Raw genomic sequence first — 113,325 nt, 5'->3', positions numbered from 1 at the left:
GGTTCCATCATGATGTTTCCGTGGACCGACTTTGTCGACAACCGCGTTCTGCGCGCCGACCCCAGTGGCCTGTACAACGCCCAGAAAGACGCCTTCGAATACCTCTACCACAACGAACCCATGGGAGTCGTCCACATCGGCCTGCACGCGCACGTCGGAGGTCGCCCGACCATGGCCGCGCAGCTCGACAAGCTGCTGACCCACTTCCGTGAATTCAAGGACGTGTGGTTCACGACGGCTGAGGGAATCGTTCAGTGGATGCGGGAGGAAGGGCTGGAGGATCTGTCTTTTCACGACCGTTTCTTTGGTGAGGGCTCTGCGCATGGTTCCTGAACTGTCCGAGGCGCGTCACATCGGGCGACAGGTTCGTCGAGTCGAAGATGCCGCCCTGCTCACGGGCCGCGCGAAGTTCGTCGATGACCTGCATCCTCCGGGCATGCTGCATGCGCATTTCATCCGCAGCCCCGTGGCGCACGCGAAGCTGAATTCCATCGATGTCGAGGAAGCCCGGGCAATGCCCGGCGTACGCGCTGTCTTCCGGTACGAAGACCTCGTTGCCCGTCACACGTCAGAAAGGATTCCGCTCGCATTCCCTTCCAAGGGGCTGAGGTTCGACGTCGAGCCGCGCGTGCTCGCCCACGAAGAGCTCACCTATGTCGGGGAGCCGGTGGCGATGGTCGTTGCCGAATCTCGTGCCCAGGCCGAGGACGCCGGTGCGCTGATCTTCATCGACTACGACCCGCTGCCAGCTGTCACACGGGCCCGTGCCGGTGTGGCGCCTGGATCGCCGCGAGTCCGCAATGACTTTCCCGACAACCTCGTCGCCGAGACCGGCGCGGCGTTCGGAGACATCGACGCGGCGTTCTCGCGCGCGGCCTTTGTCGTGCAGGAAAGCTTCGACGTCCACAAGGGCGGCGGACACTCCATCGAGGCGCGCTGTCTCCTGGCGATCTACGACGAAATGCAGGACCTGCTGACAGTCTGGGATGCGAATCAGATGCCGCACCGTGCGCGAGCGGTCATGATTCAGTCGCTCGGCCTGAGCGAACCCCAGGTCCGGGTCGTCACGCCCGCCGTCGGCGGCGGCTTCGGTCCCAAGGGCGGCTTCTACCAAGAGAACCTGGCGGTGCCCACAGCTGCCCTGATGCTGGGCGCACCCGTCAAATGGATTGAGGACCGGTACGAGAACTTCCTTTCCTGCTACATCGAGCAGGAGCAGGAATGGGATGTTGAGGCCGCTTTCGATGCCGACGGTCGCATCCTGGGCATCCGGGGAGTGCTCTACCACGACCACGGAGCGCATACGCCCTACGGCATCGCGATTCCTTACAACAGCGCGACCAATCTCATTGGACCCTATCCGCTGCCTGCCTATGACCTGAAGATCTTGCTGTCGCTGACCAACAAGGTGCCTTGCACTGCAACCCGTGGCGCAGGTCGCTCGCAGGGGACGTTCGTCATGGAGCGCCTCATGGATCGGGCGGCATCCCGCTTGCGCATACCACGCGACGAGATCCGGCGGCGCAACTTCATCCAGCCCCATCAGATGCCCTATGAGGTACCGCTGCGTGCACGCGATGGCAGCAAGATGGTTTATGACAGCGGCGACTATCCCGAATGCCAGCGCCGTGCGCTCGAGATTGCCCGCCAGGGATTTGAAGCGAGGCGCGAAGAGTCAAAATCGCGTGGCAGGTTGCTTGGCCTGGGCATCGGCAACTATGTCGAGGGTACCGGACGCGGCCCCTATGAAAGCGGCAGCGTCACGGTCGGCGAGTCCGGGCTGATCACGGTGACCACCGGTGCAACCGCACAAGGCCAAGGCACCCAGACGATGCTGGCACAAATCGTCGCCGAAGCCTTCAACGCTGAGCTGGACAGGGTTCGTGTGATCGTGGGCGACACCACTGCCAGCCCGCTGGGCCTGGGTGCCTACGCCAGCCGTCAGGCGGTGACCGCCGGCAATGCGGTATTCGAAGCTGCACAGCAGGTGGCGAAGAAGGCAAGGCAAGCGGCCGCCAGCCTCCTGGAAGCCGCCGCTGAGGACATCGAGCTCAAGGACGGCGAACTGCGCGTCCGCGGCTCCGACATGAGGATCTCGTTGGCCCAAGTAGCGAAGGCGCTCACCGGCGTACCAGGCTTCGCCATGCCGGCCGACATGAAGCCGGGATTGTCGGCCGCAGTCGACTTCATGGCGCCGAGCATCACGCACAGCAACGGTTGCCACGTCGCGGAAGTTGAGATCGATCCGGAGACAGGGTTCATCTGCCTGACCAACTACGTGGTCGTTCACGACTGCGGCCGGATCATCAATCCTCAGGGCGTCGAGGGGCAGGTGCTGGGAGGCGTGGCGCACGGCATTGGCGCTACCTTGTTCGAATGGATGCGCTACGACGAGCAGGGCCAACCCCTGGTCGGAACTTATGCGGACTACCTGCTGCCGGTCGCTGACGTCGTGCCCCGGATTCGGATCGAGCACATGGAATCCCCCACGCCCTTCAATCCACTGGGCGTCAAGGGGGCCGGCGAGGCCGGCACTATCGGCGCACCGGCGGCGATCATTGCCGCGGTCGAAGATGCGCTGTCCGAGTACGACATATTCATCCGCGACCTTCCGCTCACCCCCTACCGGCTCGTAGAGTTGATCGATCAGGCGCAAAAAGGATCGGGCACGTGAAGCCGGCTGGATTTCAATACCAAGCGCCCGAGAGCATCCAGGAGGTGCTGGAGCTGATCGCCGGGTCCGACAACTATCGGCTGCTGGCGGGCGGTCAATCGCTGGTGCCGATGCTCAATCTGCGGCTGCTGGCCCCCGACATTCTCGTGGACCTGAACAGCGTCTCGGAGCTCGCGGGCATCCAGGACGAAGCCAAGGTGCTGCGCATCGGCACCATGACGCGACAGCGCACGCTCGAGAAATCAGCCCTCGTGCGCCGCACATGTCCTCTGCTGGCTTTCGCTCTGGAGCATGTGGGTCATCAGCAGACGCGCAACCGGGGTACGTTCGGCGGAAGCCTTTGCCACATGGACCCAGGGGCGGAGCTCCCGGTCGCGGCGGCGGCGCTTGACGCGACCATGATGCTCGCCAGTTCGCGTGGAACGCGCACCCTGAAGTTCTCGGAATTCCCGGCGGGCCTGCTCGAGGCGAACATCCAGCCTGGCGAGATTCTCACGCACGTGGAGGTTCCCAAGCTCGACCCCGGCAGCGGCGCGGCTTTCGAGGAGTTCAGCCGCAGACCGGCCGATTTCGCGATCGTATCGTGCGCATGCATTCTGACGTTGGACAAACATGGCGCTGTCACCGCCCTCTCCTTGGCTCTCGGAGGCATTGCCCCGATTCCACTGCGCTTGTACGACGTCGAAAAGGCTGCGCTCGGTCGGCGCTTCGATGCCGCACTCGTTGCGGCAGCTCGGACCGCAGCCGCCAGTGTGCCCGCCGAAGACGCCGGCGAATACAGCGCTTCGTACCGATCGCGCCTTGCAGGTGTCCTGACCCAGCGCGCGCTGCAGCGCGCCTACGAACGCAGCACGAATTCAAACCATGGCTGATCTTCACGAAATCAAACTCGTCGTCAACGGCAAGCCCCACACGGCCCGAGTCGAAGCACGAATGCATCTGGCGGACGTGCTCCGGCATGAACTGGGGTTGACCGGCACCCATGTAGGCTGCGAACACGGAGTTTGCGGCGCCTGCACCGTGCTGGTGGACGGCGCCTCCGCACGGGCCTGTCTGATGCTTGGCGTGCAGGCCAAGGGAAAGTGCGTCGAGACGATCGAAGGGCTTGCGGAAGACGGACAGCTCAGCGCGCTGCAGTCTGCGCTCGCCCGGCACGGCGGATTGCAATGCGGCTATTGCACTCCCGGGATCCTCATGACCTTGACCGAACTGATCAGCGAGAGCCGCCAGCAGGAGCGGACCCCAACCGAACGGGAGGTGCGTGCCGCCCTGTCGGGCAACCTATGTCGTTGCACAGGGTACCAAGGCATCGTCGACGCAGCGATGGAGATTCTGGGCGGTTCGAAGCAGGAGGCCCTGTGATGACGCTGCGCGAGAGGCTGCTCGGCACCTGGACCTTGGTGTCCAACGTCAACTCCCGCGACGGGCTCGAGTCGCACCCGTTCGGTCCTGATCCGCTCGGACAACTGATGCTCGCCGCTGACGGGCATTGCTCCGTGCTGATGTTCGAGCGCGACCTGCCGACCTTCGTGAGCGGCAGGCGCATCGCGGGCACGGACGAAGAAAACCGCCGGGTGGTGCACGGCTGCCTGGCGGTCTTCGGAACCTTTGACGTTCTGGAGGCGGAGGGCACGCTGGTACTGAGGGCGATGGCGAGCACCTATCCCAACCTCAACGGCATCCCCATGCGGCGACCCCTGTCCCTTCGAGGCGACCTGCAGACGTGGCAGGTGAAAGAGGCGACGGTTGGGGGAACCTCACAAATTACTTGGAAGCGAACAGGCTCGTAATATGGAACTCACAAGCACAAAGACCGTCCCGGCTTCTGTCGAGGAAACGTACGCAGCCCTGACCAATGCGCAGTTTCTCAAGGACTGCATCCCGGGATGCGAAAGCATCGAAGACGCAGGTGACGGCAAATACCAAGTCACCCTGTCCGCAAAGATCGGTCCGGTGAGCGCGAAATTCAAAGGATCGATGTCCATCGTCGATCCTCGTCCGCCGACGGCCTACAAGCTGGTTTTCGAGGGCAAAGCCGGACCGGCAGGCTTCGCCAAAGGCAGCGCAGACGTAGCGCTGGCCGCGGAGGCCGCCGCCACCAGCATGACATACACCGTCAACGCCGATGTTGGCGGCAAGCTCGCTCAGGTTGGCGCGCGCCTGATTGAAGGGGCGGCGAAAAAAGTCGCTGACGATTTCTTTGGCGTATTCATCGCAAAGATGCAAGCCCGAACTCCCCCGGCAGCGACAACCTATCCAACCGACTCCACGCTGGCTGCGCCGGCCTCGGCGTTCGCGTTACCCGCATGGAAGGTCGCCGCGATCGCCGCCGGCGCGATCGCAATTGGCGGAATTACCTGGCTGCTTCGCTAAGGTTCGGAAATCCGCCCGCGCTCGAACTCTGACGCGGACGGCCCCTTCAGGCCGAAGCGCCGGCCTTGCCCAACGCCCTTTGCACACGTTTTGCTTTTGGGGCCGGCTCCTCGCACGGCTCGATTTGGCGGCGACCTTCTGCAAACATCGACGGAGCGGCCTCCGATGCACGCAATACGCCGCGCGAAGTCTCTTCCAGGTGCTCGGCAAGCAGTTGCTGAGCTTTGGTCGCATCGCGCGCAAGTACGGCGTCCACAAGAGCCTTGTGCTCCGCCATCACGTCGCGTCGCACAGGTTTGACCTTTCCTGCAGCGAGCCCCGCGAGGTTCCGATAGCGCTCAGAACGGTCATACAGAAGTCCACAAAGGTAGCGAAGCCAGCGAGAGCCGCAACCCTCCACCAGGACCTCGTGAAACTGTCTGTGCAATTGACGCCAGTCGCGCCATTCAGCCGCGCTCGAATGCTCGAGAGAATCCGGCACGCGACGCGAAAGGCGATGGTAGGCGGCAAGCACGGCCGCCTCCCAATCGACGCTTCCGATCCCAATGGCCTTGCCCAAGGCGAGCTGTTCGACCTCGATCCGAGTGGTCGTCAGGTCCGCCAGGTCCTCCCTCGAGACCCGGGCCACGCGGAACCCTTTTTGGTCAACCGCTTCGACCAGCCCTTCCGTGACCAGTCGCGACAGCGCCTCGCGCACCGCGGTTGCACCGACTTCATATTGCTGCGCCATCAGGTTGATGCGCAATTTGTCGTTGGGCCGAAGCCGACAACAAATGATGTCCTCGCGCACGCGCTCGAAGGCGAGCGTGGTGAGGTTCTTACCACCACCGCCTGTGGGCGAGTCGGGATGAGGACTGGATGCTTCGTTCACGGGCCGAAATCTGGAATGGAACGATCTTAGCATGTGCCGACATCATGGCGAAACATCGATAGAATCCACCACCATCGAGACTTTAGTGCCGTGAGGGCGGCGAAACTCCTCGGCAAGCCGATCTTCCGCAGCCCCAGCTACGCCTCAGAATGTGGCCTAACAACTGGGACTGGATAGACGGTCTGCTCCGGACTCAGCTGCGTTGACGCGGATGACGCCGCAGCGGCGTGGTCAGTCCAGCACCACACGGCTCGGGTCGAGTTGGCAACTCCGCGCAAGCGGGTCGTCGCTGCTGAAAAGAGAGCATCGACCTCGCCTTCCAGGCTCGGCGCCTGGTGTCCTTGAAAGTCTCGAAAGATGGGCGAGCGCGCTGCCGGGCAGAGCACCGCTCGACAGATCTTTGGCCAGTTGCAGTGCCAGCAGGAGCAGCGCGAATGCGAGATCGCACAATTGCGATAGAGCTTGGCGCCATCGGCGGTCGCGCTGCTTCGGCTCGAGGCTCGCCGCGAGGAAACAACGATGGCACTGGCCGCGCCAAACGCGGTCACCGAAGAGCACCGGCGGGGATGAACGCCCACGCCACCGCCGTCGATTCGTCCAGGTTTTGGGGGTCAGTTCAATTGGACCATGACACCAGTTTGGCGCGCCGATCGACTATGTACTTGTCCGTACCTGGCTTGAGGCATCCCTCAGTAGCCCCACGCGCAGCTGCAAATCGGACGGTCTCATTCACCGCCCATCACGTGCCAAGCCGTTGGATGCGCTCGGCATATCAACGTCGCAATGCGAATTCGTGCTGCGCCGCAAGCCGAGCAACTCGACGCTGCGTTCCCGCAGCAACTCCGAGTCGCTCCCCAGAGCGCGCTGCAGACACTCTTCGATATAGGCGCCATCTCTCTGCAAGCGCGACAGATCGACCCGCCAGCCCACGCCAGCCATGAGCCATTTGAAGTCGACCAAATTGAGGAAGGCGTCGTATTCTTCCGAGCCTTTGGCATGTGTCGCATTCATGTATTCCGCCGCCCACGGATCCTTATCATGCTGAAAATCGGACATCCTCAAGGGTGCGTCCGGCGTTACCTCGGGTAAGGACCTGAACGCCGTCTACGAGGACACCTACACTGCCCTGAAGCCCAACTACCGCCACTTGGTCACCTTCGACGACTGCTTGTTATTCGATATGGCCGGATGGCACCGCGCATCTGGACGGCCGGCCGCGACGGTCAGATGTGGAAAGCGCTCGAAGGCTGAAGCAGAACGACATCTCTATGAGCGCTACCGAATACCACAAGACGCTCTTCGCCTCCGCGACTAACGGCAGTCGTAACTGGCAGCGGCCTTGACCGATCCAGATCCCGCATATGTCGCCTTCTGCGGGTACAGGCACAGCGGCATGGCGATGCTGCCGTCCGCCGAGCTCACGTCGATACGGGCCGGTGCAACGCCTTGCTCCACCCATTTGCGCAAGGCCATGAAGAGTTCGTCGCGGCCGTTGACGTACTGCGGCAGCGGCACCTTGGCACCATCGAGGTTCGCGTTGGTTGACGGGTTTATCGAAGCGCTCGTCGAGAGTGTGCTGTCGTGTGCGAGGCCGGGAATCAGGAACAGTCGATCGAAGGTCTGCACAGCCGCCGTTCCGCCCATCGTTGCTGAAACGCGATAGAAGTAGTTGAGCGAGCCCTGAGGCATGATCTTGTCGTCGGCCAGGCCGTGATAGGTCAGGAGCTTTCCGCCTGCATCCCGCCACGCACCGAGGTCCGGATTGTCCGTGTTGATCTGGCTGAACGCGCTTTGCAAAGCGACGCCTCGTGCTGATGCGGCCGCCAACGTTGCATAGTCGAGCGACTTCCACCTGCTGGTTCCGTTGCCCGTCGCATTCGTGAACGTGTTGCCGGCGTAGGCCGCATCCTGGAGCTCCAGCGCAACTTGGTCGGTTGCGATCGCGAACGGGGTCGCGCCGGCCAACGACAGGGCCAGGTTGGTTCCCCGCGTCAGTCCCCACCAGAGCTGGTCGGAGTTGCTTTGCGTGGGGCCAGCGCCGTTGTCGACCGCGGGGTCGGGAAAGGTGCCTGTGACGGTCTGTCCGTACCAGATCTGGTTGATTACGCGCGCTTCGGCGAGGCTGACGCACGACGCACTGGCGCTTGCGCCCGTCACACCGTTACCGGCCACGCCCGAGCACAGCACATTCGCGTCCTTCGTAGGGTCGTAACGGCATTGGAGCGGATCAGCCAGGAAGCCCAGCCCCAGCGTGTCGCACGCCGTGACGGCCGCGCCGCTGACGAGGGCGATCTTTGACGCGGCCATCGGCGTGCCCAATTCGCGCTGCATCGCCACCTGCGGGTAGAGCTCGGCCGTGATGAACTTTGTCCAATTGAAGGCCGGCGCGCCGGCCAGGATGCCGTTGAAGTCGCTCGGATATTTCTGGGCCAGCTTGAAGCCCTGGCGTCCGCCCGTCGAGAAGCCGTCCCAGTAGGCATAAGCTTGCGCTTCACCGTAGTAAGCCTTAGCGAGCGCCTTGGTCTTCACTGCCATCTCGTGCAGGCTGCGCTCCGCGAAGTCCTGCCAGAGCACCGTATTAATAGTGCCGTCGGGGTTCATCGCAAAAGAGCCGTTGTTGAGCAGCGCATGGCCGTGATCGGAAGCCGAGACGACGTAACCCTTGTTGACGGCCGGCAAAAACTGGGTTCGCGAGCCGATCTGCGCCGGGTCGGCGTGCGTGCCTCCGGCCCAGCCGCCGCTGCCCATCGCGCGAATGACGCGGTTCCACGCCGAAGGTGCAGGCAGCCACACCTCGATGCCTATGCCTGCCGAAGTCGACGGTGCACCGGCCGGTCCGGGGTTCCCGGGACCGACAAGCAGTTTGACGAAGCACATGTCCACTCCCGCGACCGGTGGCGTCGGAGACGCCGGCGTGCCGGAGAGCGCGATCGGGTCGCCGGCCTTGAATGCATGCACCACGAGCACTGACGTGCTGGCGTCGGGCTTGAAATTGGCGCCGATCGAGTCGTCACAGGTGAGCTTCGTTGCGACCGGCGGCGTTGTGGCAACGGGCGCCGGTGTCGTGGGCGAAACGATCGAGGGAAATCCGGCGCCGTTACTGCCACCGCCGCCACAAGCCGCGAGGGTTCCCGCGACGGTCACCATCGCCAGCAGCTTCCATGCCCTGTGCATGAGTAGCACAACGCGGTTCAGGCCCCATCGGGCCGATGCTTCGTATTTCATTTGTCTCCTTTGTTTGGAATTGCCGGGGGCTCGCGGAGTGTTCGCAATCCACAGACAGGTGACAAATCGGAAATTGAAGCGAGCTATTCGAATTGCCTATAGCTAGTGATCGGGATGGCGGCCAAGAAGCGAAGCATGCGCAAGCTGGAGTCGCGCGAATCGCCGTGCCGCGCGAGCACGCCGAGTCCGGGCATCGGCGGCAGACCAGGCAGTGGCAACTCCGCGATCGCACCAGCGTCCAGCAGGTCGCGCACGAAACTCCAGGGCACGAAACCCAGCAACCCTTCCTCTTCGAGCAGCCGGCGAATGAGCGTGTGGCTGCGCGTGATGACCGGATGGGTGCTGACGTCCGCCGGCGCTTGTTCGCATAGCCCGTCGAACACCTGCCGCGCGATCGAGCCCGCGGGCGACAACAACCACCGTTCACGCCATGCGGACCTCCATGTGACGCGGCGCATCGCCGCCAGGCGGTGGCTTGCCGCGCAGATCACGGCCAGCCGGTCGTCCTGCAAGGGCATAAAAGACCAGCCATCAGGAAGCACGGCGGGCCGCCGACAGACCACAATGTCGACTTCTCGCCGCGTCGCGGCCAACAGGAGATCGTCGCCTTCGGCCTCGCGGATTTGGATCCTGATCGCCGGAGATGTGCGGCAGAACGCCGGCAGCGCCTTCAACAGAATTCCGTTCATCGCAGAGGCAGACGCCACGACCCGGACGACGCTCGCCCCTTTTTCCTGGCGCGCGAAGACAATCTCCGCGCTTTCCGCCGCGACCTGCATCAACTGGCGCGCGACCGGAAGTAGGTCAAGGCAGGCCGGGGTCGGGCGCACACCGCGCGCATGCCGTTCGAACAGCCTTGTCTGCAGTAGGCTTTCGAGGCTGGCGAGGGTTTGCGTTACGCTTGGTTGTGCCAGCCCGATCTGCTCAGCGGCGCGCTGGACGCTGCCCAGCTCCGCCACCTTGAGCAGGATCTGGATGTGGCGGAATTTGCCGCGCGCCAGCATTCGATTGAGAAGAACCGAGGCTGTCTCTCGCATGGAATTGATCGGAAATCAGAAGGTGTATGCAACGGCCCCGATCGTAGGCCAACTGCCTGTTGGTTGGCACGGCGGGCCGCAGCGCCGCGCGGCGTTCCTCGCGTTGCTGGGCCTTGCCGCGGCGGGCGCGATGCGGGCGTCCAGTGCCTGGGCAGGCGACACGAGCATCGTGCGCCTCGTCGTCGCCGCGCCACCGGGCGGTTCCTCGGACCTGCTCGCGCGCCGGCTGGCCCGAGACATGCAGCCGGCCCTCGGGCGGCCAGTGATTGTCGAGAACCGGCCGGGCGCAGGCGGCGCCATTGCCGCCGCATTCGTCGCGCGCGCGGCACCCGACGGGAACACGGTGCTTCTGTCGTCGTCCGTCGACGCCGTCCAGCAAACGCTCCACCCGGGACGCGCCATCGACATCCGCACTGACTTCGTCCATGTCACGCAAGTCGCGGCCACCACGAACGTGCTTGTCGTGCATCCCTCGCTGCAGGCACGAAGCGTGGACGCGCTCGTCGACGAAGCGCACGCGCATCCGGGCCGGCTGGCGTACGCAAGTGCGGGCAAAGGATCGTCGGGGCATCTCGCCATGGAAATGCTCAAGCAACGTGCGAAAATCGACGTGGTCCACGTGCCCTACCAAGGAGGGGCGCCCGCCTTCAACGAGTTGTTGAGCGGCCGCTTGCCCCTGATGTTCACCAATCCTGACCAGGCACTGCCATGGATTCGGCGGCAACGCGTGTGTGCGCTCGCCGTGAGCAGTCTCCAGCGCATTGGGGTGCTGGATGCCGTTCCCACCGTCAGTGAGTGCGGATTCCCCGGCTTCGAGGCTACTGCATGGGCCGGGCTGTCCGTGCCACGGGGGACGCCCCCTTCGCGGGTCGGCACATTGCACGATGCAGCGTGCATAGCCATGAACGGTGCCATGCGCGCGGAGGAAGCAAGTATCGGCATTGAGATCGTGAGCTCATCTCCCGAGCGCTATGACGCATTCATCCGAAGCGAAGTTGGCAAGTGGGCCGAACTAATTCAGATGACCGGCCTCGATCTGAATTGAGGTCAGTGGCCCGACACATGCCCGGAAGCTGGCGCTGAGCGATGCCAGCGGTGTGAGAGTCGCGGTGACGGCTTCGACGCTGCCAGCCGCAAAGTCGTCAACGTGCTCAGCATCACGCCCGACGCGGCCGCAAAGGCGAAGTGCTATCTGCTGCTGACGGCGCCCCGGCTTCACTGGACTCCTCGCCGCTACTGCGACAGAACCCAAATAGCCATTGGCCGCCCGGCTCTTGATCAGATATGTGCGGCCTGGCCGGCACAGCCAAACGCCTCGAAGCGGTCCACGCAGAGATCACGCGCGGCCAAGGTCGCATCCTTGAGGAACCTGCGGGGATCGAAATCCCGCGGGTTCCTGGTCATCGCGCGACGCAGCGCGCCGGTCATCGCCAATCGAATGTCGGTGTCGATGTTGATCTTGCGCACGCCATGACGGATCCCTTCGCAGATCTCGGCCACCGGTACACCGTAGGTTTCCTTGATCTCGCCGCCATGCTCGCGGATGATCTGAAGCCACTCCTGTGGCACCGACGACGAGCCATGCATGACGAGATGAGTATCGGGAATGCGGGCGTGGATGGCCTTGATGCGATCGATCGCGAGGATATCGCCGGTGGGCTGGCGGCTGAACTTGTACGCACCATGCGACGTACCGATGGCAATCGCCAACGCATCGACGCCGGTGCGTGCCACGAAATCCGCCGCTTCGTCGGGGTCGGTCAGCAACTGGGCGTGCGACAGCACGCCGACCGCCCCCACGCCATCTTCCTCGCCGGCCAGGCCCGATTCGAGCGAGCCCAGGCAACCGAGCTCGCCTTCGACTGACACGCCCACCGCGTGCGCCATCTCGACCACGCGACGGGTGACTTCGACGTTGTACTCATAGCTGGCCGGCGTCTTCGCATCTTCCTGTAGCGAGCCGTCCATCATGACGCTGGTGAAGCCGGAGCGGATCGACTGAATACAGACAGCCGGACTCGAGCCGTGGTCCTGGTGCATGACGACCGGGATGCCCGGGTACATCTCGGCCGCAGCCTCGACCATCTTGCGCAGGAACGGCTCGCCAGCGTATTTGCGCGCGCCGGCCGAAGCCTGCAGGATGACCGGGCTGTCGGTCTTCTCGGCGGCCTGCATGATGGCCTGGATCTGCTCCAGGTTGTTGACGTTGAAGGCAGGCACGCCGTAGCCGCACTGGGCGGCGTGGTCCAGCAGCTTGCGCAGGGAAATCATGGCCATAGGGTCTCCGGTGGATCAAAAAGGGGAATGCGATTCACGCGCACGCTCCTGGAGCGCGCGCACGGCCGGCAAGGTCTTGCCTTCCAGAAACTCGAGAAAGGCACCGCCGGCGGTGGACACGTAGCCGATCCGGTCGGCGATGTTGAAAGCATTGATTGCCGCCACGGTGTCGCCGCCGCCTGCGATCGAGAAGGCGGCGGAACCAGCGATGGCCTGCGCCAGCGCGCGGGTTCCACCGGCGAACGCTTCGATCTCGAACACGCCCAGCGGGCCGTTCCACAAGACGGTCTTGCAGGCGGCCAGTTCCCCTAGCAACAGACGCACCGATTCAGGCCCGTAATCGAAAACCATCTCGTCCGGTGCGATGGCGTCGACACCGCAGATGCGGGTGACCGCGGCCGCCGAAAGTTCCCTGGCCGTGATCACGTCGACCGGCACGAACAGCCGTGCGCCATGGGCCGCGAGCGTGGCCACGACTTCGCGCGCCGCGGCCACCATGCCGGGCTCGCAGAGCGACCGTCCGACGGCCTTGCCGTCCGCCAGAAGAAAGGTGTTGGCCATGCCGCCGCCCACTGCCAGGACATCGACCCGCGCGGCCAGCGCATTCAGGATCGACAACTTGGTCGACACCTTTGCGCCGCCGACGATGGCGGCCATTGGCCGCGCCGGGTCGGCCAGCGCGCGGCCAAGGGCTTCGAGTTCGGAAGCCATCAGCGGACCGGCACAAGCCTCGGGGGCCAGTCGAGCCAGCGCCTCGGTCGTGGCTTCGGCGCGGTGCGCGGTGCCGAAGGCATCATTGACATAGACGTCGCACAGCTTCGCCATGCGCGCAGCCAGGGCAGGCGCGTTGGCCTTCTCGCCCAGGTTGGCGCGACAGTTCTCGAGCAAGACGACGCGGCCTTCGGTCACCTCGAAGCCGCCGTCGAGCCAATCGCACACCAGCGGCACAGGCATGCCGAGCAACTCGCCCAGGCGTCGGGCCACCGGTGCCAGCGATTCGCCGGCAGCCAGCGCGCCTTCGTGCGGCCGCCCCAGGTGCGAGGCAACCATCACGCGGGCGCCCTCACCCAGCGCATGGCGGATGCAGCCGAGACTGGCACGGATTCGGGTGTCGTCCGTGATGCGCCCCGCGGCGTCCAGGGGCACGTTCAGGTCGCAGCGGATGAACACGCGGCGCCCTCGCAGGGCGACAGTCGCCAGAGTCTTGAGCTTCATGGTGGCGCTTCTTTCAAACCTGCGCCATTGCACACGCGGTGTCGAGCATGCGATTGGAGAAGCCCCATTCGTTGTCGTACCAGGCGCAAACCTTCACGAGCCGACCCGATACCTTGGTGCAGGTCGCGTCGAAGATGCTCGACCTCGAATCGTGATTGAAGTCCACCGACACCAGCGGCTCGTCGCTATAGCCGAGCACGCCCGAGAGCGGACCGGCTGCGGCAGCTTCGCGCATCAGCCCATTGATCTCGTCCACGGTGGTCACCCGGCCAGCGATGAAGCTCAGGTCGACCATCGACACGTTGAGGGTCGGCACGCGCACCGCGAAGCCGTCGAGGCGCCCCGCGAGCGCCGGCAGCACCAGGCCGACCGCCGCAGCCGCACCGGTGCGTGTGGGGATCATCGACTGCGTGGCCGAGCGCGCGCGGCGCAGGTCCTCGTGGTAAAGATCGGTCAGGACCTGGTCGTTCGTGTAGCTGTGGATCGTGGTCATGAGGCCGTTCTCGATGCCGACCGTGCCGTGCAACACCTGCGCGACCGGCGCCAGGCAATTGGTGGTGCACGAGGCGTTCGAAACCACCGTGTGTGCCGGCCGCAGCGTGCCGTGATTGACCCCGTAGACGATCGTTGCATCCACGTCGGCGCCGCCGGGCGCGCTGATCAACACCTTGCCGGCGCCAGCGGCGAGATGGGCACTGGCCCGCGCCTTGGTGGTGAAAAGCCCGGTGCACTCCATCACGAGATCGATTCCGAGCGACTTCCAGGGCAGCTCCGCCGGATTTCGCGCCGATCTCACCTGGATGCGCTGCTCACCCACCACGAGGCAGTCTCCCTCGTGGCGGACCGGCAGCGCAAATCGGCCGTGCGTGGTGTCATGGCGGGTCAGGTGGGCATTGGTCTTCGCATCGCCCAAGTCATTGATGGCCACGATACGGATCGCATCGCCATTGCCATTGCCGTGGGACGGTGACTCGAACAATGCACGCAGCACGTTGCGGCCGATGCGGCCGTAGCCATTGATGGCAACTCTCAGGGTCATGATGCTTGATGGGAAAGGGAAGAGAAAACAGCTGAAGGACTGGACGAAACGGGATCCGCCGTGGCGGCCCGCCGGACCAATGCCCATGCCCGGTCCGCCACCACGTCGGCGGTGATGCCGAAGAGCTTGAAGAGCGCAGCGGCCGGTGCGGATTCGCCAAAGCGATCGATGCCCACGACATCGCCCTCCTCGCCCACGAACTTCCACCAGAGCGCCGTGCACCCGGCCTCGATCGCGAGGCGCGGCAGATGGCGCGGAATCACATCCCGCCGGTAAGCCGCTTCCTGGCGCTCGAACACGTCCATGCAGGGCATCGACACGATGCGCGAGGCAATGCCTCGGGCAGCCAGCAGTTCCGCGGCCGCCATCGCAACGCCCAATTCCGAGCCACTGGCCAGCAGCACCACCTGCTCACCCGCCGAGCGCCGCAACACGTAGCCGCCGCGGCCGATCGAGTCGAGCCGCGGCGTCGCACTTCCGGCGTGCGGCAGCGCCTGGCGCGTGAGCAGCAGGCAGCTCGGGCCGTCGACGCGGCGCAACGCTTCGCGCCAGGCAACGACAGTCTCGGTCGCATCGCCCGGGCGCCACACGTCCACGCCGGGAATCAGTCGCAGGCTGGACGCATGCTCGACCGGCTGGTGCGTGGGGCCGTCCTCGCCGAGGCCGATTGAATCGTGGGTGAAGACGTAGATCACCGGCAGTTTCATCAGCGATGACATCCGGATGCCGTTGCGCGCGTAATCGGAGAACGCCAGGAACGTCCCGCCGAAAGGTCGATAGCCACCGTGCAGCGCCAGGCCGTTCATGACCGCCGACATGGCGAACTCGCGCACGCCGTAGTGCACGTGGTTGCCCGTGCCTTTGCCGAGCAGCGGGCGATGGCCGCGCCAGTCGGTGAGGTTGGATCCGGTCAGATCGGCCGAACCACCCAGCAGTTCGGGAGTGGCCGGGCCGATGAACTGCAGCGCATCCTGCGAAGCCTTGCGAGTGGCGACCGCCGAGCGGGCACCCTCAGCCGCGGTGCAAGCGGCCGACAGCGCAGCCTCCGTCGACGGCGCCGGCGCCGCATCGCGCGCCTGCCGGCGCAGAAACTCGGCCGCCAGCTCGGGATGCGCAGCGGCGTAGGCGGTGAACGACCGTTGCCAGGCCGCGTTCAGGCGCGCACCGCGTGCAACCGCCGACCAGGCTTTCTGCACGGGCTGCGGAATCACGAAAGGCTCGTCGTGCCAGTCCAGCGCCGCCCGCGTCTTCACGACCTCGTCGGCCCCGAGCGGCGCGCCATGCACATCGGCGGTGCCGGCGCGGTTCGGCGAACCCCGCCCGATGGTCGTCCGGCAGCACACCAGCACCGGGTTGTCGGCGTTCAGCGCCGCTGCCATCGCACGGTCGAGCGCTCCGGTGTCGTGTCCGTCCACGTTGCGCACCACGGTCCAGCCATAGGCTTCGAAGCGACTCGGGGTGTCGTCGGTGAACCAACCGGAGACGTCGCCATCGATCGAGATGCCGTTGTCGTCATAGAAGGCCACCAGCTTGCGCAGACCCCAGGTGCCGGCGAGCGAGCAGGCTTCGTGGCTGATGCCCTCCATGAGGCATCCGTCGCCCAGGAACACATAGGTGCGATGGTCGACGATGGTGTGCCCCGGACGATTGAATTCCTGCGCGAGCAGCTTCTCCGCCAGCGCCATGCCGACCGCGTTGGCCAAGCCTTGCCCCAGGGGCCCGGTCGTGGTTTCGACGCCCGGCGTCAAGCCGATCTCCGGGTGCCCCGGGGTGCATGAATGCAGCTGGCGGAATCTCTTGAGCTCGTCCATGGGCAACGCATAGCCGCTCAGGTGCAGCAGCGCATACAGCAGCATGGAGCCGTGGCCGTTCGAGAGCACGAACCGGTCGCGGTCCAGCCAGGCTGGATCCGACGGATCGTGGCGCAAGTGATGCCGCCACAGTGTTTCTGCAATGTCGGCCATGCCCATCGGCATGCCCGGGTGGCCGGAATTTGCAGTCTGCACGGCATCCATCGCCAAAACCCGCAGCGCATTGGCGCAGACTGCCCGCGGCACGGGATCGGTGTGTTGCATATTCATGGTGCTCGCTCCCTCAGGCGCCCAGCAGATTCTTGCGACGCTCGACCAGGCGCATGATCATCGGCGTGAAGATCAGCTGCATCGCAAGTTCCATCTTTCCGCCGGGCACGACCAGGGTGTTGGCGCGAGACATGAACGAGTCGTGCAGCATCGACAACAGGTACGGGAAGTCGAACCCACGCGGATTGGCGAAGCGGATCACCACCAGGCTCTCGTCGGCCGTCGGGATCGTGCGCGCCACGAAGGGGTCGGAGGTGTCGACGACCGGCACGCGTTGGAAGTTGATGTGCGTACGCGTGAACTGCGGACAGATGTAGTGCACGTACTCGTGCATGCGGCGCAGGATCACGTCGGTCACCGCCTCGGTCGAATAGCCGCGCGTGCTGCGGTCACGGTGGATCTTCTGGATCCACTCGAGGTTGATCACCGGCACGACGCCGATCAGCAGGTCGGTGAACCGCGCGATGTCCACCGTGTCCGTCGTCACGCCGCCGTGCAGGCCCTCGTAGAACAGGACGTCGCTGGCTGCAAGCGACTGCCATGGCGTGAAGGTGCCCGGCGGTTGCGCAAAGGGCTGCGCCTCTTCCTCGTTGTGCAGGTACTTTCGGCTCATTCCGTTGCCGGTTTCGGAATAGCTCCGGAAGAGTTGCTGCAGATCCTCGAACAGGTTGGCGTCCTCGCCGAAGTGGCTGAAATGGGGCCGCTCCTCGGCCTCGGCCTTGGCCATGGCGACCTTCATCGACTGGCGGTCGTAGCGATGGAAGCTGTCGCCCTCGACGACGGCAGCCTCCACGTTCTCGCGCCTGAAGATGTTCTCGAACGTGCGGGTTACCGAGGTGGTGCCCGCGCCGGACGAGCCGGTGATGGCGATGATGGGGTGCTTGGCAGACATTGGATTTCTTCGATACGGTGATTCGGTGCGGGGCTCAGGCGGTCGCGAACAGGCCGCGGCGGCCAAACAGGGGCGAGTCGAAGGCGCGCGGTGGCTCGTCGCGGTGGTAGGCCTCGATGCGCGAAACCTCCTGCGCCGAGCCGAACACGAAGCCGATGCGCTGGTGCAGCGCATCCGGCACAACCTCCATGAGCCGCGAGCGGCCGGTGCTGGCGCCGCCGCCGGCCTGCTCGATCAGGAACGAGATCGGGCTGGCTTCGTAGAGCAGTCGCAGGCGCCCTTCGCGCGCCGGCTCGCGGGTGTCGCGCGGGTAGAGAAAGACGCCACCGCGCATGAGGATCCGATGCGCCTCGGCGACCAGCGATGCGATCCAGCGCATGTTGAAGTCGGCCGCACGTGCACCGGACTGGCCCGCCATGCATTCGTCCACGTAGCGCTTCACGGCCGGCTCCCAGAACCGGCTGTTCGATGCGTTGATCGCGAACTCCTGGGTGCGCGGTGGTATCTGCAGGTTCGGATGGCTCAGCACCCACTCGCCCAGCAAGGGGTCGAGCGTGAAGGCATGCGTACCGCGGCCCATCGTCAGGACCAGCATCGTCGACGGCCCGTAGATCGCGTAGCCGGCACAGACCTGCTGCGTTCCCGGCTGCAGGAAGTCCGCGGTCGCGGGGTCGGCACCCGGCGCGACCGCGCGCAGCACGGAGAAGATGCTGCCCACCGAGACGTTGACGTCGATGTTCGACGAGCCGTCAAGCGGATCGAACAGCAGCAGGTACTTGCCACGCGGATGCTCGGGGGGCAGTGGATAGGGCGCTTCCATTTCTTCCGACGCCATGCCAGCCAGGTGACCGCCCCACTCGTTCGCGCGCAGGAACATCGTGTTGCTCAACACGTCCATGGTCTTCTGTTCCTCGCCCTGGACGTTGGCGGTGCCGGCGCTGCCCAGGACGCCGCCGAGCGATCCGTGCGCGACCTTGCGCGAGATGGCCTTGCAGGCCAGCGACACATCGGTGACCAGTGCGTTCAGGTCACCGGTGGCCTCCGGAAACCGGCGACGTTCCTCGATCAGGAACTGGGTGAGGGTAGATTTTCCTCCGGTGGGCATGGGCGTATCTCCAGGTAGTTGATTCAGTGGCCAAAGGCTCGCGGCGGGCCCATGCGGACCAGCAGGTCCGCGGGCCTCTCGAGGCGCCAGACGGGCTCGACCGGTTCGCTGCCGAGCAGGCCATAGCCCCACCCAGCCCAGGCGGCGCGGCATCCAGCGGCGCGCGCGGCCTGGCAATCGGTGGCCGCGTCGCCGACCATCAGCATGTGCCGCGGGTGCGTACCGAGGACCTGCGCGGCCTGCTCGATCAGCAGTGGCGAAGGTTTGCGCAAAGCGGCCGTGTCGGCGCCATGCACGGCGGCGAAATGGCCGAGCAGCCCGGCTCCCTCCAGCACGGCCCGTGCCAAGTCGGTCGGCTTGTTGGTGACCACCGCCAGCGGCATGTGGTCGCGTCCGAATTGCTTTAACAGATCTTCGACACCCGGATAGACCGAGCTGTCGGCGAACGGCCGCCGCAGCGTCACCGCGTCGAAGTCGCAGCGCAGGCGATCCGACAGCCGTTCGAGGTCGACATCCTGCAGATCGATGGCACTCAGCGCCCGCTCGATCAGCACGTCAGGCCCCTGGCCGATCCAGCCGCGTACGCGCTGCAGGTCGAAGCAAGGCAGATCGGCTTCGCGCAGCGCCGTGTTGAGCGCCAGCGCGATGCCGCCGGCGCTGTCCACCAGCGTGCCGTCCAGGTCGAAGGCGATCGCCTGGAAGCTCATCACGCCGGCCTCGCCCGACGCAACGGCGCGGAGTCGCGGATGTCGGCGATCGCCGCGCGATAGTCCTTGTTCCCAAACACGGCCGACCCGGCGACGAGCGTGTCCGCGCCGGCGTCGACCGCACGGCGCGCGTTGTCGGCGTTGATGCCGCCGTCGATTTCGAGCCACACGTCGCGGCCGCTGGCGTCGATCCGGCGGCGCACCGATTCGATCTTCGGCAGCACACTATCGATGAAGGCCTGCCCGCCGAAGCCTGGGTTGACCGACATCAGCAGCACCAGGTCGAGTTCGTCGAGCACGTGGTCGAGCCAGTGCAGCGGAGTCGCCGGGTTGAGCACCAGCCCGGCCTTCACGCCGAGCGACCGGATCAGACGCACCGTCCGGTGTACATGCTCGCTCGCCTCGGGATGGAACGAGAGAATGGACGCGCCCGCCTGCGCGAAGAGCGGTATCAGCGCATCGACCGGCCGCGCCATGAGATGCACGTCGATGGGCACGGGAATACCGTCCCGCATGCAGTGCGGGCGGATGGCCTCGCACACCATCGGGCCGACGCTCAGGTTCGGCACGTAGTGGTTGTCCATCACGTCGAAATGGATCAGGTCGGCACCGGCCTCGATCACGGCCTCGACCTCGTCGCCGAGATGGGCGAAATCGGCCGACAGCAGGCTCGGTGCAATGCGGGGATGGCGGCTCATCGGAAGCTCTCCTGGTGGTGGGGGCGCAGCGTGGTGGCGTTGGTGGCAGTGTGGGCAGCGGTCGCGAGGCGAGTGAGTTCGGGCAGGCCGAGCCAGGCCGCGTCGCGCAGAAGATGGCCGGGCTCTCCCTGCAGCGGCGCGTCGACGTCACCGAGATTCGGGAGCACCAGGCCGGCGTCGCCGAAGTCGGCGCCATCGCTCCAGAAGGTTGGCGTCACCAGCGTCCAGATCCCGGCCGCGCGGGCCGACCGCAGTCCGTTGAGGGAGTCTTCGATGGCCGCTGCGGACGCCGGCCCGATGCCCAGTTCGAGCAGCGCCAACGCATAGATGTCGGGCGACGGCTTCTTGGCCTGCACGCGATCGCCGCACGCGATCACGCTGAACAGGTCGGAGCCGCGCGCACCGAGGGCGGCGGCCAGCAGCGCATCGACGTTCGCTGCGCTGGTCGTGCTGGCGATGGCCAGCCGGCAGCCCGCTGTGAGCGCTTCGTCCATGAGCCTTGCCACGCCGGGCCGCAAGGGCACACCGCCGTCCCGGACCATCGCCGTGTAGAACTTCGTCTTGTCGGCATGGAGCGCGGGCACCAGGGCGAGCAGCCGCCGCCGCTCGGCGTCGGCGAGGTTGAGCGCATCGATGTGGTGGCACAGCCGCTCCTTGCCGCCGGTCACCTCGAGCAGGCACCGATAAGCTGCCGGCGACCAGTACCAGCCGAGGCTCTGGCGCTCAAACGCCAGGTTGAAGGCCACGCGGTGCGCTTCCTCGGTGTCGGCCAGCGTGCCGTCCACATCGAAGATCAGCGCGTCGATGCTCATGCCGTTCCCCCTGCCGACGGCTGTGTCGCGAACACGCGACTCGCGAGCACGTCCTCGGCCTGCAGCGTGCACAGCTGTTCCCGCGTCAACGCCGTGTCCGCCGAGAACAGGCGCGTCGCATGCCGCAACCGGATCCGGTCCAGCGCATTGCGGATCGAGCGCGCATTCGCGAAGTGCGGCTGTTCCTTGCGCAGGCTCAGGTAGCGCGCAAAGGCTGGCCCGGCTGCGCTATCGAAGCTGTAGTTCAGCTGCTTGAGCATCAACTGGGCGATCCGCATCAGCTCGGCTTCGGCGTAGTCGGGGAAGTCGATGTGATGCGCGATACGCGACGCCATCCCCGGGTTGCTGCCGAAGAAGGTGTCCATGCGGTCCTTGTAGCCGGCGAGGATCACGACCAGGTCGTCGCGGTTGTTCTCCATCACCTGCAGCAGGATCTCGATCGACTCCTGCCCGTAGTCGCGCTCATTCTCGGGCTTGTAGAGGTAGTAGGCCTCGTCGATGAACAGCACGCCGCCCATCGCCTTCTTCACCACTTCTTTCGTCTTCGGCGCCGTGTGGCCGACGAACTGGCCGACGAGGTCGTCGCGCGTCACCGCCACGAGGTGGCCCTTGCGCACGTAGCCGAGTTGCTTCAGCACCTCGGCCATGCGCATCGCCACTGTCGTCTTTCCGGTGCCCGGGTTGCCGGTGAAGCACATGTGAAGCGTTGGCGGCGTCGACTGCAATCCCTGCTCACCCCGCAGCTTGTCAATCAGCAGCAGTGCGGCGATGTCGCGAATGCGGCCCTTGACCGGCGCCAGGCCAATCAGATCGGCGTCGAGCCTGTCGAGCAGCCTGCGCGCGCCCGAGGCTTCGAGCAACGCGCCGGGGGTCGAGGTGGTTGCCGCATTCATCATTGGCGGCCTCAATAGCGCGAACCTTCGGGCGCGCGCTGCGCCGCATAGCCTTCGATGCTGTAGCGGATGGTGCGGCCCGGCTCCTCGGTGCGGACCAGGCGAAAGCCCGGTTCTTCCTTCGGGCGATTCACGATGAACGACATCACCACCGACTCGGTGCCGTGGGTCGAATCGAACGCAGTCAGCCGGATGTAGTGGTTCGGGAAGGTCCTGCGGCAGCTCCTCAGCTCCACCATCAGGCCCGCCGCGTCCGTGATGTCGAACATCGGGTTGCCGAACATCTCCCAGTAGGTGTTGCGCGGATGCGGGTCGTCGGTGTACTCGAGGCCGATCGCCCAGCCCTTGGCAAGGCAGTAGTCGATCTGCTTGGTGATCTGCGCGTCGGTGAGCTCGGGCAGGAACGAGAAGGTGCCTTGTGTGATTCGCATGGTGGCTCTCTTTGACGATGGCATCAGGACACGGCCGCGGTCGGCACGAAGTCGGAGGTGTCGGTCGAGGTGTAGTTGAAGCTGATCTCACCCCAGGTGTCGAGCGCGGCCTTCAGCGGCGTGCACCACTTGGCGGCGCCCAGCAGGATGTCAGGCCCCTCGTTCCTGATGTCGCGGCCCTCGTTGCGCGCCAGCACCATCGCTTCGAGCGCCACGCGGTTCGCGGTCGCGCCAGCTTGGATGCCTTGCGGATGGCCGATCGTGCCGCCGCCGAACTGCAGCACCACGTCGTCGCCGAACAAGTCGAGCAGCTGGTGCATCTGGCCCGCGTGGATGCCGCCCGAGGCCACCGGCATGACCTTCTTCAGCGCGCCCCAGTCCTGGTCGAAGAAGATGCCGCGGGGCAGATCGACCACCGTGTGGGTATCGCGGCAGACGTTGTAGTAACCCTGCACGGTCATCGGGTCGCCCTCGAGCTTGCCGACGGCCGTGCCGGTGTGCAGGTGATCGACACCGGCCAGGCGCAGCCACTTGGCGATCACGCGGAAACTCACGCCGTGGTTCTTCTGCCGCGTGTAGGTGCCGTGGCCGGCGCGGTGCATGTGCAGGATCATGTCGTTCTGTCGGCACCAGTGGCTCATGCTCTGGATGGCGGTCCATCCCACCACCAGGTCGACCATCACGATGACCGAGCCGAGTTCCTTGGCAAATTCGGCGCGTCGGTACATCTCCTCCATCGTCCCGGCGGTGATGTTCAGGTAGCTGCCCTTGACCTCGCCGGTGGCGGCACTGGCCTTGTTGACGGCATCCATCACGCACAGGAAGCGGTCACGCCAGTGCATGAAGGGCTGCGAGTTGATGTTCTCGTCGTCCTTCATGAAATCCAGGCCACCCTTCAGGCCTTCGTACACGACGCGGCCGTAGTTGCGCGCCGACAGACCGAGCTTGGGCTTGGTGGTGGCGCCCAGCAGCGGGCGGCCGAACTTGTCGAGGCGCTCGCGCTCGACCACGATGCCGGTCGGCGGGCCGGCGAAGGTCTTGACGTAGGCGACCGGGAACTTCATGTCTTCCAGTCGCGCGGCCTTGAGGGGCTTGAAGCTGAAGACGTTGCCGATGATCGAGGCCGTCACGTTGGCAATCGAGCCTTCCTCGAACAGGCTCAGGTCGTAGGCGACGTAGCAGAAGTACTGGCTCGGATTGTTCGGCACAGGCTCGACGCGATACGCCTTGGCGCGGTACATGCCGCACGCGGTCAGGCGGTCGGTCCAAACCACCGTCCAAGTCGCGGTGCTCGATTCGCCGGCCACGGCGGCGGCAGCCTCGATGGGGTCGACGCCATCTTGCGGGGTGATGCGGAACAGCGCGAGGATGTCGGTCTCCTTCGGCATGTAGTCGCCGTCCCAGTAACCCATTTGCGCGTACTTGAGGACGCCTGCCGCATAGCGCTTGGCGCTGTCGGTGATCTGTGTCGGTTCGTTCATTCGGCCCACGGGCACTCTCCTTGCTAAGGTTGATCGATTCCAGGTGTTCGATGCCTTCAATGTACGAAGCTCTTTTCATTTGTAATAGTTAATCTTTTTCTCGCATTCATTTGCTTTCACTAATGATCAAGAACGCCACGTTCCGGCAACTCGCCGCCCTGCACGCGGTGTCGCGGCTCGGCAGCGTCTCGCGAGCCGCGAGCGATCTGCACCTCACGCAGCCAGCGGTTTCGATCCAGATCAAGCTCCTCGAGGAAGCTGCCGGAATGCCCCTGCTGGAGCGTGAGGGACGTGGCGTCCGGCTGAGCGGCGCGGGCGAGGTGCTCTCGGGCTATGCGGGGCGAATCCTGGAGCTGTGGCGCGAGGCAGGCGACGAGGTGGCGGCCCAGCGGGGCGGCTTCTCCGGCACCCTGCGCGTGGGCGCGGTGACGACCGCGGAGTACCTGCTGCCGCCGCTACTGGTGGCGTTTGCCGACGGCCGACCGGAGGTCAAGATCCAGCTCAAGGTCGGCAACCGCAACGACATCGTCCACATGCTCGCGGGGCAGGAGGTGGACGTGGCCATCATGGGACGTCCACCGGCCGAACTGAAAACCAAGGCGGTGCCCTTCGCGCGCCATCCGATGGCCTTCCTGGCGGCGCCGACGCATCCGTTGATGACGCGGCGCCGGTTGGCAATCGCCGATCTTTCGGGCGCCAAGCTGCTGGTGCGCGAACGCGGCTCGGGCACCCGCACTACCGTCGAGACGCTCTACCGGGAAGCCGGGATCGCCTTGCGCGTCGGCTCGGAGCTGTCGAGCAACGAGGCCATCAAGCAGATGTGCGCGGCCGGCTTCGGCGTCGCCTTCCTGTCGCTGCACACCTGCCGGCTCGAGCTGGACGCCGGCATGCTCGCGCTGCTGCCGATGACGGCCAACCCGATCGAGCGCGACTGGTATGCGATGCATCTGGCGACGCGCCGGCTGCCGCAACTGGCCAGCGCCTTCATGCAGTTCCTGGCTGACGACGGCCAGCGTCTGATCCTCGCGCAACTGCGCGCGACCTCGGGTTCATCAACGAAGCGCGGTACTGCAAGGAGCCCGAATGACACTGCCGACCGAAGCCGACGGGCGCCAGCCGCTGGCCGATGAGAGCCGTCCGCCACGCTGCGCTGACGCGCGTTGCATTGCAGTGCTCCACCACGTGACCGCGTAACCCGCGGCGCATGAAACCCGCGCAGCCAAATGCCGGGGAGACCGCGGAACCGGGCTTGCCGGGCCGCTGGCATCGCCGCCCTCGAGGGGACTGAGTTCCGCAGCTCCAAGCCTGCCCTGCGCAGGCTTGGACGGAACCGAAGAGCCGCTGCCTCTGGCAGCGACGCAGGACGCCGCAGGCGCTTCGGGGGTGTTTCAACTCAGGGCTGCTGAGTTTCGCCGCGGGCGCCGGTGGAAGGACCGCTTGCACTTTGCCGACCGGATTGGAAGCGTCGCGGCGGCATGCCGTGAGGCGGTCGCCGCGCCTTGCGCCGCGCAGCCATCTTTGTCCAATCAAATCATGCACTTGCAGCGGCCATTCAGGGTTTTCCCAGGGAGCCGTGTGAACTGGTCCGCGAGTTGCAATGAAGAGGAAGCGGCAAGGCATGGCCTCCGAGGCCGACCCGGCCCCTCGCAGGCCCGCCGCTCCCAACGACATCGCCGCCAAGGCAAGGAGACAGCACACGATGGAAACGTTTTACGAGGTCATGCGCCGCCAGGGAATCTCGCGCCGCAGCCTGCTCAAGTACTGTTCGCTGACCGCCACGTCGCTGGGCCTCGGCCCGGCCTTTGTGCCGCATATCGCCCATGCCATGGAGACCAAGCCGCGCACGCCGGTGCTGTGGCTGCACGGGCTCGAATGCACCTGCTGCTCGGAATCCTTCATCCGCTCGGCGCACCCGCTGGCCAAGGACGTGGTGCTGTCGATGATCTCGCTCGACTACGACGACACGCTGATGGCCGCCGCCGGCCATCAGGCCGAGGCGATCCTCGAAGAGATCATGAAGAAGTACAAGGGGAACTACATCCTCGCGGTGGAGGGCAACCCGCCGCTCAACCAGGACGGCATGAGCTGCATCATCGGCGGCAAGCCCTTCATCGACCAGCTCAAGCATGTCGCCAAGGACGCCAAGGCGATCATCAGCTGGGGCTCGTGCGCAAGCTGGGGTTGCGTGCAGGCCGCCAAGCCGAACCCGACCCAGGCCACACCGATCCACAAGGTGATCTTCGACAAGCCGATCATCAAGGTACCGGGCTGCCCGCCGATCGCCGAGGTCATGACCGGCGTGATCACCTACATGCTGACCTTCGACCGCATCCCGGAACTCGACCGCCAGGGCCGCCCGAAGATGTTCTACAGCCAGCGCATCCACGACAAGTGCTACCGCCGCCCGCACTTCGACGCCGGCCAGTTCGTCGAGGCCTGGGACGACGATTCGGCACGCAAGGGCTACTGCCTCTACAAGGTCGGTTGCAAGGGCCCGACCACCTACAACGCCTGCTCGACGGTGCAGTGGAACGAGGGCACGAGCTTCCCGATCAAGGCCGGCCACGGCTGCATCGGCTGCTCGGAAGACGGCTTCTGGGACAAGGGCTCGTTCTACAACCGCCTGACCGACATCCACCAGTTCGGCATCGAGGCCAATGCCGACCGGATCGGTGCCACGGCCGCAGGCGTGGTCGGGGCGGCAGCGGTCGCGCATGCCGCCGCATCGGCCATCAAGCGGGCCGCACAGCACAAGGCCGAAAGCAAGACGGTCGACACCGCCGAACGCTGAAGAATTCAATGCCCCAACGGCAAGGACCACAGCAATGAGTGCATACGAGACACAAGGCTACAGGATGGACGATACGGGTCGCCGTATCGTGGTGGATCCGGTCACCCGGATCGAAGGTCACATGCGCTGCGAAGTGAACGTCGACAGCGACAACGTCATTCGCAACGCGGTTTCGACCGGCACGATGTGGCGCGGGCTCGAGGTCATCCTGAAGGGCCGCGACCCCCGCGATGCCTGGGCCTTCGTCGAACGCATCTGCGGCGTGTGCACCGGTTGCCATGCACTCGCCTCGGTGCGCGCGGTGGAGGATGCGCTTGGCATTACGATCCCGAAGAACGCCTACCTGATCCGGGAGATCATGGCCAAGACGCTGCAGGAGCACGACCATGCGGTGCACTTCTACCACCTGCATGCGCTCGACTGGGTCGACGTGGTGTCTGCATTGAAGGCCGATCCGAAGAAGACTTCGGAGTTGCAGCAGACCGTGTCCCCATCGCATCCGATGTCATCGCCGGGCTATTTCCGCGACATCCAGAACCGGCTCAAGAAATTCGTCGAGAGCGGCCAGCTCGGCCCGTTCATGAACGGCTACTGGGGCAGCAAGGCCTACGTCCTGCCGCCCGAGGCCAACCTCATGGCGGTGACGCACTACCTCGAGGCACTCGACCTGCAGAAGGAGTGGGTCAAGGTCCACACCATCTTCGGCGGCAAGAACCCGCACCCGAACTACCTGGTGGGCGGGGTGCCCTGCGCCATCAACATCGACAAGGACGGCGCCGCGGGCGCGCCCGTCAACATGGAGCGGCTGAACTTCATCGAGGCGCGCATCCGGGAAATGATCGAGTTCAACAACAACGTCTACATCCCCGACGTGCTGGCGATCGGCACCATCTACAAGCAGGCCGGCTGGCTCTACGGCGGCGGCCTCGCCGCGACCAACGTGATGGACTACGGCACGTACGAGAAGGTGATGGGCGACCACGGGACCCAGCAGTTGCCCGGTGGCGCGATCCTGGGCGGCAACTGGGACGAGATCCTCCCGGTGGACCCGCGCGACCCCGCACAGGTGCAGGAGTTCGTCAACCACAGCTGGTACAAGTACGCCGACGAGTCGAAGGGGCTTCACCCGTGGGACGGCGTGACCGAACCCAACTACGAGCTCGGCGCAAGGACCAAGGGCACGCGAACGAACATCGAGCAACTGGACGAAAGCGCAAAGTACTCGTGGATCAAGTCGCCGCGCTGGCGCGGCCACGCGATGGAGGTCGGCCCGCTGTCGCGCTACATCATTGGCTACGCGCACGCGCTGAAGGGCCATCCGCACTGCCAACGGGTGAAGGAGCAGGTCGACCGGTCCGCCGCGATCATCAACAATGATTTCCCGAAGGCGCTGGGCATGCCGCAGACGCAGTACAGCGTGAAGCAGTTGCTGCCCACGACCATCGGCCGGACGCTGGCGCGCGCGCTCGAGGCACAGTACTGCGCCGAGATGATGCTCGACGACTTCAACGAACTCGTGGCCAACATCAAGGCCGGCGACACCAGCACGGCCAACGTCGAGAAATGGGACCCGTCCACCTGGCCGAAGGAGGCCAAAGGCGTCGGCACCGTCGCTGCGCCGCGCGGCGCGCTCGGCCACTGGATCCGCATCAAGGACGGCCGCATCGAGAACTACCAGTGCGTGGTGCCGACCACCTGGAACGGCAGCCCGCGAGACACCAAGGGCCAGATCGGCGCGTTCGAGGCGAGCCTGATGAACACGCCGATGGCCAACCCGGAGCAGCCGGTCGAGATCCTGCGCACGCTGCACTCGTTCGACCCGTGCCTCGCCTGCTCGACCCACGTGATGAGCCCGGACGGCCAGGAACTCACCAGCGTCACAGTGCGCTGAACCACCCCCAAGGAACGGAGACAAGCACATGCAGATTCAGAAAGCACGCAGCACCCTCGCTCGGGTGTCGGTGGCCAAGGCCTTGGCCGCGGCCTTCGCGCTCGCGCTGGCCTCGGCGGCGCAGGCCCATCCCGGCCACGGCACCGAAGGCTTTGCCGCCGGCCTCGCACACCCGCTCGGCGGCTACGATCATCTGCTCGCCATGGTCGCGGTGGGAATGTGGTCGGTGGTCGCGCTGCCGAAGGGCTGGCGTGCCGCAGGTCCGGCGGCATTCCTCGCGACGCTGCTGCTGGGCGCCGTGCTGGCCATCCGCGGCATCGGATTGCCGGGGCTCGAGGCGGGCGTCGCGCTGAGCGTGGTCGCGCTCGCGGCGTTGCTGCTGGGCGCCCGGCGCATCGCACCAATGGCCGGCCTGGCACTGGTCGCGCTCGCCGGGGTGCTGCACGGCCATGCACACGGCGGTGAATTGGCCGGCAGCCATTCGTTCATGGCCTACGCGGCCGGTTTCCTGCTGGCCTCGACGCTGCTGCACGCCGTGGGCCTGGGGGCCGGCGCCGCGCTGCAGCGGCTGCCGGCCTGGGCCTGGCGCACGGCGACCGCGCTGATCGGCGGCAGCGGGCTGCTGATGCTCGCGGCGCGCCTCTGACGCCGGCACGCACACCATCCCGGGACCAAGCCATGAATACAACTTCCTCCCCCGTCGCCCCGGCCCGCGGCGGCGACGACAGCGCCGTGGCGCACGCCCGGTCGATCAAGTCGGTCTATGTGTACGAGGCGCCGGTGCGCATCTGGCACTGGATCAACGCGCTCGCGATCACGGTGCTGGCCATCACCGGCTATTTCATCGGCTCTCCGCTGCCGACCCAGCCTGGCGAGGCCAGCGCGAACTTCCTGATGGGCTACATCCGCTTTGCGCATTTCGCGGCCGGCTACTGGCTGGCGATCGGGCTGCTCGGGCGCATCTACTGGGCCGTCGTCGGCAACCACCACGCGCGCGAGCTGTTCTGGGTGCCGATCTTCCAGCGCGTCTACTGGCAGGAGATCTGGGGCATGGTGAAGTGGTACGCGTTCGTCAGCGCGCGACCCGGGCGCTACGTGGGCCACAACCCGCTGGCGCGTTTCGCGATGTTTTTCGGTTTCCTCCTGCTGATTGTCTTCATGATCGTCACCGGCTTCGCGCTGTATGCGGAAGGCGCCCAGCGCGGCTCCTGGCAGGACCGACTGTTCGGCTGGGTCATCCCGCTGTTCGGGCAGTCGCAGGATGTGCACACCTGGCACCACCTCGGCATGTGGGGGTTGATCGTGTTCGTGATCCTGCATGTGTACGCCGCGATCCGGGAGGACATCATGGGCCGCTCCAGCGTGGTCAGCACGATGATCTCCGGCCATCGCACGTTCAAGGACTGAGCCCATGTCGCAGGATGAATCCATTTGCGTCCTCGGCATCGGCAACGTGCTGTGGGCCGACGAGGGATTCGGCGTGCGCTGCGTCGAGGCCCTGCAGCAACGCTGGGAGTTCGCACCGCATGTGGTGCTGATCGATGGTGGCACGCAGGGCCTCTACCTGATCCAGCACGTCCAGCAGGCCAGCCGCCTGCTGATCTTCGACGCCATCGACTATGGCCTGGCGCCCGGCACGCTCAAGCTGATCGAGGGCGACGAAGTGCCTCGCTTCATGGGCGCCAAGAAGATGAGCCTTCACCAGACCGGGTTCCAGGAAGTGCTCATGCTGGCGCAACTCACCCAACGCTACCCACGGGACGTGCTGCTCGTCGGCTGCCAGCCCGAGGAACTGGACGACTACGGCGGCAGCCTGCGCCCGACCGTGAGACTGGCGATGGAGGATGCCCTCGCGCTCGGCGTCGACGCACTGCGGCGCTGGGGTGCCGCCCCGCGACCGCGCCGGCAGGCGCTGGACGGTGCCGAAGCCGTGACCTTCCGCCAGCTCGACCTCGCGCGCTACGAGGCCGGACGACCGGCCGAGGACGCCGCCTGCCGCCGCGGCGACGAACGCTTTCTGCCGACGCCGGCGCGGCAGCAAGCCTGAGCCCGCCATGTGCATCGGCATCCCCATGCAGGTCATCGCCGTCGAGCCCGGATACGCGCTCTGCGCCGGACGCGGAGAGCAACGACGCGTCCGGATCGCGCTCGTGACGGAGCCGGCGGTCGGCGAGTGGGTGCTCGTCTTTCTCGACAGTGTCCGCGAGCGCATCGATGCGCGGCGCGCCAGCGAGATCGACGGCACGCTCGACCTGCTTGCGGCGGCGCAGGCCGGCGGCGCCAGCGGTGCACCGGCTGCATTCGACCTTCCTTCCAGCGCCAGCGCGCAAGACCTCCTCGCTCTGTGCGGCCGGCAGCCGCCACGCCCCGCCACCGAACTCACCGAAAGCCTTCCATGACATCCGACATCACCGGCAGCCAAACGCTCGTCAACCTGCCGGTCCAGGCGCCGGAACCCCGCCGCGCGGGCTCCGCCCTCATTGCGCGCCTGGTCGACGAGTTCGGCGCGACATGGGTCGACGACCAGAGCATCGACGGCTGGTCCGCGCTCGGCGGTGACCGCGTCGTGCTGTTCGCAGGCGACGCCGTGCGTTTTCCCGAAGGCCAGGACGTGGCCGCCGTGCTGCCCGAGCTGCAACGCAGCTTTCCGGGCCGCTTTGCCGTGGCCGTGGTGCCGCGCGAGCTGGAGGACCAGGTGGCGCGCCGCTTCGGCTCGCAGCGCTGGCCCACGCTGCTGTTCCTGCGCGACGGCGGCTACGTCGGCACCGTGTCGGGCATGCACGACTGGGACGTGTTCCTCCAGCGGGTCGAGAGCGCATTGGCGAGTCCGGTGACGCGCGCACCGACGATCGGAATCCCGGTGGTGAGCGCCACCGGCGCGGCCGCCTCCTGCCACTGAGGACCGCATGATGAAAGACTTCCCGATTCCCGTGCACTCCATCGGCCCCGGCTCCCAGCCCGAAGAAGAAGAGCTCGCCTACATGGCAATGCCGCAGGGCATGGAAACCTTTCGCGCACCCGTGCTGCCGGAACCCGAGGAAATCGCAGCCCATCAGCCGGCGCACGCTGCGCTGCGCGACGCGCTTGCGCAACTGGCCGTCGTTTGCCGCGAAGGCGGCAACCGCCGCATAGCGCTCGACGGTCTTGCACCGGGCGACCTTGCCCTCGTCAACCAGGTTCTCGGCGAGGGCGAAGTCAGCGCCCTGGTGCGGCACGAGGGCACGCCACAGCGCGAGCTGCGCGCCCAGGAGGCGGTCTTCGCCGGCGTCTGGCGCGTGATCGGATCGGTCGACGGCGTGGTTGCGACCGATTGCATTGAACTTGGCGCCATTCCCGATGCGCTGAAGGAAGTTGCACGCGAAGACGTTGCGCCCGTCGTTGCGCGCTGGTCGGGTGCGTTGCCGCCCAACGTGCAGAACGCGCCGGCCGTCCTGGCCGAGATCGAGGATCATTGGCGCGCCTGGGTGCCGGGCCGCCCCGCGCAGGTCATCAACCTCACATTGCTGCCGATGTCGGTGGAGGACATCGGATTCCTCGATCATCACCTCGGCACCGGCCGCGTGCTCATCCTGTCGCGCGGCTACGGCAACTGCCGCATCACGAACACGCGAATGCCGAACTGCTGGCGCGTCGTCTACTACAACTCGCAGGACGTGGTGATCCTGAACACGGTCGAGATCGGCGACCTGCCCGAAGTTGCCCAGGCCGCGCGCGAGGACCTGGAGGACTCTCACGAGCGGCTGGCGGAGGTGCTGCAGTGGCTCGAGAGCGCATGACCGCCAGCAGTCCTGCACGGTTCGAGGGCAGCTATCTCGGCGACCGCGCGAAGCTGGGCGCCTCGGCACGGCTCGAATGCAAGATCTGCTGGTGGGTGTACGACCCGGCGCTCGGGGACGACATCTGGCAGATCGCCCCCGGCACCGCGTTCACCGCGCTGCCGCCCTACTGGCGCTGCCCGCAATGCGACGGCGACGCCGACCAGTTCATGGTCCTCGACGACGCGAGCCCGCCATGACCGGCGCCGATTGCACCGGACACGCCGAGCTGACGCTGCGGACGCGGGCGCTCCAAGCGGTGTTCGCGGGCATCTCGCGCTCGCGCGTGGCCGGCCTGCCCTTCATGAACACCGCACTGCAGGTGGAAGCGGTCGGCTTCGAGCTCGAACCGGCCCCCCCGCGCGATGATGCGCAACACCGGCCGGATCCCCGGGCCGCGACCGGCATTCTGGTCACGCCCTGGTTCATGAACCTGGTGTGGCTGCCGGTCGCGCGACGCGACACGCCCGCACTGATCGGAACGACACGCGTGCGCAACATCGGGCACGCGCAGTTCATGTTCACGGGCTCGCACGAAGACGGCCTCGGGTCGTTCGAAGCCTGCTCGATGTTCTCGCCCATGTTCGAGTTCGCAACGCAGGCCGACGCGATCGCCACCGCCTCGGCGCTGCTGGCTCAGCTGCGCCGGCGTGCCGACGCACCGCCCGACGCACGCCCGGACTCCACGTTGGCGGCGCCGGCGCGGCGCGCTTTTCTGCTCGGGCGCGCTGCCCAGGAACATGCGCCGTGAATACGCTCCAGGTCCTCGGGGGCATGCTGCAGGTGCGGCCGGGGCTGCGACGCCCGCACACCCTCACCAGCAGCCGCCGCGCCCTCGCCGGCCTGTTGCTGACAGGTCAACCTGCGACCGCAGCGCCGCGCATGCTGAGCAGTCTGTTCACCTTGTGTGGCCACGCCCACGCCCTGTGCGGCGCGCTGGCGCTGGCGGCGGCGCAGGGGCAGGAAGCATCCGCATCCGTGGCGCAGTTGCATGCGCTGCGATGGGAGACGGCGCGCGATCACGCGCTGCGCATCGGCCTCGACTGGCCGGTCGAATTGTGCGTGCCAGGCGCAGTGCAGGCATCGGCCGACGACAGTCGCAATCCGCTGCGGGGCTGTCCGTGGCTGGCCGGCGTGGCGCGGTCGCGCGGCGATGTCGATCGGACCGCCTGGCTCTCGCATTTGCTGGGCACCTCGCCGAGCGCCTGGCTGGCACTGTGGGAACAAGAAACTGCCGGCTGGCTCGCTCAATGGTGTGAGCGCAATCACGGTTGGCTGCCCGCGTTGCTGCGCGCCTGCGCTCCGCTCGCGATCGGCCCGTTGCTGCCCGCGGCGCCGCTGCGTCCGCACGCCAGCCCGGCGGACCTGCATGCTCTCGCGGCCGGAATGGGCGGCACGTTCGACGCGACCGCGCCCACCTGGCGCGGCCAATGCGCCGAGACCGGAAGCTGGACCCGGCTGCACGACCGGCGCACCGAACCGCCCGCGAACGCATGGGAACGGCTCGGCGCACGCATCGCCGAACTGGCACGGCTGTCCCTGCCGGACACGCCAAGTCGCAGCGGCGCAGCGTGGCTGGCCACGGGCGCGTTGCAGACCGGTCGCGGCGAAGGGCTGGCATGGGTCGAAATGGCGCGCGGCCTGCTGCTCCATCGCGTGCGCGTCGAAGGACCACCCGGTGACCGGCGCGTGGCCGGCTACGAGGTTGTGGCCCCGACAGACTGGAACTTTCATGCCCACGGCGCCGTGGCACATGCGCTCGAACGGATGCCCGCAACGGGCAGCGAAGCGCAGGCGTCGGTGCGCATCCTGATGGCCGCGTACGATCCGTGCGTGCGCTTCGCKATCGAAGCGCACGCAGCGACCACGGAGTACCACCATGCATGAAGCCAGTCTGGCCGGCGGCATCCTGAAACTTGTCGAAGACGCGGCGCGCCGGGAGGGATTCCGGCGCGTCACCGCGCTGCGGCTGGAAGCCGGACAGCTCTGTGGCGTGGAGACGCGTGCCCTGCGTTTCGCGCTGGAGGCGATCGCGCCTCGAACCTGCCTGGAGGGCGCGTCGATCGACATCCGCGAGCCGCCCGGCACCGCATGGTGCCTCCCATGTGGCGCCAGCGTGGAGATCCAGCGGCGCGGAGATGCCTGCCCGCGCTGCCGCAGCCATCAGCTTCAGGCCACGGGCGGCACCGAGCTGCGCGTGCTCGAGCTGCAAGTCGAAGATCTATAAGGAGACTCACCATGTGTGTCGTTTGCGGATGCGCTGAAACTGAACACGAACACGGCCATGATCACGAGCACGGGCGCGATCATTCCCCCCACGGCGACCTGCATTTCGGTTCAGGCGCGGCCCGCGTATCGGTGCCTGGCCTGAGCCAGGAGCGCACGATCCGGCTGGAAGCCGACATCCTCGGCGAGAACAACCGCATCGCCGCGCGCAACCGCAGCCACTTCGCCGCGCACGGCGTGCATGCGCTGAACCTGCTGTCCAGTCCCGGATCGGGCAAGACCACCCTGCTGTGCGCCACCATCGACGCACTGCGGGCGCGCCACCCGGAGATGGACATCTCGGTCATCGAAGGAGACCAGCAGACGAGTTTCGACGCCGAGCGCATCCGCGCGACCGGCGTGCCGGCAGTCCAGGTGAACACCGGCAAGGGCTGCCACCTGGACGCCCCGATGATCGAACAGGCCTTCGCGCAGTTGCACCACCATGCATACGGCTCTTCGCACGTGGACGAGCGCAGCCTGCTGTTCATCGAGAACGTCGGCAATCTCGTCTGTCCGGCCCTGTGGGACCTTGGCGAAGCCGCCAAGGTGGTGCTGCTGTCGATCACCGAGGGCGAAGACAAGCCGCTCAAGTATCCAGACATGTTTGCGGCCGCCCAGCTGATGGTGCTCACCAAGATAGACCTGCTGCCGCATCTGCGCTTCGACGTGGCACGCTGCATCGACGGCGCGCGCCACGTCAATCCGGCCATCGAAGTGATCCAGTTGTCCGCCACCAGCGGCGAAGGCATGGGTGCCTGGCTCGACTGGCTCGCCAGCGCGGGCGACGACACCGGCCCGCTCGGCGCCTGAAGTCGATGCAACAGCCGCTTCCCACCGTGCTGGCCTGCGGCGCATGGCTCAAGAACACCGCATGCCTGCTTGGGCATCGCCAGGCGCGCTGGTCTGCGCTGCACGGGGACCTCCAGGACCCGACAGCCTGCCGTCAACTGGAGGCCTCGCTGCGGTCGCTCGCGCGCGACGCACGTGACGCGCAGGCGCCGGTGGCCGCGCTGGCGCATGACCTGCATCCCGACTTCTTCAGCACGCGCATCGCCATCGCCCTGGCGCACGAGTGGGGCGTACCAGCAATCGCCGTGCAACACCACCACGCACACATCGCGGCCGTGATCGCCGAACACGACCTGGACGAGCCGGTCATCGGCCTCGCCCTCGACGGCGTCGGTCTCGGCAGCGACGGCACGGCCTGGGGCGGCGAGCTGCTGCGGGTCGACGGCAACGGCTGGGACCGCCTGGGCAGCCTGTGGCCGCTGGCGCTGCCCGGCGGCGATGTCGCGGCACGCGAACCCTGGCGCATGGCGGCGTCGGCCCTGCACGCGCTCGGCGCCGGCGACGGGATTGCCGACCGCTTCTCGCCGAGTGTCGGGCCTGCCTTGGCCGGCGGCGTGCAGCGCATGCTCGCCGCCGGGTTGAATTGCCCGCCCACGAGCAGCACCGGTCGTTGGTTCGACGCGGCGGCCGGCGCGCTGGGGCTGAGCGTGCGCCAGGCCCACGAGGCCGAAGCCGCGATGGCGCTCGAGGCGGCGGCCGCACGCTGGCTGGCCGGGCACGCGGTCACAGCGATCGACGCCTGGCCGGACGCCGGCAACCTGCGGCTGCTCGATCCGCGCCCGCTGCTGGAGCGACTGTTTGCCTGGCCCATGCCGCAACGCAACGCCGACGAGGCCGCAGCCTGGTTCCACCTGTCGCTGGCGCAGGGCCTGGCCGGCTGGGCCGCGGCCGCGGCACGCCAGGCCGGCTGCGGCACCGTCTGCCTCGGCGGCGGCTGCTTCTTCAACGCGATCCTGCGCATCCAGGTGACGCAGGGGCTCCAGGCGCGCGGGCTTCGCGTGCTGTCGGCCGGCCGTTCGGGTTGCGGCGACGCGGCCCTCGCGCTGGGCCAGGCCTGGGTCGCCGCCCACAGCCTGCGCGCCCGAACCTTCCTCACCCCACGAAAAGCCATGCCATGTGCCTAGCCATTCCCACTCAACTGATCGAACTGCGACCGGGCGCGCTGGCGCTGGTCGAGCTCGGCGGCATCCGCAAGGAAATCTCGGTCGCACTGGTGCCCGATGCGGTCGTTGGCGACTACGTGATCGTGCACGTCGGCCACGCGATCGGCCAGATCGACCCCGAAGAGGCCGAGCGAACGCTGGCGATGTTCGGCGCGCTGGCGCAACGCGATGCCGAGAACGGAGCGACCCTGCCATGAAATACATCGACGAGTTCCGCGACGGCGCGATTGCAAGAAGGATCGCCGACCGTCTGCGCGCCGAGGCACTGCCGCAGCGCCAGTACAGCTTCATGGAGTTCTGCGGTGGCCACACGCACGCGATCTCGCGCTACGGCATCAGCGAACTGCTGCCCGCGAACGTGCGCATGATCCACGGCCCCGGCTGTCCCGTGTGCGTGCTGCCGATCGGCCGCATCGACTTGGCGATCCAGCTCGCGCTCGAACACGGTGCCATCGTCTGCACCTACGGCGATACGATGCGCGTGCCGGCTTCCGACGGCCTCTCGCTGGTGCGCGCCAAGGCGCGCGGCGGCGACATCCGCATGGTCTACTCGGGCGCCGACGCACTCGAGATCGCGCGCCGCGAGCCGGATCGCGAGGTCGTGTTCTTCGCGATCGGCTTCGAGACCACGACACCGCCGACCGCGTTGACGATCCGAACCGCTCAGCAAGAGCGACTGAAGAACTTCAGCGTGCTGTGCTGCCATGTCCTCACGCCCTCGGCGATCACGCACATCCTCGAATCGCCCGAGGTGCGGCAGTTCGGCACCGTGCCGATCGACGGCTTCGTCGGGCCGGCGCATGTCAGCATCGTCATCGGCTCGGCGCCCTACGAGCACTTCGCGCAGGAGTATCGCAAGCCGGTCGTGATCGCCGGATTCGAACCGCTCGACGTGATGCAGGCGGTGCTGATGCTGGTGCGGCAGGTCAACGAGGGCCGCACCGAGGTCGAGAACGAGTTCACCCGCGCGGTGAACCGCGACGGCAACCTGCACGCGCAGGCGCTGGTCTCGCAGGTGTTCGAGTTGCGCACCAGCTTCGAGTGGCGCGGCCTCGGCGAGGTGCCGTACAGCGCGTTGAAGATCCGCCCGGCATACGCCGGGTTCGATGCCGAACGCCGCTTCGGCCTCGGCTACCGGCCGGTGCCGGACAACAAGGCCTGCGAATGCGGCGCGATCCTGCGCGGCGTCAAGAGGCCGACCGACTGCAAGATCTTCGGCACCGTCTGCACGCCGGAGAACCCCGTCGGGTCGTGCATGGTCTCGTCCGAAGGTGCGTGCGCGGCGCACTACTCGTACGGACGCTTCAAGGACATCGCGATCAGGGTCGAGGCGGAGGCGCAAGCGTGAACACGAAGAAGGACTACGTTCGCCCGCTCGACATCCGCCACGGCCGCGTCGACATGGGTCATGGCGCCGGCGGCCGGGCGGCCGCGCAGCTGATCGAGGAGCTGTTTGTCGCCGCGTTCGACAACGAATACCTGCGCCAGGGCGACGACGGCGCGTCTCTGGCGATTCCCGTCGGCGCCAAGCTCGTGATGGCGACCGACGGCCACGTCGTCTCGCCGCTGTTCTTTCCCGGCGGCGATGTCGGCTCGCTGTCGGTGCACGGCACGATCAACGATGTGGCGATGTGCGGCGCGACGCCGCTCTACCTCGCGGCGAGCTTCATCCTCGAGGAAGGCTTTCCGCTCGCCGACCTGAAGCGCATCGTCGAGTCGATGGCGGCGGCCTCGCGCGCGGCCGGCGTGCCGGTGGTCACCGGCGACACCAAGGTGGTCGAGCAGGGCAAGGGCGATGGCGTGTTCATCAGCACCACCGGCGTTGGCGTGGTCGCGGCCGGAGTGCGCATCTCGGGCGCGAACGCGCGCCCCGGCGACGTGGTGCTGCTCTCGGGTTCGATCGGCGAGCACGGCGTGGCGGTGCTCTCGAAGCGCGCATCGCTCGACTTCGAGACCACGATCGAATCCGACAGCGCCGCCCTGCACGGGCTGGTGGCGGCGATGCTCGCGGCCTCGAACGGCGTGCGCGTGCTGCGCGACCCGACCCGCGGTGGCCTCGCGACGACGCTGAACGAGATCGCGCGCCAGTCGAGCGTGGGCATGCTGCTCGACGAGGCGGCGATCCCGGTGCGGCCGCAGGTCGAGGCGGCCTGCGAGCTGCTCGGGCTGGATCCGCTCTACATCGCGAACGAAGGCAAGCTGATCGCCATCTGCGCACCCGACTCGGCCGACGCGGTGCTGGCCGCGATGCGCGCACACCCGCTGGGCTCGAAGGCAGCGCGTATCGGCAGGGTCACCGAAGACCCGCACCGCTTCGTGCAGATGGAAACGAGCTTCGGCGGCCGCCGTGTCGTCGATTGGCTGAGCGGCGAGCAGCTGCCGCGCATCTGTTGAGAAGCCATGCAGGCGCAACCCAAGCGGCGAGCTTCAGCGGCGTGCATGGCTGAAATGACGCACGTGCCGCTCCGGATCCTGCTGCTGTGCCACAGCTTCAACAGCCTGAGCCAGCGCTTGTTCTGCGAGTTGCGCGCGCTGGGCTGCGAGGTCTCGGTCGAGTTCGACATCGCCGATCGCGTCACCGAGGAGGCGATCGAACTGTTCCGCCCCGCACTGGTGATCGCGCCGTTCCTGAAGCGGCTGATCCCGGCCTCGGTGTGGCAGCGCCAGCCCTGCCTGATCGTGCACCCCGGGCCGGTTGGCGACCGTGGCCCCGCGGCGCTCGACTGGGCGGTGCGTGAAGACCACGCCGACTGGGGTGTGACCGTGCTGCAGGCGAACGAGGCCTTCGATGCCGGCCCGGTGTGGGCCCACGCCGGCTTTGCGATGCGGGCCGCCGCGAAGGGCAGCCTGTACCGGCGCGAAGTGGCCGGGGCTGCGGTCGATGCGGTCCTGCGCAGCGTGATGCAATTCGCAGCCGGCGGCACCTGCGGCGAACCGCCAGGCGAGCAAAGGCCCTCGATCTGGCGCGGCCCGCTGCGCCAAGCCGAGCGCCGCATCGATTGGTCGGGCGACACGACGGCCACCGTGCTCGCAAAGATCCGCAGCGCCGATGGCCAGCCCGGCGTCCAGGACCAGCTCTTCGGCCAGCCCTGCCACCTGTTCGATGCGCACCCGGCCACCTCGCATGCGCTTGCCGCTCTGCCGCCCGGCGCTTTGATCGGACGCCGCGACGGCGCCGTGCTGCGCCGCACGACCGACGGGGCGGTCTGGATCGGCCACGCGAGCCTTTCCGCGGCCTGCGGCGGCAAGGCTTTCAAGCTGCCTTGCGAACTCGCGTTCGGCGCCGCCTTCGAGGCGCTGCCTGCGCTGCCCGTTCCGCTGGAGCGGGCGAACGAGGAGTGGGGCGAGATTCGCTACCGTGAATTCGGCACGCCCGGCGCGCGCGTCGGCTGCCTGTCTTTCGAGTTCTACAACGGCGCGATGTCGACCGCGCAATGCCGCCGCCTGCTCGCCGCCTGGCGCGACGCCGCCAGCCGCGACACCCGCGTGCTGATGCTGCTGGGCGGCGCCGACTTCTTCAGCAACGGCATCCACCTGAACTGCATCGAGGCCGCGGCGCACCGCGAGGGCGACAGCGCCGCCGACGAATCGATGCGCAACATCGAGGCGATAGACGACCTTGCCGAAGCCGTGATCCGCACCACCGACCGGCTGACAATCGCGCTGCTGCGCGGCAACGCCGGTGCCGGCGGGGCCTTTCTGGCGCTCGCGGCCGACGAGGTCTGGGCACACCGCGGGGTGGTGCTGAACGCGCACTACAAGAACATGGGCAACCTGTACGGCTCGGAGTACTGGACCTATCTGCTGCCGCGCCGCCTCGGCGCCGAGGGCGCGATCGCGCTAATGGCCAGCCGCCTGCCGCTGGGCGCGCCACAAGCCCTGTCGATCCGACTCATCGACCGTTGCATGGGTGAAACCGCGACCGATCTCGAAGCGCTGGCAATCGCAGAGGCGATGGCACTCGCCGCAGCGCACAATATCGACGATCGAATCACTGCGAAGGCACGGCGGCGTGCTGCTGACGAGGCCGCACGCCCTCTCGCCGACTACCGCCGCCATGAGCTTTCACGCATGCATCGCAATTTCTACGGCTTCGACCCGAGCTTTCACATCGCGCGGTACCACTTCGTCCACAAGCTGCCGATGGCATGGACGCCCCGCCACCTGGCCCGGCACCGCGACGGCGTGAAGGCCGCGCGTGCCGAATGATGCCCGTGACGTCGATGCCGACCGTTCTGGTCGTCGATGACGAGGTTCGCTCGCAGGACGCGATCCGTCGCACGCTCGACGAGGAGTTCACCGTGCTGACGGCCGACGATGCAGGCCAGGCCCGCCAGCAGCTCGAACGCCAGCCGGTCAGCGTGATCCTGTGCGACCAGCGCATGCCCGGAGAGACCGGGGTCACCTTCCTGAAGGAAGTGCGCGAGCGCTGGCCCGACACCGTGCGCATCGTGATCTCGGGCTATACCGATTCCGAGGACATCATCGCGGGCATCAATGACGCAGGCATCTACCAGTACCTGCTCAAGCCGTGGGTCCCCGACCACCTGCTGAGCACCGTGCGCGAGGCGGCAGAAGCCCAGACGCTCCAGCGCGACATGAACCGGCTCGACCTGGAACTGCGCACCAGCACGCCGGTGCTGCGGCGCCGGGCCGCCAACAAGCTGGAGCGGGCGCGCAACGCCTTCGACTTCGACCGAATCGAGCGCGCCGACGGCAGTCCGCTCGATGCGGTGTGCGAGCTGGCGGCACGCGTGGCACGCTACGACCTCAGCCTCCTGGTGCTGGGCGAGTCGGGTTCCGGCAAGGAGCTGCTGGCGCGCGCGGTGCACTACGCCAGCCCGCGCGCGGCCGGACCGTTCGTGGTCGAGAACTGCGCGGCGATTCCCGATACGCTGCTCGAGTCGGAGCTGTTCGGCCACAAGCGGGGCGCTTTCACCGGCGCGTTCGATGACCACGTGGGACTGTTCCAGCGCGCCAACAGCGGCACCGTCTTTCTCGACGAAATCGGCGAAACCTCGGCCGCGTTTCAACTGCGATTGCTGCGCGTGCTGCAGGAGGGCGAGGTGCGACCCGTGGGCTCGCCGCGCACCGTGCCGGTCGACGTGCGCGTGATCGCGGCGACCCACCGCAACCTCGAACAGCGGGTGCAAGAAGGGCACTTCCGCGAGGACCTGTTCTACCGCGTCGCCTGCGTGACGATCACGGTCCCACCGCTGCGCGAGCGCGGTGGCGACATCGGGCCGATCGCTCGGCGGCTGGTGAACGAGGTCGGCGTGGCGCTGGGGCGCCCTGGCGCCGCGCTCTCGGACGAGGCGATGGCCTGCCTCATGGCCTACCCCTGGCCCGGCAACATTCGCGAGCTGCGCAACGAGATCTCGCGCGCGGTAGCGCTCAGTGCCGACGATCTGATCGACGGCACCGCATTTTCGTCGCGGGTCCTGCAGGGCCAGGCCGGGCGCACGGTCACAGCCCAGTCGACGTCCCTGCCGGCCAGCGGCACGCTGGCCGAACGCCTCGATGCCATCGAGGCCATGGTGCTGCGCGAGACTCTGCTGCGGCACCGCTGGAACAAGACCCGCGTGGCCAAGGAACTCGGACTCTCGCGGGTCGGGCTGCGTGGCAAGATGGCCCGCTTCGGGCTGGAAGGTTGAACCGATGGACAAGATGCCTAACTTCAATGTCCTGTGGCTGCAGTCGGGTGGCTGCGGCGGCTGCAGCATGTCGCTTCTTTGCGCCGACACGGCGGACTTCCACGGCCAACTGCGCGATGCCGGCATCAACCTGCTGTGGCACCCGTCGCTGTCGCTCGAAAGCGGCACCGAACTGATCGACCTACTCGAACGCGCCATCGATGGCCGCCTTCGCGTCGACGCGCTGTGCATCGAAGGATCGTTGCTGCGTGGCCCGAACAACACCGGTCGCTTCCACGTCCTCGCCGGCACCGGCATCCCGATGATCGACTGGGTCCGCCGGCTGGCTGCGACCGCGCGGCAGGTCGTGGCGATCGGCAGTTGCGCGGCCTGGGGCGGCATCACCGCAGGCGGGAACAATCCGACCGATGCCTGCGGCCTGCAGTACGACGACGATCGCCCCGGCGGCCTGCTCGGCGCGGCATTCCGTTGCGCCAGCGGCTTGCCGGTCGTCAACGTGGCGGGCTGCCCGACCCATCCGGGGTGGGTCATCGACAGCCTGATGGCGCTTGCCGCCGGCCAGTTTTCCGCTGCCGACCTGGACTCCTTGAACCGGCCCCGCTTCTATGCCGACCAGCTGGTGCACCACGGCTGCACCCGCAACGAGTACTACGAGTTCAAGGCCAGCGCCGAGAAGCCGTCCGACCTCGGCTGCATGATGGAGCACATGGGCTGCAAGGGCACCCAGGTGCATGCCGACTGCAACACACGGCTCTGGAACGGGGAAGGCTCCTGCACCCGCGGCGGCTATGCCTGCATTGCCTGCACCGAGCCGGGCTTCCAGGAGCCCGGCCATCCGTTCCACGAGACACCCAAGATCGCCGGCATTCCGATCGGCCTGCCGACCGACATGCCCAAGGCCTGGTTCGTCGCGCTGGCGTCGCTGTCGAAATCGGCCACGCCCAAACGCGTGAAGACCAACGCCACCGCGGACCATATCAAGGTGGCGCCCGCGGTGCGCAAGACGCGCCTGCGCTAGCGTGCCGCCATGACACGCCTGCTCGTCGGCCCTTTCAATCGCGTCGAGGGAGACCTCGAGGTCTCCCTCGACATCGAGGATGGTCGCGTGTCGTCCGCGCGCGTGAATTCGCCCATGTATCGGGGTTTCGAGCAGATCCTGCAGGGCAAGCGGCCACATGACGCACTGGTCTATGTGCCCCGAATCTGCGGCATCTGCTCGGTGTCGCAGTCCGTCGCCTCGGCCCGCGCTCTCGCGGACATGGGCGGGCTGAGGATGCCGCCGAACGGCCAGCACGTGACCAACGTGATCCTCGCCACCGAAAACCTGGCCGACCACCTGACGCATTTCTACCTGTTCTTCATGCCCGACTTCACGCGAGCCGTGTATGCCGGGCGGACGTGGCATGCCGAAGCCCTGCGTCGGTTCGACCCGACCACCGGCGAGCAGGCGCGTCGGGCCATCGCGGCGCGGCAGCGCTGGTTCACGCTGCTCGGCCTGCTGGCCGGCAAGTGGCCGCATACGCAGAGCATCGAGCCCGGCGGCTCCACGCGCGCGGTCGATGGCGCCGAGCGCACGCGCCTGCTGGCGCGTATCCGGGAGTTCCGGCGCTTCCTGGAGCAGCAGTTGTTCGCGGCGCCGCTGCAGCAGGTGCTGTCCCTTGCCAGCGCCGACGCGCTGTGGGCCTGGGATGCCCAGGCCCCCCTGCAGGGCGATTTCCGGATGTTCCTTTCCATCGCACGCGACACGGGCCTGATGGGCCTGGGTAGCGGCCCGGGCCGCTACCTGAGCTACGGCGCCTACCCCCAGCCCGACGGTGGGTTCGCTTTCCCGCGCGGCGTCTGGCATGCCGACGACGGCAAGCTCGGCGCGCTCGATGAGCGCAGCATACGGGAAGACGCCACGCACGCATGGCTCGCGGACGACGGAGGCCCGCGCCATCCCGGCGACGGCCTGACGATACCCGCTGGCGACAAGCCGGGCGCCTACACCTGGAACAAGGCGCCCCGGCTCGACGGCCGGGTGGTGGAAACCGGCGCGATCGCGCGCCAGCTCGCCGCCGGGCATCCGCTCGTGGGCGAGATGGTGGGGCTGCATGGCGGCACCGTGTTCACCCGGGTCTTGGCACGCCTGCTCGAACTCGCCCGGGTGGTGCCCCTGATGGAGCAGTGGCTGCTCGCGCTGCGGCCCGGCGAACCCTACTGTGTCAGCGACGCCATGCCCGACGAGGGCACCGGCATCGGCCTGAGCGAAGCGGCACGCGGCAGCCTGGGGCACTGGGTTTCGGTGCACCGCGGCCACATTGCAAACTACCAGATCGTCGCACCCACCACCTGGAACTTCTCTCCAAGGGATGCCGCCGGCACGCCCGGCGCGCTCGAAAGCGCGCTCGAAGGTGCCCCGGTTCGCCAAGGCGAGACGACGCCCGTGTCGGTGCAGCACATCGTCCGCTCTTTCGACCCGTGCATGGTCTGCACCGTCCACTGATGCCGCCGCGCCGTACCGAACGCCCGAAGGCAGCGCCGAAAGGCGTGGACGATGCTACCTGGCTCGACGTGATCCAGAAGATGGACGAGGTCTACTCGCAATTGGTGCATGACGAAATCGAGCTCGAACAGAAGAACGACGAACTCGAACAATCGCAGCAATTCATCTTCAGCATCCTGTCCGCCATGTCGGACGTGCTGCTGGTCTGTACCGAAAATGGCGAGATCGAAGAGACGAACGCGGCGCTCTGCGAACTGGTCGGCCGCAGCGACATCGAACTGCGCGGTACCTCCCTGCTGGCCTTGCTGGCGGACGCCGACAGCATCGCACGGGCCCAGGCGGTTCTGGTGAACTCCAGCCCCACGCGCCGCGGCGAGACCATCGAGCTGAATCTGTCGGCTGCCGATGGAAGCAGCGTGCCGGTCGACGCAAACTGCACGCCGCGTGTCACGCCTTCTGGGCGCCGCGTCGGCACGGTATTTGTCGCCCGACCGACGGCCGAGTTGCGCCGCGCCTACCAGGAGCTGCGGTCGGCACACGATGCGTTGAAGCAGACCCAGCAGCAACTTCTGCACTCGGAAAAGATGGCCTCACTGGGCAGGCTTGTCGCGGGTGTCGCGCACGAACTCAACAATCCGATCAGCTTCGTGCTGGGCAACGTGCACGCGCTTCGACGCTACAGCGAAAAGCTGCGCACCTACATGGCAGCCGTGCATGCCGGGCAGGATCTGGACGCGCTGCTGGAGCTGCGCACCCAATTGCGCATCGAGCATCTGCTCGACGACCTGCCGTCCCTGATCGAGGGCACGCTGGAAGGAGCGCAGCGCACCGCAGCCATCGTGAACGGCTTGAAGCGGTTTTCGGCGATGGATCCGGAAGAGCGGACACGCGTCGACCTCAACGAAGTGGCCGAACGCGCCATTCTCTGGGTGTCCAAAGGCTCATCGCGGCCCTTGCAAGTCGACTGGCAGCCGATCTCTGCGTGTGTGGTCGAAGGAAGCCCTGGACAACTGCAGCAGGTCGTGATGAACCTGATCCAGAACGCCGTGGATGCGGCCAGCACCTCCCAGCCGCCGCGCCCGCCGCAGCTGTGGATCCAGGCCCGCGCCGGGCCGAAGGGCAACGTCCTTACCGTGCGCGACAACGGACCTGGCATCGCGCCGGAGCTTCTGTCGCGCATCTTCGATCCGTTCTTCACCACCAAGCCGGTCGGCAAGGGCACCGGTCTCGGCCTGTCCATCAGTTACGGGATCATCGAGCAGCATGGCGGAAAGTTGAGCGTTCGCAATCATCCGGAAGGCGGCGCGGAGTTCACTGTCGAACTGCCTGCCGCGAACTGACGGTGCTGAAGCCTTTCCGCCAAGCGCGGTTCGCCCAACTGGCGTCGCGATGTTGCCGGCCAATCGTTCCTGCACTGCGGACCTCGGTGGTGCAATCGTGCTGTAATCTCGGGACTTGCGCAAGTCAAGCCAGACCGCGTAGCCCCAGCGCAAATGGCGCAAGTGGCGAGGCGCATGGCCCCAGGCCGGGCAAAACGGAATGCGAATCCCAGGTCAAACTCTCTTGTTGAAGGCAAAGCTCGCACTCCCACCTGTTCAGCCGATGAGCTTGTCGCGTCCGCGCTTGCTTGATCTGATGTCCGAATCACTGAAGCGGCCGTTGACGCTTCTCTGCGCTCCAGCGGGATTCGGCAAGACCACGTTGCTCTCGGCCTGGGTCAACGAGACCGTGGATCGACCTGCCGTGGCGTGGCTGGGGTTGGACGAAGACGACAGCGACCCGGTGCGCTTCTTCGACTACCTGCGAGGTGCCTTGCAAGGTGCCAATGTCGACGTGGGATGCACAGCGACGGCCCCCCTCTCCGGGGCAGGGTCGCCCAGCCCGAAGGACCGGATGGCATCGTTGCTGGACGATCTCACCGAACTGGACCATCCAGTGGTACTGGTGCTCGACGACTACCAAGCGATCGACAACCCGGAACTCGATGCGGCGCTGACCTTTCTCGTCGAGCACCTGCCAGAGCATCTGCGCCTGATCGTCGCAACCCGCAAGGATCCGCAGTGGCCGCTTTCCCGATGGCGTGCTCGGCAATGGGTTGCCGAGGTCGGAATCGACCAGCTGCGATTCACGCCAGACGAAGCAATGGCATTCCTCGTGCGGAGCATGGGGCTGGCACTCGACACCGAATCGGCTCGGACGCTTGCAGCCCGCACCGAAGGCTGGGTGGCGGGGCTTCAGATCGCTGCGCTCTCGCTGCAGCGGCACGTGCAGTTGCAGGGAGAGGCGAACCTGGCACAGGTCGCCGCTGCATTCAGTGGTGAACACAGGCACGTGATCGACTACCTGGCAGCCGAGGTCATGCGCCAGCAACCTCTGATGCTGCAGGACTTCCTGAGGAAAACCTGCATCCTCGATCGCTTCTCTGCCGATCTTTGCGATGCGGTCACCGAGCGCACCGACAGCCGGCAAATGCTGCTCCAGGTGGAGCGCGCCAACCTCTTCTTGCGGCGGCTGGATGACCAGGGCCGCTGGTTCCGGTATCACCAGCTCTTGGCGGATTTTCTTCGCGAAAGCCTTGCCGAGTCGGAGAGGATCGAGTTGCATCGTCGAGCCAGCGCGTGGTTCGAATCTCACGGGATGGGAAAGGACGCGATCAAGCACGCGCTCGCGGCCCGCAGCGACGTGGATGCGGTGAGGCTCTTTCGCAGTCTCGTGGAGGACATGCTCGCCCGTGGCGAACTGCCCACGCTGCTGGCATGGCTCGACATGCTGCCGGCGTCCCTTGTGCGTCGACATCAGGACCTTGCGGGGTATCGAGCGTGGCTTCTGTTCATGAGTGGCCGCACCGTGGAAGCCGAGGAGTACTACGCTTTGACCGGCGCGCCGAATGTGGCGGAAAGCTCCCAGGAACACAAGGGCATCCTGTTTGCACTCCAGGCCTTTTTCGCGATCACGTCGGACAATCCGGCCCGTGCGATCGAGCTGTCGCGCCAGGCGCTGGATCAGCTGGGAAACAGCACCTCGTTCTTCCGGGTTTGGGCTCTTTTCTACCAGGGGTTGGGTCTGCTTCGCACCGGCCTTCCGAAGCCGGCCACCGAAATGCTGCGGCAGGCTCTCGAGCTGGGGTGGGCCTTCGGGCATCGCATGACCGCGCTCGACGCGCTAGCCCATCTTGCACCGTTGATGAGCGCTCAGGGCCAATTGCGCGAGGCGCAGTTGCTCTGTCACGCGTCGCTGGAGCGTTGTTCGCCTTCCGACGAAGCGCAGGCGCCGATCAGCGGCCTCATCTTGGTACCGATGGGCATGCTGGCATTTGAACGCAACGAACTGCAGGGGGCGGTTGAATCGCTCGAAACAGGTGTCGCGCTATGCAGGCAGCTTGGCAATCTGTACCACACGCTGGCCGGAGAATGTTCCCTCGCCAAGGTCCACCATGCACGCGGTGCGCGTGAGCAGGCGTGGAACGCATTGGCGGCGGCCCAGGATCTGGCAGATCGCTCGCGCAACCCACGGCGCCAGCGCATGGTGAGCATCGCTATCGCGGACCTCCAGCTTCGCGAGGGCAACGTCGCCGCGGCGAAACAGACCTTCGAGGAGATTCGCACCGCTGTCGAATCATCTGTCGAGGGTCAACTCCTGCACGCTCGCCTGCTGCTCGCAAGCAACCATGCGCTTGCCGCGCTTCGCGCGCTCGGCGCGGTCGAGGTGTCATGTCGAAGCCAGGGGCAAGCCGGCATGCTCGTCACGGTCCATGTGCTACAGGCGCTGGGGCATCGCGCCAACGGCGGCCGAGCTGCAACGCTCGAACATCTCGAGAAGGCCGTGTCATTGGCAGCTTCGGGCGGCTATGTTCGCCCGTTCCTCGACGGGGATGCGGCGTTGGCCGGACTGCTGCGCCAAGTGAGCAGCGCCGCTCCGGCATTCGTCAACGGCCTGCTCGAACAATTTCGTCTTCCCTCGGAAGAAAACTTTGTCGTGGCGAACACGGAAGGGCTCACCGCGACTCAACTCGAGGTGCTGCGTCTGGTCAACCAAGGGCTTGCCAACCAGCAAATCGCGACGCAACTCGTGATCACGTTGGGTACGGCCAAGTGGCACGTCAGCCAGATCTTCGAGAAGCTCGGCGTGCGCAATCGCGCGCAGGCGATCACCAAGGCGCGCCAGTTGAAGCTCCTGTAGGTGTTTACCCGTGGACGGGCGTCCACCCTATCTTTCGACAGGTGGCGGATAGGCGAAATTTCGCTGCCGGATCACTAAATTCTGCTCTCGCGACGACGGTGGGTCGTTGCAAGAACAGGAGATACGGATGTCAGAGCCCATGGCCAGCGACACGCGCGGCGATGCCGAGTCGCTGCAGTGCGACTTGCTCGTGGTCGGCTCCGGTGCCTCAGGCCTGGCGGCCGCCGTGACGGCCGCGTGGCATGGCCTCAAGGTGGTGGTGGTGGAAAAAGAAGCCGTCTTCGGCGGTGCCACGGCCTGGTCGGGCGGTTGGATGTGGGTTCCTGGCAATCCACTCGCCAAGCGCGCAGGTATCCATGAAGACCCGCAGCAGCCGCGAACCTATCTTCGAAATGAACTGGGCGCGCGATATGACGCCGCGCGGATCGATGCGTTCCTCGACAACTGCCCGCGCATGGTCGCCTTCTTCGAGGAACATACCGACCTGCAGTTCGTCGATGGGAACGGAATTCCCGACATTCACGGGAACGTGGCAGGCGCCGGCACGCAAGGCCACCAGGTCATCGCCGCGCCATACGACGGCCGCGAAATCGGTCCGTTGGTGGAGCGCTTGCGCAAGACAATGCGCGAAACGTCGTTCCTGGGCATGCCGATCATGGCGGGCGCCGACCTCGCGGCCTTCCTGAACATGACGCGTTCGCTGAAGTCGCTGCTGCACGTGAGCAGACGCTTCATCCGGCACCTCATGGACCTGGCGCTGTATGGACGCGCGATGCAATTGGTCAATGGCGTCGCGCTCATCGGCCGGCTGGCGAAGTCGGCCGAGAAATTGGGCGTGACACTCATCGAATCGGCCCCTGCAAAAGGTTTGATCGTGGAGGACCGCGCAGTGCGGGGTGCCATCGTAGCCGCGGCACGAGGCGATATCGAAATTCGCGCGGCCAAAGGCGTGGTACTCGCGGCAGGTGGATTCCCCCATGACGCGCACCGCCGCAAGGCGCTATTCCCTCGCACACCGACCGGCGAAGAGCATCTCGCGCTGCCGCCCACCGCATGCTCTGGGGACGGCATCAGCCTCGGCGAATCGGCAGGCGGTTGCCTGGTGACGGATCTCCAGTCACCTGTGGCATGGGCACCGGTGTCGCGGGTTCGACACGTCGACGGCAGCGTCGGGCACTTCCCGCACATCATTGATCGCGCCAAGCCTGGGCTGATTGGAGTGCTGTCCAATGGCAAGCGGTTCGTGAACGAAGCCGACGGCTACTACGACTACACCGCCGCCATGGTCGCGAGAGTGCCCGAAGGTCAGGAAGTGGCTTCGTGGCTGATATGCGATCACCGCTTTCAGAGGCGCTATGGCCTCGGCCATGCGCGGCCATTTCCGATCCCGGTGGAACCTTCCATCCGCAACGGCTATCTGCAGCGAGCCGACGCCCTCGAAGACCTTGCCAATCTCTGCGGCATCGACGCCGCGGGCCTGGTCGAAACCGTCAGGCGCTACAACACGCACGCACGCCGGGGCGAGGACCCGGAGTTTGGCCGTGGCTCCACGCCCTACAACCGCAAGCAGGGCGACCTGGAACACGAGGGGCCGAATCCGTGCGTCGCACCGATCGAGCAAAGACCGTTCTATGCCGTGAAAGTGCTCCCGGGCAGTTTCGGAACATTCGCCGGCCTGAAGACGAACGGGACGGCGCAGGTGCTCGACCGGAGCGACATGCCGATCGCCGGCCTGTACGCAGTCGGGACCGATATGGCCAGCGTGATGGGCGGCCACTACCCATCGGGCGGCATCAATCTAGGGCCGGCCATGACGTTCGGATACATCGCAGGCCGCCACGCGGCAGGCTTCGAACTTTCACAACACAGCATGAGGAATAGCCAGTGACCACGACGGAACTTCCCATTCAGACCGCCATCGTCACCGGTGGCGCCCGCGGCCTGGGGCTCGGCATCGCGAAGCGGTTGGCCTCGGAAGGACGCCGGATCATTTTGTGGGATCTGGACTTCGAGAACTTCGCCACATCCCAAGCTGGCTTCGAACCGTTGTCGATGCAGCAGGTCGATGTGGCCGATCTCGAATCCGTAGTGAAGGCCTTCAATGAGGCCTTGTCGGCGGCCGGACGTGTCGACATCCTGGTCAACAATGCGGGCATCAACGGCCCCATCGCTGCGACCTGGGATTACCCCGTCGATCAGTGGCAGCGCGTGCTCGACATCGACCTGACCGGGGTCTTCAACTGCTGCCGAACGGCCATCCCGCATCTGATCGCGAACGGCTACGGTCGCATCGTCAATGTGGCATCGATCGCCGGCAAGGAAGGCAATCCGAACGGAAGCGCCTATGCCGCAGCCAAGGCCGGGGTGATCGCCTACACGAAATCGATCTCGAAAGAACTCGCGCAATCCGGTGTGCTAGTCAACTGCGTGGCACCGACGATGGCCGAGACCGATCTGCTCAAGCAAATGACGCCCGAGTTCATCGCATCGATCAAGGCGAAGATTCCAATGCGGCGATTCATGGAGATCGAGGAACTCGCGGCCATGGTCGCGTGGATCGCGAGCGCGGATTGCAGCTTCACGACCGGCTTCACCTTCGATCTGACGGGTGGGCGGGCAACATATTGACAGGCATGACTGCCACGTCGAGCGGACAACGCCTGCGCAATTGTTTGCTCAAACGCCTGAACCCCGCGCAGCCACCCGAACTCTCGCATCAGCCATGATCGAAGAAATCGAACTTCATCACATCTCCCTGGCCAACCTCACCGTAGGTCGCACTGCGCAGACCGAATTGATTCGGGCGGCAGCCGGGGCGGGATTCGGCAAGGTCGGCTTGTCGATCATGACCGCGACCGCACAGCCGCTGCAGCATGAAGTCATCGGCCGGCCCGAAGTGATCCGGGAGATCAAGGCCGCTTCCAAGGACACAGGTGTCGGCGTCTTCGACGTGGAGGCCTTCGTCCTGTCCCCGCAAACCGATATCGAGCGTTTCAGGCCCGCCCTGGAGCTCGGGGCCGAGCTTGGCGCCACGCACATCTCTTCGATCGGCACGGAGTTTGCGGGCGGCGCGACCTTCTTGTCGAAGGAACAGCGCATCGACCTGTTCGGACGCCTGTGCGACGAGGCCGCCCAGTTCGGACTCACTGTCGGCGTCGAGTTCATGATGTATCGCGACATTCAGACCTGGCGAGACGCCCTGCAGATGATCGTCGCGGCGGGGCGCGCGAATGCCGGCCTGATCCTGGATGTCTTGCACTTCTTCCGCGCCGGTGCGGCGCCGTCCGATCTGCTGCAGGTGCCGGTGGAGAGAATCGCCTACGCGCAGCTGTCCGACTGCGCTGCAGCGCCTTTGCCGGTGGAGAAGCTGGCCACGGAAGCGCGTACCTCCCGGATGCACCTTGGCGAAGGCGCGATACCGCTGCAACAGATACTCGATCTGCTCCCGGCCGGACTTCAATTGGTCATCGAGACACCCATAGCGGCCGAAGCCAATTCCTCGACGTTTCAGCGGGCCAAGTCGGCCGCCAGGCACACGACGGATTTCTTCCACGCGCATGCCCGCGCGCCGCGTCACCCGACCGCACCACATCCATAGGTCATTTCAAGCACCTCAACGCAACGGAGACAACAATGGTCATTCGCACACCACACAGTTCAATGCAGTCGATCCTCAGAGGGGTCGCAGCCACGCTTGCCTGCGGGCTGGCCCTGATGGGGAGCCCTGCGCAAGCCCAGATCAGGGATCACAAGGTCAAGCTGGCATTCGTCACGTCGGCTGACACCGGTGCTCTCAACGGCGTCGACAAGTTCGTGGAACTCGTGAAGCAAAAGAGCAACGGCAAGATCAATATCAAGGTGTTCCCCAACGGCACACTCGGAGGCGATGTCCAGATGATCTCCTCCCTGCAGGGCGGCACCATCGACATGAGCGTGATGGGGACCAATGCGCTCGTCGGCGTCGTCAAGGAGTTCGGACTTCTCGATTTTCCGTTTCTGTTCGACAACGAGAAAGAAGCCTCCGGCCTGATCGATGGGCCCGTGGGCAAGCAGATGTTCGACAAGCTCGCGGCCAAGGGCGTGGTGGGCATGCCGATCTCGGCCTTCGGGTTCCGGCATCTCCACAACAGCAAGCGGCCCATCAACAAGGCGGAAGACGTCCAGGGATTGAAGCTGCGCGTCATCCAGAGCCCTGTGTACGTTGATCTGATGGGCGCACTTGGGGCCAATCCGGTGGCCATGTCTTTCACGGAGGTCTACAACGCTATGGAGCAGAACGCCATCGACGGAATGACCAACACCGCGCTGATCGCGTCGAGCATGAAGGCGTACGAAGTGCAGAAATACATGTCGCTGACGGCACATATGTACAACTACATCGTTCTGCTCGTCAGCGGCAAGACCTGGGATCGGTTCAATGCCGACGAGAAGGCTCTGATTGTCCAGGCCGCGACGGAATCGAAGGAATTCCAGCGAAAGAAGATTCCAGAGTACACCTCCGAGGCGCTGGCGGTGCTCGCCAAGAACGGCATGGTCGTGAATGACGTGCCGCCGGCCGAACGCGCCAAGCTGCGCGAGAAGGCCAAACCGGTCGTCGACAAGTACGCCGGTGTCGTGGGCGAAGCGCTGGTCAGGGAAGCCCACGCCGAACTGGCAAAGATGCGCAAGTAGTCGAAGGAGCCCCATCGTGAACAGACTCATCGACGCCTTTTGCCGTCTCTTTGAAACCCTGTTAGTCATCTTGCTTGCACTGATGGTGATTCTGGTGTTCGGCAACGTGGTCCTGCGATACGCGCTGAACTCGGGCATCGCCGTGAGCGAAGAAATCTCGAGGTGGCTGTTCGTCTGGATGGTTTTCCTCGGCGCCGTCGTCGCCCTGAAGGACCACGGACATCTGGGGACCGACATGCTGACGTCGCGCCTGCCGCTGGCGGGGAAGAAGGTGCTCGCGGTGGTTGCCCACGTCATGATGCTCTATGCCACATGGCTGCTGTTCTCCGGCAGCTGGGCCCAGGTCGTCATCAATCGCGAAGTACTGGCACCTGTCTCAGGCGCCTCGATGGCGATCTTCTACGGATCCGGCCTGGTCTTCGCCGCCTGCAGTGCGATCTTGCTGCTTCTGCAGCTGTGGCTGATCGTCTCGGGAACTGCCACTGAAGCCGACCTGAGCTTGAGCCAGGAAAGCGAAGACATGGCCCAGGTTGAAGCGCTGCACCTCGATCAGAGCCAAACTTTCAAGCACTGAGCGCGCGGAGACAGACGACATGACTATATTCATCTTCATCGGCTCACTGCTGGGCGTGATGGCACTGGGCGTTCCGATCGCGTATGCCTTGCTGCTTTCCGGCGTGGCTTTGATGTGGCACCTGGACATCTTCGATGCTCAGATCCTGGCCCAGAACGTCATCAACGGCGCCGATTCGTTCCCGCTGCTGGCCGTCCCGTTCTTCATGCTCGCCGGCGAGATCATGAACGTCGGGGGTCTTTCGCGACGCATCGTCAATTTGGCGCTCCAACTTGTCGGTCATCGACGCGGCGGCCTTGGCTACGTCGCCATTGTGGCCGCCTGCATCATGGCGGCGCTGTCGGGCTCGGCCGTGGCAGACACGGCAGCGCTGGCTTCGCTGCTGTTGCCGATGATGGTACGGGCGGGGCATGACAAGGGCCGCGCAGGCGGGCTCATCGCATCCGCAGGCATCATCGCGCCGATCATTCCGCCGTCCATTGGCTTTGTGATCTTCGGCGTTGCAGCCAATGTATCGATCTCCAAGCTGTTTCTGGCCGGTATCGTCCCAGGGCTGCTGATGGGACTGGGCATCGCCGTCACGTGGTACCTGGTGGCCAACAAGGAGGAGATCGTTCCGCCGCCCAAGGCAACCTGGCCAGAGCGCATCCAAGCGCTGAAGGAGTCCACTTGGGCGCTGGTCCTGCCGGTCATCGTCATCGTGGGCTTGAAGTTCGGCGTGTTCACGCCGACCGAAGCAGCAGTAGTTGCCGCCGTGTATGCGCTGCTGGTCTCTACATTGGTGTACCGAGAACTCTCACTGAAGCAGCTGTATGGGGTGTTCGTGAGTGCCGCCAAAACGACGGCGGTGATCATGTTCCTGACCGCAGCCGCGATGGTGTCGGCCTGGCTCATCACCGTTGCCGACATCCCGGCGCAGACGGTGGATCTGCTGAAGCCATTCATGAACAATCAGACGATGCTGCTGATCGCCATCATGGTGCTTGTCATGATGGTCGGCACGGCGATGGACATGATCCCGACAGTCCTCATCCTGACGCCCGTGTTGATGCCCGTCATCAAGGCCGCGGGCATAGACCCGATCTACTTTGGTGTTCTCTTCATCATGAACAACGCCATCGGATTGATCACGCCCCCGGTGGGTACGGTTCTGAACGTGGTGGCGGGGGTCGGCCGGATGAAGCTGGACGAGGTCACTAAGGGTGTGCTTCCGTTCATGATGGCGGAGTTTTTCGTGATGTTTGTGCTGGTGTTCTTTCCATGGCTGGTAACTGGCCCTGCAAGGTGGTTCGGCGGTTGACCCGGCGACATTGCTCTCGATGGCTTTGCAATCAGAAACTCATCGCGCAGCCGACTGTTGAACGACTCGGTCAGCCCATGTCCGTGGGCTTTCAGGACCACGGGTCGTCGAGCTTCACGCCGCGCCGCCAGGCCTATTCGTCGAGCCTTGGATGTGAACTCGGCGCCGTTGCCCACCGTGATCGCCCTGGGCCATCCACGCTCGAGAGCGGCCTGATCGAGGGCCCTCCAGACGAGCTCTCAATCGAATAAGGCGCGACCGTCGTACACGTTGGACAAGCCATCCTCGGTGCCCGAGCGACGCCGGACGGCCACTACTGAGCGACGACCGGAGAGAGTGAAGCAGGGTTAGTGAGCCTGATCGCCTGATCGGCTCGGCGCTTCGCATACAGGTGTTCGAGATGCCGGCAGAAGGAGAAGGCGGTGTCCTGTCCGCGCGCGCGAGAGTTCAGGCTGGCAAGTTGTTGCTCCGCAGTGATGATGGCTTCGGGTTGCAACTCTCATGGCAAAAGGCTGACGTACGTCATGCAGTCGCGTCAGCGTTTCTCCCCCGGGGTAGTTCACCAAACCGTTCCTTGTAGTAACGGGCAAAAAGTCCGGGGTTAGAAAACTGCCATTTGTGTGCCACCTGCGTGACCGTGGTCAGGCCGCCCCCCACGCGCAGGTCATGGCGCGCAGCGAGGAGTCTTCGATCGAGGGTATAGCGCCACGGCGGTCGCCCGAAGTGCTTGACAAAGCCGAGCGTCAGCGCGCGCACGCCAATGGAAGCGGCCGCGGCGATGTCCACGACGCTGATCGGCTCGGCCAAATATTCGTCGATGAACTCGCACGCACGCCGGAGTGAGCGCGGCAGAGCGATCTCGTGGTCGAGGTACTTGGAGTATGAGTGCGACCACAGCGTGAGCAATTCGAGCAGAAACCAGTGCGTGCGCGCGCGTTCGAGCACTTGGTTCCGGTGCACCGGCTCTTCATGCAAGATATCGAGCATGGCCCGCAAGCGCCTGGCTTGGCTCGTATCGCCCGCGATCCTGGGCGAGAAAGCAGGCACGCTGTCGACTTCAATGCCGAGCAGCGCTTGGGTGGAGCGCAGCAATGCGGACATTGGAATGCAGGTGTTGCGCAAGTCGCCAGGGGGCGTGATCTCCACTCGGCCGCACCATTCGGGGCGAAAAACGATCAAGTCTCGCGAGCGAAACGCTTGCTCTCCTAGAACGCCGTCGCAACTCCGCGGTTCGGTGATGATCAACGACTCCCGAGTTTCGTCCACATCCCAAACCATGCTGGTGTTGTACGACACGCCGCCGAGCAACAGTTCTCCGGAAGACTTGCCGAAAATCGATACGTCCAGCGGTCCGGCGCCAAAGGACTTGACCTTGTGGTGCGCGAACAATCGAGTTGTCACGGCGACGACCTGGTTCATGTCGCCGGTTCTCAGCCGCAATTGTTCAGGCTCCGCGGTTTTTCGATCCTTGTACATACCCACTCCGTCGACACCGGTAGGATGCCGGGAAGCTTGTGGAGCCGTCAAGCCCACTTGTCTCCATACTCTCAGCGGACGATCGTCTGCAGGAAGGTCAGCGTATCAGCCGTTCCGCGCGGAACGATGCTCTGGTGGCTGGCACCCGGGAAAAGCTTGTACGTGACGGCGGGCGAGCCAGCCGTACGGAGTTCGCCCACGAAGTCGTCCACCATTGGCTGAAGCACGGCCGCGTCGGCGCTGCCCTGCAGGATCAACGTGGGCTTGCGCAGCATGAAGCCGGGCATCACGCCGGGATCGTTGGCCGCCAGAAACGCGCTCATGGCGGGGTCTGCGGCCCAATCGGAATTGAAGCCGTTGAACGCGGCCGGAGTCTTCGAAGCCACCGCAGCGCCAACTGCACCGAAAGCCGCGAAGATGCAACTGTTCTTCAGTGTCGGCATCATCGCGAGCAAGTCGGAACCCATCACCTTGCTCGCGTCGAAGCCCGGTTGTTGCGCGATCAGACCAGTAGTCATCATGCCAACCAACAGGTTCTGGAAGACCACGTAGTTCGCCGCATTGCTTGGGTCGCTGGCTGCATTGGCGCTCAGCAGGTCGACCTCATTGCGGATGGAGACGAAGGGCGCTATCGCGACGGCCCCTTTGTAGTCGAGCTCGGGGGCCTCGCCGGCGAATTTCTCCACGGCGACTGCGGCATGTCCCCCGTCGGAGTGGCCAACGACGGCCCAATTCTTCGACAGGCCGGGCATCGACTTGTAGGCAGCCCGGGTGGCGGCGACTAGCGAGCGACTCAAGCTCGAGAAGCTGTAGTAGGGATAGGGGGCTTGAGCCTCCGTGCCCAAGCCTTCGAAGTCAGGTGCCACCACGGCATAGCCAGCACTCACCAGTGCCGCAATCAGGTCCGCATAGCCGCTGGGCTCCACGCCAAGCACAGCGCCTTCCGTTGTCAGGTTGCCGTCGAGCGCGGCGGGCTTCAGGCTCGGGGCGCACGACGGCTGTCCGACTGTCGTCGTCCCGTGCGCCCATGTCACGACAGGCCAGCCACCAACAGGTGGCGAACCCTTCGGCACGAACACCAGACTGGTCGCGCGGATCAGGCTTCCATTGAGCCCAGGCATGAGATGAAGCAGCAGCTTTCCGTCTCCATTGACTCCCGGCGCTACATATGCCGTCGAAGAGAGCACGTCGCCCGATTGCGGCTCGGGGATTTGCGGCACGGGGCGGTCACCACCGCCCCCGCATCCCGCGAACAGCACAACGGCGAACCACAGAGGCAAGTTCCTTGCCGCACGGAGTGCCTTGAACCAGAAAGACGAACGCATGCGTTCCCCTCCAATGTGATGGGTGACAGGCTCCGGCAGTAACTTCCACCGGCTTACCGGAGGGGAATACTAGAAAGGCGTCGGCTCAAGCGATATTCGAAAGAGGAAGCGGCGCTGTCCAAAATGGGAAAAGGTGCCTGGCGATCCCGAGCAGGGAGTTGAGCCAGTTCGGGGCGTTCAATGCAAAAGGCTGCCCTGAATCGCCAGTCAAGGGCCAGCCGAGCCCGGACGAGATGGGCCACCAAGGAGCAAGAACAGTCGTGGCGCGATGTTCATGCGCCGTCGGCCTCGCTCCCCGCCGAGAGCTTCTCATACAAGGCCGCACGAGAGATCCCGAGCAGCCGCGCGGCGGCAGCCTTGTTGCCCTTGGTGGCGGCGAGGGCCACACGAATGCTCTGGGCCTGGGCTTCCGCCATGGCCTGATGCAGCGGCTTGACCGCTGCTCCGGTGTCTGAGCTGGAGACGGCGGAAGGCGCGGAGTCGTTGGCCGGCATGACATCGTCGGCATGCCTGCGTGGCAAAGGCAGCCCCGGCTTGCCTGCCGCTTGAAGCAGTCGCTCGAAGTGCAGTGCCTCGAGCACGAGGTCGTCGGTCATCAGGGACGTCTGCTCCAGCACGTTGCGCAACTCGCGCACATTTCCCGGCCACGGCCGGCTTGCCAACAGCTCCATGGCATCGGGTCCGACCGCCCTCGGTGCCAGCGCGCTCCGGCGTGCGATGTCTTCCGACAACGTGTCCACCAGGTCGGGCAGGTCTTCCAGCCGCTCGCGCAGCGGCGGCAGGCGGATCGGCATGACGTTGATCCGGTAATAGAGGTCTGCGCGGAAGCGTCCGTCCTCCACCATCGCCTCGAGGTCGCGGCTCGTTGCGGAGACGATGCGCACATCGACCCGCTCGACGCGGTTGCTGCCGAGAGGCTCGATCTCCTGCTCCTGCAAGACCCGCAGCAGCTTGCTCTGCAGTTCCATCGGCATGTCGCCGATCTCGTCGAGAAACAGCGTGCCGCCATCGGCCAACTTGAACTTGCCATCGCGCCCCTTGCGGTCGGCACCCGTGTAGGCGCCCGGCGCCACGCCGAAGAACTCGGCCTCCAGCAGTGTGTCTGGGACGGCGGCGATGTTGACACTGACGAAGCGGCCGACGGAACGCCGGCTCGCGGCATGCACAGCATGCGCAAGAAGCTCCTTGCCCGTGCCCGTCTCACCAAGAAGCAGCACCGTGGTGTCGGTGGCAGCGACACGCCGCACTTGGCGCTTCACCTCTGCGACCGCAGCGCTGCTGCCAACGAAGCTGGCGAGGGAATACTTCGGACGCCGCTCGGCCGCCAGTCTGCGCCGGGTATCCTCGAGTTCGCGCTGCAGATCGACCAGCTTGCCGATCAGCGGCTGCATTGCCCCATTGGGCTGGTCGGCGAGCACCAGAGCCACCCCGCCGATAACGTTGCCCTGCTCGTTGCGCAGGGGCAGCCGGCTGACAAGGAAGGCGCCATACTGGTTGGTCAGCAAATCGACGACCACGGGTATGCCCGTGTCGATCACCTTGCCCATGAGCGAGTTGGGCACGACATCCTCGATCCGTCGGCCGATGACGCCGGAGTCTGCGAACGGGCCGAGTGCGATGAAGCGCCGGTAGCCCTCGTTGAACCAGACGATGCGGTGCTCGCGGTCCATCACCACCATTCCCATCACTGCTTCGGCGAACGTGGCAAACATGCGCCGCGCGGCGAGCTGAAGCACACCGCCAGGGTCGAGTGCGACGGTGGAGTCGAGATCGGGTGTCATGGCGTCCGTCGAGTGTAAGCGGGCTGCGGGCCGCTTGCTAAGTTGATCTCACAGTGCCGCAAGCGTCCGGCCAGCAGGACAGTTGTCTGGTGTGACGGCCACCCGGACATGGCGGCATGTCAACCGCTCAGGACAGCACGACAGCCTCCTGACGCCGCGCCGCAATGCGCTCCCTTGCAGCCACGGCACGCTCGGCCCGTGGCATGGGCCTTGCAGTCCACCGAACGGCTCGACCATAAATTTAGGAGACTCCCATGCCATCGAACACGCGCCGCCACGTCACCGCGGTCGCCATCGCCGCGCTGCTGACCGGCCTTATTTCGCCAGCTTCCGCCCAGGCACCAAAGGAAATCCGGATCGCGCAGGTCCATAGCCTCACCGGGCCGCTGGAGGCCTACGGCAAGCAGGCGCAGACTGGCTTCCAACTGGGCCTTGAATACGCCACCGGCGGCACCATGGCCGTGGCCGGCCGCAAGCTCGTCGTGATCGAGCGCGACGACCAGGGCAAGCCCGACGTGGGCAAGAACTTGCTGGCCGCCGCCTACTCCGACGACAAGGCCGACATCGCGGTCGGCGCCACGTCGTCCGCCGTCGCACTGGCCATGCTGCCGGTGGCCGAGGAATTCAAGAAGGTCTTCCTCGTCGAGACGGCGGTTGCCGACTCCATCACCGGCGAGCGCTGGAACAAATACGTCTTCCGCACCGCGCGCAACAGCTCGCAGGACGCGATCGCCAGCGCCGTCGCGCTCGACAAGGACAACGTGCACATCGCCACGCTGGCGCAGGACTATGCATTCGGCCGCGACGGCATCAAGGCCTTCAAGGAAGCGCTGAAGAAGTCCCGCATCGTGCACGAGGAATACCTGCCGATGACGACCACCGACTTCACAGCGGGTGCCCAGCGCATCATCCAGGCACTCAAGGACAAGCCCGGCCGCAAGATCATCTACGTCTACTGGGCCGGCGCCGGCAACCCCCTGAAGATCGCGGACATGGACCTGAAACGCTACGGAATCGAGATCTCGACCGTCAGCACCACCTTGCAGGGGATGGTCCCCTACAAGCAGCTGGCCGGCATGGAAGGGTCGACCTTCTACTACTTCGGCATTCCCAAGAACAAGGTCAACGAGTGGCTCGTGGCGAACCACTACAGCCGCTACAAGGCCCCGCCAGATTTCTTCACTCTCGACGGCTTCAATGCCGCCGTGGCACTGGTCGAGGCGCTCAAGCGCACGAACGGCGACACCAGCACCAACAAGCTGATCGCAGCCATGGAAGGCATGAATTTCGAGTCGCCCAAGGGCAAGATCACGCTGCGCAAGGAAGACCACCAGGCGATGCACTCGATGTACCACACGCGCATCAAGGACGACCCTGCGCTCGCTTGGGGGGTGCCGGAGTTGATCAGGGAAATCAAGCCCGAAGAGATGAACATCCCGATCCGCAACCAGCAATAGGTGCTTTGGAATGAGGCGCCCCCCGGCGCTTCTGAACCAACGGATTGGCAGGAACGGGGCCGGCCCGTCGTTCAGCGCATGCGGCGTCGGCAAAAAACAATGAGATAGGAGACTTGCAATGAAATTTCACGCACTTCTTGGCTTGGCCCTGGCCGTCTCGGCCCTGGCTACATCGCCCTCGGCTCAAGCAGTCGTTGTCGCACTGCCGTCCTTCAATGTAGACACCAGCCAGACCACGGTGTCGGGCATGTCCTCGGGCGGGTACATGTCCAGCCAACTGGGCTATGCCTTCTCGGCCACCTTCAAGGGCGTTGGCGTTTTCACCGGCGGTCCGTACAGCTGCGGCGGGCACTATTACTCCAGCAACTGCATGAGCAACGCCGTGGTCAGCGCCACCATGATCAACACCATGCAGGCCGACATCAACAACTGGAGCAGCACGACCATCGACGACAAGGTCAATGTGGCCAAGCAGAAGGTCTTCCTGTGGGTGGGCAATAGTGACACGACCGTCGGTCCGAACGAGATGAACGCGGTCAATACGTTGTACCAGAACAATGGCGTGGCGACGGCTAATCTCGACTACATCAAGCGCGACAACACCGCCCATGTCATGCCGACCGATTTCGATTCGACCGGCAACAATGCATGCAACAACTCGGCCTCGCCCTACATCAGCAACTGCGGCTACGACGGCGCCAAAGCCGCGCTAAGCAAGTTCTACGGCACGCTGAATGCGCGCAACGACGCGCCCGCGGCCGGCAATTACATCGAGTTCGACCAGAGCGCGTTCATCAACAGCAATCCGGGCATGGCCGCCAGCGGCTGGCTCTTTGTACCGGCCAACTGCGCGACCGGCGCGGTCTGCAAGCTCCATGTGGTCCTGCATGGCTGCGCGCAAAACTACGCCACCATCGGCGACAAATACCTCAAGAACACCGGCTATACCCGCTGGGCCGACACCAACAGCATCATCGTGCTGTTCCCGCAGACGAAGAACGACAGCACCTATCGCATGACAGCAGCCAGCGGCTCGCTCGCCAACACCGGCGGCTGCTGGGACTGGCTCGGCTGGTACGGCTCGAACTTCGCGCAGAAGGCCGGCACACAGATGACCGCCATCAAGGCGATGGTGGACAAAGTGTCCGCAGGCGCAAGCGGCGGCGGCACGCTGCCCGCGCCGGTGGGCGTGGGCACCTCGAACGCCAGCGCCAGCAGCATGACGATCAGCTGGGCTTCGGTCAGCGGCGCCAGCGGCTACAAAGTCTACCGCGACGGTGCGCTGGTCACGGCCTCATCGGTCGCTGCCAGCCCTTACAACGACAGCGGTCTCGCTGCGGACACCACCTACAGCTGGACTGTGCGCGCGGTCGATGCCAATGGCGCCGAAGGCGCGACCTCCGCATCGGCCTCGGGTACGACCACCCGCAGCGATAACAGCTGCTACACGGCCTCCAACCTCGCCCACACGACGGCGGGCCGTGCCTATGCGAATTACGGCTACACCTTTGCGTACGGTTCCCTGCAAAACTTGGGTCTGTGGAACAGCACGGTCATCACCACGCTGAAGAAGACGGGGCCCAGCTACTACGTGGTCGGCACTTGTCCTTGATCTTGTCCCTGATAGAGAACCATGCTTGAAACCAAGAACCTAACGATTCGTTTCGGCGGACACGTGGCTGTCAACGCCGTGTCCTGCCGCTTTGCGCCGGGCACGCTGACCGCCATCGTCGGCCCCAACGGCGCCGGCAAGACGACCTACTTCAACCTGATCTCCGGCCAGTTGCCGGCCACCGAAGGCGAGGTGTGGCTGAACGGCGAGGACGTGAGCCGCTTGCCCGCGCCGCTGCGCGCGCGGCGCGGGCTGGGCCGCGCGTTCCAACTCACGCAACTGTTCCCGCACCTCACCGCGCAGGAGAATGTGCGCCTCGCAGTGCAGGCGCGCGAGTCGGGCCGCCACGGTGGCGGCTTCGACCTCGCGCACGTGTGGCTGGACCGGCGCGCCTGGATCGACGAGGCGCAGTCCCTCCTTGAGACGGTGCGTCTGCTCGACAAGGCCAACGTGCTCGCCAGCGCGCTGGCCCACGGCGACCAGCGCAAGCTGGAGGTCGCGCTCCTGATCGCCCTCGATCCCAAGGTCTACATGTTCGACGAGCCGACGGCGGGGATGAGCGTGGACGAAGTACCGGTGATCCTGGACCTCGTGCGGCAGCTCAAGCAGCGACGCGATTGCGCGGTCCTACTGGTGGAACACAAGATGGACGTGGTGCGCGAGTTGGCCGACCGCATCATCGTCCTGCACAACGGGCAGTTGGTGGCCGAAGGCGATCCCGGTGCGGTGATGGCGTCGGCCGTCGTGCAACAAGCCTATCTCGGCGTCGTGCCACAGGAGCAGCCCGCATGACCGCCTTGCTGCAATTGAAGGACGTCCACACGCACATCGGTGCCTATCACATCCTCCACGGCGTGGACTTGGATGTGCGAGAGGGCGATGTCACCATGCTCCTGGGCCGCAACGGTGCCGGCAAGACCACCACGCTGCGAACGATCATGGGCCTCTGGCGTGCCTCGCGCGGTGCGTTGCACTTCCGCGGCGCACCGATCGGGGCGCTGGCCACGCCGGAGATCGCGCGGCTCGGCATCGCCTATGTCCCGGAAAAAATGGGGATCTTCGCCGACCTGACGGTCAAGGAGAATCTCGTGCTCGCCGCGCGAGGGGCGGCCACCGCCGACGCGTTGGACGGGGCACGGCTGGAGTGGGTCCTTTCGCTCTTTGGCGCCCTGAAGAAGTTCTGGCTGTATCCGGCAGGAAAGCTCTCGGGTGGCCAAAAGCAGATGCTCGCGATCGCGCGCGCGATCATCGAGCCGCGCGCTCTGCTGCTGATCGACGAGCCCAGCAAGGGGCTTGCGCCGGCGATGGTGCAGAACCTGATTGGCGCGTTCGCTGAGCTGAAGCGGCAGCGCACGACGGTGCTGCTCGTGGAGCAGAACTTCGCCATGGCGAAGGCCATCGGCGACCGCGTCGCCGTGATGGACAACGGGCGCATCGTGCACACGGGCGCGATGGCCGACCTGGCCGACAACGAAGCGCTGCAGCAGCGGCTGCTCGGCCTTTCTCTGGGAGTACACCAATGACCACCGCCACTTTGCCCGCGCCTTCGGCCGCGGTGCCGCAGGCGCGCTTCGACCTGCGGCCTCTGGCCCTGCTTGCATCACTGGCGGCCCTCGCGCTGCCTGCTGTCGGCCACACCGGCACCTGGGTGACGCTGACCGTCGCCGGCCTGGCGATGGGCATGATCATCTTCCTCGTCTCGTCCGGCCTCACGCTGGTGTTCGGGCTGATGGACGTTCTGAACTTCGGCCACGGCGTATTCATCGCCTTGGGTGCCTATGTCGCCATGACCACCATGCTGGCGCTGGGCGCCTGGGTCGGCAGCGAATCGCTGTGGCTGAACGCTGCCGCAGTGCTCGCCGCGATGCTCGCCGCCGCGGCAATGGTTGCGGTCTCCGGGCTCGTCTTCGAGCGACTGCTGGTGCGTCCCGTCTACGGCATGCCGCTCAGGCAGATCCTGGTCACGATGGGCGGCCTGATCATCGGCGAGGAGCTGATCAAGGTCTTCTGGGGGCCCGACCAGCTGGCCGTGCCGCTGCCGCAGGCGCTGCGCGGCTCCATCTCATTCGGCGATGCGTCCGTCGAGAAGTACCGGCTGCTGGCGGTCGCTGTCGGCAGCGTTGTCTTCGTGGCGATGTTGTGGGTGCTGACCCGCACCAAGGTGGGCCTGCTCGTACGCGCCGGCGTACAGGACCGCGAGATGGTCGAGGCGCTGGGCTACCGGATACGGCGGCTCTTCATCGGCGTGTTCGTCGCCGGTTCGGCACTGGCCGGCCTGGGCGGTGCGCTTTGGGCGCTGTACCAGCAGAGCGTGGTGCCGCAGATCGGCACTCAGGTGAACGTGCTGATCTTCACCGTCATCATCATCGGCGGACTCGGGTCCACGTTTGGCTGCTTCGTGGGTGCCCTGATGGTGGGCCTGGTCGCCAACTACGCCGGCTTTCTGATGCCGAAGCTCGCGCTCTTCTCCACCATCGCGCTGATGGTGGCCGTGCTGCTGTGGCGCCCGAACGGCCTTTATCCCGTCGGGCAGCAATGAGGGCAAGCACGATGATCGACCGACTGCTCTCCCACGACGCACCGCGCAGCCGCTGGCTCGCCCTGGCGCTGGTGCTCATTGCCATCGCGCTGACTTTCGCCCCGTTCCTCTTTCCCGGCCACAAGGCGCTGGGCGTCGCCGCCAAGGCCCTCGTATTCATCCTGCTGGTGGCGAGCTACGACCTGCTGCTCGGCTATACCGGCGTGGTGAGTTTCGCGCACACCATGTTCTTCGGCATCGGCGCCTACGGCGTGGCGATCGCCAGCAGCCGCCTCGGTGCCGGCGCGAGTTCGGTGCTCGTCGGGCTCAGCGCGGCGCTGCTGCTCTCGCTGCTGCTGTCAGTGGCCATCGGTCTCTTCAGCCTGCGGGTCAAGGCGATCTTCTTCGCGATGATCACACTGGCGGTCGCATCGGGCTTCCTGACGCTGGCCTCGCAGCTGAGCCATATCACGGGCGGCGAGGACGGGCTCAGCTTCCGCACCCCGGAATGGCTGTCGCCCTCGTTCGAGCTTTTCGAGCAGCCGCTGCTCGGCGTGACGATCGACGGCCGCGTGCTCACCTACTACCTCCTGCTGGTGGTGGTCGCGGCGAGCTTCCTCGCCCTCCTGCGCATCGTCAATTCGCCGTTCGGCCGCGTGTTGCAGGCCATCCGCGAGAACGACTTTAGGGCCGAGGCGCTCGGCTTCCGCACGGTGGCGTATCGCACCGTGTCGAACGTGCTCTCGGCCTTGTTCGCCACGCTCGCCGGTGCGCTGCTCGCGTTGTGGCTGCGCTACACCGGGCCGGACACCACGCTGTCGTTCGAGATCATGCTCGACGTGCTGCTCATCGTCGTGATCGGCGGCATGGGAACAATGTATGGCGCGGTGGTCGGCGCGGCGCTGTTCGTGCTGGCGCAGAACTACCTGCAGGATCTACTAAAGCTCGGCGGTTCGGTGCTGAGCGGCCTGCCGCTCCTGCCCCAATTCGTGTCACCGGAGCGCTGGCTGCTATGGCTGGGGATCCTGTTCGTGCTGTCCGTGTACCACTTCCCCAGCGGCATCGTCGGCCGCCTACGCATGTCGCGGGGGTCCGAGCCATGAAGCCGACATCGAATTACCTGCGCTGCGAAGGGCGCGAACTGCATTACACCGAGTGGGCCGGGCCGGACGCCGCGAGCGACGCGGTGATCGCCTGGCACGGCTTCGCTCGCACTGGCCGCGACATGGACGACATCGCCGCGCAGCTGGCGCAACGCTACCGCGTCATCTGCCCCGACACCATCGGACGCGGCCTGTCGCAATGGAGCCCGGACCCTGCGAACGAATACACGTTGCCGTTCTATGTGCGGCTGGCCGCCTCGCTCGTCGACCAGCTCGGGCTGTCGCATTTCCACTGGCTCGGCACGTCGATGGGCGGCGCGATCGGCATCCTGGCCGCCGCCACGACGCTCAGAGGCCGGCTGCGCCGGCTGGTCATCAATGACATCGGCCCGTGCCCGGCCCCTGAGGCCGTCGAACGCATCTTCACCTATGCCAGCCGACCACCGGCCTTCGGCAGCGTGAGCGAACTCGAAGCGTACTTCCGCACTGTCTATGCACCGTATGGTCGCCTCTCCGACGCGCAGTGGCGACGCCTCACGGAAACCTCGGTGCGCCGGTTGCCCGATGGCCGTGTCACTCCGCACTATGACCCGGGGATCGCGATGCAGTTGCAGTCAAGCAACCCGGAAGGGCTGTGGCCGGCATGGGACAGCCTCGACGTGCCCGTGCTTTGCCTGCGTGGCGCGCACTCGGACCTGTTGCTGCCGGACGCCGCGGAGCAGATGCGCACGCGCGGACCGCTCGCGGTGGTGGTCGAGATCCAGGGATGCGGCCACGCGCCCGCGTTGAACACGCCGGAGCAGTTTGCGTTAGTCGAACGTTTCCTGGCCGGAGACGCCCGATCGTCGTAGGCTGTTCGGCCAAATGGCGCGGTGGCATCGGGCCGCGCACCAAGGGGCAAGACGACATTGTTGGTCCCGGCACTTGCACTGCGTCGCCGGGCTCGGCATGGTCCGGGTTTGCCTGCTGACAAGCGCGTTGCTGACGGTCCCGCCCGCGCCGATCAGCTATGTACCTATCCGTACCTGGCTTGAGGCATACCTCAGCAGCCCCCGTGAATTACCAATTCCAGTTCAACGCGCAGGCAGCAAATCGGACGGCCTCATTCAGCGCCCATCATGTGCCAGGCCGTTGGATGCGCTCGGCATATCAACGTCGCTGTGCGCGTTCGTGCTGCGCCGCAAGCCGAGCAACTCGACGCTGCGTTCCCGCAGCAACTCGGAGTCGCTCCTCAGAGCGCGCTGCAGGCACTCATCGATATAGGCGCCATCGCTCTGCAGGCGCGACAGATTGACCCGCCAGCCCACGCCAGCCATGAGCCATTTGAAGTCGACCAGATTGAGGAAGGCGTCGTATTCTTCCGGGCCTTTGGCATGTGTCGCATTCATGTATTCCGCCGCCTACAGATCCTTATCTTGCTGAAGATCAGGCATCCCCAAAGGGTGCGCCGCCTCAAATGCAGGCGCATTGCCTCAAGAAATACAAGTACAACAACTTCGAGTGCCCGCCACTAGCGCAGCACGGTGCCGCCAGCTCCCAGCAGCGTCACTTCCACGAAGGATGGGCCCAGGTGGCTCGAGGCTGTGTATCGGCAATCGAGCTCGTCAAAGCTCTGGAGCTCGAAGCTTTCGAGCGCGCGTATGTAGCCGTCGCGAGTGAGATTGCGGCCGGCGCGCCGCAAGCCTTCCACAATCACCCGGCCGGTCATGAAGCCTTCCAGGGTTTCGTAAGACAGGTTGTCCTCGTTGCCATGCCGAGCCATCACGGAACGGAAGTTGCGCGCAGCGCGCGACGAGCCGAGTGGATGCGGCATCACCTGCGTGATCGCGATGCCGCGGACGTCAGCCTCCAGCAACTCGAACAGCTTGGGCACCGATGTGACCGAGAGGACCCAGGGCGAAGGCAGCGCCGCAAGTGCCTGCGCCTTGTACTGCTTCATCAGGTCGGCCACCGTACTCGGCGACGTGAACAGCAGCACGGCCTGGGGAGCAGCCTTCACGAGCGTCGCGGCCATGCCCCGGCCGTCCCAGTTTTCCGCGGGGTGCGGGACGTCCGCCACCAATTGCGCATGGAACCGCTGCGCCGCCTTGTGTGCAGCGGCCAGGGTGCTCTTGCCGAAAGCGTTGTCCTGGTAGACCACCGCGATGCGGCGTGTACTGATCGTCGCGAGATGCTCCACCATCTTCTCGACCTCATTGGAGTAGGCCGTGCGCGTGTGGAAGAGGTAGCGGTTGTAAACACGAGCTCCGTCGGCTCCAGTCAGTGTGCCCACCGCCGGCAGCCGATACTCCTCGAGCAGCGGCATCGCGGCCAGCGTGATGCCGGTGCCGCCGATGCATGCGAGTCCGAATACATCCGCACCCTGCCCGAACGCACGGACGTTCGTGAGCGCCTTGTCGATGACGTAGTTGTCCTCCCGGCGCACCACCGAGAGCTGGCGGCCATGCATGCCGCCTTGCGCATTCACCTGCGCGAAGCAGGCGAGCAGCCCGTCGGTATAGTTGCGGTAGAGACTGCCCCAGACGCTGTCGAAGCCGATGGTCTGACCGAACACCACCTTGTTGTCAGAGACGCCTGGTTCGCTGCCGCGCGCAGACACGATCCACGGCGCCGAGGCTGCCGCGGCACAGAATGCTCGTCTCCGGATAGGGTTCATTGGTGTCTCCTCTGACTGATAGACGCGCTCGTGTTCGAAAGAGCCCGCCGCGGCTCAGACCCCGCCGTGGCAGACGTACTTGGTTTCGAGGTACTCGTCGAGCCCATACCTCGAACCCTCGCGCCCTACCCCCGACTCCTTGATGCCGCCGAACGGTGCTACTTCGTTGGAGATCAGGCCCTCGTTGACGCCGACCATGCCGTACTCGAGCCGCTCGGCGACACGCCAGGCTCGGCGCACGTCGCGCGTGTAGAAGTAGGCGGCTAGACCGAAGGGCGTGTCATTGGCGAGCTGCACGGCCTCATCGTCGCTCGCGAACCGCATCAACGGTGCGACCGGCCCGAAGATCTCCTCGCGCACAACGGCCATCTCGCTCGTGACGCCAGCCAGGACCGTCGGCGTGTAGAAGTTGCCCCCCAGGGCGTGCACAACACCACCCGCCAGCACGCGTGCGCCCTGGCTTCGCGCTTCATCGACCAGACGGCTGACCTTGGCCAGCGCCCGGCCGTCAATCAAGGGCCCGATGTGCACCCCGGGCTCGACGCCGGCACCGACCTTCAGCTGTTCCACTGCGCGCACCAGCCGCTCGGCAAAGGCATCGAACACGGCCTCGTGCACCAGGAACCGGTTGGCGCAGACACAGGTCTGGCCCGCGTTGCGGTACTTGGAAGCGATCGCGCCCTGCACGGCGAGGTCCAGATCAGCGTCGTCGAAAACGATGAAAGGTGCGTTACCGCCCAGTTCCATCGAAACGCGCTTGACCGTGGCGGCGCATTGCGCCATCAGCAGCTTGCCAACGGGCGTGGAGCCGGTGAACGAGAGCTTGCGCACGACCGGGCTGGCCGTAAGCGCTCCTCCGACAAGCGCCGGCCTCGCGGTCGTGACGACGTTGAGCACGCCGGCCGGAATGCCGGCACGCTGCGCCAGTTCGGCCAGCGCGAGAGCCGACAGCGGCGTCGCCTCTGCGGGCTTCACGACCGAGGTGCAACCCGCGGCCAGTGCAGGCGCAACCTTGCGCGTGATCATCGCGATGGGGAAGTTCCACGGCGTGATGGCCGCGGTGACACCCACGCCCTGCTTCATCACCATCAGACGACGGTCGACCGTCGGTGCCGGGATCAGGTCGCCGTAGGCGCGCTTGCCCTCTTCCGCGAACCATTCGATGAACGAAGCGCCGTACCGCACCTCGCCCAGCGCTTCGGCGAGCGACTTGCCCTGCTCCAAGGTCATGATCAGCGCGAGGTCCTGTTCCGCGCCAATCACGAGATCATGCCAGTGGCGCAGCAAGGCACTGCGCTCCTTTGCCGGTCGCGCGCGCCAGGCGGGCAGCGCGGCCTGGGCTGCGGCGATGGCGCGATCGGTGTCGGCGGCGTCCATGTCGGGAACGGCCGCGATCGTTTCGCCGTTGGCCGGGTTGCACACCTCGTGCGACTCGCCGCCCTGCGTAGCGACCCACTCGCCGCCGATGAACGCCAGGCGCTTCAGCAACGCCGTATCCTTCAACTGCACCATCAGAAAGCCTCCTCGTAGAGCGCGAGCGCGTCGGCAAGCGCCACGTCCCGCGGGTTATTCACCAGCAGGCGCTGGACCTTGAGTGCGTCCTCCGCCAGCATCGGCAGGTCGATCCGGTCCACGCCGACATCGCGCAGGTTCTGCTCGAACGGCATCACGGCCACCAGCGCGGCCATGGCATCGACGAACGCCCGGGCGCCTTCGATGGGAGGTTGGCCGGGCCGCGCCGTGCCGATCACTTCGCCCAGCTGCGCGTAGAGCGGCGCCGCATGTTCCAGGTTGAAACGCAGCACCGGCCGCAGCACCAGCGCGTTCGACAGGCCGTGCGGCACGTGGAAATGGCCGCCCAGCGGATATGCCAGCGCATGCACCGCCGCCACCGGCGCGTTCGCGAACGCCATGCCCGCCAGCAGCGAGCCAAGCAGCATGTGCTCGCGCGCCGTGCCGTTGCGCGGCTCTTCGAGCACCTTGCGCTGGTTGGCATACAGCAGCGCCAACGCCTTCAGCGCCAGCGCGTCCGACATCGGGTTCTTCTTGTGGCGCGACGTGAAGGCCTCGATCGCGTGCACCATGGCATCGATTCCCGTCATCGCCGTAAGGCGGGGCGGCAGTCCCAGCGTGAGGTGGCTGTCGAGCAGCGCGAAGTCAGGGTAGAGCAAGGGAGAGACCACGCCCTTCTTCTCGGAAGTCGGGGTGGTGACGATCGCGATCGGCGTCACTTCCGAGCCGGTGCCGGCGGTGGTCGGCACCTGCACGAGCGGCAGGCGCGGCCCCTGCGCCAGGCCGATCCCGTAGATATCCTGCAGCGCCGCCGGCGTGCGCGCCAGCAAGGCCACGAGCTTGGCGGTGTCCATGGAACTGCCACCGCCGAAGCCCGCGACGCCATCGGCGCCCGCTTCGCGGGCGGCCTGCACGGCGGCGAGTACCCGCTCCTCGGGCGGATCGGGCAGCACGTCGGAATAAACGGTGGCGGCGATTCCCGCGATCCGCAGGCTTGCCAGCGCGGGCGCCAGCAGGCCGGCCTGCAGCAAGGGCTGGTCGGTGATGAGGAAGAAATGGCGCACGCCGAGCCCGCGGGCGAGTTCGCCGAGGCGGCCAGAGCCGCCCTGCTCGCAGACGATGCGCGGCGTGGTTTCGAAATTGAATCCTGTCATTTCGGTTCCCTTGTCAGGCAGCGTGCACCACGCCACGTTCGATGCGCCAGACCTGGTCCACCAGGTCTGCCGAATGCTTGTCGTCCGATTCGCTGAGCAGCACGGTGAGGCCACCGCGCCCCAGCTCGGCCACCACTTCGGTGAGGCGGCGCGAAAGCACCGGCGCCACCCCCTCGAAAGGTTCGTCCAGCAGCAGCAGCTTGCGCCCCGGCATCAGCGCGCGGCCCAAGGCCACCAGCTTCTGCTGGCCGCCCGAGAGCTGCAGCGCGCGGCGGTGGCGGTGCTCGTTCAGCTCCGGCATCAGGTCGTAGATCCAGGCCAGGCGCTCGCGGGCGTCGCGGATGCTGTTGGCCCAGGCGGGCAGCAGGATGTTCTCCTCCACCGTGAGCGCCGGGATCAGGCGTCGTTCCTCGGGCAAATAGCTGATGCCGCGGCCGGCGCGGGTGTGCGGCGCCAGGCGCGCGAGCGACTCGCCGGCGCACACGAGCGCCGTCGAGCGCGAGGGAAGCAGCCCCATGACTGCCCGCATCAGCGTGGTCTTGCCCGCACCATTGCGGCCGATCAGGCCAGCCATGCTGCCTTGCGACAACTTCAGGCTCACATTGCGCAGGATGGGCGTGCCGGCTATGGCGACGTCCAATCCCTGGATGTCGAGGGCGAGCCCGGTCATGCAAGAGCCTCCTCGCGTGCCGGAGCCCGCTTGCCGACCACCAACTCCTGTACGCGCGCGTTGCCCAGCACCGCGGCCGGCGGCCCGTCGGCAATGATCTCGCCGCTGTAGAACGCCAGGATGCGCGAGACGTAGCGCTCCACCACTTCCATGTCGTGCTCCACGAACAGCACCGTGACGCCGCTTTGCCGCACGGCGGCCATCACGGTATCCATCAAGGGGAATTTCTCGTCGGCGCTCACGCCGCTGGTGGGCTCGTCCAACAGCAGCATGCGCGGCTTCGAGACCAGGGCCATCGCGATGTCGACCAGCTTGCGCGCGCCCTGCGGCACGGCACTGGCCTCGCTGTCCGCGTAGTGCGCCACGCCGAAGGCCTGCAGGATGCGGCGGGCCTCGCGCACCGCCTCCGCAGTTTCGAAGCGCCGCAGCACGGAGGGCTGCGCTTCGTGGGCCGCCGCCAGCGCCATCAGCACGTTGTCGAGCACGGTGAGCTGGGGGAACAGCTGCGCGACCTGGAACGAGCGCGCCAGGCCGAGGCGCGTGATCTGGCGCGGCTTCATCCCGAGCACCGAGCTGCCCTCATACAGGATGTCGCCCGAGGTGGGCGGCAGGTACCCGGTCACCATGTTGATGAATGTGGTCTTTCCCGCGCCGTTGGAGCCGATCACTCCGACGATCTCGCCGCGCTGGATGGTCACGTCCAGCGACTTGGCAGCGACCACGGCACCAAAGGTGCGAGTGAGCTGGCGTGTTTCGAGCACACTCATGGGGTCACCTCCTTCGTCACGTGCGGAACCTCGGCCGGAACGGCGGCACGTCTGCGGGACACCAGGCTCCACAAGCCCTTGGGCAAGAACAGGATCAGTGCCAGCAGGACACTGCCCAGCGTGAGCTGCCACAGGTGCGGCGCCTCCTGAATGGCGAAGGTGCGCACCGCGGAGAACACGATGGCTGCCACGAACGGTGCCGCCACATGCGCCGTGCCGCCGAGCAGGGCCATGAAGACGAACTCGCCCGAGGTGGCCCAGAACGCCATGTCGGGATCCACATGGCCGGTGGCGATGGCGATCAGGCCGCCGCCGAGCGCCGACAGGACGGCCGCGCCGCAGTAGTTCAGGTAGACGAGCCCGAGCGGCGAGATGCCGAGGAAGTCAACCCGGATCTCGTTCTCGCGCACGGCCTCCGAGAGGCGACCAAACCGCGAGCGCAGCACGCGGTGGCAAGCCAGGGCCGCAACCAGCGCGATCGCCAACGTGACCAGAAAGGCGACGCGCTTGGCCTGTGACGGATCCGGCTGGAAGCCAAGGTAGCTCGGGTTCGCCACGTTGAAGCCGTCGGTGGAGCCGAGCGCGCTGGACTTCACCAGCATGCCGTAGACGATCATCGACAGCGCCATCGAAAGCATGGCGTAGAAGATGTCGCGGTAGCGCGCCACCATGAGGCCGCACAGCGCAGCCATCGCCAGCGAGGCCACCGCGCCGAGCGCCAGCAGCACGAAGGCATCCTGGATGCCCAGGTGCTTGGCGGCCAGGCCGGCAGCGTAGCCGCCGATGCAGTAGTACAGCGCCTGGCCGAAGGAGACGAGGCCGGCGCGCATTTGCAGCACCACCCCGAGAACCACCAGGCCTTTGGCAAAGGCCAGGGTGAGCAGGAAGCTCAACCAGTCGGGCCCGGCCCAGCCCAGGGCAGCAATCGCCCCGGCCACCAGCGGCAGCCCCAGTTCGGTCTTGAATTTCATCTAGATCTTTCGAGGCTGCAATTGGCCGAACAGGCCCTGCGGGCGGAACGCGAGCACCAGGAACATCACGCCGTAGATCACGAACAGCTCGATCTGCGGCGCCAGATGGACAGCGAAGGAACGGGCGAGACCGACCAGCACCGCGCCTGCAGCGGCGCCGCCGACGCTGCCCAGGCCGCCCACCACCACCACGGCGAACGCCAGCACGATCACCTCGACACCGATGCCCGGCGTGACGGAGATGGCCGGGGCAGTGAGTGCCCCGGCAAGCGCACCGAGCATGGAACCGATCGCGAAGGTGATGGCGAACATCAGGTTGACGTTCACCCCCATCGCTGTGGCGATCTCGCGGTCGTGGATCACCGCGCGCAGCACGCGCCCCTTGTCGGTACGGTTCAGCGCCCACCATGCGGCGGCGCCGACCGCGAGCGAGATCGCCACCAGTGCGAGGTCGTAGTTGGCGAAGCGCAGTGAATCCGTGACCGAACTCTGCCCAAGCAGACGGTAGGGCTGGTACGCCATGTAGGGGTTGACGCCCCACACCAGCTTCACCACGTCCTCCAGGATCAGCAGCAGCGCGTAAGTGACGATCACCATCAGGATCTCATCGCGGCCGCGCAGGTGGCGCAGCAGCCCCTGCTCCACCAGCACGCCCACAACCAGGCCGCCGACGACGGCGCAGCCGAACAGCAGCAGGTAGCTCCAGTACGGACTGGTCCCGGACTCGCCGGAGAAGTACCAGCCCGTGAGCGAGGCGGCACAGTAGGCGCCGATCGCGTAGAAGCTGCCGTGTGCCATGTTGAGGATGCGCATCACCCCGTAGATCACCGTCAGGCCGGCAGCTACGAGGAACAGCCACGAGGCGTAGATGGCGCCGTCGATGACGATGGCCAGCAAGGTGCTCACGAGGTGCGCTCCGTGGTCTCAGGCGATGTTCGGCTGCACTTGGCACCCGGGAAGCCCGCCTTGATCCAGTCGGCATGGCTTGTGCCATCGGGGGGCATCAGGCAGTCGCCCGGATAGTCCTTCACATTGGTGATGGTGGCCTTGCGGGTCTTGGGGTCATACTGGTACTCGCCGTAGGCAACACCCTGTACAGCCTGATGGCCACCGGCGCGGCTCATGCGCACCGTGCCGCTGGGCGATTCGAAGGAGAGACCCTTGAGGCCCGCGATCACCTGCTCCTGCGTCGGCATGGTGCCGGGCTTGCCCGCCTTCTCCGCGGCCGCCTTCATGCCCAGGATGGCCTGCATCATCTTGAACGCGGGGTAGGTCGGCTGCTCTTTGTGCGCGGCGCTGTAGGTCGCGCGCAGCCAGTCGGAGAGCGCGTTCTTCGGCGCGAAGGCGCCAAACGGGCCGCGGCCGCCGACGATCGTGCCGTTGGGCGTCTGGTCCTTGAAATGCTCAAAGCCGGTCTCACCCGCAGTCAGCAGCATCACGCGCTTGTCGAACAGGCCGCGCGCGCCGCCTTGCAGCACCAGCGCCTCCATGTCGCCGCCCCAGAAGCTGGAGTGGATCAGGTCGGGGTTGCTGACGGCCAGCGCGGAGATCTCGGCACCGTACTGGCCCTGGCCCAGCTTCGGCCACTGCTCGGAAACGACCTTGACGTCCGGCTTGAGCTGCTTGAAAGCGAGACTGAAGTCGGCCCAGGCATCCTGGCCCCAGGCATAGTTCTGCTGGATGCTGCCGACCGAACTCACGTTCGGCTTCGTCTCCACGATGTAACGGGCAGCGGCCACGTTGTCGACCACGGCGTCGAGGCCTGTGCGGAATACGTATTTCGGGCTCTTCAGCGTCTCGCCGAACAGGCGAGAGGTGCCGCAGTCGAAGAACACCGTGGGGGTCTTGAGCTCCTCGGCCACCGGGGCAATCGCGAGGCAGTCACCGGAGGAGATGTAGCCGATCACCATGTCGACCTTCTGGCGCTGCACAAGGTTGCGGTATTCCTCCACTTGCTTGGTGGCGCCGCCGTTCTCATCGATCAGCACCATCTCGATCTCGACGCCGCTGATGCCTTTGGTGTTGTAGGGCGCGGGCAAGGCACCCTTGTTGAGCGCGTCGACCACGAGCTTGGCGGCATTGGCGGCGGGCACGCCGAAAGGGCCCGCGGCGGCGCCGGACAGGAAGGTCACCACGCCGATGCGGAACTTGCCGTTGTCGGCGGCGGCCGGCAGCGCGAAGACGGCGCCGGCAGTGACGAGCGCGAAGCTGCGAGCCAGGCGCGTGAGGGGGAACTTCAGGGTCACGTTGTCTCCTTGTGAGTTTTGGGTTGCACTCACGAGGAACATCGCAGGGAGCGTGCCACGTCGTGAAAGCCTTGTGGATCAAGGACTTGGGCGTAATTTGTGGAGAGGTGTTGCGCGGATTCCGCGCACGGCAGCGGTCGGGTCGCGCGGAAACCGCGCATGCCGGATTCAGCCCTGTGGCCTTCGCGGAAGTGACAGTGAGTTGCCTACGGCGCCCCGGCAGCCCGCCTGCGCTCCCGCACCAGCTCCGGCGACGGCCGCAGTTGTTCCGCGGGATAGACCCGCCATCGCCCCAGCATCACCCGGGCCGGCGGAAACCGAGTGTCGACCACCATCTCCCCGATCGCCTGCGCCTGCGCGATCTGGTGCGTTTCGCGGTCGATGCATGAGGCAAACCCGGGCGGATCCTCCGGCAATTCCAGGCAGAGCCCCTCCAGCGCTCCCACGACCTTCTCGACGTCGAATGGCTTGCCGGCCTTGGCCACCGCGCGCGCAATGGCCAGGATCCCCGCATAGGCGCCCTCTGCCGCATAGGTCGGATAGCGCCCCTCCGCCGCAAAAAAGTCGGCCACGAACTTGTGGTTGCGCGGCGTGTCGGGCCAGTTGTTGTGATGGCGCGCCGAGAGCACGAGATTCGGCGGCGCCAGGTCGCCCAGCGCCACCAGCACGTCGTAATTGCCACCTGCATCGAAGTTGGCTATCGGCACCTTGCCGAGCAGTTCGCTGGAGTGGGCCTGCGCGAGGAAGGCGAGGAAGTCGCCCCCCCAAAGGCCTGTCACGATCACGTCCGGCCGCGAGCGCATCAGGGCCGTCAGGTACGCCGAGTAGTCGGGTTCGTAGAGCTTGGGCCAGAGTTGTGCAACGACCTCATAGTTCGCGCCGCTGGCCGCCAGGCTGCGTTGCAGGTCGGCCCACATGACGTGGCCATAGTCGTAGTCCGGCCCCAGGAATGCCACCCGCTTCCAACCACGCTCGCGCTGCTGCTCGGCAAGGTACTTCGCGCCGGCCGCCATCGAAGTGTAGGTGTCGTTCGAAACCCGGAAATAGTAGCGGTGAAAGTCCTCGATCGTGAGCCGCGAGGAGGCGTGGTCGGTGCCGACGAAGATCACCTTGCGCGCACGCGACAGCCGGCTCACCGCCTGCGCCACACCGGAGCTCACCACCCCGCAGAGGAACTGCGCCTTGTCGTGATCGATGAACTGGCTGGCCAGCCGAACGCCATAGGCCGCTTTGGAGCGGTCGTCTTCCACGATCACTCGCAGCCGCGGGCGCCAGTCGCGCGCGCGCTCAGCATCCAGCTCGGCGAGCGCCAGCTTGATCGCCGCGATGCTGTCGCGGCCGTAGATCGCGGCCCGGCCCGCCAGGGGGTAGAGGCAGCCAATGGTGATGTCGGCCTGCCCAACAGGTGCCCCCAGCTCTACGCGGGCATGGGCGCCGGTTGCAGCCAGGCAGGCCATCACCAGCGTGGCGGCGCAGCGAAGCAGATCACGAATCCTCACGGGCGGCCCTCCCCATCGATCCCGAGCCGCTGCAGCCGGCGCAGCAGCGCATGGCGGGAGATGCCCAGCAGGTCCGCGGCCCTGCCACGATGGCCCTGCGCGCGGGCCAGAGCATCGCGCAGCAGCTTCTCCTCCTCGACGGCCAGCTTCTGCTCGATGGCCGCCGAGCGCACCTCCCCACTGTCCAGGTCGGAGGGCAGCTGCGAACGCTCGATCACGCTGCCGGGATGGAGGATGGTGAGACGCTCGATGAGGTTCTTCAGCTCGCGCACGTTGCCGGGCCATGCGTAGGCCGTCAGGCAGGCTCGCGCGTCGGGCGAGAAGCGGATCGGCTCGCAGCGTTCGGACTTGGCATAGCGCGCGGCGAAATGATCTGCCAGTACCAGCACGTCGTCATCGCGCTCCCGCAGGGTCGGCAGGGCGATCGGCAGCACGTTCAACCGGTAGTACAGGTCTTCGCGGAAGCGGCCCCGCGAAGCCTCGGAGGCCAGGTCGCGGTTGGTCGCGGCCACCACCCGAACGTCGGCGGTCACGCCACGGGTGCCACCCACTGGGCGGTACTGACCGTCTTCCAGGAAGTGCAGCAGCTTGGCCTGCAGTGCCAGTGGCAGCTCGCCGATCTCGTCCAGGAACAGTGTGCCGCCGTCCGCCAGCGCGACCAGCCCCACGCGCCGCTGCGTCGCCCCGGTGTAGGCGCCCTTCTCCGCACCGAACAGCTCCGCCTCGATCAGTTGCTCCGGCAGCGAGGCGCAGTTCACCTCGACGAAGGGCCCTCCACTGCGCGCACTCGCCGTGTGGATGGCGCGCGCCACCAGCGCCTTGCCGGTGCCGGACTCGCCCAGCACCAGCACACGCTTGGTCTGGCTCGCCGCAATGCGGCTGATGGTCGCCGCCAGCGCGCGGACCTGTGCGCTCGTACCGATCACTCCGTCGTGGGCGGTCGATTCCTGCCGCCGGTAATCGATCTCACTGGCCATGCGCGCCTTCTGCAGCGCGCCGCGCAGCGTGTAGAGCAATTCATCGAGCTCGAACGGCTTGGTCACGTAGTCCGCTGCGCCGGCCTTCACCGCCTTCACGGCCAGCCGCGTGTCGCTCGTTGCGGAGATCATGATCACGGGCAGCCCGGGCCGATCCGTGGCGAGCCGCGCGAGCACGTCCATCCCGCTCATGTCCGGCAGGTTCACGTCGAGCAACACGATGTCGGGCGCGCCTCGACAGGCGGCATCCAATCCGCCGGCGCCGTCCACCGCGGTCGCGACGCCAAATCCCTCCTCTTCCAGCGCGAAGACCAGTGCCTTCAGCACGCCGGGTTCGTCGTCGATCACCAGCACCTGTTTCAAGGCCTATGTCTCCTCTCGCGGCATCGGCACGCGCAACGTGACCACCGTGCCCGCGCCCACCTGGCTCTCGATCACGAGCGTGCAGTCATTCAACTCGGCCAATTGCCGGGAAATGCTGAGACCCAGGCCCATGCCCTTCGGTCGGGTCGTGAAGAACGGATCGCTCAGCTTCGCGAGCGCCTCGGGCGGCACCCCACGACCCGTATCGCGGACCTCGAGCACGCCGAAGCCGTCGCCGGCGCGCGCCGCACGCAGTGTGATCAGGCCGCCCGGCGGCGTGGCCTGGATCGCGTTGAGCACCAGGTTCAGCATGATCTGGATCAGATGGTCGGCATCGACCCACAGGCGCAACTCGGAGTCGCCCTGGATCGCGAGTGACAGCCGCTGCGCCTTCAGTTCGGCCTTCACCAGGCCATCGACCCGGCGGAAAATCTCGCGCACCGGCGCCACGGCCGGTTCCGGAGGGCGCGGCTTGCCGAAATCAGATAGATCGCTCACCACGCGGGTGAGCCGCGTGACCTCGGTCTCCACGTCCTGCAGAAGCTGGTGCCGACGCGGATCGGCCTCGCGCCGGGCGAGCGCCTGCACCGTCGTCTTGATGGCGGACAACGGGTTGCGCACCTCATGCGCAATGCCGGCGGCAAATTCGCCGAGCGAAGCGAGCCGCTGCGCGCGTGCCAATCGGGCGAACGTGTTGGCAAGGCCCTCCGCCATCGTGTTGAAGGCGCGCGATACGGCCGCGATCTCATCGCGCCCCTGGTCCTGGATGCGGTGGTCCAGTTGGCCGGACGCGATGGCTTCGACTCCGCTCACAAGCTGTGCCACGCGGCCCTGCAGACTGCGCGCGAGCTGGTAGAAAAGGAACACCAGGACGCTGGCGGTGCCGAGCACGGCCACCAGCAGCACACGCCGCGCATTCTCGAAACGGCTGAGCAGCGCCGAGGGCTCGATCTGCAACATCGGTTGCCAGCCGGGCAACACCTCCGGGCCCGCGATCATGCGCTCGGCGGGGGTGACGCGCACGCCGACGGCGTTGAAGTAGCCGGCAGGCGTTTTCAGAACCGGCTGCACGATGCCGGCCACCGAAGGGCCGCCCATCAGTTCAGTCAGCGAGGAGAAGCGTACGTGCAGCGCAATGTCGACCCGGCGCCCGCCCTCAGCGACCGGCAGGGGATGGCGCACCAGGAACCAGCCGGCGAGGCCGTCGCCCGGCGCGGCCGGACCGACCACCTCATTGTTGTCGAAACGCGTGACCGGCAGCGAAGCAATCGAGAACGGTTGCTCGCTCCAGTAGGGCGGCCCGGCGGCCGCCTGTCCGGGCACGAAATGGCGCAGCCGGCCGCCGTCTTCCAGCAGCAGGATGCCGTAGAGGTCCGGCAGATCGGCTTCCAGCTGCAGCAGCCCATGCGCCTCCTCGCCCGCGTCGCTGATGTCGGCGCGCAGCAAGGCGGTCATGGCGGGGTGACTGGCCAAGGTCTCCACCTGATAGCGACGACCGTCGAGAAACGACTCCAGGCGCTTCGACATTGCCGTGAGCTGGACCGACAGGCGCTCACCGACCAGCTCGTCGATCAGCGCCTGCGCATACCGGTCGTACAGCAGGCCCACTGCGAGCGTCGGCACGATTCCCGCCACTAGCGAGATCGCGAGGTAGCGACTTACGACGCTGTTGTTGATGGCCATTCCGGAACTCGTGCCGCGCTAAAGACCAGTCCCGCGCCGGCGCTCACAAGGGTATGGCAACAGCAGAAGAGCAAGTTGGCGATCAATTCGCCCGTCACGATGGCGTGGCGATCGGTCCCATCGCTGCTTCCGGAACCGGCGGCGAACTCGCCCGTCAGGCAAACGAGCTTCGCCCAGAGTGATCTCATGCAAATCTCCGTTGTCGTGCATGGAAAGAATGCCTTCGGTGGCTACGAGCAGCAGATCACTGCACGGTTGGACCAACAGCGGGCTGGGAGGTTGACGATTGTTCGCTGTTGTCTCCGTTGGATGGAAAAGGCGACCAGCGAAGTGCAAAGCCCGTGCCATGCCGACTCCCATGACGCAGCCGCGAGCGGCGCCCCCGAGCAGGGTCTGGCACATGCGAAGAATGCGGCACCTGTGTCCGGTTCTATGGACATGTCGTCGTCTCCAATGACTGAAACCATGGACACCTGTCGGACAAAACATACGTCGCGCGGCGCCGCTCTTTTCCCTTGCAGCCTCACCCGGCCATACTGGCGAACTGATGTGCGCAGCAATGCGATTCAATCGCTCAACTGGAACACTCAGCAAGCCATGCTACACGTGAGCAGCGAGCCAATCACAAATCAGTGGCGTTGTTCTAAACGCGACATTGTGGAAACAATGGACCCCTGCTTCTACTAGGCAGTACTCCGCGTTGGCTCCAATTCGATCTGCAATTTTCTTTGCAGCGGCCGCAGGAATTCCTGCATCAGCCTGGCCATGCATGACAAGGACAGGGCACTCGAGACGATCACACCAGTCTTCAAGTGTGAAGTCACGAGCGACCTCACGAGCCGCGGCGATCGATTCGACTCCCACGATATGGGCGAAGCGCCAACTGCGAATCGGGTCGTCCCAATTCATCACACACATGTCGAAATAGCCACTGACCGAAATGCACGCTCGAATCCTTTGGTCGGCCGCCGCCGAGCTGACCGCGAGCATGCCGCCGAAGCCGAAGCCGACGACGCCAATGCGATGCGGGTCGATGCCCTCCTCCGCCTGCACATAGTCGATGACAGCAGAAACGGCTTCGTGGTACGAAGGCCGCATCGGCATCCAATCGGACACTTCGCCCTGGCCGGGGCCGTCGAACGAGAGCGTTGCCATGCCCCGTGCGAGAAACTCCCTCTCAATCGCGAAGTGTTCCTCCTTGGATGAGTCGGAGCCGCAAACAAGCAAAGCCAGCGGCACCCGAGCTACCCCCGGTGGCAACCGAAGAACCGCAGCGAGCGTCCTTCCGCTGTACGGAATCTCGAGCCGCATGCCGGGGACCGGCTGCAGCGGCAAAGCTCGCGTATAGCACGCAACCTTTGCCACTGCAGCGCGCTTCTTTTCATCGAGATCCTCAAAGTGAAGATACTGAGCGAAGTGGTACGCGAGGGCTGCCTTTGTAAGAAGCTGACCGGCACTCACCAAGTGCCCCTGCATAGCTGCTGTGTCGCCGAGTTTCTCAAAGTCTGCGCCTACAGTCGTCCAAACAGAAAACCAGTCACTGTTCGAAACGATTCGCTCCATGTTAGCCCGCACCAGGGAGCAATCAAGCCCCTGGTTTGTCATGCGGAACAAAGAGTGTCCGGCGGCCTTGAGCGCGAGGTAGTCCGTTTTCATGCTTCAGAGCTTCAGAACGGCACGGTGCCCTTAACGATGGTCCGATAGAGCAGCCGGCGCTGAGGAAGCGCGTAGTCACCTACCCCTTGATGCAAGGTCAGCGCGTTGTCCCACATGACGACATCTCCTGGCGCCCACGTGTGGCGGTAGATGAAGCGTGGCTGGCGCGTGAAGGCGTACAGATAGTTGAGGAGGCGTTCGCTTTCCTCCTGTTCCATATCGAGGATTTCAGTGGTGAACCCCTCGTTCACGAAGATGGACTTCTCTCCAGTGCTGGGGTGCGTCCGAATCACAGGGTGAACCACGGAGTCTTCTAACCGGGACTCGGTGTCCTTGTTCATCTTGTTGAAATGGCTGGCCCGCTGGCCTGGCTTCTTCTTGGAGGCTACAAATCGTGCCTTCCGGCCTTCCAGCTGCTCCTTGATCTCTGTCGGCAGCGCATAGTAGGCCGCCGCCGTGTCGGCGAAGTCCGTTGGCCCTAGCACCCTGCCGCCCTTCACCGGCACTTCGAGGGCATAGAGAATGGACACACGGCTGGGAGTGCGCGTATAGCAAAGGTCGCTGTGCCAATATTGCGCGGCATCCACGGCCCCAATCTGGCGACCGTCTTCGACGATGTTCGACAGCACGAAGACCTCCGGGTTGTCGGGCTTGGCGAACTGGGTCATCGCATGGATGTCTAGTTCCTTGCCAAAATACTTGCTGAAGTGCAGCATTTGGCCGTCGTCGATTCGCTGGTTGCGAAACACCAGAACTCGATGCTGATGCAACGCAGCCTCGAGATCCCCGAGCCACTCTCCCTCAGGTAGCAGTCCCAGATCAAAGCCCTCAACAACGGCTCCAAGGGGTGCCGCAAGGGGACGCACTTCAAATTCGTTTTTTGTCTCGACAGTCATGATTCACTCCGGTTGAATATTGGCATCGCTGGCCACCTTTTTGTACACCCCAATCTCCCTGGCGATTCGCGCCTTGAAGACTGCGGGACCGACATTCAGGATCGGGTCGTACCCGTTCACTTTGAACTTTTCCTGAACTTCTGGACGCGACAGAAGTTCTTGCAGCATCGAATTCCACTTCTGGACGATCTCATCCGGAAGGTGTGCGGGCCCGAGCAGCCCGACCCATACCTCCGTCTCAAACCCCTTGACCCCCTGTTCGGCAAAGGTCGGAATGTCGGCGGCGAAGGGAAGCCGCTTCGCACTCGCCACGCCCAGCGCCCTGACCTTGCCTGCCTTGATCTGCGTGAGCGCAGCCGCGGACCAGGTCGAATCAACCTCGCCGGCAATGGCTGCCAGCAACGACTGATTCGATCCCTTGTATGGAACGTGCAGGAATTTCGCGCCGACGATGGTCCCAAAATACTCGCCAGCCATGTGGGGGGCTGTTCCGTTACCGGAGCTTCCATAGGAGACGCCGCCAGGTTTTGACTTTGCCGCAGCGATGTAGTCAGCAACGGTCTTGTAGGGCGAGTTCGCGGGAACGACCAGGATATTGGGCGTGGACGCCACCAGCGTGATCGGCGAAAAGTCCTTGACCGCGTCAAACTTCAAGGTGGTTCGAAGTGCCGGATTGATCGTGTGATTGTTGGCCGTCATCAGCAAGGTGTAGCCGTCCGCTTTGGATCTCGCAACCAGATCGTTGGCGATCAATCCTGCGGCCCCGGGTTTGTTGTCGATGATCACCGGCTGCTTCAGAATCTTCGAAGCTTCCTGGCCAAGCTCTCTAGCGAAGATGTCTGTGATACCTCCAGGCGCGAAGCCAATGACAATGGTCACAGGTCGACTGGGATAGCTTTGAGCATTGGAGGCGAACGGCACGAGCAACGCAACGCTCGAAGCAACGAGCGGTAGCGCCAGCGAGCGCCTGAATCGTTGTCCCAACCGAGCTGCAAGTGCCCTCGAGGGTCGTAGAAGAATTCTCATGATCGATGTCCTAACAATGTTCGATTCAATGTCGTGATGGCAGATGCAAGCAGTCATACAACGAGCCCAAAAACAAAGCCGCCATCCTCAGTCGGATCGGCCGGTTCGCGATTTCGTTTTCCGAGCGCACCAGATACTCCATGGTTGATAGCTGCAAAGTGGCAAGTAAGAGCGAAGAGGGAAAGAGTTTCATGGGCGAGTCACCTTTGGACATCGTTTGATTTGCAAAGCACTCGTAGAGCCCCCAACCACTCAAGCCTTGTTGTTCGGCAATCCTCTCCCAGTTGCTGACAAGAAATCTTGTCAGCTTGGGATGAGCCGCAAAGAAGTCGAGGGCACATAGCAGCAAGCCATTCAGCTCCATCCGCTCCAATCCCGAGTTGTCAGCCCAAAGACGGATGTTGGACATGACCTGCGCTTTTGCCGCCTCGAAAAGACCGTCCTTATCGTCAAAGTAGTAGTAGACGAGCTTCTTGTTCAGGCCAACGGACTCGGCCACGCCATCGATCTTGATGTCCTCGAATCCCAATCGTCCAAATTCAGCCACTGCCGCCTCAAGCAGCCTAGCCTTGGTTCTTTCCTTGTTTCGGGTGCGTGGCGGGGCAACGGCGGTCATACGGGTACTCGATGGTGGCGGTGCATGGATCGCGGCATGGGGGGCATACGGCTTTTCACCGCCGCATGGCCGAGGCCCTTGGGACCATGCGGCCTGCGCAGACGGGTGCGTCCTCTGCTCTTCCATTCGCCCGCAGCAGCCGGGCACATGCCGCACGCGTCGGCACACAGCTCTTGCAAAGAACTTCTCAGCGGCCATCGGGCATGCTTCGAAAGGACAGGCGCGGCTCAAGTCAGTGCTCGAGATCAGTCGCGGTGACGTCCTTGACCTCGCCCTTGACGTTCATCCGACCTTCGTAAACCGGGCGCGCGCCCGTAGTGGGTCCCTGATACTGAACAAAGAACAGCGTGCCGCCCGTTTCCGTTGTCATGGCCTCTTCGTAGTGGGGGTCGCCATGGAATACGACGGTCCCCGGCCCATAGACCTTGCCGCCCATATTGAACTCACCGTCGATCACGTACCAGACCTGGGCGAAATCGTGCTTGTGCAAGCGGAAGCCCGCACCGGGCTCGTAGTGCAGGAAGCCCGCATTCGGCTCCGTAGGGCGGTCCGCGTTGGTGTGGAACAAGAACTTCGTCTTGTTCTTGAAGCGGCCCATCTCCCAGTCCATCGAATCGGGATTCCGATATTCAGGGGGGTTGTGCTGGCTGAGATCAAGCTGAACCTCATTGGACATGTCATCTCCTTGGATAATCGCCTTCAGGCGTGTTGCAGAATTTGGGGAATACGCGCAGCGGGCGGCGTGTTGCGGGAGCGGCCACAGCGGACCAGCCCATCGATCACTACCATGCCAACGCCGGGCAAGTCGCCGGCAGCAATGCTCTCTAGCAGGTTGGACTTGGAGGAATGCTGCGCAGTGTCGAGAAAGACGAAGTCGGCGGCGCGACCGACCTCAATGAAGCCGCAGTTGAGATTGCGTATGCGCGCGGTGTTTCCGGTCGCAAAGCAAATGGCCTGCTCGGCGGGCACCTCGCCAATGCTCGATAGCATGGCGATCAGCCGCAGGATGCCTGTGGGCTGCACACCGGACCCTGCAGGAGAATCGGTCCCCAGGATGACACGGTCCAACTGCCGCAGTTCCTTGGCCGAACGGAGGGCGAACAGCGCGGCAAACTCGTTGCCGTTGTGAACGATCTCGATCGCTCTGCCACATCCCTCGCACAGACAGCGGATCTGCTTGGTCGACAGGGCGGTGTGGCCGCCGTTGATGTGGCCGATGATGTCGGCATCGGCTTCCAACACCATCTCGGCGTCGACATAGCCGGAACCGGGCACGGAGGGCCCGCCGGTGTGGATGGTGGACTGAATCCCGTACTTGCGTGACCACTCAACCATCTTGCGTGCGGTCGGCCCGTCCTTGACCGATCCCAGCCCGATCTCGCCAAGCAGGGTCACACCCGCCGCGGCAAGTTCTCGGAAATCCTCTTCAACCATGCCGTGTTCAATGACCGGAGCACCCGCGAGCAGCTTCACGCCTCCGGGGCGGCTGTTCGCGTAGGCGCGCTGGGCGGTGATGGCCAACGCCTTGATGCCAACGATATCGCGCGGCCTGCCCGGAAGATGAACTTCGCCGGCCGAGATCATGGAGGTGACTCCGCCGTTCATAAACGATTCGATCCAGCCGATCTGGTTTTGCCTGGGAGTCCAGTCGCCGAAAACCGGATGCACGTGGCTGTCGATCAGCCCCGGGGCGAGCGCGCAGCCATTGGCATCGATGACCATGTCGGCTTGCTCACAGTCCAAGTCACCGAGCCGGCCGATCTCGACGATCATCCCATCTTCACAAAAGACGGCGTCGGCGTCCTTGATTGGGTCGTTCAGGTCACCCGTCAGCATGAGGCCGACGTTCTTGATGAATAGTTTTCCGGCGGGGGCGGATGGAGATTGATCGTGCATGTTCTTAAAGGGAAAGGTACTGGCTGCGAATTTGCTTGTCAGCGATCAGCTCTCGCATGTCGCCCGAGAAGCGAACTTGGCCCCGCTCGAGCACATAGGCACGGTCGGAGACCAGGTTTGCGAAGTGGATGTTCTGCTCCGACAGGAGCACGCTAAGGCCCTGCCGCTTGAGTTGCTGAATCATGTGCGCCATCTGCTCGACAATCACCGGCGCCACGCCCTCGGAGGGCTCATCGAGCATGACCAGATAGGGGTTGCCCATCAGAGTCCTCGCCACGGTGAGCATCTGCTGCTCGCCCCCGCTCATATGGCCGCCCGGACGCTGCGGCATTTGCCCGAGGTTCGGAAACATCGCAAAGAGTTCGGCCGTCGTCCACGCGCGCATACCCTCGCGGGGCAGTTGAGCGCCCACCGTCAGGTTCTCCATGACGGTCAGCTCACTGAAGATGCGACGCTCCTCCGGCACGAAGCCCAGGCCCAGGCGGGAGATCTGGTGCGACTGGAGCATGGAGATCTCGTGGCCCCGAAAGACAACGGAGCCGCTGCGTCTGCGCACCAGGGCCATGATGCTTTTCATGGTCGTGGACTTCCCGGCGCCGTTGCGCCCCATGAGCGCCACGACCTCGCCCGCGTTGACATGCAGGTCGATGCCGAAGAGGATCTGCGCCCGACCGTAGTAGGCGTTCAGGGCCTTGACCTCCAACAGGGTTTTCGTCGGCATGCCGTGGCTCCGTCCAAGTCTTCGCTGGTGAACGTCTTTCCGGTGCCGAAGTAAGCTTCCTGCACCTGCGCATCTGCTCTGACCGCCTGCGGGTCGCCCTGCGCGATGAGCGTGCCGCGTGCCAGAACAATCATCCGGTCCGCATAGCCGAACACCACATCCATGCTGTGCTCGGTGAACAGCGCCCCGATCCTCTGTTCGATCACCAGGCGCTTGGTCAGCGCAATCAGTTCGTTGCGCTCCTTCGGCCCCATGCCCGCGGTGGGCTCGTCCATCAACAGCAGTTTCGGCTTGTTGGACAACGCAATCGCCAGTTCCACCCGTTTGACGTCGCCATAGGCCAATACGCTGCAGGGCCTGTCCGCATGGTCTTGCATACCCACCTGCTCCAACAGCGACAAAGCCTCTTGTCTGTAGGAGTGCGACATCGCCTGCCGTGCATGGAACACGCTGGACCTGTGCGAATGCAATGCAAGCTGTACGTTTTCCATGACGGTCATGGAACCAAACGTCGCTGCGATCTGGAACGTGCGGCCGACGCCATGGCTCCAGACCTGCCTTGGCGATTTGCCCACGACATCAACCCCGTCCAATATGACTTGCCCGCTGTCGGGCTTGAGCTGACCATTGAGCATATTGAAGCAGGTGGATTTGCCCGCGCCGTTGGGTCCGATCAGCGCTAGCAGTTCACCTGCCTGCACCTCGAAGGACACGTCGCATACCGCAGCCACGCCCGCGAAACGCTTGCTCAGATGGCGTACCGATAGCAAGCTCATGCCTTGACCTCCAAGGCCGACACCGGCTCCGCGACAGGCCCCTTACGCGAGCGGGACGTTCTGAACGACTCAACCATCACCTGCAACGAGCCGACAATCCCGGCCGGGAACACGATGACCAATGTGAGAATGATCAATCCCAGCAGCGCACGCCAGTAGTCCGTGCTGCGAGCCACCGTGTCTTGCAGCCAGACGAAGACCGATGCACCGACAATGGGCCCAGCGATGGTCTGCACGCCGCCCAGGAGTACCATGACCAAGCCGTCAATGGACTTGGCCACATGGACGGCCTCTGGCGAGATACTGCCCTTCGCGAACGCGAACAGCGTCCCGGCCAAGCCGCCGAATGTGCCGGCAAGAACGAAGGCTGCCCACTGCACGCGCTTGCAATCGATCCCGATTGCGCCCGCGCGCAACTCCGAGTCACGCACGGCGCGCACGGCGAAGCCGAACGGCGAGAACAGAGCCCGTCGCATGTACCAGATACCTCCTAAGGCGAGCGCGAGCGAAAAGTAGTAGTAGGCAGTGGTCGAACGCAGCCATTGCGGCGGCCGCAAACCAATCAGCCCATTGCTTCCGCCAGTTACCGCATCCCATTGGTAGGCGATGGCCCAGACCAGTTGTCCGAACGCCAGGGTCAGCATGGACAGATAGACGCCGGAGAGCCGGACGCTGAACCAACCGAAGACAACCGCGCCGACCGCCGCGCCGAGGACGCCCAGGGGAAGCGCGGTCATCACGCCCAGACCTGCCGACTTCACGAACACCGCTGCGACATAGGCGCCCAGCCCGAAATACGCCGCATGGCCAAAGGAGTGCATGCCACCTGGCCCCATGATGAAATGCAGGCTCGCCGCGAACAGCATCGCGATCAGCACGTCGACGCCAAGAACCATCAGGTAGGGGAAACTGCGTTCAAGCGCAGGCAGCGCAAGCAAGACCACTGCCGCAACGATCGCGGCGCGGCGCATCCGCTCAGAGGCAGGGCGCAAGACCGGCTCCTGACCAGCTGCCACCGAATTCGTGCTGGAGGGCCTGCCCAGCAAGCCGTGCGGGCGGAACACGAGGACGACCGCCATCACGACAAACTCCACTACGAGGGTGAACTTGAACACCGGCAGCGCAACTCCGAACAGGGTGATCGTGCCAAGCGCGATGCACAGCGCCTTCAACTCGCAGATGAGGAGCGCAGCGACAAAGGCGCCCGGGATGGATCCCATCCCGCCGACCACGACCACAGCGAATGCTGTTCCAATGGTGTCCATGTCGAGTGCCAGGCTGGCGGGCATGCGCGGTCCTTGCAAGGCGCCTCCGAGGCCAGCCAGCAGGCAGCCCAACGCAAACACCGCGGTGAACAGGCGTCCCTGGTTGACGCCGAGCGCGCCCACCATCTCTCGATCCTGTGTGGCGGCACGCACCAGCACGCCCCAACGGGTGCGCTTGAACAGGAGCCAAAGCGCACCGAGCAGCGCCGGTCCCAATGCGATCATGAAGATGTCGTAGGTGGGAAAGAGCGTGCCCAAGACGGACACGGCGCCTTCCAGCCCGGGCGCTCGCGGCGCGAATAACTCGTCAGCACCCCATAGCCACAGCGCGGCATCCTTGATGATGAGCACCAAGGCGAACGTGGCCAACAGTTGGAACAGCTCCGGAGCGCTGTAGATCCGGCGCAGGATGGTCAGCTCAACGAGTGCACCTAGGAGCCCCACCAGCAGCGCCGCCAACAGGGTGCTGATCCAGAAGCCGAGCGCACCGCCCCCGATGGCAGTCACTAGGCTGTAAGCCAAGTAGATGCCGACCATGAAGAATGAGCCGTGCGCGAAATTGACGATGCGAGTGACGCCGAAGATCAGCGATAAGCCCGACGCGATAAGAAAGATCACCGATGCGTCAGCCAATCCATTGATCAGCTGAGGAAGAAGGCTCTGCAAGGTCATGGCCAGGCCTACTTGGCGGGACGCAGCTTCGAAACTTCGCTGTCCGACGGCACGACACTCGCGCCGTCGATGTACCGGTAGTCAACCATGTAGCCCTTGCCATCCTTCAATGCGACTTTGCCGATATAGGCACCCATGGTCGACTGGTTGTCTTGGGCACGGAAAACGACCGGCCCCATGGGCGTGTCGACGCCTAATCCCTTGAAGGAGGTCACCACCGCCTCAGGATCGGCCGATCCGGCCTTACGCAGTCCTTGCGCGAGGGCATGCAGCGTCGAGTACCCGACCAGCGAGCCCATGCGCGGGAAGTCGCTGAATTTCTTCCGATAAGCCTCGACGAATTTCTTGCTCTCCGGCGTGCCGAGTGAGTACCAGGGGTAGCCAGTCACGATCCAGCCCTGCGGCGCCTCGGCGCCGAGCGGATCCAGGTACTCCGGCCGGCCGGTCAGCATGGAATAGACCTGAACAGAATCAAACAGCTTGCGGCTGTTGCCCTCACGAACGAACCTGCCCAGGTCGGCTCCGAAGAGGACGTTGAAGATGGCGTCCGGCTTGGCATCGAGCAGCGCCTGCGCAATGGCACCCGCATCTACCTTGCCCAGCGGCGGCGCCTGCTCCGCAACGAATTCAACGTCTGGCTGTTGGCTCTTCAGAAGCTTTTTGAACGTAGCGGCTGCGGATTGCCCGAGTTCGTAATTGGGGTACACGAGCGCCCAGCGCTTCTTATTCTGCTTGGCTGCCTCGTTGGCCAGCATGGCGACCGACATATAGGTGGATGGGCCCAGCCTGTAGACGTAGCGATTGCCCTCGGACCAGATCACACGGTCTGTGCCGGGCTCGCCAAAGAGATAGAGCACCTGACGGTTTTTCGCGAAGTCCGCCAGGGCCACAGCCACGTTCGAAAGGAAGCCTCCGAAGTACAGGCGGACGCCTTCACGCGAGTACAGCTCTTCGGCCACACGAACGGCATCGCCGGGGTTGCCGTTGTCATCGCGCGAGATCACCTCGAGCTTGCGGCCAAGCACTCCTCCCGAGCCGTTGATTTCGTCCAGTGCCAATTGCCAGCCGCGCTTGTAGTGGTCGAGGTACGAGGGCGTGACCTTGTAGCTGTTGACCTCACCAATCTTGATGACGCCCTGCGCATGACATGCGCCGGCGACCGCCACGGCCAGTGCGGCCAGCCAGCTCCGTGAGAGGAAGTTCATGATGCCGATCCTTGAAAAAAGTGCATAACTGATTGATATGGATCCATTTGCAGATTTCATGCCAGTCTACGCTCAGCTTTCAAGAAATTACTCGCGGGTTAACCCTTGTAATAAGCACACGATCACGAGTTATGGATCCATTATTCGAGTAATGGACCCTGATCTGCACGTGCATGCCACGACTCTGTGCGCTGACCTTCGGGTTTTTGCTGCATTTTGGTGCCGGCTACGGACCGATCGCACCCACATCGACCTGAGTACGCACAAACGGGCCAGTATTGCCGGGCATGCGTTTTGCTTTTTGATTTTTGGATCCAATAAAGACATTTAAGGATGCTCTATGCAACAAACCATATACACCACCTGCACACTTGACTGCCCGGACGGCTGCGGAATCCGCGCCCAAGTCGAGGACGGCCGGATCGTCAAGCTCGAGGGCCATCCGGAGCATCCCTTCACGCGTGGCTATCTGTGTGGCAAGACCTACCGGTTCCCGGAACGCGTCTACAGCGAGGAGCGTCAGCTGTACCCCATGCGTCGGGAGGGCGGCCATCGAGCGGGGGCGTGGATACGAATCGGCTGGGAGGAGGCACTGGAACTGGCCGCGGACAGGATTCGCCGGTTCATTGCACAGGACGGCAGCCTTTCTCTCATGCACTACCAGCGCACCGGCTCATGGGGCGCAACCAAGCATCTGAGCCGTCGTTTTTGGAATCTCCTGGGTGGCGTGACGACGACCAGCGGCTCTCTTTGCAGTGGGGCCGCGCGCGCCGGACAAGCCATGGACTTCGGCATACGGCTTGGTCACGATCCGTCGGATCTCGTCAACAGCAAACTCGTGCTTCTGTGGGGACGGAATCCCATGGCAACCAACCTACACACCGTGCCCCTGCTCAAGGAAGTCCGCGCGGCGGGTGGCAAGGTCATCCTGATCGACCCCGTGCACAGCGAGTCCGCGACGATCTGCGACTCCCATGTCCAACCCCGCGTGGCGCGTGATGCCGAGCTGGCCTTGGCGATGGCAAAGGCCGTCCTTGAAGCGGGCCTGGAAGACAAGGAGTTCATAGCAAACCACTGCACCCACGTCGAGGCGTATCTTCAGCTTTTGGAGCGGCATTCGATGCACGACCTGTGTGCAGCCTGCGGCCTGTCGGAGGTCGCAGTGCGCACCCTGGCCGTCGAGTACGCGACAGCGCGACCTGCGGCGATCCTGTTTGGCTGGGGCCTCAACAAGTACAAGCACAGCGCCGAGATCTTCCGCTGTGTGGACGCCCTGGCCGCCCTGTGCGGCTACATCGGTGTTCCCGGGGGGGGCGCCACCCTGGGGTTCCAGACCCAGCGCCACTTCGACAAGAAGGTCGAGGCTGCGGATCGGGCCACCGCGGCGCGTGCCATCCCAGAGCCTCTGCTTGGCCAATGTCTGCTCGATACGCAGGACCCGCCCGTGCGCATGATGTTCGTCAACGGCGGCAATCCGATCAACCAGTCGCCGAACTCGAACCTTGTGGCGAAGGCCTTTGACCGGCTGGAGTTCACGGTTGTTGTGGACATGTTCCTGAACGATACGTCGGACTACGCGGACCTGTTTCTGCCCACCACTACCTTCCTGGAGGAGGAGGATATCCTGGTCTCCTGGGGCCACAACATCATCGGCGGCGTCAATCCGGTCATCGCCCCGGTCGGCGAGGCTCGCTCGGATCTCTGGATTTTCCAGGAGTTGGCCAAGCGCCTTGGCATCGGCGAAGAGATGGCAGGTTCGCCGCGCGAATGGCTGCAGCGCATGCTCAAGCCGATGGAGGCGCAAGGCCTGTCCGTCGAGCGCGTCATGCAGGGGCCGGTGCGCTGCCCGACGGCACCACAGGTGCCGTTCGCGGACAAGAAATTTCCGACCCCGTCAGGCCGATTCCAGTTTATCGACGACATCGAGTTGCAGCAACGCGAAGTACAAGGCTATCCCCTCACCTTCGTAACCAACTTCAGCAAGACATGGCTGCTCTCACAGATGACCTCCACCGAGCACCCGGGACCCTTCGTGCGCATCGGCACCGACACCGCCGAGCGATACGGCGTGAAGGACAAGGACGAGATCATCGTCCGGTCCGCGGTCGGGCAGCTGCGATTGACCGCACATGTCGACGCACGCGTCGGCCCCGGGATGGTGGTGATGCCGGTGGGAACCTGGATCAAGCGCGGGGGTGGTGCGAACGTGCTGACCGAAGACGTGCTGAGTAACTTCGGCGAAATGGCCGCTTACGGCGATACGCGTGTCGCCATCGAACTCGCCAGCCCTACCCCCTAAACCCACGAATTGGAGATCCGAAGTGACCGTCGTAGTGACTGAAAACTGTGAGAACTGCCGCTTTGCAGAGTGCGTGGCAGTGTGTCCCGTGGCATGCTTCCACGGCGACGAGAAGATGCTGTATGTCGATTCGGACACATGCGTGGATTGCGGCGCGTGCGTTCCAGTCTGCCCCGTCAAGGCCATCTATTTCGAACACGACCTGCCCGCGCCGATGTCGCACTGGCTGGACATCAACCGCGAGCGCGCATCCATGCTCCCCAGCGTCACGGAGCAGTCCGAGGCCTTGCCAGGCGCATGGGAAAAGCGCGCGTCGCTCGGCTTCTGAGGCAGTCCGTGCAAAGTACCTTCAACTCACCTCCCGAGATCGCCATCGTCGGCGCCGGCCCGAGTGGCTTTTATGCAGCCGAGGCACTGCTCAAGCTGGGCATCAACGTGGCACTGATCGAGCGCCTTCCCGCCCCTTTCGGCCTGGTGCGCTACGGCGTGGCACCGGATCACCAGAAGCTCAAGACGACCATCGCCGCGTACGAGCGCATCGCGCAATCTTCGCACCTGCACTTCTTCGGCAACGTGGAGGTCGGTAGGGACGTCAGTGTGGACAGCTTGCGCAAGATGTTCCACGCCGTAATCTTCGCCCATGGTGCGCACGGCGACCGCCCGCTCGGCATCGGCGGGGAAGATTTGCGGGGCTGCCATGGGGCATCGGCCTTCGTCGGATGGTACAACGGCCACCCGGACTGCCGGGACCACGCCTTCGATCTGAGCCAGGAAGCTGCCGTCATCCTCGGCAACGGGAACGTTGCCCTTGATATCGCCCGCATTCTTGCCAAACCGGTCGAGGCACTGGGCGCCTCCGACATTGCGGACCACGCCCTGCAGGCGCTGGCCGCAAGCAATATCCGGGATATCCATATCGTCGGACGACGCGGCCCTTCGCACGCCAAGTTCTCCGCCAACGAGCTGAGGGAGTTGGCGCAGATCGAGGACTGCTCGATTCATTTTGATGCATGGGATCTCGCCGAGCCAAACCCGCCCAACTCCACCGTCGCGTGGCTCAACTCGCTCGCGCACAGCGCCGTGAACAGCCATCGCCGCCGGATCCACTTCCATTTCTTCAAGCGGCCCGTGCGTGTGGAGGGTACCCAGCGCATGAGTTCAATGGTGCTCGAAAAAACCCAGGCCTGCGAAGCGGATCCGTCCAGGACTACGGGAACGGGGGAGGAGTGCCAGATTCCGGCCGGCCTTCTCTTCAAGGCGGTGGGCTACCGCGGCCGCGCCATCCTAGGCCTACCGTTCGACCATGAGCGGGGCGTGGTACCAACACTTCAAGACAGAGTATTGGGAGACGAAGGGCAGGCGATCCCGCGCCTCTATGCAACGGGGTGGGTCAAGCGCGGGCCATCCGGTGTGATCGGCACAAATCGTGCCGACAGCGTTGCAGTCACGCGCCGAGTCGTGGAGGACCTGGCAGCGGAACATCTCGGCAATGTTGGAGGCGCGCAGGCCTTGCGAGAGCACTTGTGCGGACGAACGACCATTGACTTCAAGGACTGGCTTCGAATCGACCAGGCCGAAATCGCGGCCGGCCTCGTCGCATCCAAGCCCCGTGAAAAATTCACACGCGTCCAAGAGTTACTTGCGGCTGCGCAGTAGAGGGTCCCTATGCATCCAACCACCCCGCACGATCTCGAGATTTCCGATCACGACGCTTCGGAGCTAGGGCATCAGGACTTCCCAACGGTGCCAGCGAGCCTGACAACATTGCTCACGCGGCGCTCGGCTGGTCCCCGCCACCTAGCGCTTCCTGCTCCAAACGAAGCGCATCTGACGGTCATGGCTCTGGCCGCCCTGCGCGCCCCGGACCACGGCGCGTTGACGCCCTATCGCTTCATCGTCGTCGAATCCGACTCGATCGATCTGCTGGCCGACCTGTTCGGTGAGGCCGCCCGAGCGGAGGGCGCGTCGAGCGAAGCTGCCGCCTTGGAGATGGAGCGCGCTCGGCGAGCGCCCTTGACCATCGCAGTGATTGCCAACCTTTCCGTCGAGCGACCCATCCCGGCGCACGAACAGTGGATGGCCGTCGGCGGCGCGATCACGAACTTCTTGAACGCAGCGCATGCCCTCGGCTTTGCGGGCAAGATGCTCAGCGGACGCAAGGTCCTCAGCCCCTGCCTTGCGCGCGCCTTCTGCAAGGAGGGCGAGTATCTCGTCGGCTGGATCGTCCTAGGCACACTGAATTCGGGGTGGACTCCCCCGAAAGCCCGGCACCCCCACTCCATCCTGTCCAAATGGCCATGTTCGCAGCGCCCCGGCGCTCAGGATCGGGCGTGAGCCTGGTTCTCCAGCCAGGCGGCCACGAACTCACCGGACTCCACGACGTGCAGTGCCATTGCCTGCCGCGCGGCCATGTCGTCGCGCGCCTCCAGTGCCGCGAGGATTGCGTCGTGGTGCGCGATGTTTCTCTCCATCCGGTGCTTGTACATGCCAAGCGCGGAAGAGGCGATCACACCGCGCGAGGAGCCCAGTTCGAGGTCCGCAATGATCTTTTGCAAGTACGCGTTGCACGACGCCTGAAAGATGATCGCGTGGAACTCGCTGTTCGTGGTGACCCATTCCTTACGGGCCGCTTGGTAGGCGCTCGTTTCCGCGTGATCCACGGGACTGTCGGCTCGCAGGCGGTTCAGGTCCGTGACAGCTTGCACAAACCGCTCGTGGATCTTCCTCAGCTCGATCAGCTGCTGGTCCGTGATCCATTGCGCAGCCAACTGTGCCGCCAACCCCTCCACCTCCGAGCGAACGCGATAGATATCCCTCACATCCTTGGAGCTCTGAGACTTGACTACCGCTCCGGACTGGCTCTGGTCGACGATTCCCCGAGCGGCGAGCTGGGACAACGCCTGCCTCACGGGCGTCCGACTCACTTGGAAAGTGTTTGCAAGTGCCACCTGCTTTAACTTTTGGCCGGGGAGGTATTCGCCTGTGGAGATCTTGTGCTGAATCTGGTCTACAAGCTGATCGACCAGTTTTTCTTCTGCCGAGAAAGCCATACTGCCTTTGGTGGTTAATTTGGATTGATTCGCACCATTTTACCGATGATTGGATCCAGAATAGGAATTTTCAGGACCATACCGATCTAATATGGATTGATTCTGACTTGCCTCATGCCTTTCGGGAGCGATGGAGAGCACATGACCTCACTGCACCTCAGCCACTATGCACTACTCCAGATCGGGCTCGATGCGGGCGAACATGAAATCGAGCACGCCTACTTGCAGCGTCTCGCGGGCCTGCCCAAGGTTGGCTGGCGCCGGCAGCTGTGGCTGTGGGCGACCGGCGAGAGCGAAGAAAGCCTACGGCATGCCAGAGACACCTTGCACGACAAGAACGCCAGGAAACGCTATGACCAGAAACTGGCAGCCGAGCGCTGGCAATGGATCCCGATGACGTGAAACCTGATCCCGGCAGTTCTCGATCATCAATGCGCGTCATCCCGATGCTCAGTCAGCCCGCCGCAGTGCCTTCGCTTGAGGTGGCGGCGTCCAGCAGGCCCGATCCTGGCGCACAGTTGTCGGACCGCCTGGGCCGCCCGCTCACCGACTTGCGCATCAGCGTCACCGACCGCTGCAACTTCCGCTGCAGCTACTGCATGCCCAAGGAGGTATTTGACAAGGACCATGTCTACCTGCCGAATAACGCACTGCTGAGCTTTGAGGAGATCACCCGCACGGCCAGGCTATTCGTGCAGCAGGGCGTGCGCAAGATCCGGCTCACCGGCGGCGAGCCGCTGCTGCGCAAGAACATCGAGCTGCTGGTGGAGCAGCTCGCGCAGATCCGCACAGCGGAAGGCGCCCCCCTGGAGCTCACCCTCACCACTAACGGCTCGCTGCTCTCACGCAAGGCGGCCGCCCTGAAGGCCGCGGGGCTACGCCGTGTCACCGTCAGCCTGGACGGGCTGGACGATACGGTGTTTCGCCGCATGAACGACATCGACTTCCCGGTCGCCGACGTGCTGGCGGGCATCGAGGCCGCGCAGGCCGCAGGCCTCGGTCCGCTAAAGGTCAACATGGTCGTCAAGCGCGGCACCAACGAACGGGAGATCCTACGCATGGCGCGGTACTTCCGCGGCACCGGAGTGGTGCTGCGCTTCATCGAGTACATGGATGTGGGCGCCACCAACGGCTGGCGCATGAACGAAGTGCTGCCCTCGGCCGACGTCATCGCGCGCATCCACGTCGAGTTCCGCTGGTGCCACTGCAGCCCTCCACACCCGGCGAGACGGCGCAGCGCTGGGCCTATGCCGAAACCGGCCACGCCGATGACAAGGCGCCGCGCCGCGTCGAGATGAGCTACATCGGCGGATGATGCAGGCGCCCGCCATGCCCGCGCAGACCATCGCGCCTGCCGACATCACGGGATTGCTGCTGGCCGGCGGACGCGGCACGCGCATGGGCAGCGTCGACGGTTCTGTCGCGCTAAGCCGAGGTTGGTAAGCTGAGGCGGAACTGTTGACTGGACGAAAACGTGATCGAGGCTTTGCGCAAGGTGATCAAGCGGATGCATTACCCGCTGGAGGTGATGCTGGTGTGCGCGCGATGGTACGCGGCCTATCCGCTGAGCCTGCGGCACATTGAATAGATGATGGCCGAGCGCGGCGTATCTGTCGATCACGCCACGGTCCATCGCTGGGCGATCAAGATACTGCCCATACTGGCGTCGGTGTTCCGGCGACGCAAACGCCGCGTGGGCACGAGTTGGCGAATGGACGAAATCTATATCAAGGTCGCCGGCCAGTGGAAGTATCTGCACCGCGCCGTGGATCGAGACGGCGACACCGTTGACTTTCTGCTGCGCGCCAAGAGAGACCGCGCTGCCGCACGTCGTTTCCTGGAGCAGGCCATCGGACTGCATGGCGTGCCCGAGAAGATCACCATCGACAAGAGCGGCGCCAACACGGCTGTCATCCAGAGCGTCAACGATGACGCCGGGGTGGCCATCGAACTGCGGCAGAGCAAATACCTCAATAACGTCGTGGAGCAGGACCATCGCGCGATCAAACGTGTCGTGCGTCCCATGCTGGGGTTCAAGTCCTTTCGCTGCGCACGTATCCTGATTGCCGGCATTGAGTTGATGCACATGATCAAGAAGGGCCAACTCCACCGCGCCCAAAGCCAAGCCTCGCCCGCGGCATCGCAGTTTTATTTGCTGGCTTTCTGAGCGACACCGAGAAACCGCGCTCGCTCAGGCCGGCGCTGCTATTGCGACAGAGCCAGTGCTGTTCGGAAAGACGCAGTACATGAAGCGCTGACCGGGTGCGTTGCACTCGGTGCTCTCGCCTCACCGGGGTAGGCATTCTCGACGTCAAGATCAAAGTCGCGGGACAATGCCCTGTCACTCCTATGCCTGCAGCTCGACCCCCAGGCGCCTCCCGGATCACTCCACGGACTGCGTCTCTGCCGGGGACTGGAAGAACAGGGGCCGGAACCGTTCGCGAAGCAGATTCTTCTGCACCTTTCCCATCACATTGCGCGGCAGCGCGTCCACCTCGAAACAACGCTTCGGCACCTTGAAGTTGGCGAGCCTGGTCCTGAGGCGCGAAAGGATGTCTGCCTCTTGCAGCTGCGCCCCTGCCCTCACAACGACCACCGCCACGCCGACCTCGCCAAAATCCGGATGCGGCAGGCCGACCACTGCGCTCTCGACAACCTCCGGCAGTTCATCGAGGCAGCGCTCGATCTCGGCCGGATAGACGTTATAGCCGCCGCTGATGATCAAGTCCTTGCTTCTTCCGACAATGGAGAGATAGCCGGCGCCATCGATCCTGCCCACGTCTCCGGTCTTGAAGAATCCGTCCCCCGTGAACTCCTCACGCGTCTTCTCCGGCATACGCCAATAGCCACTGAAAACGCTCGGCCCCTTGACTTCGATGCCGCCGATCTCATCCACTGCCGAACGCCGGCCGTCCTGCGCCACACGCAATTGCACGCCGGGCAGTGCGTGGCCGACAGTTCCCGCCCTCCGGCGGCCTGCTGCGTGATGGTAGGGATTGGAACTCAGCATGAGGGTCTCGCTCATTCCATAGCGCTCGACGATCTCGTGGCCCGTACGAGCCGACCAGGCGTGGAATGTCTCGACCTGCAACGGCGCCGATCCGGCCAGGAACAAGCGCATGTTGCGCACGGCATCGCGATCCAGGCCAGGATCGGCCAGCAGGCGCGTGTAGAGCGTGGGCACGCCCATGAAGACACTGGCTTCGGGCATCCTGCGCAGCACGGACTTCGGCTCGAACTTGTCGAACCAGATCATCCGGCTGCCGCTGATGAGCGCACCGTGGAGGGCCACGAAAAGACCGTGCACATGGAAAATGGGCAGCGCATGGATGAGCACGTCGCCAGGCCGCCAGCCCCAGTAGTCCTTGAGGACCAGCGCGTTGGACAACAGGTTGCCATGACTGAGCATGGCACCCTTGCTGCGTCCGGTAGTGCCGCTCGTATAGATGATGGATGCGAGATCGGTGCCGCGTCGCGCCACGGCCTCGTGCGCGGCCGGCATTGCCGCCGAGCGCTCCAGCAACGAGCCCGTCTGGTCGTCGTCGAGGGTGAAGAGATGCGCTACGCCGGCCTCACGCGCGACATCGTCGACCCACGCGGCATTGCGAGACGCGCAGACCACCACGGCCGGCCCCGCGTTCTCGATGAAGTAGGCGATCTCCGCGCTCTGGTAGGCGATGTTGAGCGGCACGAACACGAGGCCTGCACGCAGCGTTGCAAGATAGAGCAGCATCGCCTCCACCGACTTGTCGACCTGCACCGCGACGCGGGAGCCCGCGGGCAGCGCCAGCGCGTCGAGCAGGTTGGCGATCTGCGCCGTCGCAACGTCGATGTCACGCCACGTGTAGCGGGTCCCGTTGGCGGTGTCGATGGCCAAGGCACTCAGCTCGGAAGGAAAGGCGGCGCGCAAGGCCGAGAAGAGGCTTTCGTTGACAAAGGGTTCCGATGGCATGGTGGATTCCCGAAAAAGGTGAGATAAGGAAGGGGCAGCAAATGAGCAACTGCCGAGTCCTGCGAAGTGTCAAGGGCGTCTTCGCGCGGGACAATCAGTTTCTGTGCATCGCTCGGATGCGCTGCATGCACCTTTCAGCGCACAGGCGCCCAGAAGCGCGGAAGACAACGCGAGGCATATCGCCAGCGCCGAAGGCCCCCAAAACGACATCGCCAACGCGACGACCACAGGGCCTACCACGGAGCCTGCCGACCAACTGGCAAGCAGCGCGCTCGACAAGCCGACAGCTCCCTGGCCCTTGCCGGCGATCGTGAGCTGCGACGCATGCGCGAGCGACAGTGCATACATGGGCAGTACCGTGCCACCAAGCAGTGCCGCCAAGGCCGAAAATCCTGGCGCCATCGAGGGACCCGGCTGCCATGCGAACAGCCCCAGGGAGGCAGACGCGGAAACTGCAGCACAGGCGCCTATCACGCGCAAACCGCCGTGCCTGTCCACAGCGGCGCCCAGGGGCCACTGCGTCAGAAGACAGCCTGCCTGGGCCGCCGCGGCCAGCAATGCGGCGGTCTTCGCGTCGAAGCCCCGCGCCTGGGCGTAGACCGGCATTATTGCGATCAGAACGCCGCCGACCAGCCCGGCGTGGAGCGCCGCAGCGAGGCCGAGCGGCGATGCCCTCCAGATCTGGCGCATCGGCAGCCATGCCACGCCCGGCGGCGGCGGGGCGACCGCACGCGTCAGCCCGACCGGCACGAGCGAGATCGCGAACAGGAGGCCGATCAAGCCGAATGCCGCGAACGACCCTGCCAGCGTGAGCCATGCCGACGCCAGTTGCCCGCCGATCTGACTCAGCCTGTTCAGCACGTTGTAGAGGCCGAAGACGTGTCCGCGCAACGCGGGCGCGGTGCGCTCGTTGATCCAGCTTTCGTACACCACCGCGACGCATGCGCCCGCGATGCCCATCAGGAACCGGATGCCGCTCCAGGCGGCCGGACTCGGCGCCAGCCACAGCGCGAGCGTGAGCATCGCCTGCGACACCGCGCAGATCGAAAAGGTCCAGATATGGCCGATCTGCCGAACCATTCGCACGGCCATGAAGCAGCCGAAGAGGAAGCCGGCGGCAAAGGCCGATGAAACCGCCCCGATCCATGCGGTGGCGGCTCCCGCCGCGAGCATGTGCAGCGGCAGGTAGACCTGAAGTGCCCCGTGGGCCGCCTGATTGAACAGGGCCGCGCCGATGATCGCAGCCAGCGAGGCGAGCGCGGACATGGTGCCGGAAGCACTGGTCCCTTCCTTGCCTGCGCCGTGCCCGTTCATTCTTCGCCGCGATGCGCAGCGGAATCAGATGACGCGGTCGCGCTCGAGGGCGTCGATTTCTTCCTCGCCCATGTCGAGTTCGGCCAGCACTTGCCGGTTGTGCTCGCCCAGCCCAGGAGCGGGCCTCTGCGGCGGGCGGGCGCCGTCGCGCATGTGGATGGGAATGTCGATGAACTTCCTGCCCGATCCGATCGGCACCTCGACCACCATGCGTCGATGCTGCACCTGCGGATCCACCAAGGCCTCCTCGACCGAGTTGATGGCGCTCGCGGGAACGTCCGCGGCATCGAACAGATCCAGCCACTGGGCGCGCGTCTTGCGGCCGAAGACAGCCTTCAGCAGCGGTTCGAGCTCGGCGTGATTGGCCGCGCGCCGCGAACCCGTCGGGAAGCGCTCGTCCGCCAGCAGTTCTTCGATCTCCATGGCCCTGCACATGCGCACCCACTGCTCGTTCGTGTCGACGCAGACCGCGATCGGGCGATCCAGCGTCGCGAAGGCCTGGAATGGCGCGATCAGCGGGTGCCGGCTGCCAAGGGCCTTCGGGATATCGTCGTTGTTCAGGTAGCGCGCGACCGCGTTCTCCATCAAGGCCAACTGGCAGTCGAGCATGGCGATATCGATGGCCTCCGCGCGGCCGGTACTGCTGCGCTGCTGGAGCGCCGCCAAGATGCCGACAGCCGCGAAAAGGCTCGCGCCGATGTCACCGATGGACGCGCCCACGCGGCACGGCCCACCGCCCGGCTCGCCGGTGATGCTCATCATTCCCGACAGCGCCTGCGCCACGACGTCGAAGGCCGGCTTGTGGCGGTAGGGGCCGTCCTGGCCGAAGCCCGAGATGGAGGTGTAGATCAGGCGCGGATTGATCTTCGCCAGGTCTTCCTTGCCGAGTCCGAGTCGGTCCATGACCCCCGCCCGGTTGTTTTCGACCAGCACGTCGCAGGTGGCCGCGATCTTCTCGAAGAGCGCCTTGCCGCGCGGATCCTTGAGGTTGATCGTGACGCTTCGCTTGTTCCGATTGACGCTCAGGAAATAGATGCTCTCTTCGTCGACCATCGGCTCGATGATCCGGGTGAAGTCGCCGCTCTGGGGCCTTTCGATCTTGATCACGTCGGCGCCCAGCGCACCCAGCAGCCAGGTGCAATAGGGCCCCGCCAGCATGTGCGTCACGTCGAGCACGCGCACGCCGGCAAGCGGGCCCCGCGCGTTCTCCTGTGTTTCTGTCATTCCAGCTTCCTTGTGTTGTTTCGGGCTTCGTTCAGGCGCCGGTGAAGACCGGCGCACGTTTCTGCATGAAGGCGGAGATGCCTTCCTCGTAGTCGCTGGAGAGGTAGCACGCGAGCAGCAGGTCGTCGTCCGCGTCCTTGGGCAGCGAGGCATCGCGAAGGCGGCGAAGCGCTTCCTTGGTCGCCCACAGCGTCAGCGGCGCGAGCGTGGCCAGATGGTCGCCGATCTCCTGCGCGCGTTGCAGCAGGCGGTCTTCGGCCTGCACCACTTCACGCACTGCGCCGGCAGCCAGCGCAGCCGAAGCGTCCAGCAGCGCAGCGTCGAACACCATGTCCTTCGTCCGTGCGTAGCCGATCATCCCGACCAGCCGCGCATAGTTCTTGATGGACAGGCAGTTGCCGACCGTTCGTGCGATAGGAAAGCCGAAGCGCAACGACGGCGCCGCGATCCGGATGTCACAGGCTGCGGCCATCAGCGCGCCGACGCCGACGCAGGCACCGGCCATGGCCGAGATAGTGGGCACGCGCAGCTGCTCCAGCGACTCCAGCATGTCTTCGGAGTTGACCTCCATCGCCATCGAGCTCACCGCAGAGTTGGCGTCCCCGAGGTCACCCATGTCCTGGCCCGCCACGAACGCCGGCTTGCTGCCCGGTGCCCCGGTCAGCACCACGGCACGAACGTCCTTGTCCGCGCCGAGCTCCCGGAAGAGGCCGGTCAAGGCGCTCTCCATCTCGTGGGTCAGCGCATTGCGGGCGGCTGGACGGTTGAAGATGATCCATTCGGTGGCGCCCTGGCGCTTGCGCACGATGGCTTGGTTGGCGGGCAGGTCTTGCAGCATGGGGGCTTTCAGGCTTGGCTGAGGGAGAGCACCTGGCAGTCGTCGACCGGCAGGCAGGCGGTGAGGTCCGCACCGACTTCGGCGCGGACCCGCGGCGGCACGTGGATGCGCAGGACCTGGTCCTGCGCCGTACGCAGCGAGACGTCGCGGTATTCGCCGAGATAGGACGAACGCACGACGGTGCCTCGCAGAAGATTGCAGTTCGGCGCAGCGTCCGGCGCGTCCCCGGCCAGCGTGACCTTGGACGGGCGAATGCACAGCGACACCGCGCTGCCGTCTGCCAGTGGCGCGCTGGCGCGGCCCAGCAGCACCTGGTCGCCGAAGCCGACGCGGCCCGCGCCGAGATAGCGCCCGCGCAGCTCGTTGTTGCTGCCGATGAAGGTGGCAACGAAGGCATTCGCAGGTCGATCGAACAGCTCTTCGGGTGTACCCAGCTGCTCGACGCGCCCGGCGTGCATGACCGCCACGCGGTCGGCAGTGGCCAGCGCGTCGGCCTGGTCGTGGGTGACCAGCACGGTCGTGATGCCCAGCGCCTCGTGGACCCGGCGAATCTCGAAGCGCATCTCCTCGCGCAGGCTGGCGTCGAGGTTCGAGAGCGGTTCGTCGAGCAGCAGGATCCGGGGCTCAACCGCGAGCGCACGGGCGAGGGCCACGCGCTGCTGCTGGCCGCCTGAGAGCTCGGACGGGTAGCGATCGCGCAAGGCGTTCAGCTGTACCGTCTGCAGCACCATCTTCAGCCGCTGCCCGATCTCGGCGGAAGAATACTTCTTCAGCTTGAGACCAAAGGCCACGTTCTCGGCCACCGTCTTGTGCGGCCACACGGCGTAGTTCTGGAACACCAGCGAGACGCCGCGTTTCTCGGGGCCCACCACCTGCCGCGCACTGGAGAGCAGCTGATCGTCGGCCCAGATCTCGCCAGCGGTTGGCTGTTCGAACCCGGCCAGCAACTGCAACGTGGTCGACTTGCCGCATCCGGAAGGGCCCAGCAGCGCGAGCAATGTGCCGTTTTCGATGGCCATGTCAATGTCGTGAAGGGCGCGCTGCGCGCCGAAGTCCTTGCGCAACTTCGCGATGCGGATGCTGCTCATGCCATCACCTCCGTGGTCCTGAGCGCATGGCGCGCGGCGCGCCGGGCACCGATGCGTGCGCCGCCCGCCGTGGCCAGCCGCGCGACTGCGACGAGGACGATGGTGCTGACGACCAGCAGCACGCTCATGGCGCAGAGAGTCTCGTAGTTGCCGCCGTCCTTGGCGTTGTAGATGAGCGTTGTCATGACATTGGTCTTGGGAGTGACAAGGAAGATCGCGACCGACAGCTCCCTGATGATGGGAATGAAGACCAGCAGCCACGCCGCGATCAGTCCGTTGCGCAGCAGTGGCGCCGTGATGTGCGCGAATGCCTGCACTTCCGTAGCGCCAAGGCTTCGCGCCACGCGTTCGAGGTCGGGCGAAATGCCCTTGATCAGCGCGGAGCCCTGGGTGAACGCGATCGGAAGAAAGGTGGCCGAAAAGGCCGCGATCAGGATCCACGGCGTGCCGTAGAGGCCGAATGGCGCCTTGGCGTAGGCCGCGAAGAAGCCCACCGACAGCACCACGCCCGGGATGACGATGGGCAGGGTGGCCAGCCCCGCCAGCAGCCCCGTGAAGCGCACCGACTTGCGCTCGACCAGGTAGGCGACCACCGTACCCAGCAGCACGCAGATAGTGGCGCCCGCGATCGCGAAGCCGAAGGAATTGAAAATAGCAGTGCGTGTCTCGACGTTGCCGGTCAGCAGCAGCACGTACCAGTCGAGCGTGAGGTTGTCAAAGCCGAGGCCCCGGCCCCAGGCCTTGCTGAGCGACACGACCAGCAGCGCCGCATAGGGCAGCACGATGGCCGTCAGCGGCACGAGCAGCGCGAACGCGAAGGCGGGCCAGCGCCATCTCTTCAGCGCAATACGCTTCGTGCCGCGTGCCTTGCCGGAGATCACCGTGAAGCGGCGGCGTCCCAGGATGCGCCGCCGCACCAGGAAGAGCGCCGAGGTGATCAGCAGCAAGGGAACGCAATAGGCCGCGGCCAGAAACAGCTCCGGGGGAAACTGTTGGTACAGCTCGGCGAGCCGCGTCGTGACCACCTGCACGCCGCTCGGTCCGAGCAGGAAGGCCGGGACGCCGAACAGGGTCAGGCCCTGGATGAACGAGAGGATGAATCCGGCGATGATGGCCGGCATGACCAGCGGGATGGTGACGCTCCCCATGGTCCGCCAGGTGCCGCTGCCGAGCGTGGTCGCGGCGTCCTCGAGCTCAACGGCCATCGATTCGAGCGCGCTGCTCACGATGGTGAAGGTGAACGGCACCGTATAGATCGCGCTGACGAAGACCGCGCCCGTCATCGAATAGATGTCGAACAACGCCGCCTCGCTCCCAGTCATGGAGCGCCAGAGGTTGTTGAGCCAGCCCGAGTTCGGCGCGCCGAGCAGGATCCAGGCCGTGGCGCCGACGAAGGACGGCGTCACGAAAGCGGCCAGCGTGAGCGTCCTCACGAGGCCGCGCGCCGGCAGGTCCGTCCTCGACACCAGCCAGGCGACCGGCACGCCGATCAGCACCGACACGATCGCCACCACGGTGGCGAGCAGCAGCGAATTGAGGATCGGACCGATCAGGTCGCCCTGCGTCAGGATGCGGGCGTAGTTGCCCAGGGTCCACGCCTTGGTCAAGTCATCGTGGACGCTGTTGAAGAGGATCCAGCCGAAGGGCTGGACCACCAGGAACCACAGGCAGACCGTCACCACCAGGGTGGCGACAACTTTCGATGGTTGAGCGTTGCGAAGGAATCGTGGCACGGGTGCTTTCCTGTCCGTGCTCAGCGCATGATCTCTTTCCACTTCGCGATGCCTTCGGCCACCTCCGCGGCCAGGTTGTCGGGCTTGTTCCGGTACCACTTGATGCTGTCCAGGCTGCGGCCGTCGGCCCATGCGACATCGGTGCGCAGCGTGGGCCAGAAGTTCTTCGAGAGGATCTGCGAAGCCTCCTTCGAGTACAGGAAGCTGTGGTACAGCTTGGCGGCGTTCGGGTGGGGCGCGTTCTTCAGGATGGCCATCACGCCGAGGTTCAGGATCAGGTCGTCGCTCGGCACCGCCACGTCGATCGGGTTGCCGGCGGCCTTCTGGGCCAGCGTATAGCTGAACGGCGCGGCGGCACCGACCAGGCGCTCGCCCGAGAGGATGTCCGTCACCGTGTCGACGTTCGACTGGCCGATCTTCGGCCGCTGCCGGGCCAACCGGCGCAGGAAGTCGTCGCCGTACTTCGAGCGCATCGCGACCACCCAGCTGGCGACGTCGCCGGAAGCCGCCGGACTGCCGATCGTGATCTTGCCTTGCCATTCGTCGTCCAGCAACGCGAGCCAGCTCGCCGGCGGCTTGCGCACCTTGGCGGACTGGAAATTGATGCTGGTCAGGCTGATCGCGCCCAACGTGAAGGCGGAATCCGGATCGAGCTTGCGCACGCCGGCCGGAACCATGTCGAGGCCGCGCGGCTCGTACGGCAGCAACGCGTTGGCCTTCTTCAGGTCGATGAAATGAAGGATGTTCGTCGTGCCGAGCGAATCGCACTCGGCCACGTCGTTCTGCAGTTCGAGCCGCAGCCGGTTGTAGACCGTCTGCGATCCCTGGCGAAGCAGACTGACCTCGATGCCCGGGTAGCGGGCTTTGAAGGCATCGCGGAATTCCTCTGCCGTCTTCTGTTCGTACGAGCCCCAGTAGAGCGCGAGCTTGCCCTCCTTCTTGGCGGCTGCATAGAGCTCGTCTTCCTGCGCGAAAGCCGGCACGATGCCGAGGCCTGCGATCGCCCCCAAGGCGACGCCGGATTGGACGAGACGACGGCGCGAGAGCTTGTCGGACATGATGTTTCCTAGATTGAAGAGCTGAAAGAACGAGCTGAGAAAACTAGTAGTCGCCCGTGGTGGCACCGCCATCCACGACGATGGTCTGGCCCGTGATGAAGCTGGCATCGTCCGAGGCCAGAAAGGCGACCACGGACGCGATTTCCGCAGGCTCGCCGATCCGGCCCAGCGGCGTGCGCTGAACCCACTCCTGGCGCACGGCGTCGGGCACCCCATGCGTGATCGAGGTGTTGACCACGCCTGGGGCCACCGCGTTCACAAGAATGCCCCTCTTGCCGCCTTCCAGCGCCGCCGTGTGGGTCAGACCGAGGAGTCCCGCCTTCGCTGCCGAATAGTTGGCCTGGCCGAAGGTACCAAAGACGGCGGTCGAGGCAATGTTGACGATGCGCCCCCAGCCGCTCTTGTCGATGGCGGCGAACGCGGCTTGGCAGCCCAGCCAGCTGCCGCGCAGGCAGACGTCCATCACCGCGTTCCATTCATCGTCGGACATCTTGCCCAGCGAACGATCGCGCACGATGCCGGCCACGTTGACGAGAATCTGCCAGCCCTGGAAGGCCGGCGCCAGCGAAGCGACGGCGGCATCCCAGCTTGCGCGGCTGGAGACATCCAGCTCGACCGCCGTGGCCGCATGCCCCTGAGCGACCAATTTTGCGGCGAGTGCCGCTGCGCCGGACGAAGGAAGGTCGGCAACGATGACGGCGGCGCCCTCCTGTGCAAGGCGCCGGCAGACGGCCGCGCCGATACCACCGCCGCCGCCCGTGACCAGTGCGGTACGGCCCGCGAGTCGATGTTCCCGCGTCATGCCGCCCCCTTCCGGAACAATGCGAACACGTCTTCGCCTTCCTGCACCACCGTGTCATCCTGCTTGCGCAGCGAAATGCCGACCCGCACGATCCCGCGGTCGTCCTTCGACGTGCTGTTGCGGGCTTCCAGCACCGTGCCGACGTAGTGCAGGGTATCGCCGGCGAACACCGGGTTTACGAATTTGCGCCGGGTCTCGAGGAAGGCCAGCATCGCCCATTGGTCCACCTCCGAGCGCATGCCGGTGCTCATGGCGTGCGACAGCATGCCGTGCGCGATCCTGCGCCCGAAAGGCGTGTCCCTGGCGGCCTCCGCATCCATGTGGAGCGGATTGAAGTCGCCCGTCAGGCCTGCAAACCAGACGATGTGCGCTTCGGTGATCGTGACGCGGCTCGAGGTGAAAGTCTGTCCCGCTGCAATGTCGTCAAGGTAGATGGTGGGGGTCATGCGGCTGCGGCTGGTTTGAAGAATGGGAGGGTGAGGGTGTCGTCCACCTGTTCAAAGTCCACTTGCACGGCCATGCCGATCGCGATCTCGTGCTCCTCGATGCCCTTGAGCGTGCAGAAGAACATCACGCCTTCCTCGAGCTCCACGATGGCGCAGGTGTAGGCGGGACGGCGCGGACCGTTGCCGCGGTGGATAACGGTGAAAGAGAAGAGCGTGCCGCGACCGCTGGCTTCGACCCAGACCGGCCGGTATTCCGGCGCATGGAGGGAGTGCGCGCGCGGGTACCACTGGTATTTGCCCGTGGCCGGGCATTGCTGGATCAGCAGCTTGCGCGACCGGGCCGCCTGCCAGTAGGGCTCGCTGGTTTCGTCGTGCACGGGGTGGGTTCGTTCTGTCACAGCGGTTCCTAGATGGTCAGGATGGCAGTGGCTGCAGCACAAAAGGTGCCGCCCAGTCCGTGCGCCAGCGCCACTTCCGCATCGGGCACCTGCACGCCGGGTCCCTCACCGCGCAGTTGGCGCGTGCTTTCGATCAGCGTGAAGATGCCGCGCTTGCCAGGGTGGTTCGAAGACAGGCCGCCGCCATCGGTATTGCACGGCAGCCGCCCCCCCAGGGTGAGGTTGCCGTCCTGCACGAAGGGGCCGCTCTCTCCTGGGGCGCAGAAGCCCAGGTCTTCCAGCGCCAGCATCGGCGTGATGGTGAAGGCGTCGTAGAGCTGCGCGACATCGACGTCCGACGGCGTCAGCCCCGCCATCGCGAAGGCGCGTGATCCCGACAGGGTCGCCGGCGTACGCAGGTCGCGGTCGATCTGGCTGATCTGCGTGCGGTGGATCGCAGCGCCGAAGCCCGCCACATGCACCGGCCGCCTCCTCAGATCGCGCGCCCTTTCGCGGCTGGCGAGCACCACGGCACCGCCGCCGTCGGTCACCACGCAGCAGTCCAGTCGCCGCAGCGGGGAGGCTACCAGCGGCGAGGCGACCACGTCTTCGACGGTGATCGGAGTGCGCATGCGGGCATCCGGGTTGCCCGCCGCATGCTGACGGAAGGTCACCGCGACCTGCGCCAGTTGCTCGCGCGTTGTGCCGTAGCGATGCATGTGGCGCCGGGTGAACAGCGCGTAGGTCGATATCAGCGTCGGGTCGTAGGGAAGTTCGTACTGGCCCGGACCCGCAGGGAACACGAACGGATCGAAAGAGGGCGTCTTCAACGGCCACCAACGCGGGCAGGCGGCATAGCTGATGACCACGACCTCCGCCTGTCCCGTGGCGATCGCGGTGGCGGCGCGGCCCAGGTGGACGATGTAGGAACATCCGCCCACGTCGGTGCCGTCGAAATAGGTGGGGCGCAGGCCCGCGTACTCGGCAAACTCGATCACGCTCTCGACCGCGCCGCCTTCTGCCCAGTCGCCCGAGGCGCAGCACAGGCCGTCGACGTCGGAGAGCGACAGGCCCGCGTCTGCCAGAGCCCCGAGCACGCATTCCATCTGCAGCGTAAAGGGATGGACCTGGGGTGCATCCCGCCGGGTGGATTCGTGGATGCCGACGATCGCGGCCTTGCCAGCGACGTTCAAGGGCTCACCCCGCCATGGCTGATACAGAGGCTGTGGTGCATGTTCATCGCCGAATGGTAGAAATGCCCCATCCTCTCAACAAGCAGTTAGCTTGTTCGCGATTGGTGCCTTAAACGCACCAATTGCCGGTCGTCCGCGAATCACAATGCGACGCTGGACCTCGCGAAGACCTCGACCCGAGGGTCTTGACACTCAGGAGCAACGCCCAATGAAGCAAGCAAAAAGTCCCCTGCTGTCCGAAGGCCACGTCGTCAAGCCCGAATGGATCGACGTCTACGGCCACATGAACATGGCGCGCTATGCCGCGCTTTTCGACGAGGTGGGGTTCGCGCTGCTGGATCCGGTCGGAATCGGCGAGACCTACACCCGAACGACCCGGCGCGGTGTATTTACGGTCGACGTGCGCATCCGGTATCTGAAGGAATTGACCGCAGGCGTACCACTGGCGGTCGGCATGCGGCTCGTCGGCGTGGATCCATTGCGCCTGCACAGCTTCCTGGAACTGACGAATCTGCAGACCGGCCAGCTCGCCGCCACCATGGAGCAACTTGCCGTGCACGCGAGCCTCGACAGCCGCTCCGCCCTGCCCTTCGATACGGACCTGCAGGATCACTTGCAATCGGTCGTGAAACAACACGCGAAAGGCGGCGGCCCGGAAGCCGGCGTCTTGGTCCTGAAGTGTGGCGCGTCGCTCGCCCGTTGACTAGGGTCGACCCGGGGACGTGGGCGGCAGATCGAATCGCAGAATAGGCGATCGACGCACTTTGGTGCGTGGAGTGCACCAAATCCGGCTGGCGTCCGGATTTGGCCACGGCACGGAATTTGCCACGCTTGTTCACGACACCATGCCCACTCGCCGCCTGCCTCCGCTGATCACCGTCCGAGCCTTCGATTCCTACAGCCGCATGGGCAGCGTCAGGGCAGCAGCGGACGACCTTTCCGTGTCGCACACGGTGGTGTCGCGCCACATTCAGAATCTGGAAGAGGCGGTCGGCGTCAAGCTGGTCAGGAAGAGCGGCCGCGGGCTGGCCCTCACGCGCGAGGGAGAGCGCTTCGCCGCCAAGGCCCGGCGTGCGTTCGACATCCTGACCGAGGCAACGGCCGAGCTTGCGCATGAGCGCGGCGACGCCATTCACATCTGCTGCATGGCGGGGCTGGCCACGCACAGGCTTCTGGCCCGCCTGCCGGCCCTCGAGGCCAGCCTGACGGGCACGGTCGTCATCTTGCAGCCCACCACTTCGCGCCCGGATTTCGGCAAGGACGAAGCCGACGCCGAAATCATCTATCTCGAGAGCCCCCAGGTTGCGGACGGGCTGAAGGCCGAACTGCTCATGCGGCCCCGCATCATCCCGGTGGCCAGCCCGGCGCTGCTCAGGCGCTTTCCGAAGGTGGCCACATCAGGGCAGTTGCTCCAGCTGCCTCTGTTGCACGAGAAATCGACGGCGCTTTGGGAAAGCTGGCTCGAATCGACGGGCTTGACAGACATTCCGCCGCTGCGAGGCACGCGGCTCTGGCATGGGCACCTCACGCTCGAAGCCGCGCGCCTGGGGCAAGGCGTCGCCCTGGTGAGCGACTCGCTGGCGAGCGACCGCATCGCGGCCGGCGAGCTGGTCGAGGTCGTCAATTCTTGCGTGCGACTCGGCGGCTACTACTTCGTCGCGCCCATCAGCAAGTGGAACGACCCCGTGCTGGCCAAGATTCGCGCCTGGCTCAGCACCACGCTGCTACCGGCTCCGGAACGCGAACAGTCGTGATTGCGCTTCGCGGGCGGAACCCGGCTCAATCCTGAAGGCATACATACTTGAGTTCCAGATAGTCCTCGATGCCATGCCGCGAGCCTTCGCGGCCCAGACCCGACTGCTTGACGCCGCCGAAGGGCGCGACCTCGTTCGAGATCAGCCCGGTGTTGACGCCCACCATGCCGGTCTCGAGCGACTCGCTGACGCGCCGGATGCGGCGCCTGTCCTCGGTGAAGACATAGGCGGCGAGCCCGAACACCGT

106 protein-coding genes and 2 pseudogenes (1 of these 108 only partly in view) are annotated in these 113,325 nt (G+C 65.2%); 54 read left to right on the top strand and 54 right to left on the bottom strand.

The genetic code is table 11. From position 1 onward, the window contains the following. The 6 genes in view from AC1D3B_RS25745 to AC1D3B_RS25720 are tightly spaced (at most 1 nt apart) and all read left to right on the top strand, a layout consistent with a single transcriptional unit that may run on beyond the window. A protein-coding gene (locus tag AC1D3B_RS25745; protein WP_478193508.1) for a polysaccharide deacetylase family protein crosses the window boundary here: on the top strand, window positions 1–333 show its 3' end. The gene continues 537 nt to the left of window position 1, outside the view; the window shows 333 of its 870 coding nt (coding positions 538–870); the start codon falls outside the window, past its left edge; the stop codon is at window positions 331–333. Then, complete coding sequence (locus tag AC1D3B_RS25740) at window positions 323–2,674, top strand: xanthine dehydrogenase family protein molybdopterin-binding subunit (RefSeq protein WP_478193507.1); 2,352 nt, start codon at window positions 323–325, stop codon at window positions 2,672–2,674. The genes AC1D3B_RS25745 and AC1D3B_RS25740 overlap by 11 nt, the downstream gene beginning before the upstream one ends. Continuing rightward, window positions 2,671–3,546 carry an FAD binding domain-containing protein gene (locus AC1D3B_RS25735; protein ID WP_478193506.1) on the top strand — a complete coding sequence of 292 codons (876 nt, stop codon included), beginning with the start codon at window positions 2,671–2,673 and terminating at the stop codon, window positions 3,544–3,546. The genes AC1D3B_RS25740 and AC1D3B_RS25735 overlap by 4 nt, the downstream gene beginning before the upstream one ends. Beyond that, window positions 3,539–4,036 carry a (2Fe-2S)-binding protein gene (locus AC1D3B_RS25730; protein WP_478193505.1) on the top strand — a complete coding sequence of 166 codons (498 nt, stop codon included), beginning with the start codon at window positions 3,539–3,541 and terminating at the stop codon, window positions 4,034–4,036. Before AC1D3B_RS25735 ends, AC1D3B_RS25730 begins: the two co-directional genes overlap by 8 nt. After that, window positions 4,036–4,464, top strand: a complete 429-nt coding sequence (locus AC1D3B_RS25725) for a lipocalin-like domain-containing protein (RefSeq protein ID WP_478193504.1) — start codon at window positions 4,036–4,038, stop codon at window positions 4,462–4,464. Before AC1D3B_RS25730 ends, AC1D3B_RS25725 begins: the two co-directional genes overlap by 1 nt. Window position 4,465: 1 nt before the next feature. Then, window positions 4,466–5,047 carry a CoxG family protein gene (locus AC1D3B_RS25720; protein WP_478193503.1) on the top strand — a complete coding sequence of 194 codons (582 nt, stop codon included), beginning with the start codon at window positions 4,466–4,468 and terminating at the stop codon, window positions 5,045–5,047. A 46-nt stretch (window positions 5,048–5,093) separates the two neighbouring features. On the opposite strand, the gene AC1D3B_RS25715 is transcribed toward AC1D3B_RS25720, so the two are convergent. The 4 genes from AC1D3B_RS25715 to AC1D3B_RS25700 form a co-directional block, all read right to left on the bottom strand. Continuing rightward, window positions 5,094–5,918 (bottom strand): GntR family transcriptional regulator, encoded by an 825-nt coding sequence (locus tag AC1D3B_RS25715; RefSeq protein WP_478193502.1) that lies wholly within the window; start codon window positions 5,916–5,918, stop codon window positions 5,094–5,096. 729 nt (window positions 5,919–6,647) lie between these two features. Continuing rightward, the gene (locus AC1D3B_RS25710) at window positions 6,648–6,974 is read right to left on the bottom strand and encodes a hypothetical protein (RefSeq protein ID WP_478193501.1); all 327 of its coding nucleotides are present in this window, start codon (window positions 6,972–6,974) and stop codon (window positions 6,648–6,650) included. A 255-nt stretch (window positions 6,975–7,229) separates the two neighbouring features. Next, window positions 7,230–9,143: a tannase/feruloyl esterase family alpha/beta hydrolase gene (locus AC1D3B_RS25705; RefSeq protein WP_478193500.1), complete on the bottom strand. Its 1,914-nt coding sequence runs from the start codon at window positions 9,141–9,143 to the stop codon at window positions 7,230–7,232. An 83-nt stretch (window positions 9,144–9,226) separates the two neighbouring features. Beyond that, entirely contained in the window at window positions 9,227–10,180 is a 954-nt protein-coding gene (locus AC1D3B_RS25700) for a LysR family transcriptional regulator (protein ID WP_478193499.1), read from the bottom strand. Here AC1D3B_RS25700 and AC1D3B_RS25695 point away from each other — a divergent pair. After that, the gene (locus tag AC1D3B_RS25695) at window positions 10,179–11,225 is read left to right on the top strand and encodes a tripartite tricarboxylate transporter substrate-binding protein (protein WP_478193498.1); all 1,047 of its coding nucleotides are present in this window, start codon (window positions 10,179–10,181) and stop codon (window positions 11,223–11,225) included. The genes AC1D3B_RS25700 and AC1D3B_RS25695 overlap by 2 nt on opposite strands. A gap of 233 nt (window positions 11,226–11,458) precedes the next feature. Here the strand turns inward: AC1D3B_RS25695 and fba are convergent, their stop codons facing one another. From fba to AC1D3B_RS25635, 12 genes are read right to left on the bottom strand one after another with little or no spacing between them, the layout of a single operon-like run. Next, window positions 11,459–12,457: a class II fructose-bisphosphate aldolase gene (gene fba, locus AC1D3B_RS25690; protein WP_478193497.1), complete on the bottom strand. Its 999-nt coding sequence runs from the start codon at window positions 12,455–12,457 to the stop codon at window positions 11,459–11,461. A gap of 15 nt (window positions 12,458–12,472) precedes the next feature. Continuing rightward, on the bottom strand, window positions 12,473–13,672 hold the full coding sequence (locus AC1D3B_RS25685; RefSeq protein WP_478193496.1) for a phosphoglycerate kinase: 1,200 nt from the start codon (window positions 13,670–13,672) through the stop codon (window positions 12,473–12,475). 13 nt (window positions 13,673–13,685) lie between these two features. Next, the gene (gene gap / locus AC1D3B_RS25680) at window positions 13,686–14,711 is read right to left on the bottom strand and encodes a type I glyceraldehyde-3-phosphate dehydrogenase (protein WP_478193495.1); all 1,026 of its coding nucleotides are present in this window, start codon (window positions 14,709–14,711) and stop codon (window positions 13,686–13,688) included. Beyond that, the gene (gene tkt, locus AC1D3B_RS25675) at window positions 14,708–16,786 is read right to left on the bottom strand and encodes a transketolase (RefSeq protein ID WP_478193569.1); all 2,079 of its coding nucleotides are present in this window, start codon (window positions 16,784–16,786) and stop codon (window positions 14,708–14,710) included. Before tkt ends, gap begins: the two co-directional genes overlap by 4 nt. A gap of 19 nt (window positions 16,787–16,805) precedes the next feature. Beyond that, window positions 16,806–17,684 (bottom strand): phosphoribulokinase, encoded by an 879-nt coding sequence (locus AC1D3B_RS25670; protein WP_478193494.1) that lies wholly within the window; start codon window positions 17,682–17,684, stop codon window positions 16,806–16,808. A 34-nt stretch (window positions 17,685–17,718) separates the two neighbouring features. Continuing rightward, on the bottom strand, window positions 17,719–18,789 hold the full coding sequence (locus AC1D3B_RS25665) for a class 1 fructose-bisphosphatase (protein WP_478193493.1): 1,071 nt from the start codon (window positions 18,787–18,789) through the stop codon (window positions 17,719–17,721). 23 nt (window positions 18,790–18,812) lie between these two features. Beyond that, window positions 18,813–19,496, bottom strand: a complete 684-nt coding sequence (locus AC1D3B_RS25660) for an HAD-IA family hydrolase (RefSeq protein ID WP_478193492.1) — start codon at window positions 19,494–19,496, stop codon at window positions 18,813–18,815. Continuing rightward, complete coding sequence (gene rpe, locus AC1D3B_RS25655; protein ID WP_478193491.1) at window positions 19,496–20,194, bottom strand: ribulose-phosphate 3-epimerase; 699 nt, start codon at window positions 20,192–20,194, stop codon at window positions 19,496–19,498. Before rpe ends, AC1D3B_RS25660 begins: the two co-directional genes overlap by 1 nt. Beyond that, complete coding sequence (locus AC1D3B_RS25650) at window positions 20,191–21,006, bottom strand: HAD-IA family hydrolase (RefSeq protein WP_478193490.1); 816 nt, start codon at window positions 21,004–21,006, stop codon at window positions 20,191–20,193. Before AC1D3B_RS25650 ends, rpe begins: the two co-directional genes overlap by 4 nt. Then, entirely contained in the window at window positions 21,003–21,902 is a 900-nt protein-coding gene (gene cbbX / locus AC1D3B_RS25645) for a CbbX protein (protein ID WP_478193489.1), read from the bottom strand. The genes AC1D3B_RS25650 and cbbX overlap by 4 nt, the downstream gene beginning before the upstream one ends. 8 nt (window positions 21,903–21,910) lie before the next feature. Then, window positions 21,911–22,330: a ribulose bisphosphate carboxylase small subunit gene (locus AC1D3B_RS25640; protein WP_478193488.1), complete on the bottom strand. Its 420-nt coding sequence runs from the start codon at window positions 22,328–22,330 to the stop codon at window positions 21,911–21,913. 23 nt (window positions 22,331–22,353) lie between these two features. Next, a complete protein-coding gene (locus AC1D3B_RS25635) occupies window positions 22,354–23,820 on the bottom strand; it encodes a form I ribulose bisphosphate carboxylase large subunit (protein ID WP_478193487.1) in 1,467 nt (488 codons plus the stop codon). A 113-nt stretch (window positions 23,821–23,933) separates the two neighbouring features. Between AC1D3B_RS25635 and AC1D3B_RS25630 the strand changes: the two genes are divergently transcribed. From AC1D3B_RS25630 to AC1D3B_RS25485, 30 genes are all read left to right on the top strand, one after another. Next, the gene (locus AC1D3B_RS25630) at window positions 23,934–24,941 is read left to right on the top strand and encodes a LysR family transcriptional regulator (protein ID WP_478193486.1); all 1,008 of its coding nucleotides are present in this window, start codon (window positions 23,934–23,936) and stop codon (window positions 24,939–24,941) included. 569 nt (window positions 24,942–25,510) lie between these two features. Then, on the top strand, window positions 25,511–26,602 hold the full coding sequence (locus AC1D3B_RS25625) for a hydrogenase small subunit (RefSeq protein ID WP_478193485.1): 1,092 nt from the start codon (window positions 25,511–25,513) through the stop codon (window positions 26,600–26,602). A 34-nt stretch (window positions 26,603–26,636) separates the two neighbouring features. Further along, window positions 26,637–28,493 (top strand): nickel-dependent hydrogenase large subunit, encoded by a 1,857-nt coding sequence (locus AC1D3B_RS25620; RefSeq protein ID WP_478193484.1) that lies wholly within the window; start codon window positions 26,637–26,639, stop codon window positions 28,491–28,493. A 28-nt stretch (window positions 28,494–28,521) separates the two neighbouring features. After that, window positions 28,522–29,139 carry a HupE/UreJ family protein gene (locus tag AC1D3B_RS25615; RefSeq protein WP_478193483.1) on the top strand — a complete coding sequence of 206 codons (618 nt, stop codon included), beginning with the start codon at window positions 28,522–28,524 and terminating at the stop codon, window positions 29,137–29,139. A 32-nt stretch (window positions 29,140–29,171) separates the two neighbouring features. Then, window positions 29,172–29,900: a Ni/Fe-hydrogenase, b-type cytochrome subunit gene (gene cybH / locus AC1D3B_RS25610; RefSeq protein ID WP_478193482.1), complete on the top strand. Its 729-nt coding sequence runs from the start codon at window positions 29,172–29,174 to the stop codon at window positions 29,898–29,900. Window positions 29,901–29,904: 4 nt separating this feature from the next. Beyond that, window positions 29,905–30,540 carry a HyaD/HybD family hydrogenase maturation endopeptidase gene (locus AC1D3B_RS25605; RefSeq protein WP_478193481.1) on the top strand — a complete coding sequence of 212 codons (636 nt, stop codon included), beginning with the start codon at window positions 29,905–29,907 and terminating at the stop codon, window positions 30,538–30,540. Between the two features lie 7 nt (window positions 30,541–30,547). Next, on the top strand, window positions 30,548–30,892 hold the full coding sequence (locus tag AC1D3B_RS25600; protein WP_478193480.1) for a HypC/HybG/HupF family hydrogenase formation chaperone: 345 nt from the start codon (window positions 30,548–30,550) through the stop codon (window positions 30,890–30,892). Then, window positions 30,889–31,392, top strand: coding sequence for a hydrogenase (locus tag AC1D3B_RS25595; protein WP_478193479.1), 504 nt, complete (start codon window positions 30,889–30,891; stop codon window positions 31,390–31,392). The genes AC1D3B_RS25600 and AC1D3B_RS25595 overlap by 4 nt, the downstream gene beginning before the upstream one ends. A 10-nt stretch (window positions 31,393–31,402) precedes the next feature. Then, window positions 31,403–32,269 carry a hydrogenase expression/formation protein gene (locus AC1D3B_RS25590; protein WP_478193478.1) on the top strand — a complete coding sequence of 289 codons (867 nt, stop codon included), beginning with the start codon at window positions 31,403–31,405 and terminating at the stop codon, window positions 32,267–32,269. Further along, the gene (locus tag AC1D3B_RS25585; protein WP_478167122.1) at window positions 32,266–32,508 is read left to right on the top strand and encodes a rubredoxin; all 243 of its coding nucleotides are present in this window, start codon (window positions 32,266–32,268) and stop codon (window positions 32,506–32,508) included. The genes AC1D3B_RS25590 and AC1D3B_RS25585 overlap by 4 nt, the downstream gene beginning before the upstream one ends. Then, window positions 32,505–33,059: a [NiFe]-hydrogenase assembly chaperone HybE gene (gene hybE / locus AC1D3B_RS25580; RefSeq protein ID WP_478193477.1), complete on the top strand. Its 555-nt coding sequence runs from the start codon at window positions 32,505–32,507 to the stop codon at window positions 33,057–33,059. Before AC1D3B_RS25585 ends, hybE begins: the two co-directional genes overlap by 4 nt. Beyond that, window positions 33,056–34,195, top strand: a complete 1,140-nt coding sequence (locus AC1D3B_RS25575; RefSeq protein WP_478193476.1) for a hypothetical protein — start codon at window positions 33,056–33,058, stop codon at window positions 34,193–34,195. The genes hybE and AC1D3B_RS25575 overlap by 4 nt, the downstream gene beginning before the upstream one ends. Next, window positions 34,188–34,535: a hydrogenase maturation nickel metallochaperone HypA gene (gene hypA, locus AC1D3B_RS25570; RefSeq protein ID WP_478090877.1), complete on the top strand. Its 348-nt coding sequence runs from the start codon at window positions 34,188–34,190 to the stop codon at window positions 34,533–34,535. The genes AC1D3B_RS25575 and hypA overlap by 8 nt, the downstream gene beginning before the upstream one ends. A gap of 11 nt (window positions 34,536–34,546) precedes the next feature. After that, window positions 34,547–35,386 (top strand): hydrogenase nickel incorporation protein HypB, encoded by an 840-nt coding sequence (gene hypB, locus AC1D3B_RS25565; protein ID WP_478193475.1) that lies wholly within the window; start codon window positions 34,547–34,549, stop codon window positions 35,384–35,386. A gap of 5 nt (window positions 35,387–35,391) precedes the next feature. Then, window positions 35,392–36,549: a Kae1-like domain-containing protein gene (locus AC1D3B_RS25560; RefSeq protein ID WP_478193474.1), complete on the top strand. Its 1,158-nt coding sequence runs from the start codon at window positions 35,392–35,394 to the stop codon at window positions 36,547–36,549. Next, window positions 36,540–36,785 (top strand): HypC/HybG/HupF family hydrogenase formation chaperone, encoded by a 246-nt coding sequence (locus tag AC1D3B_RS25555; protein WP_478090874.1) that lies wholly within the window; start codon window positions 36,540–36,542, stop codon window positions 36,783–36,785. The genes AC1D3B_RS25560 and AC1D3B_RS25555 overlap by 10 nt, the downstream gene beginning before the upstream one ends. Continuing rightward, on the top strand, window positions 36,782–37,936 hold the full coding sequence (gene hypD / locus AC1D3B_RS25550; RefSeq protein ID WP_478193473.1) for a hydrogenase formation protein HypD: 1,155 nt from the start codon (window positions 36,782–36,784) through the stop codon (window positions 37,934–37,936). Before AC1D3B_RS25555 ends, hypD begins: the two co-directional genes overlap by 4 nt. 53 nt (window positions 37,937–37,989) lie before the next feature. Continuing rightward, the gene (gene hypE / locus AC1D3B_RS25545) at window positions 37,990–38,982 is read left to right on the top strand and encodes a hydrogenase expression/formation protein HypE (protein WP_478193568.1); all 993 of its coding nucleotides are present in this window, start codon (window positions 37,990–37,992) and stop codon (window positions 38,980–38,982) included. Window positions 38,983–39,027: 45 nt separating this feature from the next. Next, complete coding sequence (locus AC1D3B_RS25540; protein ID WP_478193472.1) at window positions 39,028–40,797, top strand: enoyl-CoA hydratase-related protein; 1,770 nt, start codon at window positions 39,028–39,030, stop codon at window positions 40,795–40,797. Continuing rightward, window positions 40,794–42,242 carry a sigma-54-dependent transcriptional regulator gene (locus AC1D3B_RS25535; RefSeq protein WP_478193471.1) on the top strand — a complete coding sequence of 483 codons (1,449 nt, stop codon included), beginning with the start codon at window positions 40,794–40,796 and terminating at the stop codon, window positions 42,240–42,242. The genes AC1D3B_RS25540 and AC1D3B_RS25535 overlap by 4 nt, the downstream gene beginning before the upstream one ends. Window positions 42,243–42,246: 4 nt before the next feature. Continuing rightward, the gene (locus AC1D3B_RS25530; protein ID WP_478193470.1) at window positions 42,247–43,260 is read left to right on the top strand and encodes an NADH-quinone oxidoreductase subunit B family protein; all 1,014 of its coding nucleotides are present in this window, start codon (window positions 42,247–42,249) and stop codon (window positions 43,258–43,260) included. Between the two features lie 9 nt (window positions 43,261–43,269). Next, window positions 43,270–44,727, top strand: coding sequence for a nickel-dependent hydrogenase large subunit (locus AC1D3B_RS25525; protein WP_478193469.1), 1,458 nt, complete (start codon window positions 43,270–43,272; stop codon window positions 44,725–44,727). Beyond that, the gene (locus AC1D3B_RS25520) at window positions 44,727–46,067 is read left to right on the top strand and encodes a sensor histidine kinase (protein WP_478193468.1); all 1,341 of its coding nucleotides are present in this window, start codon (window positions 44,727–44,729) and stop codon (window positions 46,065–46,067) included. The genes AC1D3B_RS25525 and AC1D3B_RS25520 overlap by 1 nt, the downstream gene beginning before the upstream one ends. Window positions 46,068–46,362: 295 nt before the next feature. Then, window positions 46,363–48,906, top strand: coding sequence for a winged helix-turn-helix domain-containing protein (locus AC1D3B_RS25515; RefSeq protein ID WP_478193467.1), 2,544 nt, complete (start codon window positions 46,363–46,365; stop codon window positions 48,904–48,906). Window positions 48,907–49,033: 127 nt separating this feature from the next. Further along, window positions 49,034–50,794: an FAD-dependent oxidoreductase gene (locus AC1D3B_RS25510; protein ID WP_478193466.1), complete on the top strand. Its 1,761-nt coding sequence runs from the start codon at window positions 49,034–49,036 to the stop codon at window positions 50,792–50,794. Further along, the gene (locus AC1D3B_RS25505; protein ID WP_478193465.1) at window positions 50,791–51,534 is read left to right on the top strand and encodes an SDR family NAD(P)-dependent oxidoreductase; all 744 of its coding nucleotides are present in this window, start codon (window positions 50,791–50,793) and stop codon (window positions 51,532–51,534) included. The genes AC1D3B_RS25510 and AC1D3B_RS25505 overlap by 4 nt, the downstream gene beginning before the upstream one ends. Window positions 51,535–51,628: 94 nt before the next feature. Continuing rightward, window positions 51,629–52,504 (top strand): sugar phosphate isomerase/epimerase family protein, encoded by an 876-nt coding sequence (locus tag AC1D3B_RS25500; protein ID WP_478193464.1) that lies wholly within the window; start codon window positions 51,629–51,631, stop codon window positions 52,502–52,504. A gap of 35 nt (window positions 52,505–52,539) precedes the next feature. Beyond that, window positions 52,540–53,577, top strand: coding sequence for a DctP family TRAP transporter solute-binding subunit (locus AC1D3B_RS25495; protein ID WP_478193463.1), 1,038 nt, complete (start codon window positions 52,540–52,542; stop codon window positions 53,575–53,577). A gap of 16 nt (window positions 53,578–53,593) precedes the next feature. Then, window positions 53,594–54,151: a TRAP transporter small permease gene (locus tag AC1D3B_RS25490; RefSeq protein WP_478193462.1), complete on the top strand. Its 558-nt coding sequence runs from the start codon at window positions 53,594–53,596 to the stop codon at window positions 54,149–54,151. A 19-nt stretch (window positions 54,152–54,170) separates the two neighbouring features. Further along, the gene (locus AC1D3B_RS25485) at window positions 54,171–55,451 is read left to right on the top strand and encodes a TRAP transporter large permease subunit (protein WP_478193567.1); all 1,281 of its coding nucleotides are present in this window, start codon (window positions 54,171–54,173) and stop codon (window positions 55,449–55,451) included. 522 nt (window positions 55,452–55,973) lie between these two features. Here AC1D3B_RS25485 and AC1D3B_RS25480 read toward each other — a convergent pair. The 3 genes from AC1D3B_RS25480 to AC1D3B_RS25470 form a co-directional block, all read right to left on the bottom strand. After that, window positions 55,974–56,927 carry an AraC family transcriptional regulator gene (locus AC1D3B_RS25480; protein ID WP_478193461.1) on the bottom strand — a complete coding sequence of 318 codons (954 nt, stop codon included), beginning with the start codon at window positions 56,925–56,927 and terminating at the stop codon, window positions 55,974–55,976. Between the two features lie 71 nt (window positions 56,928–56,998). Continuing rightward, window positions 56,999–58,252, bottom strand: coding sequence for an alpha/beta hydrolase family protein (locus AC1D3B_RS25475; RefSeq protein WP_478193460.1), 1,254 nt, complete (start codon window positions 58,250–58,252; stop codon window positions 56,999–57,001). A gap of 272 nt (window positions 58,253–58,524) precedes the next feature. Then, complete coding sequence (locus AC1D3B_RS25470) at window positions 58,525–60,033, bottom strand: sigma-54 interaction domain-containing protein (protein ID WP_478193459.1); 1,509 nt, start codon at window positions 60,031–60,033, stop codon at window positions 58,525–58,527. A 254-nt stretch (window positions 60,034–60,287) separates the two neighbouring features. Here AC1D3B_RS25470 and AC1D3B_RS25465 point away from each other — a divergent pair, with 254 nt between their 5' ends. The 7 genes from AC1D3B_RS25465 to AC1D3B_RS25435 all read left to right on the top strand — a co-directional run bounded on the left by AC1D3B_RS25465 (window position 60,288) and on the right by AC1D3B_RS25435 (window position 67,574). Further along, complete coding sequence (locus AC1D3B_RS25465; protein ID WP_478193458.1) at window positions 60,288–61,490, top strand: substrate-binding domain-containing protein; 1,203 nt, start codon at window positions 60,288–60,290, stop codon at window positions 61,488–61,490. A gap of 118 nt (window positions 61,491–61,608) precedes the next feature. Beyond that, on the top strand, window positions 61,609–63,102 hold the full coding sequence (locus AC1D3B_RS25460; protein ID WP_478193457.1) for an extracellular catalytic domain type 2 short-chain-length polyhydroxyalkanoate depolymerase: 1,494 nt from the start codon (window positions 61,609–61,611) through the stop codon (window positions 63,100–63,102). Window positions 63,103–63,123: 21 nt separating this feature from the next. Next, window positions 63,124–63,894: an ABC transporter ATP-binding protein gene (locus AC1D3B_RS25455; RefSeq protein ID WP_478193456.1), complete on the top strand. Its 771-nt coding sequence runs from the start codon at window positions 63,124–63,126 to the stop codon at window positions 63,892–63,894. Beyond that, the gene (locus AC1D3B_RS25450) at window positions 63,891–64,625 is read left to right on the top strand and encodes an ABC transporter ATP-binding protein (RefSeq protein WP_478193455.1); all 735 of its coding nucleotides are present in this window, start codon (window positions 63,891–63,893) and stop codon (window positions 64,623–64,625) included. The genes AC1D3B_RS25455 and AC1D3B_RS25450 overlap by 4 nt, the downstream gene beginning before the upstream one ends. Next, window positions 64,622–65,641, top strand: coding sequence for a branched-chain amino acid ABC transporter permease (locus tag AC1D3B_RS25445; RefSeq protein ID WP_478193454.1), 1,020 nt, complete (start codon window positions 64,622–64,624; stop codon window positions 65,639–65,641). The genes AC1D3B_RS25450 and AC1D3B_RS25445 overlap by 4 nt, the downstream gene beginning before the upstream one ends. 11 nt (window positions 65,642–65,652) lie before the next feature. Continuing rightward, complete coding sequence (locus tag AC1D3B_RS25440) at window positions 65,653–66,723, top strand: branched-chain amino acid ABC transporter permease (protein ID WP_478193453.1); 1,071 nt, start codon at window positions 65,653–65,655, stop codon at window positions 66,721–66,723. Further along, a complete protein-coding gene (locus AC1D3B_RS25435) occupies window positions 66,720–67,574 on the top strand; it encodes an alpha/beta fold hydrolase (protein WP_478193452.1) in 855 nt (284 codons plus the stop codon). Before AC1D3B_RS25440 ends, AC1D3B_RS25435 begins: the two co-directional genes overlap by 4 nt. Window positions 67,575–67,829: 255 nt before the next feature. Here the strand turns inward: AC1D3B_RS25435 and AC1D3B_RS25430 are convergent, their stop codons facing one another. The 22 genes from AC1D3B_RS25430 to AC1D3B_RS25325 all read right to left on the bottom strand — a co-directional run bounded on the left by AC1D3B_RS25430 (window position 67,830) and on the right by AC1D3B_RS25325 (window position 91,950). Then, window positions 67,830–68,111 carry a hypothetical protein gene (locus tag AC1D3B_RS25430; RefSeq protein WP_478193451.1) on the bottom strand — a complete coding sequence of 94 codons (282 nt, stop codon included), beginning with the start codon at window positions 68,109–68,111 and terminating at the stop codon, window positions 67,830–67,832. Window positions 68,112–68,233: 122 nt separating this feature from the next. Then, window positions 68,234–69,379, bottom strand: a complete 1,146-nt coding sequence (locus AC1D3B_RS25425) for an ABC transporter substrate-binding protein (RefSeq protein WP_478193450.1) — start codon at window positions 69,377–69,379, stop codon at window positions 68,234–68,236. A 54-nt stretch (window positions 69,380–69,433) separates the two neighbouring features. Beyond that, the gene (locus AC1D3B_RS25420) at window positions 69,434–70,891 is read right to left on the bottom strand and encodes an NAD-dependent succinate-semialdehyde dehydrogenase (RefSeq protein WP_478193449.1); all 1,458 of its coding nucleotides are present in this window, start codon (window positions 70,889–70,891) and stop codon (window positions 69,434–69,436) included. Next, a complete protein-coding gene (locus AC1D3B_RS25415) occupies window positions 70,891–72,045 on the bottom strand; it encodes an iron-containing alcohol dehydrogenase (protein ID WP_478193448.1) in 1,155 nt (384 codons plus the stop codon). Before AC1D3B_RS25415 ends, AC1D3B_RS25420 begins: the two co-directional genes overlap by 1 nt. Before the next feature lie 13 nt (window positions 72,046–72,058). Then, window positions 72,059–72,715, bottom strand: a complete 657-nt coding sequence (locus AC1D3B_RS25410) for an ATP-binding cassette domain-containing protein (RefSeq protein ID WP_478193447.1) — start codon at window positions 72,713–72,715, stop codon at window positions 72,059–72,061. After that, a complete protein-coding gene (locus AC1D3B_RS25405) occupies window positions 72,712–73,482 on the bottom strand; it encodes an ABC transporter ATP-binding protein (protein ID WP_478193446.1) in 771 nt (256 codons plus the stop codon). The genes AC1D3B_RS25410 and AC1D3B_RS25405 overlap by 4 nt, the downstream gene beginning before the upstream one ends. Further along, window positions 73,479–74,453 carry a branched-chain amino acid ABC transporter permease gene (locus AC1D3B_RS25400; RefSeq protein ID WP_478193445.1) on the bottom strand — a complete coding sequence of 325 codons (975 nt, stop codon included), beginning with the start codon at window positions 74,451–74,453 and terminating at the stop codon, window positions 73,479–73,481. The genes AC1D3B_RS25405 and AC1D3B_RS25400 overlap by 4 nt, the downstream gene beginning before the upstream one ends. After that, complete coding sequence (locus AC1D3B_RS25395; RefSeq protein WP_478193444.1) at window positions 74,454–75,359, bottom strand: branched-chain amino acid ABC transporter permease; 906 nt, start codon at window positions 75,357–75,359, stop codon at window positions 74,454–74,456. Continuing rightward, a complete protein-coding gene (locus AC1D3B_RS25390; protein WP_478193443.1) occupies window positions 75,356–76,699 on the bottom strand; it encodes an ABC transporter substrate-binding protein in 1,344 nt (447 codons plus the stop codon). Before AC1D3B_RS25390 ends, AC1D3B_RS25395 begins: the two co-directional genes overlap by 4 nt. A 206-nt stretch (window positions 76,700–76,905) precedes the next feature. Continuing rightward, the gene (locus AC1D3B_RS25385; RefSeq protein WP_478193442.1) at window positions 76,906–78,198 is read right to left on the bottom strand and encodes an ABC transporter substrate-binding protein; all 1,293 of its coding nucleotides are present in this window, start codon (window positions 78,196–78,198) and stop codon (window positions 76,906–76,908) included. Continuing rightward, window positions 78,195–79,529, bottom strand: a complete 1,335-nt coding sequence (locus tag AC1D3B_RS25380; protein ID WP_478193566.1) for a sigma-54-dependent transcriptional regulator — start codon at window positions 79,527–79,529, stop codon at window positions 78,195–78,197. The genes AC1D3B_RS25385 and AC1D3B_RS25380 overlap by 4 nt, the downstream gene beginning before the upstream one ends. A 12-nt stretch (window positions 79,530–79,541) precedes the next feature. Continuing rightward, the gene (locus AC1D3B_RS25375; protein ID WP_478193441.1) at window positions 79,542–81,221 is read right to left on the bottom strand and encodes a sensor histidine kinase; all 1,680 of its coding nucleotides are present in this window, start codon (window positions 81,219–81,221) and stop codon (window positions 79,542–79,544) included. A 600-nt stretch (window positions 81,222–81,821) separates the two neighbouring features. After that, on the bottom strand, window positions 81,822–82,877 hold the full coding sequence (locus tag AC1D3B_RS25370; protein ID WP_478193440.1) for an alpha/beta hydrolase family protein: 1,056 nt from the start codon (window positions 82,875–82,877) through the stop codon (window positions 81,822–81,824). Between the two features lie 11 nt (window positions 82,878–82,888). Then, a complete protein-coding gene (locus AC1D3B_RS25365) occupies window positions 82,889–83,773 on the bottom strand; it encodes a TauD/TfdA dioxygenase family protein (RefSeq protein WP_478158338.1) in 885 nt (294 codons plus the stop codon). Window positions 83,774–83,776: 3 nt separating this feature from the next. Next, complete coding sequence (locus AC1D3B_RS25360; RefSeq protein ID WP_478193439.1) at window positions 83,777–84,652, bottom strand: tripartite tricarboxylate transporter substrate binding protein; 876 nt, start codon at window positions 84,650–84,652, stop codon at window positions 83,777–83,779. Window positions 84,653–84,824: 172 nt separating this feature from the next. Next, window positions 84,825–85,415 carry a TetR/AcrR family transcriptional regulator gene (locus AC1D3B_RS25355; RefSeq protein WP_478193438.1) on the bottom strand — a complete coding sequence of 197 codons (591 nt, stop codon included), beginning with the start codon at window positions 85,413–85,415 and terminating at the stop codon, window positions 84,825–84,827. Between the two features lie 232 nt (window positions 85,416–85,647). Next, window positions 85,648–86,091, bottom strand: a complete 444-nt coding sequence (locus tag AC1D3B_RS25350; RefSeq protein ID WP_478167258.1) for a cupin domain-containing protein — start codon at window positions 86,089–86,091, stop codon at window positions 85,648–85,650. Window positions 86,092–86,114: 23 nt separating this feature from the next. Beyond that, entirely contained in the window at window positions 86,115–87,311 is a 1,197-nt protein-coding gene (locus AC1D3B_RS25345) for an amidohydrolase family protein (protein ID WP_478193437.1), read from the bottom strand. Between the two features lie 4 nt (window positions 87,312–87,315). Next, a complete protein-coding gene (locus tag AC1D3B_RS25340) occupies window positions 87,316–88,032 on the bottom strand; it encodes an ABC transporter ATP-binding protein (RefSeq protein ID WP_478193436.1) in 717 nt (238 codons plus the stop codon). Further along, window positions 87,996–88,808 (bottom strand): ABC transporter ATP-binding protein, encoded by an 813-nt coding sequence (locus tag AC1D3B_RS25335; protein WP_478193435.1) that lies wholly within the window; start codon window positions 88,806–88,808, stop codon window positions 87,996–87,998. The genes AC1D3B_RS25340 and AC1D3B_RS25335 overlap by 37 nt, the downstream gene beginning before the upstream one ends. After that, entirely contained in the window at window positions 88,805–90,745 is a 1,941-nt protein-coding gene (locus AC1D3B_RS25330) for an ABC transporter permease (RefSeq protein WP_478193434.1), read from the bottom strand. Before AC1D3B_RS25330 ends, AC1D3B_RS25335 begins: the two co-directional genes overlap by 4 nt. 8 nt (window positions 90,746–90,753) lie before the next feature. Further along, window positions 90,754–91,950 carry an ABC transporter substrate-binding protein gene (locus tag AC1D3B_RS25325; protein ID WP_478193565.1) on the bottom strand — a complete coding sequence of 399 codons (1,197 nt, stop codon included), beginning with the start codon at window positions 91,948–91,950 and terminating at the stop codon, window positions 90,754–90,756. A gap of 340 nt (window positions 91,951–92,290) precedes the next feature. On the opposite strand from AC1D3B_RS25325, the gene AC1D3B_RS25320 reads away from it, so the two are divergent. The 4 genes from AC1D3B_RS25320 to AC1D3B_RS25305 are packed head-to-tail and all read left to right on the top strand — an operon-like array spanning window position 92,291 to window position 96,583. Further along, on the top strand, window positions 92,291–94,249 hold the full coding sequence (locus AC1D3B_RS25320) for a molybdopterin-containing oxidoreductase family protein (protein ID WP_478193433.1): 1,959 nt from the start codon (window positions 92,291–92,293) through the stop codon (window positions 94,247–94,249). Continuing rightward, window positions 94,215–94,577, top strand: coding sequence for a 4Fe-4S binding protein (locus AC1D3B_RS25315; protein ID WP_478193432.1), 363 nt, complete (start codon window positions 94,215–94,217; stop codon window positions 94,575–94,577). The genes AC1D3B_RS25320 and AC1D3B_RS25315 overlap by 35 nt, the downstream gene beginning before the upstream one ends. A gap of 8 nt (window positions 94,578–94,585) precedes the next feature. After that, window positions 94,586–95,905 (top strand): FAD-dependent oxidoreductase, encoded by a 1,320-nt coding sequence (locus AC1D3B_RS25310; RefSeq protein ID WP_478193431.1) that lies wholly within the window; start codon window positions 94,586–94,588, stop codon window positions 95,903–95,905. A gap of 9 nt (window positions 95,906–95,914) precedes the next feature. Beyond that, window positions 95,915–96,583: a nitroreductase family protein gene (locus AC1D3B_RS25305; protein WP_478193430.1), complete on the top strand. Its 669-nt coding sequence runs from the start codon at window positions 95,915–95,917 to the stop codon at window positions 96,581–96,583. Here the strand turns inward: AC1D3B_RS25305 and AC1D3B_RS25300 are convergent. Next, the gene (locus AC1D3B_RS25300; RefSeq protein ID WP_478193429.1) at window positions 96,568–97,299 is read right to left on the bottom strand and encodes a GntR family transcriptional regulator; all 732 of its coding nucleotides are present in this window, start codon (window positions 97,297–97,299) and stop codon (window positions 96,568–96,570) included. The two genes, AC1D3B_RS25305 and AC1D3B_RS25300, sit on opposite strands and share 16 nt — an antisense overlap. 141 nt (window positions 97,300–97,440) lie before the next feature. Here AC1D3B_RS25300 and AC1D3B_RS25295 point away from each other — a divergent pair, with 141 nt between their 5' ends. From AC1D3B_RS25295 to AC1D3B_RS25280, 4 genes and pseudogenes are all read left to right on the top strand, one after another. Beyond that, complete coding sequence (locus tag AC1D3B_RS25295) at window positions 97,441–97,701, top strand: hypothetical protein (RefSeq protein ID WP_478193428.1); 261 nt, start codon at window positions 97,441–97,443, stop codon at window positions 97,699–97,701. Between the two features lie 29 nt (window positions 97,702–97,730). After that, window positions 97,731–98,554 (top strand): annotated as a pseudogene (locus AC1D3B_RS25290) (GTP 3',8-cyclase MoaA); the annotation flags it as partial. Window positions 98,555–98,610: 56 nt separating this feature from the next. Next, complete coding sequence (locus AC1D3B_RS25285; RefSeq protein WP_478193427.1) at window positions 98,611–98,742, top strand: hypothetical protein; 132 nt, start codon at window positions 98,611–98,613, stop codon at window positions 98,740–98,742. A 64-nt stretch (window positions 98,743–98,806) separates the two neighbouring features. Further along, window positions 98,807–99,466, top strand: a pseudogene (locus tag AC1D3B_RS25280) (IS6 family transposase). A 216-nt stretch (window positions 99,467–99,682) separates the two neighbouring features. Here AC1D3B_RS25280 and AC1D3B_RS25275 read toward each other — a convergent pair. The 11 genes from AC1D3B_RS25275 to AC1D3B_RS25225 form a co-directional block, all read right to left on the bottom strand. Next, a complete protein-coding gene (locus AC1D3B_RS25275) occupies window positions 99,683–101,251 on the bottom strand; it encodes a malonate--CoA ligase (RefSeq protein WP_478193426.1) in 1,569 nt (522 codons plus the stop codon). Between the two features lie 69 nt (window positions 101,252–101,320). Next, entirely contained in the window at window positions 101,321–102,565 is a 1,245-nt protein-coding gene (locus AC1D3B_RS25270) for an MFS transporter (protein ID WP_478193425.1), read from the bottom strand. 24 nt (window positions 102,566–102,589) lie between these two features. Continuing rightward, a complete protein-coding gene (locus AC1D3B_RS25265; RefSeq protein WP_478193424.1) occupies window positions 102,590–103,789 on the bottom strand; it encodes a CaiB/BaiF CoA transferase family protein in 1,200 nt (399 codons plus the stop codon). 31 nt (window positions 103,790–103,820) lie between these two features. Further along, entirely contained in the window at window positions 103,821–104,627 is an 807-nt protein-coding gene (locus AC1D3B_RS25260; protein WP_478193423.1) for an enoyl-CoA hydratase, read from the bottom strand. Window positions 104,628–104,635: 8 nt separating this feature from the next. Beyond that, a complete protein-coding gene (locus tag AC1D3B_RS25255; protein ID WP_478193422.1) occupies window positions 104,636–105,715 on the bottom strand; it encodes an ABC transporter ATP-binding protein in 1,080 nt (359 codons plus the stop codon). Further along, the gene (locus AC1D3B_RS25250) at window positions 105,712–107,448 is read right to left on the bottom strand and encodes an ABC transporter permease (protein WP_478193421.1); all 1,737 of its coding nucleotides are present in this window, start codon (window positions 107,446–107,448) and stop codon (window positions 105,712–105,714) included. The genes AC1D3B_RS25255 and AC1D3B_RS25250 overlap by 4 nt, the downstream gene beginning before the upstream one ends. Window positions 107,449–107,468: 20 nt before the next feature. Beyond that, window positions 107,469–108,506: an ABC transporter substrate-binding protein gene (locus tag AC1D3B_RS25245; RefSeq protein WP_478193420.1), complete on the bottom strand. Its 1,038-nt coding sequence runs from the start codon at window positions 108,504–108,506 to the stop codon at window positions 107,469–107,471. Window positions 108,507–108,549: 43 nt separating this feature from the next. Next, window positions 108,550–109,308, bottom strand: coding sequence for a 3-oxoacyl-ACP reductase FabG (gene fabG / locus AC1D3B_RS25240; protein ID WP_478193419.1), 759 nt, complete (start codon window positions 109,306–109,308; stop codon window positions 108,550–108,552). Next, entirely contained in the window at window positions 109,305–109,754 is a 450-nt protein-coding gene (locus AC1D3B_RS25235) for a MaoC family dehydratase (protein WP_478193418.1), read from the bottom strand. Before AC1D3B_RS25235 ends, fabG begins: the two co-directional genes overlap by 4 nt. After that, window positions 109,751–110,152 carry a Zn-ribbon domain-containing OB-fold protein gene (locus AC1D3B_RS25230; RefSeq protein ID WP_478193417.1) on the bottom strand — a complete coding sequence of 134 codons (402 nt, stop codon included), beginning with the start codon at window positions 110,150–110,152 and terminating at the stop codon, window positions 109,751–109,753. The genes AC1D3B_RS25235 and AC1D3B_RS25230 overlap by 4 nt, the downstream gene beginning before the upstream one ends. Before the next feature lie 8 nt (window positions 110,153–110,160). Continuing rightward, window positions 110,161–111,324, bottom strand: coding sequence for an acetyl-CoA acetyltransferase (locus AC1D3B_RS25225; RefSeq protein WP_478193416.1), 1,164 nt, complete (start codon window positions 111,322–111,324; stop codon window positions 110,161–110,163). 208 nt (window positions 111,325–111,532) lie between these two features. Here AC1D3B_RS25225 and AC1D3B_RS25220 point away from each other — a divergent pair, with 208 nt between their 5' ends. Both AC1D3B_RS25220 and AC1D3B_RS25215 read left to right on the top strand, forming a co-directional pair. After that, window positions 111,533–112,027 carry a thioesterase family protein gene (locus AC1D3B_RS25220; RefSeq protein ID WP_478193415.1) on the top strand — a complete coding sequence of 165 codons (495 nt, stop codon included), beginning with the start codon at window positions 111,533–111,535 and terminating at the stop codon, window positions 112,025–112,027. A gap of 142 nt (window positions 112,028–112,169) precedes the next feature. Continuing rightward, the gene (locus tag AC1D3B_RS25215; RefSeq protein ID WP_478193414.1) at window positions 112,170–113,078 is read left to right on the top strand and encodes a LysR family transcriptional regulator; all 909 of its coding nucleotides are present in this window, start codon (window positions 112,170–112,172) and stop codon (window positions 113,076–113,078) included. Window positions 113,079–113,103: 25 nt separating this feature from the next. On the opposite strand, the gene AC1D3B_RS25210 is transcribed toward AC1D3B_RS25215, so the two are convergent. Then, window positions 113,104–113,325: aldehyde dehydrogenase family protein (locus AC1D3B_RS25210; protein ID WP_478192646.1), on the bottom strand; the 222-nt coding region annotated here is incomplete at its 5' end.

This window comes from Variovorax sp. P5_A3 (assembly GCF_056400665.1).
This window is presented reverse-complemented; position numbering and strand designations above follow the sequence as displayed.

What these genes read in the sequence shown, in the direction of transcription:
- AC1D3B_RS25425 (WP_478193450.1), bottom strand. Translation starts at nt 69,379, where the DNA reads ATGAACCCTATCCGGAGACGAGCATTCTGTGCCGCGGCAGCCTCGGCG.
- AC1D3B_RS25500 (WP_478193464.1), top strand. Translation starts at nt 51,629, where the DNA reads ATGATCGAAGAAATCGAACTTCATCACATCTCCCTGGCCAACCTCACC.
- tkt (WP_478193569.1), bottom strand. Translation starts at nt 16,786, where the DNA reads ATGCAACACACCGATCCCGTGCCGCGGGCAGTCTGCGCCAATGCGCTG.
- AC1D3B_RS25665 (WP_478193493.1), bottom strand. Translation starts at nt 18,789, where the DNA reads ATGCCCACCGGAGGAAAATCTACCCTCACCCAGTTCCTGATCGAGGAA.
- AC1D3B_RS25510 (WP_478193466.1), top strand. Translation starts at nt 49,034, where the DNA reads ATGTCAGAGCCCATGGCCAGCGACACGCGCGGCGATGCCGAGTCGCTG.
- AC1D3B_RS25485 (WP_478193567.1), top strand. Translation starts at nt 54,171, where the DNA reads ATGACTATATTCATCTTCATCGGCTCACTGCTGGGCGTGATGGCACTG.
- AC1D3B_RS25215 (WP_478193414.1), top strand. Translation starts at nt 112,170, where the DNA reads ATGCCCACTCGCCGCCTGCCTCCGCTGATCACCGTCCGAGCCTTCGAT.
- AC1D3B_RS25350 (WP_478167258.1), bottom strand. Translation starts at nt 86,091, where the DNA reads ATGTCCAATGAGGTTCAGCTTGATCTCAGCCAGCACAACCCCCCTGAA.
- AC1D3B_RS25245 (WP_478193420.1), bottom strand. Translation starts at nt 108,506, where the DNA reads ATGTCCGACAAGCTCTCGCGCCGTCGTCTCGTCCAATCCGGCGTCGCC.
- AC1D3B_RS25700 (WP_478193499.1), bottom strand. Translation starts at nt 10,180, where the DNA reads ATGCGAGAGACAGCCTCGGTTCTTCTCAATCGAATGCTGGCGCGCGGC.
- AC1D3B_RS25255 (WP_478193422.1), bottom strand. Translation starts at nt 105,715, where the DNA reads ATGAGCAGCATCCGCATCGCGAAGTTGCGCAAGGACTTCGGCGCGCAG.
- AC1D3B_RS25320 (WP_478193433.1), top strand. Translation starts at nt 92,291, where the DNA reads ATGCAACAAACCATATACACCACCTGCACACTTGACTGCCCGGACGGC.
- AC1D3B_RS25260 (WP_478193423.1), bottom strand. Translation starts at nt 104,627, where the DNA reads ATGCTGCAAGACCTGCCCGCCAACCAAGCCATCGTGCGCAAGCGCCAG.
- AC1D3B_RS25695 (WP_478193498.1), top strand. Translation starts at nt 10,179, where the DNA reads ATGGAATTGATCGGAAATCAGAAGGTGTATGCAACGGCCCCGATCGTA.
- AC1D3B_RS25475 (WP_478193460.1), bottom strand. Translation starts at nt 58,252, where the DNA reads ATGCGTTCGTCTTTCTGGTTCAAGGCACTCCGTGCGGCAAGGAACTTG.
- AC1D3B_RS25650 (WP_478193490.1), bottom strand. Translation starts at nt 21,006, where the DNA reads ATGAGCATCGACGCGCTGATCTTCGATGTGGACGGCACGCTGGCCGAC.
- rpe (WP_478193491.1), bottom strand. Translation starts at nt 20,194, where the DNA reads ATGAGCCGCCATCCCCGCATTGCACCGAGCCTGCTGTCGGCCGATTTC.
- AC1D3B_RS25685 (WP_478193496.1), bottom strand. Translation starts at nt 13,672, where the DNA reads ATGAAGCTCAAGACTCTGGCGACTGTCGCCCTGCGAGGGCGCCGCGTG.
- AC1D3B_RS25450 (WP_478193455.1), top strand. Translation starts at nt 63,891, where the DNA reads ATGACCGCCTTGCTGCAATTGAAGGACGTCCACACGCACATCGGTGCC.
- AC1D3B_RS25615 (WP_478193483.1), top strand. Translation starts at nt 28,522, where the DNA reads ATGCAGATTCAGAAAGCACGCAGCACCCTCGCTCGGGTGTCGGTGGCC.
- AC1D3B_RS25375 (WP_478193441.1), bottom strand. Translation starts at nt 81,221, where the DNA reads ATGGCCATCAACAACAGCGTCGTAAGTCGCTACCTCGCGATCTCGCTA.
- AC1D3B_RS25400 (WP_478193445.1), bottom strand. Translation starts at nt 74,453, where the DNA reads ATGAAATTCAAGACCGAACTGGGGCTGCCGCTGGTGGCCGGGGCGATT.
- cybH (WP_478193482.1), top strand. Translation starts at nt 29,172, where the DNA reads ATGAATACAACTTCCTCCCCCGTCGCCCCGGCCCGCGGCGGCGACGAC.
- AC1D3B_RS25560 (WP_478193474.1), top strand. Translation starts at nt 35,392, where the DNA reads ATGCAACAGCCGCTTCCCACCGTGCTGGCCTGCGGCGCATGGCTCAAG.
- AC1D3B_RS25640 (WP_478193488.1), bottom strand. Translation starts at nt 22,330, where the DNA reads ATGCGAATCACACAAGGCACCTTCTCGTTCCTGCCCGAGCTCACCGAC.
- AC1D3B_RS25555 (WP_478090874.1), top strand. Translation starts at nt 36,540, where the DNA reads ATGTGCCTAGCCATTCCCACTCAACTGATCGAACTGCGACCGGGCGCG.
- AC1D3B_RS25705 (WP_478193500.1), bottom strand. Translation starts at nt 9,143, where the DNA reads ATGAAATACGAAGCATCGGCCCGATGGGGCCTGAACCGCGTTGTGCTA.
- AC1D3B_RS25480 (WP_478193461.1), bottom strand. Translation starts at nt 56,927, where the DNA reads ATGTACAAGGATCGAAAAACCGCGGAGCCTGAACAATTGCGGCTGAGA.
- AC1D3B_RS25355 (WP_478193438.1), bottom strand. Translation starts at nt 85,415, where the DNA reads ATGACCGCCGTTGCCCCGCCACGCACCCGAAACAAGGAAAGAACCAAG.
- AC1D3B_RS25660 (WP_478193492.1), bottom strand. Translation starts at nt 19,496, where the DNA reads ATGAGCTTCCAGGCGATCGCCTTCGACCTGGACGGCACGCTGGTGGAC.
- AC1D3B_RS25720 (WP_478193503.1), top strand. Translation starts at nt 4,466, where the DNA reads ATGGAACTCACAAGCACAAAGACCGTCCCGGCTTCTGTCGAGGAAACG.
- AC1D3B_RS25670 (WP_478193494.1), bottom strand. Translation starts at nt 17,684, where the DNA reads ATGTCTGCCAAGCACCCCATCATCGCCATCACCGGCTCGTCCGGCGCG.
- AC1D3B_RS25420 (WP_478193449.1), bottom strand. Translation starts at nt 70,891, where the DNA reads ATGGTGCAGTTGAAGGATACGGCGTTGCTGAAGCGCCTGGCGTTCATC.
- AC1D3B_RS25365 (WP_478158338.1), bottom strand. Translation starts at nt 83,773, where the DNA reads ATGACTGTCGAGACAAAAAACGAATTTGAAGTGCGTCCCCTTGCGGCA.
- AC1D3B_RS25330 (WP_478193434.1), bottom strand. Translation starts at nt 90,745, where the DNA reads ATGACCTTGCAGAGCCTTCTTCCTCAGCTGATCAATGGATTGGCTGAC.
- AC1D3B_RS25725 (WP_478193504.1), top strand. Translation starts at nt 4,036, where the DNA reads ATGACGCTGCGCGAGAGGCTGCTCGGCACCTGGACCTTGGTGTCCAAC.
- AC1D3B_RS25740 (WP_478193507.1), top strand. Translation starts at nt 323, where the DNA reads ATGGTTCCTGAACTGTCCGAGGCGCGTCACATCGGGCGACAGGTTCGT.
- AC1D3B_RS25295 (WP_478193428.1), top strand. Translation starts at nt 97,441, where the DNA reads ATGACCTCACTGCACCTCAGCCACTATGCACTACTCCAGATCGGGCTC.
- AC1D3B_RS25710 (WP_478193501.1), bottom strand. Translation starts at nt 6,974, where the DNA reads ATGTCCGATTTTCAGCATGATAAGGATCCGTGGGCGGCGGAATACATG.
- fabG (WP_478193419.1), bottom strand. Translation starts at nt 109,308, where the DNA reads ATGACGCGGGAACATCGACTCGCGGGCCGTACCGCACTGGTCACGGGC.
- AC1D3B_RS25585 (WP_478167122.1), top strand. Translation starts at nt 32,266, where the DNA reads ATGACCGCCAGCAGTCCTGCACGGTTCGAGGGCAGCTATCTCGGCGAC.
- AC1D3B_RS25410 (WP_478193447.1), bottom strand. Translation starts at nt 72,715, where the DNA reads ATGACCGGGCTCGCCCTCGACATCCAGGGATTGGACGTCGCCATAGCC.
- hypA (WP_478090877.1), top strand. Translation starts at nt 34,188, where the DNA reads ATGCATGAAGCCAGTCTGGCCGGCGGCATCCTGAAACTTGTCGAAGAC.
- AC1D3B_RS25270 (WP_478193425.1), bottom strand. Translation starts at nt 102,565, where the DNA reads ATGAACGGGCACGGCGCAGGCAAGGAAGGGACCAGTGCTTCCGGCACC.
- fba (WP_478193497.1), bottom strand. Translation starts at nt 12,457, where the DNA reads ATGGCCATGATTTCCCTGCGCAAGCTGCTGGACCACGCCGCCCAGTGC.
- AC1D3B_RS25370 (WP_478193440.1), bottom strand. Translation starts at nt 82,877, where the DNA reads ATGAAAACGGACTACCTCGCGCTCAAGGCCGCCGGACACTCTTTGTTC.
- hypB (WP_478193475.1), top strand. Translation starts at nt 34,547, where the DNA reads ATGTGTGTCGTTTGCGGATGCGCTGAAACTGAACACGAACACGGCCAT.
- AC1D3B_RS25460 (WP_478193457.1), top strand. Translation starts at nt 61,609, where the DNA reads ATGAAATTTCACGCACTTCTTGGCTTGGCCCTGGCCGTCTCGGCCCTG.
- AC1D3B_RS25265 (WP_478193424.1), bottom strand. Translation starts at nt 103,789, where the DNA reads ATGACAGAAACACAGGAGAACGCGCGGGGCCCGCTTGCCGGCGTGCGC.
- AC1D3B_RS25345 (WP_478193437.1), bottom strand. Translation starts at nt 87,311, where the DNA reads ATGCACGATCAATCTCCATCCGCCCCCGCCGGAAAACTATTCATCAAG.
- AC1D3B_RS25605 (WP_478193481.1), top strand. Translation starts at nt 29,905, where the DNA reads ATGTCGCAGGATGAATCCATTTGCGTCCTCGGCATCGGCAACGTGCTG.
- AC1D3B_RS25325 (WP_478193565.1), bottom strand. Translation starts at nt 91,950, where the DNA reads ATGAACTTCCTCTCACGGAGCTGGCTGGCCGCACTGGCCGTGGCGGTC.
- AC1D3B_RS25335 (WP_478193435.1), bottom strand. Translation starts at nt 88,808, where the DNA reads ATGAGCTTGCTATCGGTACGCCATCTGAGCAAGCGTTTCGCGGGCGTG.
- AC1D3B_RS25430 (WP_478193451.1), bottom strand. Translation starts at nt 68,111, where the DNA reads ATGAATGCGACACATGCCAAAGGCCCGGAAGAATACGACGCCTTCCTC.
- AC1D3B_RS25540 (WP_478193472.1), top strand. Translation starts at nt 39,028, where the DNA reads ATGGCTGAAATGACGCACGTGCCGCTCCGGATCCTGCTGCTGTGCCAC.
- AC1D3B_RS25415 (WP_478193448.1), bottom strand. Translation starts at nt 72,045, where the DNA reads ATGACAGGATTCAATTTCGAAACCACGCCGCGCATCGTCTGCGAGCAG.
- hypE (WP_478193568.1), top strand. Translation starts at nt 37,990, where the DNA reads ATGGGTCATGGCGCCGGCGGCCGGGCGGCCGCGCAGCTGATCGAGGAG.
- AC1D3B_RS25435 (WP_478193452.1), top strand. Translation starts at nt 66,720, where the DNA reads ATGAAGCCGACATCGAATTACCTGCGCTGCGAAGGGCGCGAACTGCAT.
- AC1D3B_RS25535 (WP_478193471.1), top strand. Translation starts at nt 40,794, where the DNA reads ATGATGCCCGTGACGTCGATGCCGACCGTTCTGGTCGTCGATGACGAG.
- AC1D3B_RS25220 (WP_478193415.1), top strand. Translation starts at nt 111,533, where the DNA reads ATGAAGCAAGCAAAAAGTCCCCTGCTGTCCGAAGGCCACGTCGTCAAG.
- AC1D3B_RS25515 (WP_478193467.1), top strand. Translation starts at nt 46,363, where the DNA reads ATGTCCGAATCACTGAAGCGGCCGTTGACGCTTCTCTGCGCTCCAGCG.
- AC1D3B_RS25300 (WP_478193429.1), bottom strand. Translation starts at nt 97,299, where the DNA reads ATGGCTTTCTCGGCAGAAGAAAAACTGGTCGATCAGCTTGTAGACCAG.
- AC1D3B_RS25340 (WP_478193436.1), bottom strand. Translation starts at nt 88,032, where the DNA reads ATGCCGACGAAAACCCTGTTGGAGGTCAAGGCCCTGAACGCCTACTAC.
- AC1D3B_RS25630 (WP_478193486.1), top strand. Translation starts at nt 23,934, where the DNA reads ATGATCAAGAACGCCACGTTCCGGCAACTCGCCGCCCTGCACGCGGTG.
- AC1D3B_RS25445 (WP_478193454.1), top strand. Translation starts at nt 64,622, where the DNA reads ATGACCACCGCCACTTTGCCCGCGCCTTCGGCCGCGGTGCCGCAGGCG.
- AC1D3B_RS25495 (WP_478193463.1), top strand. Translation starts at nt 52,540, where the DNA reads ATGGTCATTCGCACACCACACAGTTCAATGCAGTCGATCCTCAGAGGG.
- AC1D3B_RS25620 (WP_478193484.1), top strand. Translation starts at nt 26,637, where the DNA reads ATGAGTGCATACGAGACACAAGGCTACAGGATGGACGATACGGGTCGC.
- AC1D3B_RS25405 (WP_478193446.1), bottom strand. Translation starts at nt 73,482, where the DNA reads ATGAGTGTGCTCGAAACACGCCAGCTCACTCGCACCTTTGGTGCCGTG.
- AC1D3B_RS25590 (WP_478193478.1), top strand. Translation starts at nt 31,403, where the DNA reads ATGAAAGACTTCCCGATTCCCGTGCACTCCATCGGCCCCGGCTCCCAG.
- AC1D3B_RS25440 (WP_478193453.1), top strand. Translation starts at nt 65,653, where the DNA reads ATGATCGACCGACTGCTCTCCCACGACGCACCGCGCAGCCGCTGGCTC.
- cbbX (WP_478193489.1), bottom strand. Translation starts at nt 21,902, where the DNA reads ATGATGAATGCGGCAACCACCTCGACCCCCGGCGCGTTGCTCGAAGCC.
- AC1D3B_RS25275 (WP_478193426.1), bottom strand. Translation starts at nt 101,251, where the DNA reads ATGCCATCGGAACCCTTTGTCAACGAAAGCCTCTTCTCGGCCTTGCGC.
- AC1D3B_RS25525 (WP_478193469.1), top strand. Translation starts at nt 43,270, where the DNA reads ATGACACGCCTGCTCGTCGGCCCTTTCAATCGCGTCGAGGGAGACCTC.
- AC1D3B_RS25600 (WP_478193480.1), top strand. Translation starts at nt 30,548, where the DNA reads ATGTGCATCGGCATCCCCATGCAGGTCATCGCCGTCGAGCCCGGATAC.
- AC1D3B_RS25595 (WP_478193479.1), top strand. Translation starts at nt 30,889, where the DNA reads ATGACATCCGACATCACCGGCAGCCAAACGCTCGTCAACCTGCCGGTC.
- AC1D3B_RS25455 (WP_478193456.1), top strand. Translation starts at nt 63,124, where the DNA reads ATGCTTGAAACCAAGAACCTAACGATTCGTTTCGGCGGACACGTGGCT.
- gap (WP_478193495.1), bottom strand. Translation starts at nt 14,711, where the DNA reads ATGACCCTGAGAGTTGCCATCAATGGCTACGGCCGCATCGGCCGCAAC.
- hypD (WP_478193473.1), top strand. Translation starts at nt 36,782, where the DNA reads ATGAAATACATCGACGAGTTCCGCGACGGCGCGATTGCAAGAAGGATC.
- hybE (WP_478193477.1), top strand. Translation starts at nt 32,505, where the DNA reads ATGACCGGCGCCGATTGCACCGGACACGCCGAGCTGACGCTGCGGACG.
- AC1D3B_RS25235 (WP_478193418.1), bottom strand. Translation starts at nt 109,754, where the DNA reads ATGACCCCCACCATCTACCTTGACGACATTGCAGCGGGACAGACTTTC.
- AC1D3B_RS25520 (WP_478193468.1), top strand. Translation starts at nt 44,727, where the DNA reads ATGCCGCCGCGCCGTACCGAACGCCCGAAGGCAGCGCCGAAAGGCGTG.
- AC1D3B_RS25305 (WP_478193430.1), top strand. Translation starts at nt 95,915, where the DNA reads ATGCATCCAACCACCCCGCACGATCTCGAGATTTCCGATCACGACGCT.
- AC1D3B_RS25465 (WP_478193458.1), top strand. Translation starts at nt 60,288, where the DNA reads ATGCCATCGAACACGCGCCGCCACGTCACCGCGGTCGCCATCGCCGCG.
- AC1D3B_RS25285 (WP_478193427.1), top strand. Translation starts at nt 98,611, where the DNA reads ATGATGCAGGCGCCCGCCATGCCCGCGCAGACCATCGCGCCTGCCGAC.
- AC1D3B_RS25530 (WP_478193470.1), top strand. Translation starts at nt 42,247, where the DNA reads ATGGACAAGATGCCTAACTTCAATGTCCTGTGGCTGCAGTCGGGTGGC.
- AC1D3B_RS25730 (WP_478193505.1), top strand. Translation starts at nt 3,539, where the DNA reads ATGGCTGATCTTCACGAAATCAAACTCGTCGTCAACGGCAAGCCCCAC.
- AC1D3B_RS25625 (WP_478193485.1), top strand. Translation starts at nt 25,511, where the DNA reads ATGGAAACGTTTTACGAGGTCATGCGCCGCCAGGGAATCTCGCGCCGC.
- AC1D3B_RS25470 (WP_478193459.1), bottom strand. Translation starts at nt 60,033, where the DNA reads ATGACACCCGATCTCGACTCCACCGTCGCACTCGACCCTGGCGGTGTG.